Genomic DNA, 112,787 nt, shown 5'->3' with positions numbered 1-112,787 from the left:
CAACGCCATGCGCCGCAAGGCGGCCGAGCGCGCGGCCATCAACGCCCCGATGCAGGGCACGGCGGCCGATATCATCAAGCGTGCGATGATCGAGGTCGACGCCTGGCTGCAGGGGCAGGAGAAGCCGTTGGTGCGCGCGATCATGCAGGTGCACGATGAATTGGTGTTCGAGGTGCACGAGTCGGTGATCGACGAAGCCAGCCAACGTATCCGCCAACTGATGGAAGGCAGCATGACGCTGGCGGTGCCGCTGAAGGTCGATGTGGGCGTCGGCATGAACTGGGATGAAGCGCACTGATCGCCGGGTTATCGCCTTATGCGCTAACTGGCGAGAAGCTAAGCACTTTTCGTAATTAAGCTACAAGATGCGGCGATAGTTTCCCCAACTTCGCCGTTCTTGCGTCTCAAATTGTGTAAGTAAACTACAAAAAATTCTTTTGCCCTGCGAAAAAATGATGTAGAGTTACAGGCGTAGGGTACAGAGGTAAGATGTTCTATCTTTCAGACCTTTTACTTCACGTAATCGGATTTGGCTGAATATTTAGCCGCCCCAGTCAGTATTGACTGGGGCGTTTTTTATTGTAAAAACAGCAGCAAACCATACGTTTTTCCTATCGCTCGGCCACGCTTTTCATTTCAGCTTCCGCTCCCTCAATCCGCGTAATTCGGCGAAACAAGCCCGTTTTGGCGATAAGCCTTTATGATAGCTTTATTTCAAAAATGTAATTAGATAACGAAAAATCCCGCCTGCGGCCGATCTGCGGGCATAAAAAAGCCGATGCGGCGAGGCATCGGCTCAAACGTGCGATCAGGGCTTATTCGCCGATGTCCTCTTCCGGCAGCACTTCCGGCGGGATCTCGTTAAACCAGGTGTCCAGCTTCTGGCGCAGCTTGTCGACGCCGATCTTTTTCAGCGATGAGAAGGCTTCGACCTGGATATCCCCCATAAACGGCAGCACCGCTTCACGCACCATGTTGAGCTGCGCCTTGCGTGCGCCGGAGGCCAGCTTGTCGGCCTTGGTCAGCAACACCAGCACCGGCGTGCCGACGTCGACCGCCCACTGGATCATCTGTTGGTCGAGATCTTTCAGCGGATGGCGGATATCCATCAGCACCACCAGCCCTTTCAGGCTGTTGCGCATCTGCAGGTATTCGCCCAGCGCGCGTTGCCATTTGCGCTTCATTTCTTCCGGCACTTCGGCGTAGCCATAACCCGGCAGGTCAACCAGACGAATGCCGTCTTCCACTTCGAACAGGTTAATCAGCTGGGTGCGCCCCGGCGTCTTACTGGTGCGCGCCAGGCTTTTTTGGTTGGTCAGCGTATTCAGCGCGCTGGATTTACCGGCGTTGGAACGGCCGGCAAAGGCGACTTCAATTCCTGCATCCCCCGGAAGATGGCGAATATCGGGTGCGCTGGTGACGAAATGGGTCACATGATAGTTGTAGTTCTTGCTGGTCAAAATTTTTCGTCTCCGTGAGGATGGCTAACTGGTTGGCGATTATAACTGCATCAGCGGTAAAAATGGCGTGTTTCTCCGTTTTTAAGCGGCGGGGCGCGATAAAACGACGGTTAAGCTGCTCGTACGTTGTGAGACATTTGCCATTCGAATCGCGGGTAATGTCGCTTTATTCGAAAGCGATATTTCTGTTTCTTTTTTAAAAACAATGTGTTGTTTTTTCGTTGTGTGGAAATGTCAGTCAAATCGGCCTCCGGTGCCTTGAGCCTTCGCAACAATAACGTAAAGTACTCGTTAACGCAGGGTTGCGCAGGATTAGGGAACATCCGGGAAGGATGACAAATCTCAGGGAATGCACAGGGCGTGCAATGAGTGCCAGGATGAACGCAAAAGGAAGTGACCCTTTCGCACCGGAATAGGCGGCAGGCACATCGGATGGTGAAGTATCGGCAGTTTGGATGCCCGCAGGAAGCGCGCTCGGGAAGAGCGGATGCGAATGGATTGCGCCATGGACGATTTTCCTTTCAGGATGAAGGACGTAGTGGCAGGGAATGCGGTTATAGCAGAAGGAAAAACCGGGATGTTGCATGTACGCAAGGAGCGCGTAACAGGAATACCCTTCGCAAGAAGGTGCGAAATAGGCGGCAGGTTTAACCTGCCGCCTTTTTTCTTTGTCCGCTTTCTGCTAGATTCCGCCGCAATTCTATACTGAATCTACATACCTAAGAGCACACGCTATGAACCAGCCATCAAAAGCACCTCGCGGCAGCGCGGCGAAGTCAAAAACGAAAAAGAAAAGCCGTATGGAGCTCGATCAGGAAGCGCGTGAGCGCAAACGCCTGAAAAAACGCCGCGGCCACGCTTCCGGTTCGCGCACTCAGGTCGAGTCCGGCAGCCAGAAAAACAAATCGGCGGCGGAAGCCAAAGATCCGCGTATTGGCAGTAAAGTGCCGGTTGCGCTGGTGGTCGACGAAACCAAAGTGAAGGCCAAACCGCAGCCGAAGCCAAAGGCTGAAGCAAAACCGCGCCTGTCGCCGGAAGAAGAGCTGGCGAAGCTGGAAAATGACGAACGTCTGAACGCGCTGCTGGATCGCATCGACGATGGCGAAACGCTGAACGCGCAAGAGCAGGCGTATGTCGACAAGACGCTGGATCGCATCGATGTGCTGATGGACGTGCTGGGCATCGAGCTGGGCGATGAAGACGACGAGGAAGAAGAAGAGAAGCAGGAAGATATTCTGAAGCTGCTGAAAGGCGGCAACCCGAAGGACGCTTTTTAACGCGCCATGTGGCTGATCCCGACAATAGCCCTACTCTTGATGTGTTATCTGCTGTGGTTATTCGGTAAACTATGGCGGCTGTCTAAGCGCAAAGCGCGTTTTCGCAGCGCTTCCGTGGCCAGACAGCGCAGACAACCGCCTCTCTCCCGGCCCGGTAGAAAAAGATATCGGAAGGAGTGAGCATGTCAGAGCAGACGATTGTCTGGGATTTGGCCCTGATCCAAAAATATAACTACTCAGGGCCGCGTTATACCTCATACCCCACGGCGCTGGAGTTTAACCAGCGCTACGACGAAGCGGCGTTTCAACGCGCCGCGGCGCGCTACCCTGAGCGCCCGCTGTCGCTGTACGTGCATATCCCTTTCTGCCATAAGCTGTGCTACTTCTGCGGCTGCAACAAACTGGTGACGCGTCAGACGCACAAGGCCGATGAATACCTGAATGTCCTGGCGCAAGAGATCGCCAGCCGTGCGCCGCTGTTCGCCGGCCGCAAGGTTGGCCAGATGCACTGGGGCGGCGGTACGCCAACCTACCTGGACAAAGCGCAAATCAGCCGGCTGGTGGCGCTGCTGCGCGAACATTTTGATTTTCTGCCCGATGCGGAGATGTCGATCGAAGTCGATCCGCGCGAGATAGCGCTGGATGTGCTCGATCATTTACGCGCCGAAGGCTTTAACCGCCTGAGCATGGGGGTGCAGGATTTCAACAAGCAGGTGCAGGCGTTGGTCAACCGCGAGCAGGATGAAGCCTTTATCTTCGCCCTGATCGAGCGGGCCAAAGTGCTGGGCTTCCGCTCGACCAATATTGATCTGATCTACGGCCTGCCGAAACAGACGCCGGAAAGCTTCGCCTTCACGCTGCAGCGGGTGGCTGAACTGAATCCCGATCGCCTCAGCGTGTTCAACTACGCGCATATGCCGAATTTATTCGCCGCCCAGCGCAAAATCAAAGACGCCGATCTGCCCAGCGCGCAGCAGAAGCTGGATATCCTGCAGCAGAGCATCGCGTTCCTGACTGACGCCGGCTATCAGTTTATCGGCATGGATCACTTTGCACGCCCGAACGATGAGCTGGCGATTGCGCAACGCGAAGGCAAGCTGCACCGCAATTTCCAGGGCTACACCACCCAGGGCGACAGCGATCTGCTGGGGTTGGGCGTGTCGGCCATCAGCATGCTCGGCGACAGCTATGCGCAGAACCAGAAAGAGCTGAAGCGTTACTATGAGAGCGTACCGGCGCAGGGCAACGCCCTGTGGCGCGGGTTGGCGCTGACGGACGACGATTGCCTGCGGCGCGATCTGATCAAAACGTTGATCTGCAACTTCCGGTTGGCGTATCAGCCGCTTGAACGGCAATACGGCATCGATTTCACCGCTTACTTCGCCGAAGACCTGCAGCTGCTGGCGCCGTTTGAACGCGATGGGCTGGTGGAGCGCGACGAGCAAGGCATTCGCGTCACGCCGCGCGGGCGGTTGCTGATCCGCAATATCTGCATGTGCTTCGACCGTTATCTGCGGCAACAGGCGCGCAGCCAGCAGTTCTCTCGGGTGATCTGAGGATGAAAAAACAGCCGCTGATGCGGCTGTTTTTTTAACTGAAGAAGTTAATCAGCGCGGCGCACAACACCGCGGCGACCGCCGCCTGCGGGGTGTGGCTGGCGGCGGAGCCCAGCTCCGCGCCCTGAGAAATGAATACGATGAATGAGTCCAGCATCGTCAACCTCCAGAGTGTGCGACACGATCATACTGCGCCCGCACCGGCTGTAAAGTCTGCGGTTGGCGTTTTTTTGTGCGCTGGGCTGCGTTTTTTATCATCAACCTCAGCGCCTATTCCATGCCCAGTTCTTTGAGCTTGCGGGTCAGGGTATTGCGCCCCCAGCCCAGCAGGCGTGCGGCTTCCTGTTTGTGCCCCTGGGTGTGACGCAAGGCGGTGGTGAGCAGTGTACGCTCCATCTCCGGCTGCGCTTCCGACAGCAGATTTTGATGACCGGAACGCAGCGCGCGATCGGCCCACTGCGCCAGCAGCGTGGCCCAGCTGTCCGGCAGGCTGTGGCTGGGGCTCTCCGGTGCGGCGGTTTCGAACAGTTCGCTCGGCAGATCCTGAATCAGCACCTCTTGCCCGGCGGCCATCACCGTCAGCCAGCGGCAGGTATTCTCCAGCTGGCGCACGTTCCCCGGCCAAGGCAGGCGGGTCAGCGCGGTTTCGGTTTCCGGATGCAGGTTCTTGGCCTCTACGCCCAGCTCCTTGGCGGCGATCTGCAGGAAGTGGCGCGCCAGCCGCGGGATGTCTTCCCGGCGCTCGCGCAGCGGCGGCAGGTGTACGCGGATCACGTTCAGGCGGTGGAACAGATCCTCGCGGAACTTGCCTTCCTGTACCCGCAATTCCAGGTTCTGGTGCGTGGCGGCGATGATGCGCACGTCGACCTTCACCGGCGCATAGCCGCCGACCCGGTAAAACTGGCCGTCCGCCAGCACCCGCAGCAGGCGCGTTTGCACGTCGAGCGGCATATCGCCGATCTCGTCGAGGAACAGCGTGCCGCCGTCGGCCTGTTCAAAGCGCCCCTGACGGATTTGGTTCGCGCCGGTGAAGGCGCCTTTCTCGTGGCCGAACAGCTCGGACTCGATCAGATCCTTGGGAATAGCGGCCATGTTCAGGGCGATGAACGGCGACTTGGCGCGCGGGCTGTGGCGGTGCAGCGCATGCGCCACCAGTTCCTTGCCGGTGCCGGATTCGCCGTTGATCAGCACGCTGATTGACGAACGCGACAGCCGGCCGATGATGCGAAACACGTCCTGCATCGCCGGCGCTTCGCCGATGATGTCCGCCGCCGGATCGCTGGCCGGCTGGCTGCGCACCGGCTGCTGCTGCTCTTGATAATGGCTGATGGCGCGCTCGACCAGCGCCACCGCTTCGTCGATGTCGAACGGTTTCGGCAGGTAGTCGAAGGCCCCGTGCTGATAGGCGCTGACGGCCGCATCCAAATCCGAATGCGCGGTCATGATGATCACCGGCAGCATCGGGTGGCGCTGTTTGATCTGCTTGAGCAGCGCCAGACCATCGATGCCCGGCATGCGGATATCGGACAGCAACACGTCGGGAGTTTGCGTGGCCAAGGCTTCCAGCACGTCATTGCCGCCTTCGAAGGTGGCGCAGCTCATGCCCGCGCCGGTGAGCGCGCGCTCAAGCACCCAGCGGATGGAGCTATCGTCATCGACGATCCAGACTATCCCTCGTTGCATTGCAAACCTCACTGACGAATGGGCAGGTAGACCGAGAATTCGGTATGACCTGGCCAACTGTTGAACTCAATTTTTCCGCAATGCTGATCGATCAGATTGCGGGCGATGGATAATCCCAGGCCGGTACCGCCTTCACGGCCGCTGACCATCGGGTAGAACAGCGTGTCCTGCAGCTGCGCCGGCACGCCGGGGCCGTCGTCTTCGACATCGATACGCGCCGCCAGGCGATAGCGGGTGCCGTGCAACGTTATCTGAAACGCGGTGCGGGTGCGCAGCGTAATGGTGCCGCCCGCCTCGCCCAAGGCCTGCAGCGCATTGCGGGTGATGTTCAGCAGCACCTGTTCTATCTGATCCGGGTCGTGGGCCATTTCCGGCAGGCTGGGATCGTAGTCGCGCACCAGCGTGACGTTATCCGGCATTTCCAGCGACACCAGCTGGCAGACGCGCTCCGCGACCTGATGGATGCTCTGGGTGATGTGCTGACCGGGGCGCTGCGGCCCGAGCAGACGATCCACCAGATTGCGCAGCCGATCGGCCTGCTCAATGATCACCTTGGTGTATTCGGTCAGCGCCGGATCGGGCAGCGCTTTGGCCAGCAGCTGCGCTGCGCCGCGCAGGCCGCCCAGCGGGTTTTTAATCTCGTGCGCCAAACCGCGTACCAGATCGCGGGCGGCCACCTGTTGGGCATGTTGCAGCTGTTCCTGGCTCAGGCGGCGCTGATTGTCCATCGGCGCCAGCTCGACCAGGATATAGCCTTCCGGCAGCGCCTGAGCGGTCAGGGAAAGAATATGCGCGCGGCCATCGACCACCAGGGTCACTTCGTTGTCGGTGAAGCCCTGACCGGCGCGCAGGCTTTCACGCATCAGAGAGACGTTCAGCGAAAAATAGCCGAGCAGATCGGGCAGCGGCGTGCCGAACAGCTTGCGGGAGCTTTGCGCCAGCAGCTGCTGTGCCGCAGGGTTGGCGTAGTGAACCGCCAGTGAGTCATCCAACAGCAGGATGCTGTTGATGAGTGAATTGAGGATCTGCCCAGCATCGGGCAGCTTGCCAGTTGCCATACAGCAGACTCCTGCACCTTTTTAGTGCATCTATCCTACTCCATCCGGGATCGGCGCGGTATGGAATAGTTTTGCAGAAAATACGGTGGAGAAAAAAACCCATCCGAAGATGGGCTGAAAGTTTCCACGGCAACAAAAAAGCGATAACAAAAATTGTGGGCGCCGTCCGCCTTAGCAGACGGCGCGGGTAGGGCTTAGACGCTGTAGTACAGTTCGAACTCGACCGGGTGTGGCGTCATGCGAACGCGGTCCATCTCTTCTTTGCGCAGTTCGATGTAGGCATCGATCGCATCGTCGGTGAACACGCCGCCGCGGGTCAGGAACTCGCGGTCTTCGTTCAGCGCGGCCATCGCTTCGTCCAGCGAGCCGGCCACTTTTGGGATCTCGGCTTCTTCTTCCGGCGGCAGGTCGTACAGGTTTTTGTCCATGGCGTCGCCAGGGTGGATCTTGTTGATGATGCCGTCCAGGCCGGCCATCAGCAGTGCGGCGAAGCACAGGTATGGGTTAGCCGCCGGATCCGGGAAGCGGGCTTCGATGCGGCGCGCTTTCGGGCTGGCGACCACCGGGATGCGGATGGACGCGGAGCGGTTACGGGCGGAGTAGGCCAGCATCACCGGCGCTTCGTAGCCCGGCACCAGACGTTTGTACGAGTTGGTGGTCGGGTTTGCCAACGCGTTGATCGCCTTGGCGTGCTTGATGATGCCGCCGATGTAGAACAGCGCGGTTTCAGACAGGCCGCCGTATTTGTCGCCGGCGAACAGGTTGGTGCCGTTCTTGGACAGCGACATGTGGCAGTGCATGCCGGAACCGTTGTCGCCGAACATGGGTTTCGGCATGAAGGTCGCGGTTTTACCGAAGGCGTGCGCCACGTTGTGCACCACGTACTTGTAGATCTGAATTTCGTCGGCTTTCTTGGTCATGGTGTTGAAGCGGGTCGCCACTTCGTTCTGACCGGCGGTCGCCACTTCGTGGTGGTGCGCTTCAACCACCAGGCCCATCTCTTCCATGGTCAGACACATGGTGGAACGCAGATCCTGCGAAGAGTCGACCGGTGGAACCGGGAAATAACCGCCTTTCACCGCCGGACGGTGGCCTTTGTTGCCGCCGTCGTATTGAGTGCCGGAGTTCCAGGCGCCTTCGATGTCGTCGATGGCCACGTGGGAACCGCGGATGCTGCTGCCGAAGCGGATGTCGTCGAACAGGAAGAACTCAGGCTCTGGCCCGAACAGCACGGTGTCCGCGATGCCGGAGGAGCGCAGGAAGTCTTCGGCGCGTTTGGAGATGGAGCGCGGGTCGCGATCGTAGCCTTGCATGGTGCCCGGCTCGAGAATGTCGCAGCGAATGATCAGCGTAGGTTCTTCGAAGAACGGATCCAGAACCGCCGTGCTGGCGTCCGGCATCAGTACCATGTCAGATTCGTTGATGCCCTTCCAACCACCGATAGAGGAGCCGTCAAACATTTTGCCTTCTTCGAAGAAGTCGGCGTTTACCTGATGAGCCGGGATAGTCACGTGCTGTTCCTTACCCTTGGTGTCAGTGAAACGCAGGTCTACGAATTTCACTTCATGCTCATTCAGCATCGTCAAAACGTGTTCAGCGGACATACTTAACTCTCCCGGTTTATCATTGTCGTCGTCGTGGAACGAATCTGTGGAACTGGCTTTTTTTCGCCTTGAAAAGACTAAAGCGAAAAGCGTGCCAACTTTTTAAAAAGGCTTTCATCGCCTTTCTGCGCGGGTTTTACCCAGACACAGTATGCACCATCAGCGATAATTTGCACCATTGTGGTGCAATAAGGGTGGGAGTGGGCACTGAAATGGTGCAAAAGTGCAACGATTGCGGCTTTTTGCACCGTGAAAGGGATCACAAACTGACCGGTACGCGGTTGTTTATAAGAGATGGTTGTGATCTTGTTTAGTCCCTCGCTTAATACGTGTACAATAGCGCGCTATTTCTAATGCCCGAGGCAAAGCTGTGATCGAAAATTTGCGTAACATCGCCATTATTGCCCACGTTGACCATGGTAAAACCACCCTGGTTGACAAGCTGCTGCAACAATCCGGTACTTTCGGAGAGCGTGCGGAAGCCACCGAACGCGTAATGGACTCCAACGATTTGGAGAAAGAGCGTGGGATTACCATCCTCGCAAAAAACACCGCCATTAATTGGAATGGTTACCGCATCAACATCGTGGATACCCCAGGACACGCCGACTTCGGCGGTGAGGTAGAGCGCGTGATGTCGATGGTTGACTCGGTGCTGCTGGTTGTGGATGCAATGGATGGCCCTATGCCGCAAACCCGCTTCGTGACCAAAAAGGCGTTCGCCAACGGTCTGAAGCCGATCGTGGTAATCAACAAGGTTGACCGCCCTGGCGCGCGCCCTGACTGGGTTGTGGATCAGGTGTTCGACCTGTTCGTGAACCTCGACGCGACCGACGAGCAGCTCGACTTCCCGATCATCTACGCTTCTGCGCTGAACGGCATCGCCGGCGTCGACCACACCGACATGGCGGAAGACATGACCCCGCTGTATCAGGCGATCGTCGACCACGTGTCTGCGCCGCAGGTTGAGCTGGAAGCGCCATTCCAGATGCAGATCTCCCAGTTGGACTACAACAACTACCTGGGCGTTATCGGCATCGGCCGCATCAAGCGCGGTAAAGTGAAGCCGAACCAGCAGGTCACCATCATCGACAGCGAAGGTAAAACTCGCAACGGTAAAGTGGGTAAAGTGCTGGGTCACCTGGGTCTGGAGCGTATCGACAGCACCCTGGCGGAAGCGGGCGACATCATCGCCATCACCGGCCTGGGCGAGCTGAACATCTCCGACACCATCTGCGACACCAACGCCGTAGAAGCGCTGCCGGCTCTGTCCGTCGACGAACCGACCGTAACCATGTTCTTCAACGTCAACACCTCGCCGTTCTGCGGTAAAGAAGGTAAGTACGTGACGTCGCGTCAGATCCTTGACCGTCTGAACAAAGAGCTGGTGCACAACGTGGCGCTGCGCGTTGAAGAAACCGATGATGCTGACGCCTTCCGCGTATCCGGTCGTGGCGAGCTGCACCTGTCGGTGCTGATCGAAAACATGCGCCGTGAAGGTTTCGAGCTGGCGGTTTCCCGTCCGAAAGTTATCTTCCGTGAAATCGATGGCCGTAAGCAGGAGCCATTCGAGAACGTGACGCTGGATATCGAAGAACAGCATCAGGGTTCCGTGATGCAGGCGATGGGTGAGCGTAAAGCCGACCTGAAAAACATGGATCCGGACGGTAAGGGCCGCGTGCGTCTCGACTACGTGATCCCAAGCCGCGGTCTGATCGGCTTCCGTAACGAATTCATGACAATGACTTCGGGTACCGGTCTGCTGTACTCCACCTTCAGCCACTACGACGACGTGCGTCCGGGCGAAGTGGGCCAGCGTCAGAACGGCGTGCTGATCTCCAACGGCCAGGGCAAAGCGGTCGCGTTCGCGCTGTTCGGCCTGCAGGATCGCGGCAAGCTGTTCCTGGGCCACGGTGCGGAAGTGTATGAAGGCCAGATCATCGGTATTCACTCACGTTCCAATGACCTGACCGTAAACTGCCTGACCGGTAAGAAGCTGACCAACATGCGTGCTTCCGGTACCGACGAAGCGACTACCCTGGTTCCGGCCATCAAAATGACCCTGGAGCAAGCTCTGGAGTTCATCGATGACGACGAACTGGTAGAAGTGACGCCAACCTCGATCCGTATCCGTAAGCGTCACCTGACGGAAAACGATCGTAAGCGTGCCAGCCGCGGTCCAAAAGACGCTTAATCGCTGATTGAGTGTCTCATGCTTAGGGCGCGGCTCTCGCGCCCTGAGTTTTTTCCTCTGTTGTTCCCCGTTTGTGCGGCGCGCTATGCGCTTTTCCGTTCGCTCCCTGTTCAGCTGTTCCTTTTCCCGCTACAGTGAAATCTCACCGGCCCATCAGGAGAGGACTATGCTGTATATCTTTGATTTAGGTAATGTGATCGTCGATATCGATTTCAAGCGTGTGCTGGGCGTGTGGAGCAATTTGAGCGGCACGCCGTTGGCGGTGCTGTCCGATCGTTTCACCATGGGTGAGGTGTTCCAGCAGCATGAGCGCGGTGAAATCAGCGATGAAGACTTCGCCGGCAAACTGTGCGATGAAATGGGCATCGCGCTCAGCTTTGAGCAGTTCGCTACCGGCTGGCAGGCGGTATTCGTCGCGCTGCGCCCGGAGGTGATCGACATCATGCAGCGCTTGCGCAACGAAGGTCACCGGGTGGTGGTGCTGTCGAACACCAACCGTCTGCACTGCAATTACTGGCCGCAGCACTATCCTGAAGTGGCCGCCGCCGCCGATCATCTCTATTTGTCGCAAGATCTCGGCATGCGCAAACCTGAAGCTGACATCTACCGGCATGTGCTGGCCGCGGAAAACACCGCCGCCGCCGACGCGGTGTTCTTTGACGATCACCCGGCGAACGTCCTCGCCGCGCAGGCGCTGGGGATCAAGACGGTGCACGTCACCGATCGCGACGTGGTGCCGGCCTATTTTGCTCAATGAGCGCAGGGCGCGTTAAGCTTAAGGCGTATCAACGGACATCAAGGAGTGACCATGTCGTTTTTCCGCCGCAAGAAGCTGCCTTCTGCGATTAAGCCAAGCGTTACCTTCGGACGGCTGCTGTACCAACGCATCGATCACGATGGCCTGACGATGTTGGCGGGCCATCTCGCCTACGTTTCCCTGCTGTCGCTGGTGCCGCTGGTCACCGTGGTGTTCGCCCTGTTCGCCGCTTTCCCGATGTTTTCCGACATCAGCGAACAGCTTAAGAGCTTTATATTTTCCAATTTCGTGCCGGCCGCCGGCAACGTGATCCAGAACTACCTGGAACAGTTCGTCGCCAATTCCAACAAGATGACCGCCGTCGGCACCTGCGGGCTGATCGTTACCGCGTTGCTGTTGATCTCCTCGGTGGACAGCGTGCTGAACACCATCTGGCGCAGCAAGAACAAACGGCCGATCGTCTTCTCCTTCGCCGTGTACTGGATGGTGCTGACGCTGGGGCCGCTGCTGGTGGGCGCCAGCATGGCCATCAGTTCCTACCTGCTGTCGCTCAACTGGCTGGCGCAGACCGGCGTCAACGGCCTGGTGGATCAGGTGCTGCGCATCTTTCCGCTGATTTTGTCGTGCACCTCCTTCTGGCTGCTGTATTGCATCGTGCCGACGGTGCGCGTGCCGCCCAAAGACGCGCTGATTGGCGCGGTGGTGGCCGGATTGCTGTTCGAGCTGGGTAAGAAGGGATTCGCGCTGTACGTCACCATGTTCCCCTCCTATCAGCTGATTTACGGCGTGCTGGCGGTGATCCCGATTTTATTCCTGTGGGTCTACTGGAGCTGGTGTATCGTGTTACTCGGCGCGGAAATCACCGTGACCATCGGCGAATACCGTGACTACCGCCGGCAGAAGGCGGAGCAACAGGAACAAAAACCAGAAGGGCAGCAGGAATGATTGCGTTGATTCAACGGGTGTTAAACGCCAGCGTCACGGTAGGTGGCGAGACGGTAGGCAAGATTGGCCCCGGTTTGTTAGTGTTATTGGGCGTGGAGCAGGGCGATAACGAGCAAAAAGCGCAGCGCCTGTGCGAACGCGTGTTGGGATACCGCATTTTCGGCGACGAGAACGACAAGATGAACCTCAACGTCCAGCAGGCCGGGGGCAGCGTGCTGGTCGTCTCGCAGTTCACCCTGGTGGCGGACACCCAGAAGGGCATGCGGCCCAGCTTCTCGCGCGGCGCCGCGCCTTTGGTCGCCGATCGGTTGTATCAATATTTTGTTGGCCAGTGCCGCGAACGCGGCGTAGAGACCCAGACCGGCGAGTTCGCCGCCGACATGCAGGTGGCGCTGGTCAACGATGGTCCGGTGACATTCTGGCTACAGGTCTAAGCATTCGGAGAACAGGCGTCTATGTATCACCTACGAGTACCCGTAACAGAGCAAGAACTGAAGGAGTATTACCAGTTTCGCTGGGAAATGCTGCGCAAGCCGCTGCACCAGCCGGTGGGTTCGGAAAAGGATGCCTATGACGCCATGGCCCATCACCAAATGGTGGTGGACGAGGCCGGTAAAATCGTCGCCATCGGGCGGCTGTACATCAATGCCGACAACGAGGCGGCGATCCGTTTTCTGGCGGTAGATCCGACGCTGCAGGATAAAGGGCTGGGGACGCTGGTGGCGATGACGCTGGAGTCCGTCGCGCGGCAGGAAGGCGTGAAGCGGGTGGTGTGCAGCGCCCGTGAAGACGCGGTGGATTTCTTCGCCAAACTGGGCTTCGTCAATCAGGGCGAGATCACCGCGCCGCAGACCACCCCGATCCGTCACTTTTTGATGATCAAACCGGTGGCGACGCTGGACGATATCCTGCATCGCCCCGACTGGTGCGGCCAATTGCAGCAGGCCTGGTATGAACACATCCCGCTGAGCGAAAAGATGGGCGTGCGCATCAGCCAATATACCGGCCAGCGCTTCGTCACCACCATGCCGGAGATCGGCAACCAAAATCCGCACCATACGCTGTTTGCCGGCAGCCTGTTCTCACTGGCGACGCTGACCGCCTGGGGGCTGATTTGGCTGCTGCTGCGCGAGCGCCATCTGGGCGGCACCATCATTCTGGCGGACGCGCACATTCGCTACAGCAAACCGATTACCGGTAGGCCGCGGGCGGTGGCGGATCTCGGCTCGCTGAGCGGCGATTTGGCGCGTCTGGCGCGCGGCCGCCGCGCGCGCGTACACGCCGAAGTGCATCTGTTCGGTGACGAGGACAAGGGCGCAGTGTTCGAAGGCACCTATATGGTGTTGCCGGCCGAGCCGGATGTGCCGTTGGATCAGGGCGGCTCTGAAGCGCTGGAGGAGTAAGGCGGCGGCCCTGCCCTGAGGGCGGGCCGCGCAGTGCACTACGGCAGTTGTTGGTTCACCGCTTGGCCGTCGCCGGCGGTGGCCTGCAGATTGCCTTTCAATGAGGCCTTGAACGGCCCATCGCTGTTCAGCAGCCCTTTCAACTGCAGCTCAAGGTTGCCGTCACCCGTCAGCGGCACCGGCTGCCATCCCCATTGCTGCAAGGTGTTGATCGGTACCGAACGGCCGTGCAGCGTCAGCTGGAACGGCTTGCCCGGCAGCTGATCGACGGTCGCTTTGGCCTCAAGCAACCCATTGGGCATAAAGGCGCTGAGCTCGGTGACGTCGATCTGGTTGGCGTCGGCGTTCAGCGCCAGCGAAGGGCGTCGCACGTCGATTTTGTTGAAGGTGGCCTCGCTGCCGTTCAGGTTCAGCGAACCGGACCAAATGCCCCACTGGTGGTCGCGCGCCAGCAGCAGGTTGCTGCCGTAACCGTCCAGCGCGGTGATCTGGAACGGGAATGCCGGGTTGATATCGATAATCAGATTGCGGTTGGTGGTCAGCTTGGTGACGTACACCTCCGCCAGCCAGTCCGGCAGCGGTTTCAGCCACAGCTCGCGCCAGTCGATCGGCAGGGTGTACTCCAGCGCTGCCATGGCCACTTCATCCAGTTGCAGGCGTTTGCCGGCGCGCAGCCAGTTGCCGGAGGTGCGTAGCAGCCCGCCTTCCCAGCGGGTGGTGAACTGCTGAATGGCGATGCCGGCGGAAGAGAGCCGCAGGGTGGCGATCGGATCGATCAGGTGGAAACCGCCGTTGACCACGTCGCCGGCGTTGAAGTTGAGCGAGCCGTCTTCACTGCGCCAGTCGCCTTTTTCGACGCTGACGTTTTGCAGCGACAGGTCGAGATCGTTAACCGCCCACGCCTTGCCTTCCAGGCGCGCATCGATCAGATCGAAACGCTTGAGGGTGACCGGCGGCAGAGCGGTGAAGCGCCGCATGAATTCCGCCAATGTCATCGGGGTCTGCATGCGCACGCCGCTCAGCCGCAGGCGATCCACCTGCCAGCTGCCGTCGGTGGCGCGGCTGGCCACGCCGGTCAGGTCGCCCTGCGCCAGATCGGCGCCGAAGTTGTTCAACAGCAACTGGCCCTGTTTTTGCTCCCCCTGCACCAACACCTTCGAGGCGGGGATGCCGTTCAGCGTCATCGAACCGGCGCTGAACTGGAACTGGTTGTTGTCCCCCAGCAGATGGCCGGCCAGCGGGCGCCACGGCGTGATGCCGGCATTGACCTGCTGCGCGTTGAGCTGCCACTCGCTATCGTTGGACTGCAGCGCCATGTTGCTCAGTTGCAGCACGTCGGCCTGTACGGGCAGCGCAGCAGCCTGTGGCTGCACGTTCAGCGTGCCGTCGCGCAGCGTGACGCTGTAAAAATAGCGCGGTTCGGTGATTTGGCGCAGGCTGAGGCCGAGATCGACGCGTTTGGCGACCAGCGCCTGAGGTTGGCCGCTGCGCGCCAGCTGCACGTCTTCCAGACCGATCTGGCCCGGCTGATTCCACGAGTGGGTGATTTTTCCTATCGACAGGCGGTATTCGCTGTTGTCGCTGATCCAGGCGCTCAGACGGCCTGCCGCCCAGCGGGTTTGCCCCACCAGATACAGCACCACCGCCGCCAGCACGATCAGCAGCAGCAACGTCAGCAACAGCTTTCCGATAAATTTCATCGTCTACATCCGCATCGGTCAAAAAAGATACCCTGTTTATGCCGCAATTGGCCGGGCATCTCAAGGGCAATGGTCTGATAGACAATAAAAAACGGCCGCAAGCGGCCGTTTGAACGCCAATGGGCGGGTTACTTTTTCTCGTGTTCCTGCGGGAACACCAGGTTCAGCACGATGGCGGTAATGCCGCCGGCGGCGATACCGGAAGAGAGCAGGGTTTTCAGCCAGTCCGGCGCGAACTGCAGGATCAGCGGCTGCTGGGAGACGCCCATGCCGACGGCCAGCGACAGCGCCATGATCATGATGGCGCGCCGGTTCAGGCGTTCGCGCGACACGATGCGCACGCCGGAGGCGGCGATGGTGCCGAACATCACGATGGTCGCGCCGCCCAGTACCGGCTCGGGGATGTGCTGCACGAAGCCGGCCACCGCCGGGAACAGCCCCAGCGCGATCAGCATCAGCGCCACCACGAAGCCGACGTAGCGGCTGGCGACGCCGGTCAGCTGGATCACGCCGTTGTTCTGGCCGAAGCAGGAGTTGGGGAAGGTGTTGAACACCGCCGACAGCATCGAGTTCAGGCCGTTGGCCAGTACGCCCCCTTTCAGACGCTTCATGTACAGCGGCCCGCTGACCGGCTGTTCGGAGACGTCAGAGGTGGCGGTGATGTCGCCGATGGTTTCCAGCGAGGTGACCATAAAGATCAGCATCAGCGGCAGCAACAGGTTCCAGTCGAAGCCCAGGCCGTAATAGAGCGGCGTTGGAATGGTAATCGCCGCCGTCGGCGCCGCCGGAGCGTCGGCGGGCAGCATGTCCATCGCCCAGGCCAGCAGGTAGCCGACCGCCATGGCGATCACCAGCGAAGCGACGCGCAGGTAAGGGTTGCGCTGGCGGTTCAGCAGGATGATGACCGCCAGCACCGCGCCGGCCAGCAGCAGGTTTTTCGGCGAGCCAAAGCTGTGGTCGTTCATCGCGGCATAGCCGCCGCCGATCGAGGTCAGGCCGACCTGAATCAGCGACAGGCCGATGATCATCACCACGATGCCGGAAACCAGCGGGGTGATGATGCGGCGCGCCAGATGCAGCACGCGCGACAGAAAAATTTCGGTGCAGGAGGCGACCATCAGGGTGCCGAACAGCGCGGCCATCATGGTCGGCACGTCGGCGCCGCCGTTTTTCATCGCCAGGCCACCCATGATCAATGGCGAAACGAAGTTGAAGCTGGTGCCCTGAATCGACAGCAGCCCGGAGCCCACCGGCCCCCAGGTTTTGATTTGCAGAATGGAAGCCAGACCGGAAGCGAACAGCGACATGCTGATGATGTGTTGGGTATCCTGCGCCGGCAGACCCAGCGCCTGGCAGATCAGCAGCGCCGGAGTGATCACCGCAACGAACATCGCCAACAGGTGCTGGCCGGCGGCAAACAGCGTTTGCGGCAGCGGCGGGCGGTCTTCGAGGCGATAAATCAGTTCGCTGGCGCGGGGTTCAGAGGCGGTTTGGCGTGCGGCATCAAGCTCGGAGGATGACATGCTCATGGTGTGGCGTTTCCAGATACGGCAAAGCAGGCATTTTAATGCGCCGCCCCGCAAAAGCAAACGGTTGCGCCTAAATATTATGTTGCCGACTTTCCCGTTTATGTCGCATTTTCATTCATTTTTTCTTGTCATCTCAGCGTTTTTTACTTCTAATCCTGCACTCATCAAGTTTAAAAACTACGTGGTTTTCTATAACTTATTATTTTTATTTGGATCTTTTCCCTTACATGGAGTACCTGGATGTTTCATCTTGATACTTATGGCACGTTAGTCGCGGCGACGCTGGTTTTGCTCCTTGGGGGCAAGTGCGTCAGAAGTATTCCTCTGCTGCGAAAATATACTATTCCCGCTCCCGTCGCCGGCGGTTTGCTGGTGGCCCTCCTGCTGTTAGTCCTGAAAAAATTCGCCAACTGGGAAATCAGCTTTGACATGTCGTTGAAGGATCCGCTGATGCTGGCCTTCTTCGCCACTATCGGCCTGAACGCCAACCTGGCGCGGTTGCGCGCCGGCGGCAAAGCGCTGATGGTATTCCTGTTCGTGGTGTTGGGGCTGCTGCTGGTGCAGAACGCCATCGGCATCGGCATGGCGAAAATGCTGGGGCTGGATCCGTTGATGGGCCTGATCGCCGGTTCGATCACCCTGTCGGGCGGCCACGGCACCGGGGCGGCCTGGAGCAAGCTGTTCATCGAGCGTTACGGCTTTGAAAACGCGACGGAAGTCGCCATGGCCTGCGCCACCTTCGGCCTGGTGCTGGGCGGCCTGATCGGCGGCCCGGTGGCGCGCTATCTGGTTAAACACTCCTCTACGCCGGAAGGCACACCGGAAGACAGCGTGCAGCCAAGCGGCTTCGAGAAGCCGGAAAGTGGCCGCCTTATCACCTCGCTGGTGATGATTGAAACCATCGCCATGATCGCCATTTGTTTGAGCCTGGGGCAACTGATTGCCGGTCTGCTGAGCGGTACGGTGTTTGAACTGCCTAACTTCGTTTGCGTGCTGTTCGTCGGGGTGATCCTCAGTAACACGCTGGCCTTCACCGGTTTCTATACCGTGTTCGAGCGGGCAGTATCGGTGCTGGGCAACGTCAGCCTGTCGCTGTTCCTGGCGATGGCGTTGATGAGCCTGCGCCTGTGGGAGCTGGCTTCGCTGGCGCTGCCGATGCTGGCGATCCTGGCCGTACAGACGCTGGTGATGGCGCTGTACGCGATCTTCGTCACCTACCGGGTGATGGGCAAGAACTACGATGCGGCGGTGCTGGCCGCCGGCCACTGCGGCTTCGGCATGGGCGCCACGCCGACGGCGATCGCCAACATGCAAGCGATCACCGATCGCTTCGGCCCGTCGCACCTGGCATTTCTGGTGGTGCCGATGGTGGGGGCGTTCTTTATCGATATCGCCAACGCCATCGTCATCAAGCTGTATCTGCTGTTGCCGGTGTTCCCGGCGGTGGGGTGATATCGCGAGTCATCATGAGAAGGGCGCCTGCGGCGCCCTTTTTTATGCGTTGGAGTAGCGCGCCTTCTCCGGCAGCCAGCGTTCGATCAGCGCCTGGGCGTGTTCCGGGTAGTGCTGATGGAGATGGCGAGCGACGCGTTGCACTTCGGGGATCATCGCCTGGTCGCGCAACAGGTCCGCCACTTTGAATTCGGCGCTGCCGGTCTGGCGGGTGCCCAGCAGCTCGCCCGGGCCGCGGATCTCCAGATCGCGCTGCGCGATGACAAAGCCGTCGTTGCTGTCGCGCAGCACCTGCAGGCGCGTTTGCGCGGTTTTGCTCAGCGGCGTTTTGTACAGCAGCACGCAGTGTGAAGCCACCGCGCCGCGCCCTACGCGGCCGCGCAGCTGGTGCAGCTGCGCCAGGCCCAGCCGTTCCGGGTTTTCGATGATCATCAGGCTGGCGTTCGGCACGTCGACGCCGACCTCGATCACCGTGGTGGCGACCAACAGCTGCAGCTCGCCCTGTTTAAACGCCTGCATCACCGCCTGCTTTTCCTGCGCTTTCATGCGGCCGTGCACCAGCGCCACCTTCAGCTCCGGCAGCGCGGCTTTCAATTCTTCCCAGGTGGCTTCCGCCGCCTGCGCTTCCAGCAGCTCGGACTCTTCGATCAGCGTACACACCCAGTAAGCCTGCCGTCCTTCTTCCAGACAGGCGCTTTTCACCCGTTGAATGATGTCGGCGCGGCGGGTATCGGGAATGGCGACGGTGGTCACCGGCGTACGGCCCGGCGGCAGCTCGTCGATGACCGAGGTATCGAGATCGGCATAGGCGGTCATCGCCAGCGTGCGCGGGATCGGTGTGGCGGTCATGATCAGCTGATGGGCGTGGAAGCCCTGTTCTTCGCCTTTCTCCCACAGCGCCAGCCGCTGATGCACCCCGAAGCGGTGCTGCTCATCAATGATCACCAGCGCCAGGCCGTTGAACTGAACCTGCTCCTGGAAGATGGCGTGGGTGCCGACCACCATCGATACTTGGCCGCTGGCGATGGCTTCCTGCTGCGCGATGCGCGCCTTGCCTTTCTGTTTGCCCGCCAGCCAGCCGACCTCCAGCCCCAACGGCTCGAACCACTGGCGGAAGTTGTTGGCATGCTGTTCGGCCAGCAGCTCGGTCGGCGCCATCAGCGCCACCTGCTTGCCGTGCGCGATGGCGCGCAGCGCCGCCAGCGCCGCCACCAGCGTTTTGCCGGAGCCGACGTCGCCCTGCACCAGCCGCATCATCGGGAAGTCTTTTTGCATATCGGCTTCGATGTCGGCCACCACGCGCGTTTGCGCGCCGGTTGGCGAGAACGGCAACTGGGCGAGAAAACGGTTTTTCAGCCGATCGTCCGGCAGCAGCGGCTGCGCCTGATAACTCTGCGCGCCGGCACGCACCGCCAGCATGCTGAGGTTATGCGCCAGCAACTCTTCGAGGATCAGACGCTTTTGCGCCGGGTGTTTGCCCAGCTCCAGATCCGCCAGCTGGATGTCCGGCGGCGGGCGATGCAGGGTGTGCAGCGCTTGCGGCAGGCTCATCAGGCCGCCGCTCAGCTCCGGCGGCAGCAGTTCGGCGATGGCGCAGGTATCCAGCAGCTCCAGCGCCTGGTCGGTCAGCTTGCGCAGCGTGGCCTGCCGCACCCCCTCGGTGGTGGGGTAGACCGGCGTCAGCGACTCCTGCAGCTCAACCTCGCTGGTTTCGCCCTGAATACGGTATTCCGGATGGATGATCTCCGCGCCGTGGTTGCCGCGTTTGATCTCGCCGTAGGCGGTCACGCGGCGGCCGGTGGCCAGGCTGTTCTTCATTGCGGCGTTGAAGTTGAAGAACCGCATGGTGAGGATGCCGGTGCCGTCGCTGATCTGGCAGGTCAGCATGCGGCGGCGGCCGAATCTGATGTCGCTGCGCAGCACTTCCCCTTCTACCGTGGCGTAGATGCCCGGCAGCAGATCGTTGATCGGGTAGAGGCGGGTGCGGTCTTCGTAGCGCAGCGGCAGGTGCAGCAGCAGATCCTGAATGGTGTCGAGGCCAAGCTTGGCCAGTTTGCCCGCCTGGCTGGCGCCAACCCCGGAAAGCGTGGTGAGTGGGACAGCATCCAGCAGGCGGCCTTTCATTTGCGCACCGTCGCCTGCATGGCCGCCCACCATTCGGCGCTGGCGACCACCTGGCCCTGTTCGTCGATCTGCGGACGCGGCAGCCCCTTGCGCTTGGCCACGTTGGCCAGCACCGGATAGCCGCCTTCGAACAGCAGACGCTGCTGCTCTTCTTCGTCCAGCATGCTGTTGTCGCGGCGATACAGGCCGGCGTTTTGCCGCTGGCGCTGCGCCTCATACAGGATCAGCGCCGAAGCCACGGAGACGTTGAGCGATTGCACCATGCCGATCATCGGAATGACGATGTCTTGATCGGCGAGCGCCAGCGCTTCTTCGGTGATGCCGGTTTTTTCCTGGCCGAGCAGCACGCAGGTTGGCCGGGTGTAGTCCACCTCGCGGAAATCGACCGCGCGCGCAGACAGGTTGGTGGCCAGAATTTGCATGCCCTGCGCTTTCAGGTGGCCGACCGCGTCGCCGATGGTGGGATGGGTTTTAACGCTGACCCAACTGTTACTGCCGGCGGCGGAGGAAACCAGGGTGCGCATGCGGGTGGTGGGCCACACGGCGTGGACCTGATGCACGCCGACGGCGTCGGCGGTGCGGATAATGGCGGAGACGTTATGCGGTTTGTGCACTTGCTCCAGGCAGACCGTCAAATCCGGCTGCCGGGTCGCGAGCATTTCACAAATCCGCGCATAGCGTTCAGGACTCATAAGCGCTAGTTTCGGTTGCGGTTAACTTTGATCACATCCGGCATGATACGGATTTTACGCATAATGTTTGCCAAATGGATGCGATCGCGGGTGGTCAAGCGGATAAAGGCGCTATAAACCCGACCGTCTTTCTCTTCGGTGTTCAGGCTCTGAATATTGGATTCGGCCGCGTTGATCGCCGCCGTCAGGTTGGCCAGCGCGCCCTGGTGGTTAAACATATCCACCTTGATCTCGGCGATGAACTCCTGCTCGGTCTCTTTATCCCACTCGACCGCCATGAACTTCTCAGGCTCTTTCTGATAGCCGCGAATATTGCGGCAGGATTCATGGTGGATCACCAGCCCTTTGCCCGGGCTGACGTGAGCGATAATCGGGTCGCCCGGAATCGGACGGCAGCACTTGGCGAAGGTGATCAACACGCCGTCGGCGCCCTTGATGGCCAGGTTGCGCACGCCGGAGGTGGTGCCCAGGCTGGACTGATCGCCCTGCAGGTTCTTCGCCACCACTACGCTCATGGCGTTGCCGAGGCCGATTTCCGCCAGCAGATCGTCCAGCGTCGCCAGCTTCATGCGGTCCAGCTCGTGCTGAATGTTTTCCTGCGGGATTTCGGCCAGCTTGCGGCTGCCGCCCAACGCATGGTTGAGCAGACGGCGGCCGAGGCCGACGGAGTCGTCGCGCTTGAGGTTCTTCAACATCTGGCGAATCTTGGCGCGCGCTTTCGAGCTGACCACGAAGTTCAGCCAGGCGGCGTTGGGCCGTGCGCCCGGCGCGGTGATGATCTCGACGGTCTGGCCGCTGGTCAGCGACTGCGACAGCGGGTATGGCTGACGATCGACGCGCGCGCCGACGCAGGCATGGCCGATATCGGTATGCACCGCATAGGCGAAGTCGACCGGCGTGGCGCCGGCGGGCAGCTCGACGATGCGGCCTTCCGGGGTGAAAACGTAAATCTCATCCGGGAACAGATCGGATTTGACGCTCTCGATAAATTCAAACGAACTGCCGGCGCTTTGCTGCAGCTCCAGCAGGCTTTGCATCCAGCGTTGGGCGCGGATCTGCGCCGTGGTGCCGGTTTCGCCCTGTTCTCTTTCTTTGTAAGCCCAGTGCGCGGCCACCCCCATCTCAGCCATCTGATCCATGTCTTCGGTGCGGATTTGCACTTCGACCGGCACGCCGTGCGGGCCGATCAGCGAGGTATGGAGCGATTGATAGCCGTTGGCCTTGGGAATGGCGATGTAATCTTTCACCCGCCCCGGGCGCGGTTTATACAGGCTGTGCACCTGGCCGAGCACGCGGTAGCAGGTATCGACCTCTTTCACGATCACCCGGAACGCGTAGATATCCATGATGGAATGGAAACGCTGTTCTTTCAGGTGCATCTTGAGGTAGATGGAGTAGAGGTGTTTTTCCCTTCCGCTGACGCGGCAGGCGATGCCGGCCTCGGTCAGCCGCCCTTCGATCTCGGAGAGGATTTTTTGAATCATCTCTTTGCGGTTGCCGCGCGCGGCTTTCACCACTTCCTTGATCACGCGATAACGGTTTGGGTACAGCGCCTCGAAGCCCAGCTCTTCCAGCTCGGTTTTCAGGTGATGAATACCCAGACGGTGGGCGAGGGGGCTGTAGATTTCCAGGGTTTCACGCGCGATGCGCCGGCGTTTGTCGGGGCGCAGCGAACCGAGGGTGCGCATGTTGTGCGTACGGTCGGCCAGCTTGATCAGCACGACGCGGATATCCTGCACCATCGCCATGATCATCTTGCGGAAGTTTTCCGCCTGCGCTTCTTTCTTGTCCTGGAACTTCAGCTTGTCGAGCTTGGAGACGCCCTCAACCAGTTCGGCGACGCTCTTGCCGAACAGCTGTTCCATATCTTGATAGGTGGCTGGGGTGTCTTCGATGACGTCGTGCAGCAACGCCGCCATCAGCGTCTCGTGATCGAGACGCATTTCCGCCAGGATGCAGGCCACGGCGACCGGGTGAGTAATGTAAGGCTCACCGCTGGAGCGTGTCTGACCCTCGTGCGCGTCGCGCGCGACGAGGTATGCCTGTTTGAGGCGCTTAATCTGCTCCTCGGGCAGGTAACGTTGAATCAGCAGATTCAGGCTTTCAAACAGGTACAAGGCGGACTCGCAGTCTAATTAACGACGACCTTCAGCAATCGCGGTAACCGCTTGAATCTCTGCGGCTTCCTGCTCTTGCTGTTCCTGGCGCTCACGCACGTCGAGGATCTGGCTGGTGATCAGGCCTTCTTCGATTTCGCGCAGGGCGATAACGGTGTACTTGTCGTTCTCTTCCGGAACCAGTGCATCTTTGCCGCCGGTCTGGATCTGACGCGCCCGACGAGCAGCGACCAACACCAGGTCAAAACGGTTACCAATTTTCTCTACAGCGTCTTGAACAGTTACGCGTGCCATATTTGTGCTACTCCACAGGTGACGAAAAGACTGGGCATGATACTGAAACTGCCTTCAGTCTGCCAATAGTTTGCTGATTAAAGCGTCATGCCGCAGCAACTGGCGGCCCAAACGCAGGCGTTCGGCGCGAATGATGGTCTTCAGATCGGACAGCGCCAGATCGAAATCATCGTTCACGATCAGGTAATCGTACTCCGCGTAATGCGTCATTTCCGCCACGGCCTGAGCCATGCGCTTGGCGATCACCTCTTCGGAATCCTGCCCGCGCCCGCGCAGGCGGCGGCCCAGTTCTTCCTTCGACGGCGGCAGAATGAAGATGCTGCGCGCCTGCGGCATTTTGGCGCGGATTTGCTGCGCGCCCTGCCAGTCGATATCCAGAAACACATCTACGCCGGTCGACAAGACTTGTTCGATGGCGGCGCGCGAGGTGCCGTAATAGTTGCCGAACACTTCGGCGTGCTCAAGAAACGCGTCCTGCTCGATCATCCGGCGGAATTCGTCTTTCGAGACGAAGAAATAGTGCTCGCCGTGATTTTCACCCGGGCGACTGTCGCGCGTGGTGTGCGAAACCGAAACCTGCGTGTCGTACAGCGGTTGCGTCTTTAACAAAGCCTGAATCAGACTTGATTTACCTGCGCCACTGGGAGCAGAGACAATATAAAGCGTGCCTTGAGCCATGATGATGTTCGTTGATAACGGTTGATATGCCAAAAACAGCGGATGTGTATTTTCTCCGCACAGTATACACGGCTAACGCGCCGGGTGCAGCGTTAGCTCGCATTTTGCCCGCGGCTTTGCGTGGAAAAAGCGTCGAAAGGGCGAATATGCGCGCTGAAGGGCGACATTTTTGCAGTTTTGGCCTCGGCGGCGGCGCGTTGCCGCCCCGAGATCAGTGATCCGGATGCTGGTAGTTGAACACCGGCAGGCCTAGGCGGAAGCGCAGGGCGATAAGACGCGCGCTCAGGCCGGCGACCAAGGTGAGGATCACCACCAGATTGTGCGGCAGGCTAAGGTGCTGCAGGCCGATATACAGCCAGGCGGCGCTGAAGGAGATGCCGGCGTAGATCTCCTTCTGGAAAACCAGCGGGATGCGGTTGCAGAACATATCGCGCAGCACCCCGCCGAAGACGCCGGTGATCACCGCGGCGATGGCGGCGATAATGGCGCTGTGCCCCATATCCAGGGCCACCTGCGCGCCGATGATGGAGAAGACGATCAGGCCGACGGCGTCGAGCACCAGGAACAGGCGGCGCAGATGGCGCATCAGAGGAGCCACCCAGGTGGTGACGATCGCCGCTATCGCGACGATGACGATGTATTCCGGGTGTTTGACCCAGCCCAACGGAAAATGCCCGAGCAACATATCGCGCACCGACCCGCCGCCGATTGCGGTGACAGAGGCGATGATGATCACGCCGAACATGTCCATTTGGCGGCGGCCGGCCGCCAGCGCGCCGGTCATGGCTTCGGCGGTGATGCCGATGATATAAAGGATGCTCAGTAACATAAGGGGTTCACAGCGTAATTGCGTCAGAATGATGGCCGGCAGGGTAATCGCCGCCGAGGACGCGCGCCACTGAGTTTTTTTCACCGATGGCGTTTCGGATTAATATGGCTAATCCAAACTCCATTTTTATTGCCGATAACCAGCCTTTTTTAACATCTGGTTGTTAATGAAAGCATTAGAAATTTCGCGCTAATTTCCATCGCTGACTATGATTTTTGCAGCGAATCCTTCAACCGAAAAATCGAGACTGCTGATGAAAAACTCCCCGAGACTGGCCGCCGGCGCCATGGTGGCCGCCCTGCTGCTGAGCGGCTGCGTGGCGCCAGGCCACCAGGCTGTTTCCCCCGCCCCGACTTGTCGCACCGGCGATCCGCTGGTACAGACAACGCTCTACTTCGGCCTGAACCGGCCGGCGGGGCCGGCGATCACCGCCGCCGAGTGGCAAACCTTCGTCGATAGCCAGGTGACGCCGCGTTTTAAAGACGGGCTGACGGTGTTTGATGCCAAAGGGCAGTGGCTGGGTCACGACGGCAAGCTGGCGCGCGAGAACAGCAAGGCGCTGCTGTTGATCCATGCGCCGGGCAAAGAGAGCGAGGCGAATATCGAGGCGCTGCGCAGCGGCTATAAGCAGCAGTTTGCGCAGGATTCGGTAATGCGGGTGGATGCGCCGGTGTGCGTGGCGTTTTAAAGCGAACTCCCGGCCCTGCGGCCGGGAGTGGGGATTACAGCACCAGGCCGGCGATGGCCGCCGACAACAGGCTCACCAGCGTCGAGCCGTAAACCAGCTTCAGGCCAAAACGGGAAACCACGTTGCCTTGCTGCTCGTTCAGCCCCTTGATGGCGCCGGCGACGATGCCGATGGAGGCGAAGTTGGCGAACGACACCAGGAACACCGACAGAATGCCCAGCCCGCGCGGCGACAGCTCCGCCGCGATTTTCTTCAGCTCAATCATCGCCACGAATTCGTTGGCCACCAATTTGGTCGCCATGATGCTGCCCGCCTTCAGGGCCTCTTCCGCCGGGATGCCGATCAGCCAGGCCAGCGGATAGAACACGTAGCCGAGGATTTGCTGGAAGCTGATGCCGAGCACCGCCGAGAACAGCGCATTGACGGCGGAGATCAGCGCGATAAAGCCGATCAGCATCGCCGCGATGATCATCGCAATTTTGAAGCCGGCCAGAATGTACTCGCCCAACATTTCGAAGAAGCTCTGATCTTCGTGCAGCTTGTTCAGCTTCAGCTCCGGCTCGTCTTCGACCTGATACGGGTTGATGATCGACAGGATGATGAAGGTGCTGAACATATTAAGGATCAACGCCGCCACCACGTACTGCGCGTCGATCATCGACATGTAGGCGCCGACGATGGAGAGCGATACCGTCGACATGGCGGTCGCGGCCATGGTGTACATGCGGCGCGGCGAGATGTCGCCGATGATGCCCTTGTAGGCGATGAAGTTCTCCGACTGCCCCAGCACCAGCGTGCTGACGGCGTTGAACGATTCCAGCTTGCCCATGCCGTTGACCTTGGACAGCAGGGTGCCCACCAGGCGGATGATCAGCGGCAGGATGCGGAAATGCTGCAAAATGCCGATCAGGGCGGAAATAAAGATGATAGGGCACAAAACGCCCAGGAAGATAAACGCCAGGCCATCTTTGCTCATGCCGCCGAACACGAACTCCGACCCTTGTGCGGCGTAGGCGAGCAGGGTGTCGAAGAAGCCGGCGACGTGTTGGATCACGCTGAGCCCGCTGGCGGAGTGCAGGAAGAAATAGGCCAGCGCGCCTTCGATCACCAACAGCTGGATGATATAGCGCAGGCGGATTTTCTTGCGATTATTGCTGACCAGCAGCGCCAGGGCGATGATCACCACCAGGGCCATAATAAATTGCAGAATTTGTGGCATAAACGGTCCGTACGGTTCACGGGCAGGAAAAAAACACATTTAGCCACAGCATCGCCGTCCTTTCATTACCTTGCGTGATAATTAGAACAAAATACTTATGGCGTGCGGGATATCTTGCCGATTGTCATCCGCACGCGCTGCTCGGCAGTTTTTCATAAGCCCCCGAAGTGCCTTAGTGAGCCGTCTTCCATGATGCCTGCCGGCTCGCAGCCTGATGCAACCACCGTCCCGCACGTTCAGGCGCCTGGAATCTGGCTCGCAATGGGCGATTTTTCATGGCGCAAAGCGTGGCTTTCTTGGCTGAGGAAGAGAAACATGTTTGGACAAGGCGCCGGTCGCGATCGGCGCGCATTTTATCGAACAAGGAGACGAACGATGAATATCGGCACGTTGCTCAGGGCGCTGGCCAACGGCGTTAATCCCGACACCGGCGAGCTATTGAGACCGGCTTCAGCGGCCTGCGCGCCGGAGGCTATCCGCCTTCTGTTCGCGTTGGCCGACGAGTTTGACGGTGAATCTGAACTGCAGAAAAAATCCAGGCTGACGCCGGAAGAAAAGCGGCAGAAGAATCTGGCCGAGGGCCGGCCGGCCAATGCCTACTTCCCTTGGCCGGAAGAAGAAAAACTGCGGCTGCGCGAGAGCCATGCGGCCGGGGCGACGCTGGAGGCGCTGAGCGATGAGTTCGAGCGTTCAACCTGGAGCATTGCGGTGCAACTGCAGAAAATGGGGTTGATCGGTGAGGAACAGGCGGCCGCCTATCGCTGATCTATAGCCATAAAAAAGCCCGCGTGGCGCGGGCTTGATGGCGTGCGGAGCGGATCACTCGATGTTCTGGATCTGCTCGCGCATCTGTTCGATCAGCACCTTCAGCTCGATGGCGGAGGCGGTGACGTCGGCATTGATTGACTTGGAGGCCAGGGTGTTCGATTCGCGGTTGAATTCCTGCATCATAAAGTCGAGGCGGCGGCCGACGGCTTCTTTCTTCTTCAGGATGTTGTGCGTCTCTTTCACGTGCGCTTCCAGGCGATCCAGCTCTTCGGCGACGTCGATGCGCTGCGCCATCAGCACCAGCTCTTGCTCCAGGCGAGTGTTTTCCAGCTGCACCTGCGCCTCTTCCAGCTTGCTGACCAGGCGCTCGCGCTGCCATTGCAGGATGTTCGGCATCTGGGCGCGCACTTTGACCACTTCGGCGCTGACGCCGTCGAGGCGCTGTTCGATCAGCGTTTTCAGCGCGGCGCCTTCGCTTTCGCGTGCGACGATAAAGTCATCCAGCGCGCCGTCCAGCGCTTGCATCAGCTCGGCGCTGATGGCGTCCAGATCCTGCTCCTGCGCGGACATCACGCCCGGCCAGCGCAGCACGTCGATCGGGTTGATTTCTCCTTCGTCGCTCTGCATTTTCACCCAGTTGGCGGCTTCGACCAGCTGTTTGGCCAGTTTTTCGTTCAGGATCAGCGAGCTTTGCGCGCTTGGATCCAGTTCGAAACGCAGGTTGCATTCGACTTTGCCGCGGGTCAGGCGGCCACGGATACGTTCACGGATCACCGGCTCCAGGCTGCGGAATTGTTCCGGCAGGCGGATGTAGGTTTCTAAGTAGCGCTGGTTAACGGAACGCAGCTCCCAGGCTGCGCTGCCCCATTCACCCTTGATTTCACGCCGGGCGTAGGCGGTCATGCTGCGGATCATTGATGCGTACCCGTAATAGGAAAAGATGGGGCGATTATAGCGTCGCGGCTGCGGGCAGGATAGGCATTACGTCACGAAGCCCGTATAATGCGCAGCCAATAGTTGATTTGAAGCCGGAGAGAGCCCATGCGTCCTGCAGGCAGAGCACCACAGCAAGTTCGCCCCCTGACACTGACCCGTCACTATACCAAACACGCTGAAGGTTCAGTGCTGGTTGAGTTTGGCGATACCAAAGTCTTGTGCACCGCCACGGTAGAAGAGGGCGTTCCGCGCTTCCTGAAAGGCCAGGGGCAAGGTTGGATCACCGCCGAGTACGGCATGCTGCCGCGCTCCACCCACAGCCGCAACGCCCGTGAAGCCGCCAAAGGCAAACAGGGTGGCCGCACGCTGGAGATCCAGCGCCTGATCGCCCGTTCGCTGCGCGCCGCGGTGGATCTGAAAAAGCTCGGTGAATTCACCATCACTCTCGACTGCGACGTACTGCAGGCCGATGGCGGTACCCGCACCGCTTCCATCTCCGGCGCCTGCGTGGCGCTGGCCGATGCGCTGAACACCCTGGTGGCCAACGGTAAGCTGAAAGCCAATCCGATGAAGGGCATGGTGGCGGCGGTTTCCGTCGGCATCGTCAACGGCGAAGCGCTGTGCGATCTGGAGTATGTGGAAGATTCTGCGGCGGAAACCGACATGAACGTGGTGATGATGGAAGACGGCCGCATGATTGAAGTGCAGGGCACCGCCGAAGGCGAGCCGTTCAGCCACGATGAGCTGTTGGCGCTATTGGCGCTGGCCCGAGGAGGCATCGAAACCATCTTCCAGGCGCAGAAAGCGGCGCTGGCGGACTAATTTTTCAAGGCGACTGAGAAGTCGCCTTTTTTATGCCCGCCGATCGGGCGGCAGTAATGACAAGACCCAAGCAGATTCAGACGAGGAGAAGCAGTAATGAAAGCCTATCAGCGCCAGTTTATCGAGTTCGCGCTTAACAAGCAGGTATTGAAATTCGGCGAGTTCACCCTGAAATCCGGCCGCACCAGCCCGTATTTCTTCAACGCCGGCCTGTTTAATACCGGGCGCGATCTTGCGTTGTTGGGGCGCTTCTACGCCGAAGCCCTGATGGATTCCGGCATCGATTTCGATCTGCTGTTTGGCCCGGCCTATAAAGGCATTCCTATCGCCACCACCACGGCGGTTGCGCTGGCGGAACACCATGAGCGCGACGTGCCTTACTGCTTTAACCGCAAGGAAGCCAAGACCCACGGCGAGGGCGGTTCGCTGGTGGGCAGCCCGCTGCAGGGCCGCGTGATGCTGGTGGACGATGTGATCACCGCCGGTACCGCGATCCGTGAGTCGATGGAAATCATCGGCGCCAGCGGCGCTTCGTTGGCGGGCGTGCTGATCTCCCTCGACCGGCAGGAACGCGGCCGCGCGGACATATCCGCCATTCAGGAAGTGGAACGCGACTACCACTGCAAGGTGATTTCGATCGTGACGCTGAAGGATCTGATCGCCTATCTGGAAGAGAAACCGGAAATGGCGGACCACCTGGCGGCGGTGCGCGCTTACCGCGAGCAGTACGGGATATAAGTAAAAACGCCGGGCATGCCCGGCGTTATCGTTATTGCAGCTGGGCCGCCAGGAGCGGCCAGCGGGCGTCGAATTCCTGCGTTGGACGATAGCGGAATTCCGAACGCACATAGCGCGACAACATGCCTTCGCAGAAGGCCAGCAGCTGGCTGGCCAGCAGCGTTTCATCGACGATAAAGCCTTTGCCTTCGCGCAATTTGCGCTCTTTCAGCACCTGACGCAGCTGCGCCTCGATGCGTTCGAACAGCTGGTTGATGCGGCCCTGCAGGCGATCCTGTTCAAACATCAGCGCGTGGCCGGTCATGATGCGCGTCAGCCCCGGGTTGCGTTCTGCAAAGCCCAGAATCAGCAGTAAAATCAGGCGCAGACGATTAAACGTCTCTTTCTCGTCCTGCAAGATCAGGTTGATGCGGGTGATCAGGCTGTCTTCGATAAACTCGATCAGACTGTCGAACATCCGTGTCTTGCTGGGGAAATGCCGGTACAGCGCAGCTTCAGAAACACCCACGTTCGCGGCGAGCTTGGCGGTGGTAATGCGCTGGCTGCCGTCGCTGGATTCCAGCATCTGGGCTAACGCCTGCAATATTTCCTCGCGCCGATTCCTTTTCGTATTTTCTTTTTCTGCCATGTCTGATTAGACCCTTGCTAAAACTTAACTGACGGAAACCCGGGCACCGGCCGCTGCAGAGCAGGCTCTGTGCGGCTTATGTGATAGCTTTTTTACGATGCTGGGGTCAGCGGCCTTAACGGCCTTTTTCCGCGCTGCCTGGTGTGCGCTGCAATTGTCGCGGTAAAACCTTGCCGCAGAGACATCCTTCTCCCCGGAAAGGCAAGGTTCAGGCGACGTTTCCCTGCCGGCCATCGTGCATTGAGTGGCGCTTAGTGGCGCCCCGAGTGGCCGAAGCCGCCTTCGCCGCGCTCGCTGCTGTCGAACTCTTCCACCAGGTTGAACTCGGCCTGCACCACCGGCACGAAGACCATCTGCGCGATGCGTTCGCCCGGTTCGATAGTGAATGACTTCTGGCCGCGGTTCCAGACCGACACCATCAGCTGGCCCTGATAATCGGAGTCGATCAGACCGACCAGATTACCCAGCACGACGCCGTGCTTGTGGCCCAGGCCTGAGCGCGGCAGGATCACCGCCGCCAGGCCGGCGTCGGCGATATGGATCGCGAGACCGGTAGGCAGCAGCGTGGTTTCACCCGGCGCCAGCTCCACCGCGCTGTCCAGGCAGGCGCGCAGGTCGAGACCGGCTGAGCCCGGAGTGGCGTAGGTCGGTAGCGGGAAATCCTGACCGATGCGCGGGTCGAGGATCTTAACGTCGATTTTTTTCATCATAACGGCTGACTATCTCGTCTATTAAACGTTGGCCAAGGAGTGCCTTGTCGCTCAGCGCCAGGCGTTTATCTCCATCCTGCCAAAAAAGGTGCAGGGCATTGGTGTCGCTGTTGAACCCGTGCTCTGCGAGCGATACATCGTTAGCGCAAATCAAATCCAGCTTCTTACGCGCCAGTTTCTGCCGCGCGTATTCTTCCACATTCTGGGTTTCGGCGGCAAACCCCACGACAAACGGTCGATTTTTGGTCATCGCCGCCACGCCGGCGACGATATCGGGGTTTTTTACCATCTTGAGGACGATTTCATCACCCTGTTTTTTTATTTTTTCATCGGCGATCCGCTCGGGACGGTAGTCGGCTACGGCGGCGCAGGAGATGAAAATCTGCTGCTGAGCGGCGCGCTGTTGCACCGCCTGTTCCATCTCCAGCGCGCTGGTGACGTCCACGCGTGTGACCTTCGGCGGCGTCGGCAGGCTCACCGGCCCGGCGATCAGCGTCACCTGCGCGCCGCGGGCGGCGGCGGCGCGGGCGATGGCGAAGCCCATTTTGCCGGAGCTGTGATTGCTGATGAAGCGTACCGGATCCAGCGCTTCGCGCGTCGGGCCGGCGGTGATCATAACCTGCAAATGTTGCAGATCCTGCGGGGCGGAGAAATGACCGTTCGCCAGCTCGACGATGTCCAGCGGATCCAGCATGCGGCCCGGGCCGACGTCGCCGCAGGCCTGGCTGCCGCTGTCCGGCCCCCAGAGCAGCATGCCGCGCGCCTGCAGCGTTTGCAGGTTGGCCTGCGTGGCGGCGGCGCGATACATCTGCTGGTTCATGGCGGGGGCGGCGGCGATAGGGGCGTCGGTCGCCAGGCAGACGGTAGTCAGCAGATCGTTGGCCATGCCGGCGGCGACGCGCGCCAGCAGATCGGCGGTCGCCGGCGCCAGAATCACCAGATCCGCCCATTTGCCGAGTTCGATGTGGCCCATGGCGGCTTCGGCGGCGGGATCCAACAGATCGTCGGACACCGGGTGGCCGGAAACGGCCTGCAGCGTCAGCGGCGTAATGAACGCCTTGGCGGCGTGGGTCATCACCACGCGCACTTCCGCGCCCCTGTCACGCAGGCGGCGCACCAGCTCTGGGCATTTGTAGGCGGCGATGCCGCCGCTGATGCCAAGCACAATATGTTTGCCGGAAAGTCCCGTCATCATCATTGTCCGATTGAAAGCCGAAAGATGCGCCATTTTAGCATATCCGCCGTTCAGGTGAGCGATTCCGCAATGGCTGCAGGGCGTTACATTGTGCTTTGCGAAACACTTCGCAATGTTATCAAACACCTGTCGAACGCGCCGGGGGGCGCATGGCATGCTGTAGCCCTTTCAGGGAGGAACACGATGAGCAACCCGACTGTGGCGTGCTGGCCGGGCGCGCTGGCGCCGCGTGAAAAGCTGTTGATGCAGGGGGCCGCGGCGCTGTCCGACGCAGAGCTGTTGGCCATTTTCTTGCGCACCGGGTTGCCCGGCGTGCACGTAATGCAGCTGGCGGAGCAGCTGCTGCGCCGATTCGGCTCGCTTTACCATCTGATGTCGGCCGATCATCAGGCGTTTTGCAGTCAAAAAGGCTTGGGCGACGCCAGCTATACGCAGCTGCAGGCGATTGCCGAGCTGGCGCTTCGCTTCTTTTCCAGCCATCTCTCGCAGGAAAACGCCATGCTTAACCCGCGCGTCACCCAGCATTATCTGCAAAGCCTGCTGGCGCATCGTGAGCGAGAGGTCTTTTTGGTATTGTTTTTAGACAATCAGCATCGGGTTATTCGCCATCAGGAGATGTTTGCTGGTACCATCAGCAGCGTCGTCGTCTACCCGAGAGAAATTGTGCGTGAAGCGTTGAAGGCTAATGCCGCCGCGCTGATTCTCGCGCATAATCACCCCTCGGGTAAGGCTGAACCCAGTCATGCCGACCGTTTGATAACTGAACAGGTGGTGAAAGCCTGCCAGTTATTGGAGATCCGAGTGCTCGATCATTTGGTGATCGGTCGGGGTGAATGCGTCTCTTTTGCCGAGCGCGGATGGCTTTAAGCGATTTTTTCGCGATCCTTGTGGGATCTTTAGCTGTTCGGGACTTGAGCACTTACGCTTCAGAGCGTATACTACGCCACCTTTGAGAATCTTGGGTTTGGCGCAAGAGCCTATCTCAGCAGGTTTCTGACCTGATGTGTGGTTTCTACCTGATGACGAGAGTCTCCTCAGTATGAAGTTTGCTGAGATGGGCTCTAAAAGCCTGACGAGGCGGCCATACCCTATACGAAGCTCGAGCTGATTTGATTTTTGGAGAATAGACATGTCCCGAGTCTGCCAAGTTACTGGCAAGCGCCCGGTGAGCGGTAACAACCGTTCCCACGCAATGAACGCGACCAAACGCCGTTTTCTGCCTAACCTGCACTCACACCGTTTTTGGGTTGAGGCTGAGAAGCGCTTTGTAACTCTGCGTGTATCTGCTAAAGGTATGCGTGTTATCGATAAGAAGGGTATTGAGACGGTTCTGGCCGATCTGCGTGCCCGTGGTGAGAAGTATTAAGGAACTGAATCATGGCTAAAGGTGTTCGCGAGAAGATCAAGCTGGTTTCTTCTGCTGGTACTGGTCACTTCTATACCACCACGAAGAACAAGCGTACTAAGCCGGAAAAATTGGAACTGAAGAAATTCGATCCAGTTGTCCGTCAGCACGTAGTATACAAAGAAGCTAAAATTAAATAATTTTAGTGGATTAATGAAAAACCCGGCCTTGGCCGGGTTTTTTGTTTTATAAAGGGTAGAAAACATCGGAGGGGAAGCCAGATGCCTGAATTACCGGAAGTTGAGACGAGCAGACGTGGTATAGAGCCTTATCTTGTCGGCCACAGCATTCAGTATGCGGTGGTGCGCAACGCGCGCCTGCGCTGGCCGGTTTCCGAGCAGATCCTGACGCTGAGCGATCAGCCGGTGCTCAGCGTGCAGCGTCGGGCCAAATACCTGCTGATTGAGCTGGAGCGCGGTTGGATTATCGTGCATCTGGGCATGTCGGGCAGCCTGCGCATGCTGCGTGAGGAAAACGAAGACGAAGCCGGCAAACACGACCACGTCGATCTGGTGATCAACAACGGTATGATCCTGCGTTATACCGATCCGCGCCGCTTCGGCGCCTGGCTGTGGTGCGAAGACCTGGCGACCAGCAGCGTGTTGGCGCATCTGGGGCCGGAACCGCTGAGTGAGGCGTTCAACGGCGACTACCTGTATGAAAAATCACGTAATAAGCGCACGCTGATCAAACCGTGGCTGATGGATAATAAGCTGGTGGTCGGGGTCGGTAACATTTACGCCAGTGAATCGCTGTTCAGCGCCGGGATCCTGCCCGATCGTCCGGCGGGATCCTTGACCAAAGCCGAAGCGGCGCTGTTGGCGAAGACCATCAAGGCGGTGTTGCAACGCTCCATCGAGCAGGGCGGCACCACATTGCGCGACTTTTTGCAGTCGGACGGGAAACCGGGGTACTTCGCGCAGGAGCTGCAGGTTTACGGACGGGCGGGAGAACCGTGCCGCACATGCGGCACGCCGATTGAATCCGCCAAGCACGGGCAGCGCAGCACCTTCTTTTGCCGACGCTGCCAGCGCTGAGCATCACGCGGCGGCGAGCTTCGCCATCAGCGCCTGAGTGACCACATCGGGCAGGAAAGGCGCGATATCGCCGCCGTGGCGGGCGACCTCCTTCACCAGTGATGAGGAGATGAACGACCACTCTTCGGAAGGCATCAGGAACACGCTTTCCAGCGTCGGCATCAAATGGCGGTTCATGTTCGCCAGCTGCAGTTCGTACTCAAAGTCAGACACCGCCCGCAGGCCGCGCACCAGGATATTGGCATTCTGGTGAGCGGCGAAATGCGCCATCAGCTCGCTGAAGCCCAGTACCTCCACATTGTCCAGATGCGAGGTGACCTGCGTCGCCAGCGCCACGCGCTCATCCAGGCTGAACAGCGGCTTTTTGCTCGGGCTGGCGGCGATGGCCAGAATCACGTGATCGAACATCAGCGACGCGCGCGTCACTAAATCCAGGTGGCCGTTGGTCATGGGATCGAACGTCCCGGGATAGATGGCTTTGCTGGTCATGATTCACTTCTCTGAGTAGTTGCGGCCCAATGCCCATAATGCGGCATATTTATTGAAGGTATATTGCGCGTTGACCACCGCTAACAGCAACCCCTGTTTACCGTCGAGGAAGCCGGCCCGCAGCAGCCAGGTTTTGACGAAGGCGCCGAGCGTGTGGGTCAGGATGGACAGATAGCCGCAACGCTTGCCGGCCCGGTGGCGCTGTGTGGCCCACTCTTCGGCATAGCGCAGCTGTTTGCGCTGAAAGGCGAAGAAGTCGCGGCAGGTCAGGTGCAGCATATCGCCGCTGAGGGGGATCACTTTGGCGTCGCCGATGTTCAGCGACTCGTGCACCAGATCGTCGTTATAGCGATAGCGTGAATTGGCGTACAGGCGGTTTACGCGGTCGGGATACCAGCCGCTGTGGCGCATGAAGCGGCCAAGGAACAGGTTGCGCCGCGCGCAGCTGTAAACGGCGCCGTCGTCCGGCGCGTTCAACACCCGCTCGATGGATTGCCGCAGTTCGGGGGTGACGCGTTCGTCGGCGTCGATCATCAATACGTAGTCATGGCTGGCGTAGCTTTGCGCCAGCTGGCGCTGCTTGCCGAATCCTTGCCAGTCGGTGTGCGTGAAGACTTTGGCGCCCAGACTTTCGGCGACGGCGACGCTGTCGTCCTCGCTGCCGGAGTCCAGCACGATGATTTCATCGGCCCAGGCGACCGAGCGCAGGCAGTCCGGCAACAGCCCGGCTTCGTTTTTGGCGATCATCACCACCGACAGGCTTTTGCGGCTGCTCATTCAGTGACTCCGGGGCGGCAGGTGCGGTTCCAGCAGCTGCAGCAGGCGCTGCAACGCGCCCTGATTCTGATACAACACTTCCACCGCATGGCGGCCGTAGTAACGGCGGTAGTCTTCGTCGGTCAACAGGGTTTCCACTTCCTTTACCAGCGAATCCACGTCGGTCACGGTGATCAGGCCTTCGGCCTGCGAAAGCTTGGCGCAGATGTCTTTAAAGTTGAAGGTATGCGGGCCCATCAGCACCGGGATGGCGTGGGCGGCGGCTTCCAGCGGGTTATGCCCGCCACGTTCCACCAGGCTGCCGCCGACAAAGGCCAGATCGGCGATGCCGTACAGCAGCATGAGTTCGCCCATGGTATCGCCGATCACCACCTGGGTGCTGCCGGACGGGATTTCGCCGCTGCTGCGCAGGGTGTAGCTGAAGCCGGCCTTCTGTACCAGCTCCTTGGCGGTCGGGAAGCGTTCCGGGTGACGCGGCACCAGGATCAGCAGCAGGTCGGGGTGTTTTTCCAGCAGCTTGCGGTGCGCTTCGAGCAGGATGGTTTCTTCGCCTTCATGGGTGCTGGTGGCGATCCACACCGGGCGACGCGGCGCCCATTGGCGGCGCAGCGTAACGGCGCGGGCGGCCAGTTCCGGGGTGACGGAGATATCGAATTTCAGGCTGCCGGTAACGGCCAGCTGCGAGCGTTTCAGGCCCAGTTCGATAAAACGATCGCCGTCTTCCTGGTTCTGTGCGGCGATCAGCGTAATGCGGCGCAGCATATCGCGCATGAATCCGCCAATTTTCTTATAGCCGGCAGCGGATCGCGCCGACAGGCGCGCATTGGCGATCACCAGGGGGATTTGCCGCTGATGCAGTGCGTTGATCAGGTTAGGCCATAGCTCGGTTTCCATGATGATCACCAGCTTGGGATTCACCTGGTCGAGGAAGCGGTTCATGGAACCGGGCAGATCGTAGGGCAGATAGACATGATGCACGTCTTTGCCGAAAGCGGACTGGACGCGTTCTGAACCTGTCGGGGTCATTGTGGTCACAGTTATCGGCAAAGCGGGGTAACGATGGCGCAGCGCCCGCACCAGCGGGATGGCCGCCAGCGTTTCGCCGACGGAGACGGAATGCAGCATAATGCCGCCCGGCACGACTTTCCCGGCGCAGAAGCCATAGCGTTCCGCCCAGCGTTTACGGTAGGCTGGAGCTTTGCGGCTGCGCAGCAGTAAGCGGAGCCAGATCAGGGGTTGGATGAGGTAGAGTAGTACCTGATATAAACGCAGCAACATTCTATCAATTTCATTTATATGGGTTATTCGGAATAGTACCATAACTGGAAGGGAAAGGCGCTAATTTGGTAACCTTGGGTGTCAGTTTCAGACAACCGGCGAGCGATTTCGCCGATAGGCTCGGAATGAAGAATATTTTAATTATTCGCCGCGACAACATCGGCGATCTTGTTTGCACCACGCCTCTGATTGAAGGGGTGAAAATTGCCTATCCAGACGCAAAAGTTTATCTGCTGATCAATAAAGTCAGCCAGGACGTCGTTAAAAACAACCCTCATCTCGAGAAAGTCTTTGTCTATAAAAAGGCCAAGCACAAGGCGAAAAATGAAACGACGTTGGGCGTTTATTTCGAACGTCTGATGATCTTCCTGAAGCTGCGCAAAATAAAGTTCGATGCGGTCATTCTGGCCAACCCGGTGCCTTGCAAATACAGCCTGCGTTTAGCGAAAATGGCCGGCGCCACCCATATCATCGGCGCCGATTTGGGCACGAAAGATATTCAGCGCCCGTTCCGCAAGGACGATTTCCGCGGTCTACATCAGGTCGAACACACCTACAGCTATTTATCGGCGATAACCGATCAAGCCATTCCGATCCCGCCGGTGCGGGTATTCCTGACGCCGGAAGAGCGGCAGCTGGCGGCGCAGCGGCTGCAGGAACGCCTGCCGTCGGTCGAACGGGTTTGCGCCGTGCATATCAGCAGCCGCAGCCCGAAAAGGCGCTGGCCGGTTGAACGCTATGCCGAAATCATCAACCGCCTGACCGCCGATCCCCGCACCGGCGTGCTGATCTTCTGGTCGCCGCAGGGCACGCTGGCGCCGGACGACATCGGCGATCAGCAGCGCGCAGAACAGCTGTTGGCGCTGTGCCAAAACGAACGCGTCGCGCTTTATCCGACGGCCTCGGTGCGCGAGCTGTTGGGCGGGTTCGATTTATGCGACCGGGTGCTGTGCAGCGACGGCGGGCAGATGCATCTTGCCGCCGCGCTGAATAAGGATATGGTGGTGTTCTTTGGCGATACCGATAAAACGTCCTGGCATCCATGGACCGGCCGTCATCATATTTTGCAGAGTGAGTCGGGGCACTGTGAAGATGTTTCTGTCGATGAGGTTTGGCAGAAAATGCAGGCGCTAAGCTAGCGAAGAAAATAAGGCAGGCATCACCTGCCTTTTTATTACTTTATTATTTTTCTTTCAGCTCAATATATTGACGGCAAATAGGCTCCAGCCCATAGCTCAGCAATTGCTGTTGATTTATCTGCGGCGGATTGGCGTAAATTTCCGCCATTTTTTCTGCCAGCGACGCTTCGTTTAATTCCGCCAACGCGTTAGCCATGCCAGCTTTTTCCAGAATTTCCGCAGGGCCGCCCGGACAGCGGGTGCTGACCACCGGCGTGCCGCACAACAGCGATTCTACCAGCACATTGCCAAACCCTTCGCTATCGGAGCTGAGCACCAACAGCGAGGCATGACGGATAAACGGATAGGGATTGGCCTGGAAGCCGAGGAACAGCACGCGCTCTGCGATACCCAAGTCTGCCGCCAGACGCTTGACCTCGGCGACGCGGGCGTCATCCCCGGTGCCGATCAAAGCCAGCGGCGCCTGAATGCCGGATTGCGCATAGGCTTTCAGCAGGCGGTCATGCCGCTTGGTGGCGTGAAAGCGGCCGACGTGCACCAGATAGTCCTGACCGGCCAGTTCGCAAGGCGCCGCTGCCTGTTGCCGGATGGCGTCGATGTCGAACGGGTTATTGATGACCGCCAGCCGACGCGGGCGGATCGGCAAATTCTGCTGCAGATCGCCGCCGACCGCCTGTGAAACGGCGACGATATTTCTCCCCTGGTAAACGTTGGCGATTTTACGTTGCTTGAGCCAGCGATCCAGGCCTTTGCGGTGGCCGAGGTAGGAGGTGGAGAGAATGCCGTGAATGCAGAACCACAGGCGATCCGAAGCCAGCCGCTTACTGCGGCTGACGATGCGATCGGTTTTGTGCAGGTTGGAGAACACCAGATCGAACGCGCCGTGTTGGCGCTCGTGTTCGGCTATCGCCCGATCCAGCGCGGCGGCGCGGCGCGACAGCTCGGTCAGCTTGCGCCAGGGGGCTCGGCTGCGATCGGCCACCACCTGATAATCAATGCCTGACGGGATAGGGTAATTGCAGACGTCACGCAGCGAGATCAGACTGACGTCATGCCCCTGTTGCTGCATGCCCTGACACAGGGTCAGCACCACTTTTTCCGCGCCGCCTCCCGGCAGGCCATCGATGATCATCAGAATACGCATAGCTAATCCAGTAACCGGTTATAGAGGGAAATGAGCTGTTCGGAGAGATGCGCCGGCGTAGCCGTCATAATGCGCAATCTTGCCGCTTCGCCCATGGAGGATCCCAGCGCCTGGCGCGGCAGCGCCCGAATGGCTTCCGTGATGGCCGGCACGTCGAGCGCGTCGGTCACGAAGCCGTTCTGGCCCGGGGTGATAAACTCGGCTCCGCCGCAGGTGGTGCTGGTGATAACCGGCAGGCCGCAGGACATCGCTTCCAGAATCACATTCGGGAACGGATCGTACAGCGTCGGCAGCAGCAGCGCATCCGCGGCCTGATAGAACGGCAGGGTCTGCTTCTGCACGCCCATAAAGTGAATGCGATCGCCGCAGCCCAGCGACTGCGCCAGCGCCCGGTAACGCTTTTCGGCTTTGTCTTTACCGACCACCAAGAGGTGGCTGTCGGTCGCCGCCACGGCGCGGATGGCGGCGGCCAGCCCTTTGCGCTCGAAACCGGAGCCGACGAAGATCAGGCAGTGCGCCTGTTGCGGGATCTGATATTGCTCACGCAGGCGTCGGCGCTGGCCCTCGTCGGCGGGCGGGAACTTTTGATTGTCGATGGCGTTATAGATCACCGTGATTTTGTCGGCGGGCACGCCAAAGTCGGCGATGATTTCCCGTTTGATCATCTCGGCGTTGCAGATGACGGCTTTCAGCTCCGGTGCGGCATACATGGCGCGCTCGGCGCACATCACATAGCGGTGATAACGGTTGGAAAACAGCCACTTGCGGCGCCACTCCGGCAGCAGCCGCGCGCGTTGCAGCAGCCAGCGGCGGTGTACGCCGTCGCCGGCGCGGTAGATATCGCAGCCGGGAATGCGCTCATGGCTTTGCACCAGATCGAAGCGCTCTTTCTGCCACAGCGCCCTGGCCGCCACGGCGAAGCCCCGTTCGCGGCTGATGCGGCCGAGTTTCAACGGGTTACACAGGTGAATATGCCAGTTTGGATTGGCGTCACCCTGCCATTCGCGAGTGATGACGTTCAGATCGAGATCCTGTTGCTCCAGCGCCTCCAGGGCGCGGGAAACGAAACGTTCGGCTCCGCCGTCCGGGCGGTATTTTTGGCGAACGATCGCCAAACGAAATGCTTTCATGCCAGCGTGCTCCGCGCGGCTGCAATCACCGCGTCTGTAGGAATGAGGTCGAGATACCGTTCATCGGTGCCGGTATCGATGGCGTCCGGGTCGGGCAGTTCGCCAAAGTCGCCGGCCCAGATCACGGCGCCGGTAGCCTGCCATGGCCGCCAGAAAGTCAGCTTGGAAGGGCCGAATAACGCCACGCACGGCGTTTGCAGCGCGGCGGCCATATGCATCGGCACCGAATCCACGCCGATAAACAGCTTGGCGTGGTCAATCAGGGCGGCCAGTTGGCGCAGCGTCAGCTGGCCGGCCAACGAGATTACGCCCTGCGGCGGGCAGAGCGCCAAAATGCGCTCGACCATGGCTTTTTCTCTGGCGTCGGGGCCGGAGGTGATCACCAACTGGTGGCCGTCGGCCTGCAAGGCGGTGAGGGTGGCGGCCATTTTCTCTTCGCTCCAGCATTTGAAGAACCAGCGCGAGGTGGGCTGCACCACAATATAACTGCCGGCGACGCCCTGTTTCAGCAACAGTTGCTCACAGGTCTGCCAATCCTGCGGATCATAACTCATGGTGACATGCTCATTGAGCGCGGGCAGGTTCAGCGGCGCCAGCAACGAGAGATTTTGTTCGACGGTATGCAAGTGGGCGTGATTGTCTACCGGCACCAGCTGCGTGTGGCAGTGGCGCCACAGGAAGCCGCGGCGTTTGGGGAAATCGAAGCCCAAACGGATGCGCGCGCCGGTCAGGCGCGTGATGATGGCGCTGCGCCACTGATCGGCCAGATTGACCACCAGATCGTAGCGCTGCGCCTTCAGGCGGCGCAGCAGCGCCAGCTCATGTCCGAGGTGAGCGCGGGCGCCCTGTTTTTTCCATTGGCGATCGATGGCGAACAGGGTCGACAGTTCCGGATTACTGGCCAGCATCTCCTGCGTTTCCTGATACAGCAGCACATCGATCCGGGCCTGCGGGTAGTTTTGCCGCAGGCTGCTGATGACCGGCGTGACCAGCAGCATATCGCCGTGGTGGCGCAGTTTTATGATCAGAATACGCTGTACGGATGGGGCGGAAGTTAGGGCTGGCGCGTCGTTCATCATGAGTCGCTTTCTGGGAAACCAATCTTTGATTCTAAATGACCCGATCGCATGTGGCTACTGTTGCTCGGTTTTCTTGCCGAGCCGCAAAAAAATCGCCGGAACAGGGACGAATGCGCTTCAACGTTGTCCAAACCAGGCAGCAAAGTCGTTTGCCCTGGCGAAACGGCCTGCGTAACATAGCGTATTCTGTTGATATCAGGTTCGATATTCATGACTAAACCGGCGTTTCTCATCACCATTGATACCGAAGGCGATAATCTGTGGCAAAACCACGATCGCATCGCGACCGAAAACACGCGTTTCTTGCCGCGCTTTCAGGCGCTGTGCGAGAAATATGCCTTCAAGCCGGTTTATCTCACCAACTATGAAATGGCGATGGATCCGGCTTACGTCGAGTTCGCGCGTGACGTGATCGCCCGCGGCGCCGGTGAAGTCGGCATGCATCTGCACGCCTGGAACAGCCCGCCGCTGACGCCGCTCACCGATGACGACTGGCGCCACAAGCCTTATTTGATCGAGTATCCCGCCGATCAGATACGCGCCAAAGTCGACCACATGACCAAACTGCTGGAGGACGCCTTCCAGACCAAAATGCTCAGCCATCGCGCCGGCCGTTGGGCGTTCAACGAATACTATGCCTCACTGCTGCTGGAATACGGCTATCAGGTGGATTGTTCGGTTACGCCGCGGGTCAACTGGCAGTTTTCGCCGGGCAACCCGCAGGGCAACGGCGGTACCGATTACAGCCGGTTCCCGTCGCAGGCCTATTTCATCGATCCGCAGAACATCGCCAAGCCGGGCGCTTCGTCGCTGCTGGAAGTGCCGATGAGCATCCAGTACAAGCATTCGGCGCTGATGAATGCGTTCAAGCAGGGCTATGATCGGCTGCGCGGCAAGCGGCGTTCGCCGTCCGTCAACTGGCTGCGGCCGAGTGGCGGCAACGTGGCCAAGATGATCAGTGTGGCCGAGACGTCGTTGGCGCAGGGGCATGACTACGTCGAGTTTATGCTGCACTCCTCCGAGTTTATGCCGGGCGGCAGCCCGACGTTCAAAACCGAGCAGGATATCGAAGTGCTGTACCGCGATCTGGAGCAGCTGTTTGACTGGCTGCAGCAGCGCACGGTGGGCATGACGCTGGCCGAGTATTATCAACTTAAAGCGAACTAAGCACGCACATGTCGAAGAAATGGAAAATTAAGGTTGCCGACTGGTTCTTGCGGCGCTATACGGCGAAGTACGGCCGTTTTCAGGACAAGGCGACGTTCGACGGCGCCCAGCAGTTTGACAATATCGTCATCTATTCCACCACGGCGTTGGGCGACTTCATGTTCAACACGCCGGCATTGAGGGCGATGAGGGAACGCTATCCCAACGCGCACATCACGCTGGTGGTGCACAAGAAAAACCGCGAGTTGGTGGAGAACGGCCGCTATTACGATCGCGTGGTGTATTGGGACAGCAAGATCAAGACGATACGCCCATTGCTGAAATCGCTGCGCGAACATCAGCCGGATTTGGCGCTGATCCTGCACTCTCATCTGCCTTATGACATCATCAGCGCCGTCATGGCGGGGGCAAAGTACATCATCAGGGATAACTACAGCTCGGGCATTTGCGGGCTGGAACCTTGGTTAACCAACTATATCTTCCATTATTACGGCCATTTCGTGCGCCGCAAACTGGAGCTGATTTCCATTTTGGGCTGCCGTAGCGACGATCCGACGATGGAAATTCCCGTGGACTATCAGCGCGGCGTCAAAAGCAGCGACCATCCCACCATCGGTTTTCAACTGGGGGCATCGACGGAGTCGCGTTGCTGGCCGGTGTCGCACTATGCGCGCCTGGCCGATGAGCTGGTGGCGAAGCACCCCAATGTGCGCATCGTGCTGATTGGCGCACCGCTTGACGACGGCAAGGCCCAGCAGTTTATGAGCCTGATCGGCCCGCAAACGCAGGCCTGCGTGGATAATCAGATCGGTAAAACGGGGCTGCAAGGCTTGCTGACGTTGCTCGACAGTTTCCATGTTCTGGTCACCGGCGACACCGGGCCGCTGCATCTGGCGGTGGCGTTGAAGGTGAAAACCATCAGCCTGTTCGTGACCGCCGATTCACGCTCCACCGGGCCGATTCAGGATCCTGAACTGCACCGCATCATTCAGGTGTCGCGCACCGGCTATACGATGCCGCTGGAGGCGGAAAGCCCGATGGGGGTCATTCAGCCGCAGCGGATTTATGACGAACTGGTCGCGCACGTGCCTTTAGCGCGCTAGAGGTGCGGCGACGCATCGGCCGCCAGGCCGATGCGGTTAGCGTGGTTTGCGCCCGCGCAGCTTCGAAAGAAAGGTATCCACTCGCGCATAGCGCATCTGGCGGACTTTTTTGCCCGGCACGTCGCTGTTGCGGCAGACAGCGGCGGCGCGGCGCAGAATTTGCAGCGTTGCCGGCGCGTAATGATAATAACCGTACACCGCCTTCGACATGCTTTTCACCTCGGAAAAGCAGTTGGCCAGCATCAGGGCGGCCAACCGGCGCAGCGGCTCATCCCCAGGATGCTGCGCCACAAAGCGCAACATCTTCTCCATGGCGAACAGCAAATCTTCAATATCTTTGGGTTTGATATTGCGGGTGATGCCCTGGCTGTTATCCCGGTAGAAATAGAGTTCGCAGTCAAGATGGGCGATGCGGCGAGTTTTGAAATACTGAAAAGGCGTGAAAATCACGTCTTCATAACGCCTGCCGTCTTCGAACGTTTCCCCTGCCAGCAGCGTGCGCTTATATACCCGGCTCCAGAGATGCCACATCGAGCGTGCGAACAGCGGTTGCAGGCTGCCCAGCCCCAACGAGGAAAAGTCGTAGGCTGCGGGCTGCGTCGCGCGGTTCTCGGGTTTCGGCGGTTGTTCGGTGAACTTCTGATAATTAAAATCGATCAGGTCATATTCATCGGCGATCAGCAGGGGCCGCAGGAGCGCCAGATAGTCGTCGCTCAGCAGATCGTCGCCGTCGAGAAAGGTGACGTAGCGCCCGGTGGCTCGCTGCAGGCCGACATTGCGGGCGTGCGCAATGCCGCCGTTGGCCTGTGAAATAAAAGCCACGTGCGGATGCTGCCGCTGCGCCAGATACCGGCTGACCAGCGCCCCTGACGCATCGGTAGAGCCATCGTCGATGATGACCACTTCAATCTCATCAGAAATCTGCGTAAATAACGAATCCAGCGCAGCGATGACGAACGCTTCGTTATTGTAAAACGGCACGATAACGCTGAGCAGCGGTGGCTGATGAGTTTTCACGCGGTCTGCTCCTGGGCGGAAGGCGGTTTCGCCACGGAGAGCACGGCGGCGATCAGCGCCAGACAGAATATGACGGTGCCTTCCGTGCTGAAGAAGATGACGTCGCTAAGACCGTAAACGAAGAGGCTGGCGCTCACGCTCAGCAGCAGCGCGTTGCGCTGCGGCCGGAATGAAGAGAAGAACAGGCCGATATACAGCGCCAGCAACAGCAACGCCCCCCAGACCCCCTTGAGCGAATAGGTCTCCAGCAGCTCGTTATGCAGATGCACGTTGATGTAAGGCATGACGCCAGACAGGTGCGGTTGCTGCGCAACGATGGCGCGGATCTCTTCACCGCGCTGCTCGGCGGATTGACCCCATGGGGCATCCGTTCCTGTACGCCATGCAATCACCTGCATCGATAGACGGGAAATGATGGAGTTATCTATCTCGGGTTTATCGATCAGTTGCATGTTGGTTTTGAAGTCGGCAATGCGTTGTTCAATCTGCGTCTTAAAGACGAATCCGCAGATGAGCAGCAACAACGGTACCGAGGAGACCAGCACAAACTTGTGTTTTCTGGATACCAGATGTTTGGTCGCCAGCAGCGACAGACAAACCGCCACCGGGTAAACCAGCATCGCCGCGCGCGTGCCGGTCAGCACCAGCGCGGAGAAGGAAAGCAGGAACGCCGCAATGTACAGCACCAGACGGTAGCGGGTGCGCAGCATCAGGATGGCTTGCATCATCACCAGATCGATGGCGGTCATCAGGTAGGCAACGACCGTGGCGCGATCGAAGTTGAGCTCCACACGAGGAATATCCAGCCGCAATCCTTGATAGAGGGAATAGCCGTTGACCGCCAAACCGGTAACGAGGGCCACGACGATCAGCAGGCGCTGCACGCACAGCCGTTCATTGAGCGCAATCAGCAAGATGAAAGCGGTTGCGAGCTGCAGTTTGCCGGTCGACATATAGGAACGATAAACATTGATATATTCGCCCGGCTGTTTGAAATGATGCATCCACAGGATGGTGCCCATGCCGACGCAGAACATCAGCGCGGGCAACAGCAGATTTTTAACGTTGCTGAAGTAGTAGCGCGGATACAGGCAAACGGCGATAAAGGCGATGTAGCTGGAAACGTAAAACAGATTGCGTCCGGTCGCGGAACCGAAAGGAATGGTGCAAAAAGCGATGGCACATCCCAGATAAATCAGATAACTGAAGGCAGGGTGCGGCGTTTTTTGTTTTAGCATCGGGCGTGTTTTCCGGCTCACGTGTTGATTAAACGATGAAGGATCGCAGTGTGTCGTCAAACTCAGCTTTGAACTGAGCATAGTTGAAATGTTCAGCAGGATAGCGCTGCGCGTTTCGGCTCAACGTCTGGTAGGTTTCGCCCGCCAGCAATGTCTCAACGGCATCCGCGCAGTCGATATGCGACAACAGCTTGGGCGACACCAGGCTGTCGGTTAACGGATCGTAGACTTCATGCGGGAAGTCGACCTCGATATCGGTGAGCTGCCGGTGTTGTTCGATGGTGACCGACGGAACCAGGCCAATGCCGCAGACGCCGTCTTTCACCGCTTCCGGCTGGCCGTCAACCTGCGGGAAGATGACCGGCACGCCGAAATAGAGCGATTCCATGCAGGACAAGCCGAACGGCTCGGTGATCGGCGTGCTCATGTAAATGTGCGTGCGATTGAAGAAGCCGGCGACGTCATCCTGGTAACCGCTGAAGGTGACGCGATCGCCGAGCTGGAGCCGGGCCGCCAGCGCCTCGAACGCCGCGCGATCCGGCCCTTTGCCGGCCACTTCCAGCGTGACGTCATGCCCGCGTCGCAGCAGTTCCTGCATCATCAATAATGAAACGCTGATGCCTTTCAGGCTGACCAGACGCGAGGCGGTGCCGATTCTGATCGGCTGTGACAGCGTTTTCGGCGTGTTGTCGATCCCCGCCGGCGTCTTGATGCGGTTGATCACCACGTGGTTTGGGCAAGGCAGATTAAAGCGCAGCTCCATCACCCGCTTCGAGGCGTGTGAGGCGGAAATCACGCCGTCCAGCATGGCGAAGAAACGCAGCGTCTTTTGATTTTTCGGGTAGCGCCAGGAGCAGCCGTGATCGTAGTAAACCAGCTTGCCGCGCTTGGGTTTGGCCGCCAGCCCCGGTACCAGGTCCCAGACGATCACCACGTCGGCGTTGGCCCGCTCGATTTTCCACTTCAACAGAAATTTTCGCAGGAACTGCGGGCAGCGCAGCGGCAGCGCATTGATCAGGCGGTTGGCGAAGGTGACGGGTTGGTGCGCCGGCAACTGGCGGCGGATCTCCTCGCCGATGTCGCCGCTGATGCACAGGACCTGGTTGCTGCCGTCGGTGGTATCGTTGATGTACTGCAGGAACAGGCGCTCGACGCCGCCCATTTTACCCAGGTTGATAATGTGCAGTTTTTTCATGCTATAACCTTTTGCAACGCCTGCCATGCCGTATCGGCGTCGATTGTCGCCATGCTTTTTTCCGGCGAAATCAGCGAGTGCTGATTTTGCCCGTAGCCGCCGATCAGGCCGGGATCGGTCGGCCCAAACAGCGTGATGTTCGGTTTGTCGAGCGCGGCGGTCAAATGGCTGAGCCCGGTGTCGACCGAGACCACGCCCCTGGCGCCCGCCAGCACGTCAGCCACCTGCTGCAGGCTGAGCTTCGGCAGCACCTCGACATGTGGGAAACCTTCCGCCAACCGCAGCGCGCGCTGATGTTCATGCTCCGCCCCCCAGGGCAGTTTGATCTTCAGCCCGCTGTCGGCCGTCAGCGCGATCAGCTCGCGCCAGTTCTGCTCCGGCCAATGCTTGTCGTCGCGGGTCGTAGCGTGCAAAAACACCAGATATTGACCGGCATCGGCCGGCGGCTGGCTGAGAAAACGCGCGGCGATGGCATAGTCGCCGTAGCTGCCCGGTTTATCGTAGCCGAGGCTTTTGGCGAACAGCTCGCGCGTGCGTTCCACGGCGTGCTGCCGTTTGTCTATCTCATGGCGCACGTTGTAGAACCAGCTGGCGAACGGTTCGCGCGCGCTTTTGCAGTCCGGGCCATGTTTGTTGCCCTTGGCGACGCGCGTGATCAGCGCGGCGCTTTTCATCAGGCCCTGCGCGTCGATCACCACGTCGTAACGGCGTTCTTGCAGCGCGCGCTTGAAGTCGCAGCGCTGCTGTCGGGTGTCGCTGCCGAACCAGTTTTTGCGCCAGCGGCGAATGGCCACCGGGATCACGCGATCCACCGCCGGGTGCCAGGTGGGGATTTGGCTGAAACCTTCTTCCACTACCCAGTCGAAGCGGATATCGGGAATGGCCTGCAGCGCATCGGTCAGGGCGGGCAGCGTATGCAACACGTCTCCCATCGAGGACGTTTTTACGATTAACACCTGCATGACTATTCCTCGCTGGCGACAAGCAACGGCGTCAGCGCATCCAACACTTGCTGCGGCTGAATATCGATCAAACTTTGGTGATACCCTTGTTCGGCATCGCCCTTACGCACCTTGTGGTAGCCGCTGATCAAGCGGATAACCCGCGCCTTGTCGGAGAGCGGCGGCGTGAAGTCGGGGCTGCTTGGGCCGTACAAGGCTATCAGCGGTTTGTTCAACGCTGCGGCAACGTGCATTAAACCGGAGTCGTTGCTGACCACCGCCCGGCAGGCCGCGATCAGGATCACCGCCTGCTCCAGCTGGGTTTTTCCGGCCAGATTAAGGCAGAAATCGCGCGCGTCGTCCTGCAACGCGGCGCGGATCTGTTCGCCGGCCTCATGGTCTTTTGCCGAACCGAACAGCGCGATTTGATAGCCGCTCTCGATCAGCCGTTGAGCCAGCGCCGCGTAGTGATAGTGCGGCCAGCGCTTGGCGGGGCCGAACTCCGCGCCTGGGCAGAAGCCGACGATCGGGCGGCTGTCGGTCAGGTTGAAGGCCGAGGTGGTTTCGGCGATCTCTTCGTCGCTCACCCGCAGCTGCGGCCACAGCAGCGGCTGCGGCAGATCGTCGGCGCGCTGAACGCGGCCTTTGTCATAGGCCAGCGCCACATAGCGCTGCACCATCAGCGGGAAAGCCGCCTTGTCGAGCACGCGGACGTCGTTCAGCAGGCCGTAGCGCATTTCGCCCCGCCAGCCGGTGCGCTGCGGGATATCGGCGAAGAAAGGCACCAGCGCGGATTTGAACGAGTTGGGCAGAACGTAAGCGCGATCGTAACGGTTGGCGCGCAGAGCGCGCCCCAGGCGGCGGCGCTCGCCGAGCCCCAGCGCGCCGTGGCCCAGCGGCATCGCCAGCGCCTGATTGACTTCCGGCATGCGCGCCAGCAACGGGCGGCACCAGGCAGGCGCCATCACATCGATCTCCGCCGTCGGATATTCGGCCTTCAGGGTGCGATAGAGACTTTGCGACATCATCATGTCGCCAACCCAAGAAGGGCCGATAACCAGTATTTTCATACCCAGCGTTAATTCCTTCAGCTTATGCGGTGCGGTTCAACCAGGCCATGTACTCTTTCACGCCTTCGGCGACCGTTTTGAACGGTGCGTCGTAGCCGGCGGCGCGCAGCTTGGTCAGATCGGCCTGGGTGTACGCCTGATAGCGGCCCTTCAGCTTCTCCGGGAACTCGATGTATTCCACCGCGCCTTGCTGATGGAAGTCCACCACCGCGTCAGCCACCGCCTGGAAGGTTTCCGCCCGGCCGGTGCCGCAGTTGAAGATGCCGGATTTGCCGGTTTCCCAGAACCACAGGTTGACCGCCGCCACGTCGCCGACGTAGATGAAGTCACGCTTGAAGTTTTCGCTGCCGGCGAACAGTTTCGGGTTTTCGCCGCGGTTGATCTGGGTGTTCAGGTGGAAGGCGACGCTGGCCATGCTGCCTTTGTGGCCTTCACGCGGGCCGTAAACGTTGAAGTAGCGGAAGCCGCAGATCTGCGAGTCCGCTTCCGGCAGGATCTCACGCACGTACTGATCGAACAGGAATTTGGAATAGCCGTACACGTTGAGCGGCGCTTCATACTGACGCTCTTCGATAAACTCTTCGCGGCCGCCGTAAGTGGCGGCGGAGGAGGCATACAGGAACGGAATCTCGCGATCCAGGCAGTAGTGCAGCAGGTCTTTGGAGTACTGATAGTTGTTGTCCATCATGTACTTGCCGTCCCACTCGGTGGTCGCAGAGCAGGCGCCTTCGTGGAACACCGCTTCGATCTCGCCCAGATCGTCGCCGGCCACGATGCTGGCGATAAAGTCTTCTTTATCGATATAGTCGGCGATGTCCAGATCGACCAGGTTGACGAACTTGGTGCCGTCTTTCAGGTTGTCCACCACCAGGATATCGCGATATCCCTTGTCGTTCAGTGCCTTAATGATGTTGCTGCCGATCATGCCGGCGCCGCCAGTAACGATAATCATTGGGTTACCCCTGCTAAGCTGCCTGGTGGGGCACAATGCCCCACGCTCAATGGCGGTTATCATAGCATTTCATGCCGCGGCAAACAGCGGAAGGGCTCCGAATATCCCGCATTGCCATTGAAGTCCGCCGTTTGCCGTGATATCTGCTGCAATTTTAATATTCTCTCCCGCGCATTCTCGTCAGTTTGGTTACAAATCAGTAAAATATGCCGCAATTAGCCCAATCCTGGAGATAACCGAATGTCAGCGTCTTTTTATCAGCAGTTGGAACAACAGCTTGCCGCCACGCGCAGTGAAGGGCTGTTCAAGGAAGAACGCATCATTACCTCCGCGCAACAGGCGGACATCGCCGTCGCTGACGGCAGCCATGTGATCAACTTCTGCGCCAATAACTACCTGGGCCTGGCCAACCATCCGGCGCTGATCGCCGCCGCCAAATCGGGGATGGACAGCCACGGTTTCGGCATGGCGTCGGTGCGCTTCATCTGCGGCACCCAGGACAGCCACAAGCAGCTCGAACAGAAACTGGCGGCCTTTTTGGGCATGGAAGATGCGATCCTGTACTCCTCTTGCTTCGACGCCAACGGCGGGCTGTTCGAAACCCTGCTCGGCCCGGAAGACGCCATTATCTCCGATGCGTTGAACCATGCGTCGATCATCGACGGCGTGCGGCTGTGCAAGGCCAAGCGCTATCGCTACGCCAATAACGACATGGCCGAGCTGGCCGCGCAGCTGAAACAGGCCAAAGCCGACGGCGCGCGCCACATTCTGATCGCCACCGACGGCGTGTTCTCGATGGACGGCGTGATCGCCAACCTGAAAGGGGTTTGCGATCTGGCGGACGAGTATCAGGCGCTGGTGATGGTGGATGACTCCCACGCGGTGGGCTTTGTCGGCGCCAACGGGCGCGGCACCCATGAATACTGCGAAGTGATGGGCCGCGTCGATATCATTACCGGTACGTTAGGTAAGGCGCTGGGCGGCGCGTCCGGCGGCTACACCGCCGCCAAGAAAGAAGTGGTGGAGTGGCTGCGCCAGCGTTCGCGCCCGTACCTGTTCTCCAACTCGCTGGCGCCGGCGATCGTCGCCGCGTCGATCAAAGTGCTGGAACTGTTGGAAGAGGGCGATGCGCTGCGCGATCGCCTGTGGGCCAACGCGCGTCTGTTCCGCGAAAAAATGACCGCCGCCGGCTTCACCCTGGCCGGCGCCGATCACGCCATCATCCCGGTCATGCTGGGGGAGGCGAAGCTGGCGCAGGAATTCGCCAATGCGTTGCTCAAGGAAGGCATCTATGTGACCGGTTTCTTCTATCCGGTGGTGCCGAAAGGCCAGGCGCGCATCCGCACCCAGATGTCCGCCGACCACACCCCGGAGCAAATCGAACGCGCAGTGGCGGCGTTTACACGTATCGGTAAGGATCTTGGCGTTATTGCATAAGGTAAAACCATGAAAGCACTGTCAAAACTGAAAGCGGAAGAAGGGATTTGGATGACCGACGTGCCTCAGCCGGAGCTGGGCCACAACGACATCATGATCAAAATCCGCAAAACCGCGATCTGCGGCACCGATGTGCATATCTACAACTGGGACGAGTGGTCGCAAAAAACCATTCCGGTTCCGATGGTGGTCGGCCATGAATACGTGGGCGAAGTGGTGGCGATCGGTCAGGAAGTCAAAGGCTTCAGCATCGGCGATCGCGTGTCCGGCGAAGGCCACATCACCTGCGGCCACTGCCGCAACTGCCGCGGCGGTCGCACGCACCTGTGCCGCAACACCATCGGCGTGGGCGTGAACCGTCCGGGCAGCTTCGCGGAATATCTGGTGATCCCGGCGTTCAACGCCTTCAAGATCCCGGATAACATCTCCGACGAACTGGCTTCGATCTTCGATCCGTTCGGCAACGCGGTGCATACTGCGCTGTCGTTCGATCTGGTCGGGGAAGACGTGCTGGTGTCCGGCGCCGGTCCGATCGGCATCATGGCGGCGGCGGTGTGCAAACACGTCGGCGCCCGTCATGTGGTGATCACCGACGTTAACGAATACCGTCTGGAACTGGCGCGCAAGATGGGCGTGACCCGCGCGGTGAACGTCAGCAAGGAAAACCTCAACGACGTGATGGCCGAGCTGGGCATGACCGAAGGATTCGACGTCGGTCTGGAAATGTCCGGCGCGCCGCCGGCGTTCCGCACGCTGCTGAACGCCATGAACCACGGCGGGCGCATCGCTATGCTGGGCATTCCGCCTTCGGATATGTCGATCGACTGGAACCAGGTGATTTTCAAAGGGCTGTTTATCAAAGGGATTTACGGCCGCGAAATGTTTGAGACCTGGTACAAAATGGCGGCGCTGATCCAGTCCGGTCTGGATTTGACCCCGATCATCACCCACCGTTTCTCGATCGACGAGTTCCAGCAGGGCTTCGACGCCATGCGCTCCGGCAAGTCGGGCAAAGTGGTGCTGAGCTGGGATTGATCTCGGCAGGCGTGAAAAGGGCCGGAATTCCGGCCCTTTTTTTATGCTTGCGGTTTGGTTTGCGTCCAGTGCTGCCAATGACGCTTGATGAAGGTCACCGGCGGCGAGGTGGCAATGCTGTCGGCGATAACGCCAAGCGCGGTGCCGGCGTTGGTTTTTTCCTTCGGCGGTTTGACCTTGCACTGTTTGATGCCGCCGCTGAACGGGTTCTTCGGCTGCGGTTTTTGCGGTTTGACCGGCGGCGGGACGTAGCTGCCGCCACCGTTGCCCTGCGGTTCGTTCAGCAGCGCGCTCGGTTTGACCAGCACGATATCGGCGGGCAGCGACGGCAGCATCTGCTGCAGCACTTTCACCGTTGCCGGGCGCGGGTGGCCGATGGCGATGGCGGAACCGTTGCGCCGTGCCAATTCAACCGCGCGGTTGAACTGACGGCGGATATCGGCTTCGCTCGCGGTATCGTCGAGGAACACCTTGCGTTTGATCACCTTCACGCCGGTGCCGGCTGCGGCGCGGGTCGCCTGGCTGTTGCCGATGGTCATGCTGTCGAGGAAGTACAGACGGTAGCTTTCGAGCGCCTGCATCACTTTCTGCATGCCCGGCAGGCTGGAAGTCATGGCGCTGCCCATGTGGTTGTTCATGCCGACCGCGTAAGGCACGTTGTTCACCGCGTTGCGGATGATGCGCTGGATCTCGTCGCTGCTCATGGCGGGCTGCAGGGTATCGCGCTCCAGCGGCTGCTTGCTGAGCGGCGCCATCGGCATGTGGATCAGCACTTCGCGGCCCTGGCTGTGGGCGCGGGTGGCCATCAGGCGGGCGTGCGGCGCGTTGGGCAAGACTGCGACCGAGATCGCCGTCGGCATTTGCAGCACCGCATTTTCTTCGTGGGGGCGGTAGCCCACGTCATCGATGACGATGGAGAGTTTTCCTGCCTGCGCAGCGTAAGCCTGCAGCAGACAGCCCATTAACAGAGCTGTACGGGTTTTGACATAGCGCAAATCTATCTTCCCAACCACGGCAGTGGGTTAACCGCCTGTCCCTGACGACGGATTTCGAAATAGAGCGACGGCGTTCCCTGGCCGCCGCTGGTGCCGACCAGAGCGATCGGCTGGCCGGCGCGCACCTGCGCCCCGACGTTGACCAACGCGCTTTGGTTATAGCCGTACACGCTCATGTCGCCTTTACCGTGTTCGACCACCACCATCAGGCCATAGCCTTGCAGCCAGTCGGCCAGCAGCACGCGGCCATCGGCGACGGCTTTCACTTCGCTGCCTTCGCGGGCTTCGATCACCATGCCTTTCCAGCGTAGCTCGCCCTGCTGCTGCTCGCCAAAGCCGTGCAGCGTGCGGCCGCGCACCGGCCACATCAGCTGGCCGGCCGGACGGCCGAGGCCGCCGGTTCGCGCCATCAGCGAGCGATCGGCTTCGCTAGGTTTGTAGGTGGTGCCGGTTTTCTTCGCCTGCTGTTCCTTGATGCGCACCTGTTCGCGCACCTTGGCCGCTTCACGCGCTTCGCGTTCGGCGCGCGCACGGGCTTCGCGCTCCGCCCGGGCGATCTTGTCGCGCATGCGGGCTTCGTTTTGGCGCAGTTCCACCAGGCGTTGTTGGTCTTTTTCCAGCGAGGCTTCCAGCGCGGTCAGCGTTTTCTTGCGGGCGCCGCGCGCCTGCTCCAACTTCTGCTGCTGCGTCTGTTGTTCGCTCAGTAAGGATTTTTGCTGGCCCTGTTTGGCCACCAGCGTGGTTTTTTGCTTCGCCAGCTCGGCGCGGGTCTGTTTCAGCTCTTCGATGGTTTTCTGGCGCGCTTCGTTCAGATAACCGAAATAGGCCAGAATACGTTCGCTGCGCTGGCTTTCTTCACCGCTGAGGATCAGCTGCACGGCGCTGTGCTGCCCTTGCCGGAAGGCGGCGTCAAGCTGTTTGGCGAGGAGGTTTTGCTGGGTCGATTGCTGCTTTTGCAGCTTGGCGATCGAGGCGTTCAGGCCGGAAATGTCCTTGCCCAACTGGGTGAGCGTGCCCTGGGTGTCGCGCAACTGGCGGCTGGCCTGGGCGATGGTTTTTTCCTGCTGCCGCAGCTGATCCTGCAGCGAGCTGCGCTGCTGTTGCTGCTGCTTCACCGCTTTTTCTTTCTCGGCGATGCTCTGCTGAATGTCTTTCAGCTGGGATTTATTGTCTTCCGCCGCCTGGCCGGCGAGCGGCAACAGCAAGACGCCAGCGCAAAATACGCTGGCGCACATGGCGGTGAACGTCCTTGGCGCGGTGCGTTCAGGCAGCGGCCGGCTGCCTGCGTTTGCGCTTCGGGTTACCCTTGATAGTGCAAAAAACGCCTTCTCCCTCATGGAGAAGGATTATTCCACGATGAACAGCGGCTTACCAGTCATCTCTTGCGGGATTTCCATTCCCATGAGCGTTAACAGGGTTGGCGCGATGTCCGAAAGCTTGCCGCCTTCGACCGCCTGCGCCGATTTGCCGACGTAAATCAGCGGCACCGGCAGGCTGGTGTGGGCGGTATGCGCCTGGCCGGTGGCCGGATCGCGCATCTGCTCGGCGTTGCCGTGATCGGCGGTGATCAGCAACTGACCGTCGACGTCGCGCACCGCGTCAACCACCTGGGCGATGCAGGCGTCCAGCGTTTCCACCGCTTTGACCGCCGCTTCATACACGCCGGTATGCCCCACCATGTCGCCGTTCGGGTAGTTGCAGATAATGGCGTCGTATTTGCCGCTGCGGATGGCGGTCAACAGTTTGTCGGTCAGTTCGGCGGCGCTCATCTCAGGCTGCAGATCGTAGGTGGCGACCTTCGGCGAATTGACCAGCACGCGGTCTTCCCCTTTGAACGGCGCTTCCACGCCGCCGTTATAGAAGAAGGTGACGTGGGCGTATTTTTCGGTTTCCGAGATGCGCAGCTGGGTTTTGTCGTGCTTCATCAGCCATTCGCCGAAGGTGTTGGCCAGCGACGCCGGCGGATAGGCGCAGGCGGTGTCGATGTCGGCGGCGTACTCGGTCAGCATCACGAAATCGCCGAACTGCACCTGTTTGGCGCGTGGGAAACCGTCGAAATCCGCGTTCACGAAGGCGCGGGTGATCTGGCGCGCGCGGTCAGCGCGGAAGTTCATGAAGATCAACGCATCGCCGTCCTGCATCGCGGCATCGGCCTCGCCGGCGGCGCGAATGACGGTCGGTTTGACGAACTCGTCGTTTTCACCGCGCTGGTAGGCGGCCTGCAAACCGGCTACCGCATCGTCGGCCACGTAGTCGCCTTTGGCCGCGGTCAGCAGGTCATAGGCCAGCTGCACGCGATCCCAACGGTTGTCGCGATCCATGGCGTAGTAGCGCCCAATGAGTGAAGCGATGCGCCCGACGCCCAGCGTGGCGAAGGCCTCGCGGCAGCGCTGCAACGGGGCTTCGGCGCTGCGCGGCGGCGTGTCGCGTCCGTCGAGGAAGGCATGCAGATAGACGGCTTTGGCGCCGCGCCGGGCGGCCAGTTTAATCATGGCCAGGATGTGCTCGTCGTGGCTGTGCACGCCGCCCGGCGACAGCAGGCCCATGATATGCACCGCTTTGCCGGCCGCCACGGCCTTATCGACGGCGGCGGTCAGGACCGGATTGGCGAAGAAGTCGCCGTCGGCGATCGCTTTGTCCAGCCGGGTCAGATCCTGGTATACGATGCGCCCGGCGCCCAGGTTGACGTGGCCGACTTCGGAGTTGCCCATTTGGCCGTCGGGCAGGCCGACATCCAGCCCTGAAGCGGCGATCAGCGTATGCGGCTGCTCCCGCCACAGGCGATCCATCACCGGGGTGCCGGCGTTCAGGATCGCGTTGTCCTGCCGCTCTTCACGGTGGCCGTAACCGTCCAGGATCACCAGTACCATCGGTTTTTTGTTGCTCGACATTGCATTGACCTCTTATGAACTTTTTAAGCTGCGAATAGCCATGCGCCCGCCGGAAGCATGGCTGTTCGCCCTCGAAAAACCGGCTGATTTTACACCGCCACCGGCGATAAATAGCCCAAAGAGATCAAGGTTGCGGCGAATCGCGCGGGCTTTTATGCTCTGACCTCGGGAATTTCTCAGCGCAGCCCGCAGTTTCTACAATCGCGCTTGCTTATTGGCTGTATTTGCCGCACTCGGCAGGTATACTCTGGAACCTTGACTTATTTATCCCTTAACTGACGGGAGTTGTTACACCCCATGCTGCAAGAAATTATGCCATTCGTAAGCAGACACCCTATTCTGAGCCTGGCTTGGATCGCTCTGCTGGTCGCCGTGATCGTCATGACCTTCAAAAGCCGTTTCTCCAAGGTCAAAGAGATCGCTCGCGGTGAAGCTATCCGCCTGATCAACAAAGAAGATGCCGTGGTGGTTGACACCCGCAGCCGCGACGATTTTCGCCGTGGTCACCTGGCCAGCGCCATCAACCTGACCGCCAGCGAAATCAAAAGCGGCAGCCTGGGCGAGCTGGAAAAACACAAAGCGCAGCCGATCATCGTCGTGTGCGCCAACGGCACCGCCTCCCGCGAACCGGCAGAGAACCTGAGCAAGGCCGGTTTTGAAAAGGTGACGATGCTGAAAGACGGCATCGCCGGCTGGAGCGGAGAAAACCTGCCGCTGGTGCGCGGCAAGTAACCGTTAAACCTATTTGAGGTGGCAATCCATGGCTAACATTGATATCTACACCAAAGCGACTTGCCCGTTCTGCCATCGCGCCAAGGCGCTGTTGAACAGCAAGGGCGCGGCGTTTAACGAGATCGCCATCGACGGCGATAACGCCAAGCGCGAAGTGATGATCGAGCGCAGCGGGCGCACCACCGTGCCGCAGATTTTCATCGACGGCCGGCATATCGGCGGCTGTGATGATTTATATGAACTCGATGCTCGCGGCGGCCTGGATCCGCTGCTTTAAGCAGCTTGCCGGTTCACCGAGTGTCAATAAGGACGTTTAACCAAGGGTATTACTCACATGTCAGAACAAAACAGCACTGAAATGGCTTTCCAGATCCAACGTATTTATACCAAGGACATCTCCTTCGAAGCGCCGAACGCGCCGCAGGTTTTCCAGCAGGAATGGCAGCCGGAAGTTAAACTTGATCTGGATACCGCGTCCAGCCAACTGGCTGACGAAGTGTATGAAGTGGTACTGCGCGTAACCGTGACGGCGACCCTGGGCGAAGAGACGGCGTTCCTGTGCGAAGTGCAACAGGCGGGCATCTTCTCGGTAGCAGGCATCGAAGGCACGCAGCTGGCGCATTGCCTGGGCGCATACTGCCCGAACATCCTGTTCCCGTATGCGCGCGAGTGCATCACCAGCCTGGTTTCCCGCGGCACATTCCCGCAGCTGAACCTGGCACCGGTCAACTTTGACGCGCTGTTCATGAACTATCTGCAGCAGCAGGCGGAAGGCGAAGGTGCCGCACCACATCAGGATGCCTGATGAACACCGTCAATGCTTCAATGACTGTCATCGGTGCCGGCTCGTACGGCACCGCATTGGCCATCACGCTGGCGCGTAACGGCCACACCGTGGTGTTGTGGGGGCATAACCCCGCGCAAATTCAAACGTTGCAGCGCGATCGCTGCAATCAGGCATTTCTGCCCGACGTTCCTTTCCCCGATACCCTGCTGCTTGAAGCCGATTTGGCGCGTGCGCTGGCTGCCAGCCGCGACGTGCTGGTGGTGGTGCCGAGCCATGTGTTCGGCGACGTGTTGCGCCAGCTGAAGCCGCATCTGCGCCCTGACGCCCGCATCGTGTGGGCCACCAAGGGGCTGGAGGCTGAAACCGGCCGGTTGCTGCAGGACGTGGCGCGTGAGGCGTTGGGCGAGGCGATCCCGCTGGCGGTGCTCTCCGGGCCGACGTTCGCCAAAGAGCTGGCCGCCGGCCTGCCGACGGCGATTGCGCTGGCGGCGACCGATGCGCAGTTCGCCGACGATCTGCAACAGCTGCTGCACTGCGGCAAGAGCTTCCGCGTCTACAGCAATCCCGACTTCATTGGCGTTCAGCTTGGCGGCGCGGTGAAGAACGTGATCGCCATCGGCGCCGGCATGTCCGACGGCATCGGTTTCGGCGCCAACGCCCGCACCGCGTTGATTACGCGCGGGCTGGCGGAAATGAGCCGTCTGGGTTCTGCGCTGGGCGCCGACCCTTCGACGTTCATGGGCATGGCGGGGCTGGGGGATCTGGTGCTAACCTGCACGGACAACCAGTCGCGTAACCGCCGCTTCGGCATTATGCTGGGGCAGGGCAAAGGCGTGCAGGAAGCGCAGGACAGCATCGGTCAGGTGGTCGAGGGCTATCGCAATACCAAAGAGGTGTTGGCGTTGGCGCAGCGGCACGGCGTGGAAATGCCGATCACCGAACAGATCTATCAGGTGCTTTACTGCCACAAGGACGCCCGCGAAGCGGCGCTGAGCCTGCTGGGGCGAGCCCGAAAGGACGAAAAGCCCAGCGCGTGACATAAAACGATATGTCGGGGCAGCGGAATGCTGACCCCGCAAATGACCTGGGCCGCTCCGCGCCACTGTGTGAAGCGGCCCGTTTGGCAAGGCAAAGGGGTATGTGATGTCGTCAGAAGAGTTGGAACAGGTCTGGAACAGCATTAAATCAGAAGCGCGAGCACTGGCTGATTGTGAACCGATGCTGGCCAGCTTTTTCCATGCGACGTTGCTCAAGCATGAGAACCTGGGCAGCGCGCTCAGCTATATGTTGGCCAACAAGCTGGCGACGCCGATCATGCCCGCCATCGCGGTGCGCGAGGTGGTGGAAGAGGCCTACAAGTCCGACAATCAGATGATCGTTTCGGCGGCGCGCGATATTCTCGCGGTGCGGCTGCGCGATCCGGCGGTCGATAAATACTCCACGCCGCTGCTTTACCTGAAAGGGTTCCACGCGCTGCAGGCTTACCGCATCGGCCACTGGCTGTGGCAGCAAGGGCGGCAAGCGCTGGCGATCTACCTGCAAAATCAAATTTCCGTCGCCTTCGGCGTAGACATCCACCCGGCGGCGACCATCGGCTGCGGCATCATGCTCGACCACGCCACCGGCATCGTGATTGGTGAAACGGCGGTGGTGGAAAACAACGTTTCTATTCTGCAGTCGGTCACCCTGGGCGGTACCGGTAAAACCAGCGGCGACCGCCACCCGAAAATTCGCGAAGGGGTGATGATTGGCGCCGGCGCCAAAATTCTCGGCAATATCGAAGTGGGCAAGGGCGCCAAGATTGGCGCGGGCTCGGTGGTCTTGCAGGCGGTGCCGCCGCACACCACCGCCGCCGGCGTACCGGCGCGTATCGTCGGGCGCCCGGAGAGCGATACGCCGTCGATGGATATGGATCAATACTTCAACGGCACCAACCACGGATTCGAGTACGGCGACGGCATCTAAGCCGTGCCTGCGGGTCCATTCAGGGGGAGCTTCGGCTCCCCCTGTGTTTTTCAAGCGGCGGTCAGCCCTGTTTCGGGAACTGGGTGATATCGGTAACGATATCGTCGATCGCCGCCTTGACGTCATCCGCCGTGACCGGCGTGCTGTCGTTGTTGACGGTTTTACCGTAGGCCTTGCGCACCACTTCCATCACCGTTTTACCGGTATCCTGGTCGATCAACTCGCCTTCGATATACAGCGCGGTATTTTGCGTCCGGTGCCCGGTAGCCGCCATGGTGCTGGCAACCACCGCAGCAACCGGCACCACCTCATAGAACTTCATGTCTTCGTTTCGCAACGGCGGTGATGGCGAGTTTGGCCACCAGCACGCGCGAGCCCGCCGGGCTTGGCAGAATGGTAAAGCGGTTCTGCAGCGCGGTTTTGATCCGCTGGGTCGCGTAGGCCTTAATCTTGTTCAACGTGTCCTGGCTCACGCGCGCCGTGGGTTTCTCCGCCGGGAAATAGACCACCGGTTGGAAATAGATGCCGCGATAGTTGGATTCCTTGTAGCTCGGATCTACCCAGCGCAGCGTTTTATGACCGCTGGGCGAGGTGGTTTCCTGCAGTTTGCTGTAATCGGACAAGAAGCCCGAATATTGCGACGTTTGGGTGACTTTGGACGAACAGCCCGCCAGCAACAGGCCCGCTGCCAGAACGGCCATGGCAACGCTCAAGCGTTGTTTTTTCATGTGGTTTCCTATGATGAGTGGTGATTACCCTTACAAAACATAGCGCATTATCTGCGGCGTAGCGGGCATTTTCGGGGCCGGGCGTGCCCTGTCGCGGCCTTTTTTCAGGATCGTGATGCGCCGCCGGTTTTTGTCGCCAGCGCCGGTGATAAGGCGGCGAGTGAGGCATCCGCTCTGGCCCGCGTCAGGCGTAGCTCGGCTTGCCACTGTGGCAACAATGGCCAGAGATCCGCCTGATGTTCGGCTTGCAGGCACCAAACCTCCCGGTCGTGCCAATCACCGAGGGCATTTTGCGCCGCTTTCAGGCTCGCCATCGCTGCGGGAGAAAGGGGAAGGCGTTGCGGGTAGGCTTCGGCCGCGTAACGCAGGCGTTTAACCAGCAGCCGCAGACGGTGGCGATCGTAGCCGGTATCAGCCAACGCCCGGCGTAATTGCCGCTGCTGGCGCTGCAGGCGTCGGTTTACACGGTGTTTGGCGGCGCGTTGCGCGGTGCGGCGAAAGCGGTGCGGCCAGGCGTGCAATAGCGAAGGGAAGCGGATGAGCTGCGGGTTGGCGAGCAGTTGGCGGCAGCGGGCCTGAAAATCGTTCTGGCGCACGTTGGCCTGCCAATCCAGGTGATGGTGCGCCAGTTCGGCGATCAGCACCTCGAGATCGCGCAGCGGCGTCGTGAGCCTGCCCAACTGGGCGGCGGCCCGATCGAGCCGCGTTGCGCCGGGGCAACCGTGCAATGGGCGCAGCAGGCTGCGGATACGGCGCAGACTGACGCGCAAATCGTGCAGCGCTTCGCTGTCCGGCGCCTGTTGCAGCCGCTGTAGCGCCTCGTTCAGCGCCGACTCGAGCCGGCGAAGCGGGGTGACAATATCCTCGACGAAAGCCATGTGCCGTTCCTGGAGAGAGCATCGCAACGATGCCTCCTTCAGTATGGCGCGTCGTTGTGGATTACGCCTTGATCAGCGCGCCGGCATAGTCCATTTGCCGCCAGGCTTCATAAACCACCACCGCGACGGCATTCGACAGGTTCATGCTGCGGCTTTGCGCCTGCATCGGGATGCGGATTTTTTGCTGCGCGGGCAGCGCATCGAGGATGTCGGCGGGCAACCCGCGCGTTTCCGGGCCGAACAGCAGGTAGTCGCCGGCCTGATAGCTGACGGCGCTGTGCGCCGGCGTGCCTTTGGTCGTGAGAGCAAACAGCCGTTGCGGATCCTCGGCGGCGAGAAAAGCGGCGTAGTCGGCATGACGGTGGACGCGGGTGAACTCATGGTAATCCAGCCCGGCGCGGCGCAGACGCTTGTCGTCCCACGGAAAACCCAGCGGTTCGATCAGATGCAGATTAAAGCCGGTATTGGCGCACAGGCGAATGATATTGCCGGTATTGGGTGGAATTTCGGGTTCAAATAAAACGATGTTCAGCATGTTGCAGGCCCCTCGTGAACGAGGGGCGCAGGATAGCAAACTCTTACTGTTCTGTCTTAGACGATAGGCGTTGATGATGCAGCGGCAGCCACAGCACCAGCCGCAGACCGCCAAGCGGGCTGTCTTCGGCCTTCACCCAGCCGCGATGCTGATTGACCGCCGCCTCGACGATCGCCAGACCAAGGCCGGTGCCGCCGGACTCACGGTCGCGCGCCTCATCGGTGCGGTAGAACGGGCGGAAAATCTGCTCGCGATCTTCGGCGCTGACGCCGGGGCCGTCGTCGTCAACCTGGATGGTCACGCCCTGATTGTCGGCGCTGAACGCCACGGCGATGCGGGTGTGCGAATAACGCAGGGCGTTTCGCACGATGTTTTCCAACGCGCTGTCCAGCGCGCTCGCGTTGCCGAACAGCGTCCACGGACCGGGCGGCGCAGCGATCTCCAGCTGCTTGCCCATCTGTTCCGCTTCGAAACGGGCGTTGTCCAGCACGTCGGCCCACAGTTCGTTGGCCTTCAGCTGCTCGCGCGCCAGCTCGCCCTTCTGCTGCCCGCGCGACAGCGCCAGCAGATCGTTGATCATCGAATCCAGCCGCTGCGCTTCGGTTTCGATGCGCGCCAGTTCATGGCCTTCGCCGTGGCGGCGGCGCATCAGCGCGGTGGCCAACTGCAGGCGAGTCAGCGGCGTGCGCAGCTCGTGCGAGATGTCCGAGATCAGCCGCTGCTGCGCGTTCATCATGCGCTCCAGCGCGCTGACCATTTGGTTGAAGCTGGCGCCGGTGGCCAGGAACTCCTGCGGACCGGCCTCCAGCTCCGGATGCTGCTTCAGGTTGCCGCGCGCCACGTCATCGGCGGCGTTCTTCAGCTTGCGCGCCGGCTTCGCCAGGCTCCAGGCCAGCCACAGCAGCAGCGGGGCGCTGATCAGCATGGTGACGATCAGCAGCAGCAGCGGCCGGTCGAACATCAGGTTGATGAAATCGGATTGCGGGCTGTTGGCGGGACGGATCAGGTACAGCTGGTAGTTGTCTTCGCCGTCGCGCACCGCGAACGGCCCGACCAGCTCGACGCGGCCGTATTTTTTCTTCTTCGGATGATCCGAGTTATCGGATTGGCCGATGAAGTTGCGGACGATCTGCATTTCGTTGCGCTGCGCGCCGATCACCCGGCCTTCGCTGGTGACCAGCAGCAGGCGTTGGCCCGGCGGCGCCCATTTGTCGATGGCGCGGAACAGGCGGCGCCACCACATCAGATCGTTGGCCGGATCGTTTTGCAGCTCGGCCTCGACGTGCTGTTCCAGCATCAACCCCTGCCGCTGCTCGCTGTCGAGCAGCGAGGTCATTTGGCGGGAGTCGAGCTTGGGCACCATCAGCACCAGCATTAGCACCAGGGCTAACGTGAACCAGAAAATGGCGAAGATGCGTGCCGTCAAACTGTTGATCATGTTGCAGATACCATCAAATAACCACGCCCGCGCAGGGTTTTGAACCACGGATGCCCGTCTTTGCGATCCGGCAGCTTACGCCGCAGGTTGGAGATGTGCATGTCGATAGCGCGATCGAACGGAGTCAGGCGTTTGCCCAGCACTTCCTGGCTCAGCAGTTCGCGCGACACCACCTGGCCGAGATGCTGCGCCAGCAGATACAGCAGGGTGAACTCGGTGCCGGTCAGATCCAGCACCTGGCCGTCGAAGCTGGCCTCCTGGCGGCCGGGGTTCAGCTGCAGGCCATCGACATCCAGCGTCGGGGCGCCGCTGTCGACCTGTTGCTGCTGTTCGCTCCAGTTAGAACGGCGCAGAATGGCGCGAATGCGCGCGACCAGCTCGCGATCGTTGAAGGGTTTCGGCAGGTAATCATCGGCGCCCAGCTCCAGGCCCAGCACGCGGTCCAGCTCGCTGCCGCGCGCGGTCAGCATGATGACCGGCGTTTGGTGATGTTGGCGCAGTTCTTTCAGCGTATCGATGCCGTTTTTCTTCGGCATCATGATGTCGAGCAGCAGCAGATCGACGGAGCTGTCCAGCAGCGACAACGCCTGCTCGCCATCGTGCGCGACGACGATATTAAAACCTTCCATTTCAAGCAGTTCTTTTAACAGCGAGGTCAACTCGCGGTCGTCGTCAACTAACAGAATCTTGTTCATTATGATTTACCTCCAGACGCAAAATACGTCATCAACTGTTGCCATTCCATGACTTTACGTAGTTTTACATGCACTGACGCAGGTTTTCAGGTGTGGCGGTACACTGCTCCTCGTTGATTCGCAAAGTGAGAAAGCTTGAGGAGTTGAAATGCGTAAGGTGACCGCATTAGTTATGGCATCACTGCTGGCAATTGGTTCGACCGCTGCCTTCGCTGCCGACACTATACCGGACACAGCCCAACCTCCCGGCAACGACGCGATGACCCGAATACCCGGCCAGCACCATATGTTCGACGGTGTCAGCCTCAGCGAACAGCAGCGCCAGCAAATGCGCGATTTGATGCGCCAGGCCCGGCACGATCTGCCTGGTGTCAATGTAGCTGAAATGGAAGCCATGCATAAACTGGTGACCGCAGAGAAATTTGACGAAGCCGCCGTGTACGCCCAGGCGGAAAAGATGGCCCAACAGCAGGTCAAGCGCCAGGTCGAAATGGCCCGGGTGCGCAACCAAATGTATAACCTGCTGACGCCAGAGCAAAAAAGTGTTTTAGACCAGAAACATCAGCAGCGCATGCAGCAGATGGAGCAACAAATTTCTGGTTTGCAGCAAGCTTCTGCCCAGAAGTGAAGTACGACTGAGTAGTCCCCTGTTTTTCCTTGCCATAGACACCATCCCTGTCTTCCCCGCCATGATGGCGGGGTTTTTTTTATCCGACATTTCGCTATATTGAGCGCCACACCTTTTGGCCGGGGCCCCTTATGGAACAGCGCTATGCTCGCCTGGTAAAGTCCGCCGCGTTGGCCGCAACCGCGCTGGCGTCGTCGCTGCTGTTGATTAAAATCGTCGCCTGGTACCACACCGGTTCGGTCAGCCTGTTGGCGGCGCTGGTGGATTCGTTGGTCGATATCGCCGCCTCGCTGACCAACCTTCTGGTGGTGCGCTATTCGCTGCAGCCGGCCGATGCCGAGCACACCTTCGGCCACGGCAAAGCGGAATCGCTGGCGGCGCTGGCGCAGAGCATGTTTATTTCCGGCTCCGCCCTGTTTTTGTTCCTCACCGGCTTCCAGCACCTGTATGCGCCGCAAACGCTGCGCGATCCCGGCGTCGGGGTCGTGGTGACGGTGATCGCGTTGGTCAGCACGCTGATTCTGGTCACCTATCAACGCTGGGTGGTCAGAAAAACGCGCAGTCAGGCCGTACGCGCAGATATGCTGCATTATCAGTCAGATGTCATGATGAATGGTGCTATTCTTATCGCTCTTGGGCTAAGCTGGTACGGCTTCCAACGGGCGGATGCGTTGTTCGCGCTGGGCATCGGCGTTTACATCCTCTATAGCGCGTTGCGCATGGGCTATGAAGCGGTGCAGTCGCTGTTGGATCGGGCGTTGCCGGATGACGAGCGCCAGGCGATTATCGCCGTGGTTTCCTCCTGGCCCGGCGTGAAAGGCGCACACGATCTGCGCACGCGTCAGTCGGGGCCGACGCGTTTCATCCAGCTGCATCTGGAGATGGAGGACACGCTGCCGCTGCGCGAGGCGCACCGGTTGGCCGATCAGGTGGAACAAGCCCTGCGGCAACGTTTTGCGGGGGCGGACGTCATCATTCACCTGGATCCGTGCTCCGTGGTGCCGCCGGGTAGGCAGGGGCATTGGGAGCTATAATCATATAGAGGCATAGCGCAACGTATTATCATGAATATCTGAGTTAGCTCAGCGTGCCATGCGGTGTTTTAACCGTTATATTGCGTGACTTGAATCAATTCAGCTGGGTGTTTTTGATATAATATCCAGCAATAAGCCGTAAAGCTGGTTTTCTGCAGCCGGAGAGGTTTCAAGACGATCGGCGGAGACAGAATTCTTAAGAAATTGCATCTACACAGTTCAGAGGTAGTCATGATCAAGAAAATCGGTGTACTGACGAGCGGCGGTGATTCGCCGGGTATGAACGCTGCAATCCGCGGCGTTGTGCGTTCTGCGCTTTCAGAAGGTCTGGAAGTTTTTGGTATTTACGATGGCTACCTTGGCTTGTACGAAGATCGCATGGAGCAGCTGGACCGCTATAGCGTGTCCGACATGATCAATCGCGGCGGCACCTTCCTCGGCTCTGCCCGCTTCCCGGAATTCAGGGATGAAAACGTGCGCGCCAAGGCGATTGAAAACCTGAAGAATCGCGGTATCGACGCGCTGGTGGTGATCGGCGGCGACGGTTCCTACATGGGCGCCAAACGCCTCACGGAAGAAGGCTTCCCGTGCATCGGCCTGCCAGGCACCATCGATAACGATGTCGCCGGTACCGACTACACCATCGGTTACTTCACCGCGCTGGAAACCGTGGTGGAAGCGATCGACCGCCTGCGCGATACCTCCTCGTCGCACCAGCGCATCTCTATCGTGGAAGTGATGGGCCGTTACTGCGGCGATCTGACGCTGGCGGCGGCGATTGCCGGCGGCTGCGAATTCATCGTGCTGCCTGAAATCGAATTTAATCGCGAAGATCTGGTGTGCGAAATCAAGGCCGGTATCGCCAAGGGCAAAAAGCACGCCATCGTAGCGATCACCGAGCACATCTGCGACATCGATGAGTTGGCGCGCCACATCGAGCAGGAAACCAAGCGTGAAACCCGCGCTACCGTGCTGGGCCACATTCAACGCGGCGGTTCACCGGTCGCCTATGACCGCATCCTGGCCTCGCGCATGGGCGCCTACGCCATCGAACTGCTGCTGCAGGGTTACGGCGGCCGCTGCGTCGGTATCCAGAACGAAAAGATGGTGCATCACGACATCATCGACGCGATCGAAAACATGAAGCGTCCGTTCAAGGGCGACTGGCTGGAAACGGCGAAAAAGCTGTACTGATTCGCCGCTCACCGCGCGCCGAAAGCCTCCGCTTGCGGGGGCTTTTTTATGCTCGCCGGTGACATATTCCAGAATCATCTAGCCCAAAATTTTTTATTCTTTAATTGCCGGGAAAGTTTCTGGCAGGCTCTGATGCTAAATCAACCGATTGAGGTTGCGTTAATTTTCTGGGAGAGCCTGTCGATGCGTAAATGGGGTGTAGGTCTGACATTGGTGCTGTTGGCGTCCGGCGCCATGGCGAAGGATATTCAGTTGCTGAACGTGTCATACGATCCGACGCGTGAGTTCTATCAGGCTTACAACACGGCATTCAGCAAGCATTACCAGGCGGAAACCGGCGACAAGGTGACGGTGCGTCAGTCGCACGGCGGCTCCGGCAAACAGGCGACTTCGGTGATCAACGGCATCGAGGCCGACGTGGTGACGCTGGCGTTGGCCTATGACGTCGACGCCATCGCTGAACGCGGGCGCATTGAGAAAGACTGGATAAAACGCCTGCCGGACAACTCGGCGCCTTACACGTCGACCATCGTCTTCCTGGTGCGCAAAGGCAACCCGAAACAAATTCATGACTGGCCTGACTTGATCAAGCCGGGCGTGTCGGTGATCACCCCGAATCCGAAAACCTCCGGCGGCGCCCGCTGGAACTACCTCGCCGCCTGGGGCTACGCGTTGCATCACAACAACAACGATAAGGCCAAGGCGCAGGCGTTCGTCAAAGACCTGTACAAGAACGTAGAAGTGCTGGATTCCGGCGCGCGCGGTTCGACCAACACTTTCGTTGAGCGCGGTATCGGCGACGTGCTGATCGCCTGGGAAAACGAAGCGCTGCTGGCGGAGAAAGAGCTGGGCAAAGACAAGTTCGAGATAATCACCCCGAGCGAATCGATTCTGGCCGAACCGACGGTGTCGGTGGTGGATAAGGTGGTCGATAAACGCGGCACCCGCGACGTGGCGACCGCCTACCTGAAGTATCTGTATTCGCCGGAAGGGCAGACTATCGCGGCGCAGCACTATTATCGCCCGCGCGATGCGGCGGTGGCGGCCAAGTTCGCCGGCCAGTTCCCGCAGCTGAAGCTGTTCACCGTGGATGACACCTTCGGCGGTTGGACCGAAGCGCAGAAGGTGCATTTCGCCACCGGCGGCGTCTTCGACGAGATAAGCAAACGCTGATCCCGTTCGAGCGGCAATAAAAAACCCCGGCAAGCCGGGGTTTTTTTATGACAAGCCTAAGACAATCAGGCTTTTTTCGCTGCGGCAGCGGCCTTGACGATCACGGCGAAAGCGTCGGCTTTCAGCGAGGCGCCGCCCACCAGCGCGCCGTCGATATCCGGCTGGGAGAACAGCTCTGCGGCGTTCTTGTCGTTCACCGAACCGCCGTACTGGATGATGATTTCAGCGGCGACCGCGGCATCGTGTTTGGCGATGTGATCGCGGATAAATTTGTGCACGGCCTGCGCTTGCGCAGGGGTGGCGGATTTGCCGGTACCGATGGCCCAGACCGGCTCATAGGCGATCACGGTGCCTTTCATCGCCGGTGCGCCCAGCGTTTTCAGTACGGCGTCGATCTGGCGCGCGCACACTTCTTCGGTTTTGCCCGCTGCGTTTTCCGCTTCGGTTTCACCGATGCACAGCACCGGGATCAGACCGGCTTCTTTCAGCACGGCGAATTTCTCGGCGATCACTTCGTCGCTTTCTTTGTGGTAGGTGCGACGCTCGGAGTGGCCGATGATGATGTACCGAGCGCCGACGTCTTTCAGCATGTTGGCGGAAACTTCACCGGTGAAGGCGCCGGACAGGTTAACGTCCACGTTCTGCGCGCCCAGCGCGATGCGGCTGCCGGCCAGCGCGTGCTTGGCCTGATCCAGATACATCACCGGCGGGGCGATGGCGACGCCACAGCCGTCAACGCTGCTCAGCTCACTGCGCAGACCGGCGATCAGTTCGTTGACCATGTGGGTGCTGCCGTTAAGCTTCCAGTTACCCATAACTAATGGATGACGCATGTTTTTTCCTCCAACTAGGGAACGCGAGAGTCGAAATGACAACTGCCGGACCGGCAGTTTACCTGCCCAACAGTATAGAGATCATTAAGCGCGAAGGCTTTGCTTTTCGTCATTAAATGCCGCGCCGTTACGGCTCGGAAAGCGCCAGCTTAATCGGTTCAACCGCGAAGGTGACCCCTTTATCGCCGTTGTCCGAGACGACATAGCGAATGGCGCCGACCTGCTGTTGGTAAAAACGCGATCCTTTGCCTTTTTCCAGCAGGCTGTTCACCTTGTTCTGACTCTGTTCCACCGTCAGCGCCGGTTCGAACTGACGCATCAGCGCCGCCATGTAGTTGATGGCGATGGTGCGCGCGGCTTTTTCTTCATTGGCCTGCTGCAGCGGCAGATGTGTGATCTGCAACGTTTTGATTTTACCGGTACCTTTCTCCAGTGCGGTGGAGGCGTACAGGTTTTCGTTGAGTTTACTGGCGGCGCGTGTCAGCAGCGGCGAATCGTCTTCGGCGGCGGGAATGGCGCGGAATTCGCCAATCGGCAGCTTCGGGTTATCGCGGTTGTACTTTTCACGGAATTTAATCACCGTCAGGTCGAACGTCGGCGCGCCGGCCAGCAGGTAAGGCGCGGTCGGTTTCGCTTCGGCGGCGGGCGGTTCGGCCCAGGCGCTGGCGGCGGCCTGCAGCAGGCAGGCGATGGCGAGGGTTTTTCTCAGCATGGCGTATGGCATCAAGGACAAAGATGGCTCCGATTAAAGCGATAACCCGCAGGCCTTGTCAAAGATCCCACGCCATTATCGGTTCGCTGACGAGAAAGCTGTGCGGCGCGCCGCGTTATGCGAGGCGGAAAACTCGGCCCGGCAGCGCCTATGTTACACTGCGGCGCAGAATATGGGCAGGCTTAGAGCGCAGGAATCGATGACGTTACAACAGTGGTGTTTTTCTTTTAAGGGCCGCATCGGGCGGCGCGACTTCTGGATCTGGATGGGGCTGTGGCTGGTGCTGATGGCGGCGGCGTTTACGCTGGCCAACTATCAGCTGATCGCCATCCAATCCATCGCTTTCTTTATCGTGGCGCTGCTGTGGCCGACGGCGGCGGTGCTGGTCAAGCGCCTGCACGATCGCAACAAGGCCGGCTGGTGGGCGCTGCTGCTGATCCTGGCGTGGATGCTGGCGGCGGGGAACTGGCAGATGCTGGCGCCGATCTGGCAATGGGGCGTCGGGCGTTTCATTCCGACGCTGATTATCGTGATGATGATGATCGATTTGGGCGCCTTCGTCGGCACGCCGGGAGACAATCGGTTCGGCCCGGAAGCCGAACCGGTGAAGTTCCGCTGATCCCCGCCGGGTTACCAGTAGTGTTCGCTGGTGATATGGCCCGGCTTGCGGCGCAGGTGCTTGCGCATCTGGCGTTGGTCTTTCAGCGTTTGCTGCGTATCTCGCACCATTTGCGGGTTGCCGCACAGCATCACGTGGCTGGTTTCGGCGTCGATGGTCAAGCCGATCGCCGCTTCCAGTCGGCCGTCCTCGATCAGCGCCGGCACGCGGCCGGTCAGTGAGCCGGGCGTCTCTTCACGGCTGACGACGGTCTGGATGCGCAGCTTGCCGTTGTAGCGTTGCTGCAGTTGCTGCATCAGCGGCAGGTAGCTCAGGTCGCGCGCAAAACGCGCGGCGTGCACCAGCACCAGGTTGTTAAAGCGCTCGAGGCCGGTGCCTTGCTGCAGAATCGATAAATAGGGGCCAATGGCGGTGCCGGTCGCCAGCATCCACAGCGTGTCGCAGTCGGGCACCTCGTCCAGCACGAAGAAGCCGGCGGCTTCTTTGGTCACCATCAGGTCCGATCCCGGCCGCAGCTGATTGAGGCGTGGGCTCAGTTTGCCTTCCGGCACCGTGACCAGATAGAACTCCAGGTTGGCGTCATCGGGGGCATTGACGTAGGAGTAGGCGCGCTGCACCCGTTCACCGTCGATCTCCAGCGCCAGCTTGGCGAATTGCCCGGCGGTGAAAGGATCGATGGGGGCATTGACCACCAGGCTGAACAGCCCGTCGGTCCATTGTTTTACCTGCGTAACCTTGCCGTTTACCCATTCAGCCATACTCTAAAGCTCCCGTGGTCGAATCAAATAAGCACAATGTCGTGAGCCGGAAATGGCGTGCGCGGTGCGCTCTACCCGGTAGTCGTTGCCGAACAGCCGGTGAAACAGCTGCAGCTCGGAATTGCACAGGCTGCTGCAGTTGGAACCGGCCACGCCGATCGGACAGTGGTTTTCCACCAGCAGCGCACCGTGCGGATGATCGAGCAATTCGGCCATGTAACCGTCGTGTTGCCGCAGGCGAACCAGGCGGGTTAGCCGATCCTGATGGCTGCGCTCGGCGGACAGCTCTTCGGCATAGCGCAGATAAAGCTGCTCTTCGCGCGCGATGAGCAACGGTTCCACGCCGGCGCCGCCAAACAGCTGCAGCGCGGATTCCCGCAGTCGCTCCTGATCGTCGGCCGTGTAGGCGTGACCCCGCTCGGTCAGCGACCAGTAGCGCGTCGGGCGGCCGACCTTGCTGCGCGCTTCTTCGTAACAAACCAGCTCACGTTTTTCCAGGGATTGCAGATGTTGTCGGATGCCCATCGGCGTGATGTCCAGACGCTCCGCCAGCATTTTGGCGGAGTGCGGGCCGAGAGCCTTTAACTGCAATAAAATCAGCTCAGGTGTTTTCATGAACCAAATCCCTATGGTGTTATTTTATTTCAAGTTGATGAAAATAATTATCGATTAAATGCTAAAGCGCAGCTACTGCAAACGCGCTAATTTTTACCCCCAAAGCGTTAGACGTACAGTTTAATTTACGAGCCTGGTCGGGTTTGCTGCCAGTGTGACCTGGATCAATATTTGTCTGAAACTCGCTAAAAAAATCAGATTTGATTAGCTTATGCCGCCATAGAGGGCTGCTCGCCGTTCTGGCTGCTGCAACGGCCATACCGGGACGCTGTGACGAGTTGAAACGTTAACGAAGATAATGAGAAAACTAGAGAACTTTCACCTGCTGGTGATGCTTATCCTGTTGGTCGCCGTCGGCCAGATGGCGCAAACCATTTATGTTCCCGTTATTGCTGACATCGCTCACGATCTGTCGGTGCGCACCGGCGCCGTGCAGCGGGTGATGGCGGCGTATTTGCTGACCTACGGTTTCTCCCAGCTGATTTACGGGCCGATATCGGATCGTATCGGGCGTCGTCCGGTGATCCTGACCGGCATGATGATCTTCCTGGTGGGGGCGCTGGGCGCGCTGCTGTCGACCAACCTGACGATGCTGGTCGCCGCCAGCGCCATCCAGGGCATGGGCACCGGCGTGGCGGGCGTGATGGCGCGCACCATGCCGCGCGATCTGTATGCCGGCACCGCGCTGCGCTATGCCAACAGCCTGCTGAATATGGGGATTTTGGTCAGCCCGCTGCTGGCGCCGGTGATCGGCGGCGCGCTGGCGATGGTGTTCGGCTGGCGAGCCTGTTACGCCTTCCTGCTGGCGCTGTGCGCCTGCGTCGCCTTCGCGATGTTCCGCTGGCTGCCGGAGACCCGTCCGGTCCAGACAGAAAAACGCCGCATGCTGGCTAGTTTCCGCCAGCTGCTGAGCGACAGCACCTTCAGTTGCTATCTGGTGATGCTGATCGGCGCGCTGGCGGGGATTGCGGTATTTGAAGCCAGCTGCGGCGTGTTGATGGGCGGTGTGTTGGGGCTGAGCGGCCTGACCGTCAGCATCCTGTTCATTCTGCCGATCCCGGCGGCGTTTTTCGGCGCCTGGTACGCCGGGCGCGACGGCAAGACCTTCCATACGCTGATGTGGCATTCGGTGATTAGCTGCCTGCTGGCGGGAGCGATGATGTGGATCCCGGGCTGGTTCGGCGTAATGAACATCTGGACGCTGATCGTGCCGGCTGCATTGTTCTTCTTCGGCGCCGGCATGCTGTTCCCGCTGGCGACCACCGGGGCGATGGAGCCGTTCCCCTATCTGGCCGGCGCGGCGGGCGCGTTGGTGGGCGGCATGCAGAACATGGGCTCCGGTCTGGCGACCTGGCTTTCCGCCATGCTGCCGCAAACCGGGCAGTTCAGCCTCGGCTTGCTGATGTTCGCGATGGCGGTGCTGATCCTGCTGTGCTGGTGGCCGCTGTCCAACCGGATGCAGCATCAGGGACACACCGCATAACGACAGGGCGCCATTCGGCGCCCTCATACCGTTGACAAAGGGAAGAAAAAGCGTGGTTTTTCCCCCTTTTCGGGGATCAGCCGAAAATCAATGAATTGATTTTCCTTGTTTTCTATTCGCTGCTCTCTGCCAACCCGGCAAGGGCATGAGGTTTGTCATCAATCATCAGGGCGCCCTTCGGCGCCCTGTTTCGTTACAGCAGAAACTCGTGCAGCGCCGGGTCTTTGCGATCCAGATAGTGGGTCGAACGGATACGGCGAAGGGTGCGCGACTTGCCGCGGATCAGTAACGTTTCGGTCGTGGCCATGTTGCCCTTGCGGCTGATGCCCTCCAGCAAATCGCCCTTGGTGATGCCGGTGGCGGAGAAGATGACGTTGTCGTTGCGCGCCATCTGGTCCAGGCGCAAGACCTGACCGGCCTCGATGCCCATCTCACGGCAGCGCGCCAGCTCCTGCTCGCCGAGGCGGCGGTTCTCGGGGCTGTCGCCTTTCACTTCATGGCGCGCCAGCAAACGCGCCTGCATGTCGCCGTCCAGCGCGCGGATCACCGCGGCGGAGATCACCCCTTCCGGCGCGCCGCCGATGCCATACATCACATCGACCTCGCTTTCCGGCATGCAGGTGAGAATGGAGGCCGCCACATCGCCGTCAGGAATGGCGAACACCCGCACGCCCAACTGCTGCATCTGCGCGATGACGCCGTCGTGGCGCGGTTTGGCCAACACGATGACCGTCAGCTGCGACAGCGGTTTGCCCAGTCGTTCGGCGACGTTCCGCAGGTTCTCCGCCAGCGGCAGATTGAGATCGATGGCGCCGCGCGCCGCCGGGCCGACCACCAGCTTCTCCATGTACATGTCCGGCGCGTGCAGGAAGGTGCCGCGATCGCCCACCGCCAAGACCGCCAGCGCGTTGGACTGGCCCATGGCGGTCATGCGGGTGCCCTCGATCGGATCGACCGCGATGTCGACCGCGTCGCCCTGGCCGCTGCCGACCTGCTCGCCGATATACAGCATCGGCGCTTCGTCGATCTCGCCTTCGCCAATCACGATGCGGCCATCGATATCCACCTTGTTGAGCATGATGCGCATGGCGTGGACCGCCGCGCCGTCGGCGGCGTTCTTGTCGCCGCGTCCCAGCCATTTGTAGCCCGCCAGCGCGGCGGCTTCGGTAACGCGGGAAAATTCGATGGCTAATTCACGTTTCATGGCAAACCTGTCTGTGAGAAAGGGAAGAAAATATCGGCAAAGTCTATCACAGCGCGGCGGCGGCGGGGCGGGGCAAAAAAAAGCGCCGCCCGCAGGCAGCGCAATTTGGGGGTAACGGCAAGGCTGGGTTTAATCGTGATCTTCCCATGCCTGCGCGCGAGCCACCGCTTTTTTCCAGCCGCTGTAGCGGTAGTTGCGTTCGGTGGTTTCGATGCTTGGGCGGAATTCACGCTCAATCACCGCTTTGCTCTTCACTTCATCCAGATCGTTCCAGTAGCCGATGGCCAGGCCCGCCAGGAACGCGGCGCCCAACGCCGTCGATTCACGCACTTCAGGGCGCTCTACGCGGGTGCCGAGGATATCGGACTGGAACTGCATCAGGAAGTTGTTGGCGACCGCGCCGCCGTCCACGCGCAGCGATTGCAGGCGGGTGTTGGCGTCGGCCTGCATGGCGTCCAGCACGTCGCGCGTCTGGAAGGCGATGGATTCCAGCGTGGCGCGGATGATGTGGTTGCTGTTGGCGCCGCGGGTCAGGCCGAAGATGGCGCCGCGGGCATACGGATCCCAGTAGGGCGCGCCCAGGCCGGTGAAGGCCGGCACCACATAGACGCCGTTGCTGTCTTTCACCTTGGTGGCGAAATATTCGGAGTCGGCGGCGTCGCTGATCAGTTTCAGCTCGTCGCGCAGCCACTGGATAGACGCACCGCCGATGAACACCGCGCCTTCCAGCGCATAGTTCACTTCGCCGCGCGGGCCGCAGGCGATGGTGGTCAGCAAACCGTTTTTCGAGCGCACCGCTTCTTTGCCGGTGTTCATCAGCAGGAAGCAGCCGGTGCCGTAGGTGTTCTTCGCCATGCCCGGTTGAACGCACAGCTGGCCGTACAATGCCGCTTGCTGGTCGCCGGCGATACCGGCGATAGGAATACGCGTGCCGCCCTTGCCGCCGATGTTGGTCTGGCCGTATACCTCGGAGGAAGGACGGACTTTCGGCAGCATGGCGCGCGGAATGTCCAGCACTTCCAGCATGCGTTCGTCCCAGTCCAGCTCGTGGATGTTGAACATCATGGTGCGTGAGGCGTTGGTGTAATCGGTGACGTGTACGCGCCCTTGGGTCATCTTCCACACCAGCCAGGTATCGACGGTGCCGAACAGCAGTTCGCCGCGCTTGGCACGCTCGCGGGCGCCTTCGACGTTGTCCAGGATCCATTTCACCTTGGTGCCGGAGAAGTAGGGGTCAACCACCAGGCCGGTGTTGTGACGGATGTACTCTTCCAGGCCGTCGCGCTTGAGCTTCTCGCAGATGTCGGCGGTGCGGCGGCACTGCCAGACGATGGCGTTGTAGACCGGCTTGCCGGTCTCTTTTTCCCAGACGATGGTGGTTTCGCGCTGGTTGGTGATGCCGATGCCGGCGATCTGATCGGAATTGATGTCGGCCTTCGCCAGCACTTCTACCAGCGTCGAGCTTTGCGACGCCCAGATCTCCATCGGGTCATGCTCAACCCAGCCGGCCTTTGGATAGATCTGCGGGAATTCGCGTTGCGATACCGCAACGATGTTGGCGTCGTGATCGAGCACGACGGCGCGTGAGCTGGTGGTCCCTTGGTCGAGTGCGACAATGTATTTTTTTTCTACAGTCATGGTAATTATCCTGCTGTTGTTAACCGTTTAAAACTGCACCCATCACGCTTTACGCTGCTGGGTCTTGGCGTCGGGCTCTTCTTCCGTCACGCAGACGTCGCACGGCAGGTGGCGGCCAATCAGCGCGCGGTAACCGAAAGCGCCCAGGCCACAGCCGACGATAGGGGCGAAGATCGGCACCAGGAAGTACGGGATGTCGCGCGCGCCGGTGAAGGCGACTTTGCCCCAGCCGGCCAGGTAGGCGAACAGTTTCGGCCCGAAGTCACGCGCCGGGTTCAACGCAAAGCCGGTCAATGGTCCCATGGAGGCGCCGATCACGGCAATCAGAATACCGATCAGCAGCGGCGCCAGCGGGCCGCGCGGAATGCCGTTGCCGTCGTCGGTCAGCGCCAGGATCAGGCACATCAGGATCGCAGCGATCACCATTTCTACCAGGAATGCCTGGCCGACGGAGATGTGCGCGTTAGGGTAAGTCGAGAAGATGCCGGCCAGTTCAAGGCTTTCGTTGCTGCCGCGCACCATATGGTGAGCCGCTTCGAAGTCGAAGAACAGGTTGTAGTACAGCCCGTAGACCAGGGCGGCGGCGCAGAAGGCGCCGGCGATCTGCGCAATGATGTAAGGCACCACTTTGCGCCCGTCGAAGCAGGCGAACAGCCACAGGGCGAGGGTGACCGCCGGGTTGAGATGCGCGCCGGAAATGGCGGCGGTCAGATAGATGGCCATGGCGACGCCGAGGCCCCAAATGATGCTGATTTCCCACTGGCCGAAGCTGGCGCCCGCCAGTTTCAGTGCGGCAACGCAGCCTACGCCAAAGAAGATCAGCAGCGCCGTGCCGAGGAACTCGGCGATGCACTGGCCTTTTAATGTCGGACTGGTGGTTTGGCTCATAATGTTGGTGTCCTGCAAAACGGCGGTTGTTGGTTTATAGGCTCAGCCAGGTATACATCTGACCTATGGGCACAGTTTTTTTCATCTCGTCCAATTATTGAATGAGGACGTGATGTAAATTTATCGTTAACGAACATAAACGAGAAATAGCGAAATCAAAATGTGTGTGGCGCGTCATAAAATTGAGCGATTTCGCGTCGTTCAGTGTTCTTTCTGAGCCATAAAAGTGTGATCTGACCAGTGGTTTGGCGAGGGGCGTTAACAACTCGCGGCGGCGGCGGCGGGGATTTTCAGTTTTTACTGATGGCGAGGGCAGGAAAATTGCAACAGACTGCGCGATGATCCGGTATGTTGCTAGACAGGCGGAGACTGGCTACTTACAATCGTTTTTAACGAATCGAGACTGGCGCGCCTTCCGTAACGGCGCGCGTCACTGAGCGCGATGCAATATTCGCAGTAGCTGCAGCCGACGTTGCGGCCGCTACTTATAGATGTACGCCTTGCTATCATGAGGGGACTGAAGCATGTCATTTGAAGTATTTGAGAAACTGGAAGCAAAAGTACAGCAGGCGATTGATACCATCACCTTGTTGCAGATGGAAATTGAAGAGCTGAAAGACAAAAACAACTCTCTGTCGCAGGAAGTTCAGGCTGCCTCCGGCAACCACGAAGCGCTGGTGCGCGAAAACCAACAGCTGAAAGAAGAACAGCACGTATGGCAAGATCGCCTGCGCGCGCTGCTGGGCAAAATGGAAGAGGTTTGATTCCTTACGCCATGCAGCAACGAAAAGGGCGCCTGAGGCGCCCTTTTTCATGTCCGAAAATCACTCGATGTCGAGCGGGTCTTCGGAGAGGATGATGCCGGTGTTGTCGGCATACAGGTGGTCGCCGGAGAAGAAGGTGACGCCACCGAAGTTGACGCGGATATCGCTTTCGCCCACGCCTTCGCTTACGGCACCCGCCGGGATCGCCGCCATCGCCTGAATGCCGATGTCGAGCTCTTCCAGATCGTCCACCTGGCGCACCGCGCCGTACACCACGATGCCTTCCCATTCGTTCTGGGCGGCCAGGCGCGCCAGTTCGGCGTTGATCAGCGCCCGGCGTACCGAACCGCCGCCATCGACCAACAGCACGCGGCCGCGACCGTTTTCTTCAAGCAGATCGAATAACAGGCCGTTATCCTCAAAGCATTTCACCGTGGTGATCTGCCCGCCAAATGAAGTACGCCCGCCAAAATTGGAGAACAGAGGTTCAACAACGTTCACCTCTTCATGATAGATGTCGCAAAGTTCGGAAGTATCGTATTTCATAGGATTTTACGTCTGTTTGCCGCAGGAATGTTCAGTATATCCCTTTATTCGCCCTGTTGGCAAAATCATCAGTTTTTAACTGAGCGCCACGCCGATGGCGAACAGCAGGTTGGCCAGCAACGCCGCCTTGACCATATGCTCCAGCATCGGCCGCATGCCGACCGGCGTCGGATCGCGCAGCACGCGCAGGCCGTGGCGCACCAGCAGCGGGATCGCCAGCACGAACAGCCAACCCCACGGGCTGTGGAGGTTGAACAGCGTGAACAGCGCGAAACACAGCACCGCGCCGCCGAGCAGCAGGGCGTGGTAAATGCGCGCCTTGTGCGGGCCGAGACGCACCGCCAGCGTATTCTTGCCGTTTTCGCGATCGCTTTCGATATCGCGCAGATTGTTGATGTTGAGTACCGCCGTCGCCAGCAGGCCGCAGGCGGTAGCCGGTAGCATCACGACGCTGTCGAAGGTGTGCGTCTGCAAATAGTAGGTGCCGGCCACGCTCAGCCAGCCGAAGAACACCAGCACCGAGATGTCGCCCAGCCCCAAATACCCGTAGGGTTTGTTGCCGACGGTGTAGGTGATGGCCGCCACGATAGACAGCCCGCCCAGCACCAGGAAGCCCACCACGTCGCTGGGTTGCTCGCAGGCGACGGCGATCAGCGAACAGCCGGCGAGGGCGATCAGCACTACCGTCACCACCAGCGCCCGTTTCATCTGCGCCTGGGTGATCATGCCCTTTTGCATGCCGCGCAACGGCCCGATGCGATCTTCTTTGTCGCTGCCTTTGACCGCATCGCCGTAGTCATTCGCCAGGTTGGAGAGGATCTGCAGCAGACCGGCGGTCACTAGCGCCAGCAGCGCCACTTCAGGTTTCAGGCTGCCGTGCCAGGCGGCGATCGCCGAGCCGACCACGATGGAGGCAAAGGCCAACGGCAGGGTGCGGGGGCGTAGACTTTCGAGCCAGGCGGAAATCGGGGTGGTGGAGGTTGATGAGCTCATGTTTCGCTTCTGTCAGTAAGTTGCGGTGTCCGTTAGAAATAATTGTGGGAGGCAATGCCTCCCACACAGATGACTGACAAGACAATGATTGAGCGATTATAGGATAAAACGACTCAAATCTTCATCCGCCACCAGTTCATCCAGATGACTGCGCACGTAATCCGCATCAATTGTAATGGATTGGCCATTAATTTCACTCGCATCGTAGGAAATATCTTCCATCAGACGCTCCAGCACGGTGTGCAGACGACGCGCGCCGATGTTCTCGGTGCTTTCGTTGACCTGCCACGCGGCTTCGGCGATGCGGCGGATGCCGTCGGCGGTGAACTCGATATTGACGCCTTCGGTGCCCATCAGCGCTTTGTACTGTTCGGTCAGCGACGCGCTCGGCTCGGTCAGGATGCGCTCGAAGTCTTCGGTGGTCAGCGCCTGCAGCTCAACGCGGATCGGCAGACGGCCCTGCAGTTCCGGGATCAGATCCGACGGATTGGCGGTCTGGAACGCGCCGGAAGCGATGAACAGAATGTGGTCGGTTTTCACCATGCCGTGCTTGGTGGACACGGTGCAGCCTTCCACCAGCGGCAGCAGATCGCGCTGCACGCCTTCGCGGGAAACGTCCGGGCCGGAGCTTTGGCCGCCGCGCTTACAGATTTTGTCGATCTCATCGATAAACACGATGCCGTGTTGCTCAACCGCTTCGATCGCCTGCTCTTTCAGCTCTTCCGGGTTCACCAGCTTGGCGGCTTCTTCTTCCACCAGCAGCTTGAAGGCTTCTTTGATCTTCAGCTTGCGCGGTTTTTGCTTTTGGCCGCCGAGGTTCTGGAACATCGACTGCAGCTGGTTGGTCATCTCCTCCATGCCCGGAGGCGCCATGATTTCCACGCCCATCGGCGCGGCGGCCAGATCGATTTCGATCTCTTTGTCATCCAGCTGGCCTTCGCGCAGCTTCTTGCGGAATGCCTGGCGGGCGGCGGACGGTTCCTGGCCTTCTTCCGGCTGGCCCCAGTTGTTTTTGGCCGGCGGGATCAGCACGTCGAGAATGCGCTCTTCGGCCAACTCTTCGGCACGGGTGCGGTTTTTCTCGATCGACTGCATGCGAACCATTTTGATGGCGGCATCGGTCAGATCGCGGATGATGGAGTCCACTTCTTTGCCCACATAGCCCACTTCGGTGAACTTGGTGGCTTCAACCTTGATGAATGGCGCGTTGGCCAGCTTCGCCAGACGGCGGGCGATTTCGGTTTTACCGACGCCGGTCGGGCCGATCATCAGAATGTTTTTCGGGGTCACTTCGTGACGCAGCATCTCGTTGAGCTGCATCCGGCGCCAGCGGTTGCGCAGGGCAATGGCGACAGCGCGTTTGGCCTTGTTTTGGCCAATGATATAGCTGTCCAGTTCGCTGACGATCTCGCGCGGGGTCATTTCAGACATGGTATTCGATCCTTACGCTTTGGAAGGCAATTCTTCAATGGTGTGGAAATGGTTGGTGTAAATACAGATGTCGCCGGCGATGTTGAGGGATTTCTCAACGATGTCGCGGGCGCTCAGCTCGGTATTTTCCAACATGGCGCGGGCGGCGGCCTGGGCGTACGGGCCGCCGGAGCCGATGGCGATCAGATCGTTTTCCGGCTGCACCACATCGCCGTTGCCGGTGATGATCAGCGAGGCGGTTTCATCGGCGACCGCCAGCAGCGCTTCGAGCTTGCGCAGCATGCGGTCGGTGCGCCAGTCTTTCGCCAGCTCGACGGCGGCTTTCACCAGGTGGCCCTGATGCATTTCCAGTTTGCGTTCAAACAGTTCAAACAGCGTGAAGGCGTCAGCGGTGCCACCGGCGAAACCGGCGATCACTTTGTCGTTATACAGGCGACGCACTTTCTTGACGTTACCCTTCATCACCGTATTACCCAGGGTTGCCTGGCCATCACCACCGATGACGACCTGGCCGTTGCGGCGTACGCTTACAATTGTTGTCACGAGCAGACCCTCGTTAAAGACGGAAAGAAGTCCCCGCAGCGCCTGCTTTCGCAGACGCTACGAGGCATATTGAGAGTATAGATGGGGGGGGATTGACGCTTTTCAACCCCCAACGGAGAGGGGAATGCAACTCGACATGCCGACGCCCTTCAGGCGCGAAAGGGTTTTGTCCGCTGCGGCGCGGCTGCTGTAGGGGCCGAGCACCACGCGATTCCAACCGCCACCGGCGGTGATGCGGCTCTCGATGCCCTCGAACGCCAGGCGCGCACGCACGGATTCAGCCTGATCGGTGGCGCGGAACGAACCGCATTGCACCATCCACTTCTGTTTCGATTCCGGTTTGGTGTCCTGCTTGGCCGTTTCCTGTTTCACTTCCGGTTTGGGCTCCGGCTTCGGTTGCGGCTTCGGCTCAGGCTGTTTCACCTGTGCCGGCGGCGGGGTGACTTGCTTCGGCTGCTGGTGCTGCTGCACCGGCGCGGTGGTGGCCCCGTTGTTGAACGGGTTGCGCGGCGCCTGAGTGACCTGCTGCTGTTGCTGTACCGGCTGCTGCTGCATTTGCGGTTGTTGCATCTGCTGCTGGCGGTTGCCGCGCGCGTTGGCCTGGCCCGGATCGTTATACGGCACTTCATTCAGCTGCGTCGGGCGCTGTTGCATGTCGGCCTGCATCTGCTCCAGCAGTTGCCGTTGTTCGGCGGTCAGCTGAGTTTTGGAATTGAGCTCGCCGCCGGCCGTCGGTTCGGTCGGGGTTTGCACGCCGATCTGTCGGTTTTCCAGCTCTTTGATATAGCGCCAGCGCTCTTCCGGCTTCGGCGGCAGGCCGTTGCCTGGGCGAGTGGTGTGCGCAGGCAACAACGGCGCGTCTTCCGGCTTGTTGTGCGTAATGAAATAGAGGCCACCGACAAAGACAACCAGCAACGCGACGGCTAACGCCAGCACGGTTTTGGAAACCTTCGGAGAACTGCGTTTTTTACGGCTGGGGGTTTTGCGCTTAGCTCCTGCTGCGCGCCCACGGCTTACATAGTCTTTTTGTGCCACTATTATTCCGCTGTGTCCTGATGAGAGGATAAGTCCGTCATGTTACTGAACCCTAAAATATTTGACTAGCGTTTCGGAGCAGCGGTGCTGCCTCTGATAATCAATTCACTGTCCAAGAGTCGGGAGCCGCTGGCCACCGTCTGGCCGTTCAACTGCTCCAACAGCAACAACATCGCCTGCTGGCCGATCTGGAAGCGCGGCTGCGCCACCGTGGTCAGCGGCGGATCGCAATACTGCGCCAGCTTGAGGTCGTCAAAGCCGACGATCGACAGATCCTGCGGTACCCGCAGCCCCATTTTCTTCGCCTGGGACAGCACGCCGATCGCCATGACGTCGCTGTGGCAGAACACCGCCGTCGGTGGTTTCGGCTGAGCCATCAACTGGGTCAGCGCTTGCGCGCCGGCTTCGTAGGTAAAATCACCCCGGGTAATATAGCTGCTTTCGACGGTAATGCCATTACGGCGTAGCGCTTGAACATAACCTTGCAGCCGATAATGGCTCAGCGGCATCTGTTCCGGCCCGGCGACGCAGGCGATCTGCCGGTGGCCCAATTGATGCAAATAATGCACGGCTTCAAAGGCGGCGGTCAGGTTGTCGATATGCACCGTCGGCAGTTCCAGCTCGGGCGCGAACTCATTGGCCATCACCATCGGCGGCAGATTGCGCTGCTCTTCCTTGCTGGCGTCGAACGGTAGATTAGAGCCCAGCAGCAGCATGCCGTCGATCTGTTTGGTGATGATCAGATTGACGAAGGTGCGTTCTTGCTGGTTTTGCTGCGCGCAGTCGCCGATCAGCACCAGATAGCCTTGTTGGGCGGCGGTCTGTTCGATCCCCTGGATCACATCCGCGAAAAACGGATCGCAGATGTCGGGCACGATCACCAGGATGGTGCGAGATTCGTTGCGTTTGATATTGCGTGACAGAGCATGAGGAGAATAACCCACGGCCAGCACGGCCTGTTCCACTTTCTGACGCGTTGGCGTTGACACCTTTTCCGGATTCATCAGCGCACGCGATACGGTAGCCGTTGAAACGCCCGCCATTTCGGCGACGTCTTTCATGGTCGCCATGGATAACTCTTTCTTGTGTTCCAACGCCTTTCTCCTTGCGTCAGCCCCATGCCGACGCCACTACTGCTGTTTGCTCACAATGTCCGGCATGCGGTGGCGGGATTGTTGTCATTGAGCGCCACTCGCGTTCGAGCACTCCGTCGCGCTGCGATGTGGCGACAAAATTTGCCCTCGCAGACATTCTAAACAGAATACGCCCCGCCTTTGTTACCTAATTTGCATAAAAAATGTGACCTGAGAAGGTTTTTTAGCGTTCGCTCGCAATTTAAAGGGTAAACGTTTGCATGACGGCAGCTAAATCGGACTTTTCCGGGATCAGCTGTCGATCGGATCGACATCCAGCGTCCATTTCACCTTGCGCGTTTGCGGCAGGGTGCCGATCAGCGGCAGCGAGCTTTTCATCAGCTGTTGCAGGACGCGCCGTGTCGGATGCTGCAGCAGCAGCTGCCAGCGGAAACGGCCGCCGCGTTTGGACTGCAGCGCCGGCACCGGGCCCATCACCCACAGCGAATCGTCCTTAAGCGGACTGGCTTCCAACAGATTGCGCAGCTGCTGCAGGAACAGCGGGGCCTGTTGGTTATCGTGATCTTCGGCGCGCACGATGATGTGGCTGGTGTAGGGCGGTAGAAACACGCTGTTGCGCTCCGCCAGCGTCTGTTTGGCGAAGGCGTCGTAACCTTGTTGCAGCAGCACCTGCAATAACGGGTGCTCCGGGTGGTGGGTTTGCAGCAGCACTTCACCCTGTTTGCCCGCTCGCCCCGCGCGCCCGGAGACCTGGGTATAGAGCTGAGCAAAACGCTCGGCGGAGCGGAAGTCGGCGGAGAACAGCGCGCCGTCCACGTCCAGCAACGCCACCAGCGTGACGTCGGGAAAATGGTGGCCCTTGGCCAGCATTTGCGTGCCGATCAGAATGCGCGCTTCGCCGCGATGAATATCCGCCAGGTGCTGCTCCAGCGACCCTTTGCGGCTGGTGGTGTCGCGATCGATGCGGGTGATCGGCGTGTCGGGGAACAGCGGCGCCAGCTCATGTTCCAGCTGTTCGGTGCCGACGCCGACCGATACCAGGTGGGTGGAGCCGCACTGCGGGCATTGGTGCGGCACCGGTCGCTGGCTGTCGCAGTGGTGACAGCGCAGCTGGCGCTGATGCTGGTGGAAGGTGTAATAGTGATCGCAGCGCTGGCACTCGGCGATCCAGCCGCACTCGTGGCACAGCAGCGCCGGGGCGTAACCGCGGCGGTTGAGGAACAGCATCACCTGATTGCCGGCTTTTAAATGGTGCTGCATGCTTTTCAAAAGCGGCTGCGACAGGCCGACCTTCAGCGGCAACCCTTTCAGATCGATCAGATGCTGCGCCGCCGGTTTGGCGTTGCCCGCGCGCTGGGTGAGCTTCAACTGGCGATATTTGCCCAGCTGCACGTTGTGCAGCGTTTCCAGTGCCGGCGTGGCGGAGCCCATCACCATCGGGATATCTTCTTCCCGGGCGCGGAACACCGCCAGATCGCGGGCGTGGTAGCGCCAGCCTTCCTGCTGTTTATAAGAGCTGTCGTGCTCTTCGTCGATGATGATAACGCCCAGTTGCCGGAACGGCGTGAACAGCGCCGAGCGGGTGCCGATGACGATAGCGGCTTCGCCGCTGCGCGCGCGCAGCCAAACCGCCAGCCGTTCGCTGTCGTTCAGCCCGGAGTGCAGCACGTCCACCGGCGCGTTGAAGCGCTCGCGAAAGCGGGCGATGGTTTGCGGCGTCAGGCCGATTTCCGGCACCAGCACCAGCGCCTGCCGGCCTTTGGCCAACACGTTTTCCAGCACGCTGAGATACACCTCGGTCTTGCCGGAGCCGGTGACCCCGGCCAGCAGCCAGGCGGCAAACTGCTCATCTTCGCTTCGGATCGCCCCGACGGCGGTGGCCTGTTCGGTATTCAGCCGCAGCCGCTCGCCGAGCACCGCAAAGTTGGGGCGCCAGTCCTGCGTGGCCGCGACCTGAGCGCGCAGATCGATCAGCCCTTTGGCGCGCAGCGCCTGCAGGGCGCTTTCCGTCAGCTCAAGCTGGCTGACCTGATGGCGATAGACCGGGCGTTGCAACAGCGCCGCCAGCGCCTGCTGCTGTTTCGGCGCGCGTTTCAGGCTTTCGGGCGGCGTGGCGCGCCCCTCTTCGGTGGCGAACCACTGCCACAGCGGCGCGGCCTCGGCCGGTTTGCCTTGGCGCAGCAGGATCGGCAGCGCGTGGAACAGCACTTCGCCGATGGGATAGTGGTAGTAATCGCTGGCCCAGCGCAGGATGCGCCACAGGCTGGGGGAGAACAGCGATTCCGTGTCGATCACGCTGTCGATCGGTTTGAGCTTGTCCAACGGCAGTTCGCTGGTGTCGCTGCAGCCGGTGACGATGCCGATTGCATGCTGCCTGCCCCAGGGCACGCCCACGCGCGCGCCGGCCACCGGCTGCATGCCGGGCGGCAGCAGATAGTCGAAGGTGCGGGCGAGGGGGACCGGCAAAGCAACGTGTACGACGGGCATGATCTCATCCAAATTGAAAAAAAGTGGGCATCAGTTTACACGGCGCATCGGCAAATGTACGGTTCCGATTGCGCGCCCCGACTAATGCTGTATAATTTGCCGCCTTTGGTATAATTCGATACCAAAATTCTATTATCAACCACGTGTGGTGTCTGGCGAAACAGGGCTGGATAGCGACACGGCCTTAACTGAGGTTTCCCATGAAACAAGGTATCCACCCAAAATACGAAGAAGTTACTGCTAACTGCTCTTGCGGTAACGTGATGAAGATCCGCTCCACCGTGGGCCACGATCTGAACCTGGACGTTTGTGGCGCATGCCACCCGTTCTACACTGGCAAGCAGCGTGACGTTGCTACCGGTGGCCGCGTTGACCGCTTCAACAAGCGTTTCAGCGTACCAGGCGCTAAGAAATAAGATTTCTTATCGACCGATGAAAAAGGCGCCCTGGGCGCCTTTTTTCTTTTCTGCCGCCGGCGTTCGCCGGGCGGTTCTCAATATTCCCAGGTATCGGGATCGACACCCAGTTCGCGCATCAACGCTTTTGCGGCTTCCGGGATTTCATCGCTGCGCTCTTTGCGCAGGTCTTCATCGTTCGGCAGCGGCTGGCCGGTAAAGGCATGCAGAAACGCTTCGCACAGAAGTTCGCTGTTGGTGGCGTGGCGCAGGTTGTTCACCTGGCGACGGGTCCGTTCGTCGGTGAGGATTTTCAGGACCTTCAGCGGAATGGATACCGTGATCTTTTTGACTTGCTCGCTTTTTTTACCGTGTTCAGCGTAAGGGCTGACATACTCGCCGTTCCACTCAGCCATGGGACACCTTAACTTTGTCAGAAAAATTACAAAATTCTAAAAACCGGCCAATTATGCCCGATCTTCACTGTTCTCACTAAATAAATGTCAATTTTACGCGACCAGGGTCACTGAATGCCCCGCTTCGGCCAGGCATTGCCGCTTAACATCTTATCGTCATGTCATATCGGCATAATTTTAGCGGGTATTGTGTCATTGCTCAATCTATACGCAAAGAAGTTTAGATGTCCAGATGTATTGACGTCTATCAATCCTGCGATTACTCTTTAGGCCTCATTCACCGAACCGAGAGCCGAGCGAGCCCATGACGCGTAAACCAGCCACGATTGCCGTACGCAGCGGCCTGAACGACGACGAACAGTACGGCTGCGTTGTCCCGCCGATTCATCTGTCCAGCACCTATAACTTTACCGACTTCAATCAACCCCGAGCTCATGACTACTCGCGCCGCGGCAACCCGACGCGCGACGTGGTGCAGCGCGCGTTGGCGGAGCTGGAAGGCGGCGCCGGCGCGGTGATGACCGGCAGCGGGATGTCGGCGATCCATCTGGTGACCACCGTACTGCTGAAGCCCGGCGATCTGCTGGTGGCGCCGCACGACTGTTACGGCGGCAGCTATCGGTTATTCGACAGCCTGAGCAAGCGCGGCGCTTATCGCGTGCTGTTCGTCGATCAAGGCAATGAGGCCGCCCTGCAACAGGCGCTGGCGCAAAAGCCGAAGCTGGTGTTGATAGAAAGCCCCAGCAATCCGCTGCTGCGGGTGGTGGACATCGCGGCGATCTGCGCTGCCGCGCACGCGGCGGGCGCGTTGACGGTGGTGGACAACACGTTCCTCAGCCCGGCCCTGCAACAGCCGATCGAACTCGGTGCCGATCTGGTGGTCCATTCTTGCACCAAATACCTGAACGGGCATTCGGACGTGGTGGCCGGCGCGGTGATCGCCAAAGATCCTGAGCTGGCGGTCGAGCTGGCCTGGTGGGCGAACAACATCGGCGTGACCGGCGGCGCGTTCGACAGCTATTTGTTGCTGCGCGGCATGCGCACGTTGTCGCCACGCATCAAGGCGGCGCAACAAAACGCTGAAGCGATTGTTGACTATTTACAGCAGCAACCGCTGGTGAAAAAGCTGTATCATCCCTCCCTGCCGGAGAATCCGGGGCATGAGATCGCCCGTCGTCAGCAGCGCGGTTTCGGCGCGATGCTGAGTTTTGAACTGGACGGCGATGAAGCGGTGCTGCGCCGTTTTCTCTCTGCCCTTGAGCTGTTTACTCTGGCAGAATCGTTGGGCGGCGTAGAAAGCCTGATCTCGCATGCAGCGACCATGACTCACGCCGGCATGGCGGCGGAGGCGCGGGCAGCGGCCGGCATCTCCGAGAGCCTGCTGCGCATTTCCGTGGGTATTGAAGACAGTGAAGATTTGATTGCCGATCTGGAACGCGCTTTCCAGGCGGCGGCAACGAGGTAAGCATGAATGCAATTGCTGTAGCAGGGCCGGTGAGCGGGCGTCAACTGCACAAGTTTGGCGGCAGCAGTCTGGCGGATGTGAAGTGTTATCTGCGTGTGGCCGGGATTATGGCGGAATACAGCCAGCCGGGCGACATGATGGTGGTATCGGCCGCCGGCAGTACCACCAACCAGTTGATCAACTGGCTGAAGCTCAGCCAGAGCGATCGCCTGTCTGCGCACCAGGTGCAGCAGACGTTGCGTCGTTATCACAGCGATCTTATCAGCGGCCTGTTGCCGCCGGAAAGCGCCGAGCCGCTGATCGCCGAGTTCATTCAGGATCTGGAACGCCTGGCGGCGCTGCTGGACGGCAACGTCGACGACGCGTGCTACGCCGAAGTGGTCGGGCACGGCGAGATTTGGTCGGCGCGCCTGATGGCGGCGGTGCTCAACCACCTGGACATGCAGGCGGCCTGGCTGGATGCGCGTGACTTCCTGCGCGCCGAGCGCGCCGCGCAGCCGCAGGTGGATGAAGGCCGTTCTTACCCGCTGTTGCAACAATTGATGGCCCAACACCCGGGTAAACGCCTGGTAGTGACCGGGTTCATTTCGCGCAACGACGCCGGGGAAACCGTGCTGTTGGGGCGTAACGGCAGCGACTACTCCGCCACTCAGGTCGGCGCGCTGGCCGGCGCTGCGCGCGTCACCATCTGGAGCGACGTGGCCGGGGTTTACAGCGCCGATCCGCGCAAGGTGAAAGACGCCTGCCTGCTGCCGCTGCTGCGTCTGGACGAAGCCAGCGAGCTGGCGCGTCTGGCTGCGCCGGTGTTGCACACCCGTACCCTGCAGCCGGTCTCCGGTAGCGATATCGATCTTCAGCTGCGCTGCAGCTATCAGCCGGAGCAGGGCTCGACGCGCATTGAGCGCGTATTGGCTTCCGGCACCGGCGCCAAGATTGTCACCAGCCACGACGATGTGTGCCTGATTGAACTGCACGTTGCCGCTCAGCATGACTTCAAACTGGCGCAGAAAGAGTTGGATCTGGTGCTCAAGCGCGCGCAGATCAAACCGCTGGCGGTGGGCATCCACCCAGACCGCAACCTGGTGCAGCTGTGCTACACCTCCGAGGTGGTCAACAGCGCGCTGGCGACGCTGCAGGCCGCGGTGCTGCCAGGCGAGCTGCGCCTGCGCGAAGGATTGGCGCTGGTGGCGATGGTCGGCGCCGGGGTGTGCAAGAACCCGCTGCACAGCCACCGTTTCTATCAGCAGCTGAAAGATCAGCCGGTCGAGTTTATCTGGCAGGCGGAAGATGGCATCAGCCTGGTGGCGGTATTGCGCCAGGGGCCGACCGCGCTGCTGATCCAGGGGCTGCACCAAAGCCTGTTCCGCGCCGAGAAGCGCATCGGTCTGGTGCTGTTCGGCAAGGGCAATATCGGGTCGCGCTGGCTGGAGCTGTTCGCCCGTGAGCAGACCAATATCTCCGCGCGCAGCGGCTTCGAATTTATCCTGGCGGGGGTGGTGGACAGCCGCCGCAGCCTGCTGAACTATGACGGGCTGGACGCCAGCCGCGCGCTGGCATTCTTTGAGGACGAAGCGCAGGAGCTGGATGAAGAATCGCTGTTCCTGTGGATGCGCGCGCACCCGTTCGACGATCTGGTGGTGCTCGACGTGACCGCCAGCGAAGAGCTGGCCGGGCAGTATCTGGATTTCGCCAGCTACGGTTTCCACGTGATCAGCGCCAACAAGTTGGCGGGGGCCTCGTGCAGCGACAGCTATCGCCAAATACGCGACGCCTTCGCCAAAACCGGCCGCCACTGGCTGTATAACGCCACCGTCGGCGCCGGCCTGCCGGTCAACCACACGGTGCGCGATCTGCGCGACAGCGGCGACAGCATTCTGGCGATCAGCGGCATCTTCTCCGGCACGCTCTCCTGGCTGTTCCTGCAGTATGACGGCACGGTGCCGTTCACCGAGCTGGTGGATCAGGCCTGGCAGCAGGGGCTGACCGAACCGGATCCGCGGGTCGATCTCTCCGGCCAGGACGTGATGCGCAAGCTGGTGATCCTGGCGCGCGAGGCGGGCTACGACATCGAACCGAACCAGGTGCGGGTCGAGTCGCTGGTGCCGGCGGGGTGCGAGCTGGGCTCCGTCGATCAGTTCTTCGAGAACGGTGAGGCGCTGAATCAACAGATGCAACAGCGCTTTGAGGCCGCCAGCGAAATGGGCCTGGTGCTGCGCCACGTGGCGCGTTTCGACGCCAACGGCAAGGCGCGGGTCGGCGTGGAGGCGGTGCGCCCTGAGCATCCTCTGGCCTCGCTGCTGCCGTGCGACAACGTGTTCGCCATCGAAAGCCGCTGGTATCGCGATAATCCGCTGGTGATCCGCGGGCCGGGCGCCGGCCGCGATGTGACCGCCGGCGCGATCCAGTCAGACCTTAACCGATTGGCGCAGCTACTTTAATCCTCTGCGGGCGCGGGCTCACCGCGCCCCTTGGCTTTTCCTGCCATACTTATCTTTGCCGCGATCATGAAATTCCCTCGTTGAGCGGGTGAGGATTAATCATCTTATTCCCCTCATTTTCCTGTTGACTCTTTAGCCAACATGCGGCATTTTCTATCTAGACGTCTAAACGTATAGACGCTCATCAAGATGAAATAAAAACAGTGATCGATAAGAGGTGAGCAGGGTATGAGTTTTTTCCACGCAAACCAGCGGGAAGCGCTGAATCAGAGTCTGGCGGAGTTGAACGGCCAGATTAACGTATCATTCGAGTTCTTCCCGCCACGCACCAGCGAGATGGAAGAGACCCTGTGGCAGTCGATCGATCGTCTGAGCATCCTCAAACCTAAATTCGTTTCCGTCACCTACGGCGCCAATTCCGGCGAGCGCGATCGCACCCACAGCATCATCAAAGGGATCAAGGAACGCACCGGCCTGGAGGCGGCGCCGCACCTGACCTGCATCGACGCCAGCCCGGCGCAGCTGCGCGACATCGCGACCGATTACTGGAACAGCGGCATCCGCCATATCGTGGCGCTGCGCGGCGATCTGCCGCCGGGCGGCGGCAAGCCTGAAATGTACGCGACCGATCTGGTGGCGCTGCTGAAAGACGTGGGTGACTTCGACATTTCCGTCGCCGCTTACCCGGAAGTGCACCCGGAGGCGAAGAGCGCCCAGGCCGATTTGATTAACCTGAAACGCAAGATCGATGCCGGCGCCAGTCGCGCGATTACCCAGTTCTTCTTCGACGTTGAGAGCTACCTGCGCTTTCGCGACCGCTGCGTCGCCGCCGGTATCGACGTGGAAATCGTGCCGGGCATTCTGCCGGTGTCCAACTTCAAGCAGCTGCAGCGCTTCGCCACCATGACCAACGTGCGGGTGCCAAGCTGGATGACCAGCATGTTCGAAGGGCTGGACGACGATGCGGAGACCCGCAAAATGGTCGGTGCCAACATCGCCATGGACATGGTGAAGATCCTGAGCCGCGAAGGGGTGAAAGATTTCCACTTCTATACCCTGAACCGCGCCGAGATGAGCTATGCCATCTGCCACACGCTGGGCGTGCGACCGGTGGCCGCCGCCTGACGGGCTTGCTCCATTGAAAAGGGCGCCGCTTTACCGCGGCGCCCTTTTTTTGTGGGGGAGACATAAAAAAACGGCCCCGATAAACGGGGCCGCGATGAGGCTCACTAGCCGGTGTTGCGCATCCCGGCGGCGACGCCGGCGATGGTGACCATCAGCGCCTGCTCCACGCGGGCGTCCGGCTGTTCCTGCTGGCGCGAACGGTGCAGCAATTCGGCCTGCAAGACGTTCAACGGGTCGGTATAGACGTTGCGCAGCGCGATGGATTCGGCGATCCACGGCAGGTCTTCCATCAGGTGCGCATCGTTGGCGATGGTCAGCACCACCTTGATGTCGCTTTCCAGCTGATCGCGCAGCTGTTGGCCCAGCGGCCACAGCGATTTATCCACCAGGCGCTGATCGTAGTATTCCGCCAGCCACAGGTCGGCTTTGGCGAACACCATTTCCAGCATGGCGATGCGGGTGGAGAAGAACGGCCAGTCGCGACACATCGCCTCCAGCTCCGCCTGTTTGCCGGCTTTCACCGCTTCCTGCAATCCGGCGCCGGCGCCGAGCCAGGCCGGCAGCATCAGGCGGTTCTGCGTCCAGGCGAAGATCCACGGAATGGCGCGCAGGCTCTCTACGCCGCCGTTCGGCTTGCGCTTGGCCGGGCGCGAGCCCAGCGGCAGTTTGCCCAGCTCCAGTTCCGGCGTGGCCGCGCGGAAGTAAGGCACGAAGTCCGGGTTTTCACGCACGTAGCCGCGATACATTCGGCAGGAGGTCTCGGACAGGTCGTCCATCAGCGCCCGCCATTCTTTCTTCGGTTCCGGCGGCGGCAGCAGGTTGGCCTCGAGGATCGCGCCGGCATACAGCGCCAGGCTGCTGATGGTGACTTCCGGCAGGCCGAACTTGAAGCGGATCATCTCGCCCTGTTCGGTGACGCGCAGGCCGCCCTTCAGGCTGCCCGGCGGCTGCGACAGCAGCGCCGCATGCGCCGGAGCGCCGCCGCGGCCGATGGAACCGCCGCGGCCGTGGAACAGCGTCAGCGCCACGCCGGCCTTTTCACAGGTTTTGATCAGCGCGTCCTGCGCGCGGTACTGCGCCCAGGAAGCGGCCATCACGCCGGCGTCTTTCGCCGAGTCGGAATAGCCGATCATCACCATCTGTTTGCCCTGGATGAAGCCGCGATACCAGTCGATGTTCAGCAACTGGGTCATTACGTCGTCGGCGTTGTTCAGGTCGTCGAGGGTTTCGAACAGCGGGGCGACCGGCAGCGCGAACGGGCAGCCGGCCTCTTTCAGCAGCAGGTGCACCGCCAGCACGTCGGAAGGCGTGCGCGCCATCGAAATCACATAGGCGGCGATCGAGCCCTGCGGCGCTTCGGCAATCACCCGGCAGGTTTCCAGCACTTCCTGCGTGTCGGCGCTCGGTTGCCATTTCAGCGGCACCAGCGGGCGTTTGGAGTTCAGTTCGCGGATCAGGAACGCCTGTTTATCGGCTTCCGACCAGCTTTCATAGTCGCCCAGCCCCAGATAGCGGGTCAGCTCGGCGATGGCTTCGGTATGGCGGGTGCTCTCCTGACGCACGTCGATGCGCACCAGCGGCACGCCGAAGCAGCGCACGCGGCGCAGGGTATCCAGCAGTTGACCATTGGCGATGATGCCCATGCCGCAGGCCTGCAGCGACTGGTAGCAGGCATACAGCGGCTCCCACAGCTGCTCGTTGTTCACCAGCAGGTCGTGCGGTTTCAGCACGCGCTCGCCCTTCAGGCGACCTTCCAGATAAGCCTGGGAACTCATCAGCTGGCTGCGCAGCTGCTTCATGATTTCGCGGTAAGGCTCCTGCACCTCATCGCCGCCGGCGCGGGCGCGCAGCTCAGGGGTGCACTCGGTCATCGACAGCTCGGAGACCAGCACCTGGATGTCGCGGGTAAACAGGTCGCAGGCTTTCCAGCGGCTGAGCAGCAGCACATGGCGGGTAATTTCGGCGGTGACGTTCGGGTTGCCGTCGCGGTCGCCGCCCATCCAGGAGGTGAAGCGCACCGGCACCGCTTCCACCGGCAGGCTGTAATCGATGGAGTTTTCCAGCTGTTCGTTGAATTCGCGCAGGAACGCCGGCACGCCTTCCCACAGGCTGTTTTCCACGACGGCAAAACCCCATTTGGCTTCGTCGATCGGGGAAGGGCGGTGTTTGCGAATTTCATCGGTGTGCCACGACTGGGCTACCAGCTGACGCAGGCGGCGCATGATCTTGTTGCGCTCGTAGTCGGCCAGATCGTTGTGATCGAGCTGGCTGAGGCAGGTGTTGACCTCCACCAGCTTGTGGATCAGGGTGCGGCGGGTGATCTCCGTCGGGTGCGCCGTCAACACCAGCTCGATGGAGAGTTGCGACACCGCGTGCTGCAGCTCTTTGTCGCTGAGCTTTTTGTCTTTGAGACGGCTGAACAGTTGGGCCAGCGCTTCCGGGTTGCTGGCGGCTTCGCCGTTGGGCGAAATGCTGTGGTACTGCTCGGCGACGTTGGTCAGGTTGAGGAACTGGCTGAAGGCGCGCGCCACCGGCAGCAGCTCGTCGTTGGACAGGTTCTGCAGGGTGGAGAGCAGCTCCTGGCGATGCGCTTCGTTGCCGGCGCGTGAGGATTTGGAAAGCTTACGGATGGTCTCAACGCGATCGAGAATATGCTCGCCCAGCGCTTCTTTGATGGTATCGCCGAGCAATTTGCCGAGCATACTGACATTACTGCGCATTGCCGAATATTGTTCGTTCATATAACCCCTGACCCAGTTCTGTATGTATGATTTTTATCTTGTAAATAAATTTCACGCGTCAGGCGCAGACCGCCTGCCTGATCACATCGCGTTCCTGTCCAATCGTCAATTGACACTATTTTTAGCAAAAAAACATCAAAATCGGCGCATTTTCTGAAATTTAATTACGCCGCGTGGGTTATCAGCGTGGCTTATTTCGCTGCTTTCTACTTATTTTGAGTTAGGGGAAGCATAAAGCATTTCCCCTGCTAAATGTCGGGTTTATTGCCGGCAAAAGTGATTGACCAGCTGGCCCAACAGTTTGCGCGTCGGTTCGATAAACGCGGTGTCGATGTATTCATCTGGCTGGTGGGCCTGATCGATGGAACCGGGGCCGAGCACCAACGTCGGGCAGACCTGTTGCACGAACGGCGCTTCGGTGCAGTAGTTGACCACCTGCGTGCGGGTGCCCAGCAGCTCCTCGATCACCGCTACCATGCGGTGGTCGGTCGGGCATTCGTAGCCCGGTACCGACGCGTGCAGCTCTTCGATGGTCAGGCGGCCCGGCCAGCGTTGGCTTACCGGCTCCAGCGCCTGATGCATCAGTTCGTTGATGTTGTCGAGCGTCATGCCGGGCAGTGGGCGGATATCCAGGTGCAGTTCGCAACAGGCGCAGATGCGGTTGGCCGCGTCGCCGCCGCTGATATGGCCGAAGTTCATGGTGGGATAAGGCACGGCGAACGCCGGGTTGTTGTAGCGCTCCTGCAGGGTCTTGCGCAGCTCCATCAGGCGGCCGATGGACTCGTGCATCAGATCGATGGCGTTGACGCCGCGCGCCGGATCGCTGGAGTGGCCGGACTGGCCGACGATGCGAATGGCGTTGGCCATGTGGCCCTTGTGCGCGCGCACCGGCTGCAGCGAGGTCGGCTCGCCGATGATGGCGAAATCCGGACGAATGGCGGTAGAGGCGGCGAAGTAACGCGCGCCGGCCATCGTCGTTTCTTCATCTGCGGTGGCTAAAATGTACAACGGCTTGGTCAGCTTGCTCGCGTCGATATCGCGCACCGCATCCAGAATAAAGGCGAAGAAGCCTTTCATGTCGGCGGTGCCCAGCCCGTAGAGCTTGTTGTCGTGCTCGGTCAGGGTGAAGGGATCGCGCGTCCAGCGGCCTTCGTCGTAGGGCACCGTATCGGTGTGGCCGGCCAGCAGCAGGCCGCCGCTGCCTTCGCCGATGCTGGCCAGCAGGTTGAATTTGTGGCGCGACTCCGGCACCGGCTGTACGTCGACGCGAAAGCCCAGGTCGGCAAACCATCCGGCCAGCAAGTTGATTAACGCCTCATTGCTCTGATCGAGGCCGGCATCGGTGGCGCTGATTGACTTCGTTGCGATCAACGCCCGGTACAGCTCAATAAATGGAGGTAATTTCATCTTCACTGTTGACAGCCTTAGGTTAGGATAGTATCAATATTCATGCATTTATTTTGAATAAAAATACAGTAAGCCGAAGCGTAAGGGAACCCGATGCCCGGATGTTTATAAAAGCATCAACGCCTGGCTCCGTGGGTGAACGGCGCAACAACGCTGGCTAGCCCTGTTACCTGGGTCGCAAGCGACCGCACGTCAGTTTAGAAGGTGAAAGGCCACATGTTGAATACGCTGATCGTTGGTGCCAGCGGTTACGCCGGAGCGGAGCTCACGGCTTACCTGAATCGCCACCCACACATGAACATAACCGCTTTAGCGGTTTCAGCGCAAAGTGCAGATGCAGGAAAGTTGCTTTCCGATCTCCATCCCCAGTTGAAAGGCATCGTCGATCTGCCGCTGCAGCCGTTGACTGACGTCGCCAAGGCGGCGCAGGGCATCGACGTGGTGTTCCTCGCCACCGCCCATGAAGTCAGCCACGATATCGCACCGGCTTTCCTGGCGGCGGGCTGCGTGGTGTTCGATCTGTCCGGCGCCTTCCGCGTGCAGGACGCCGGTTTTTATAGCCAGTACTACGGTTTCGAGCATCAGCATGGCGCTCTGCTGGAGCAGGCGGTGTACGGCCTGGCGGAGTGGCAGAGCGACAAGATTAAACAGGCGCAGCTGATCGCGGTGCCGGGCTGTTACCCGACGGCGGCGCAGCTGGCGCTGAAACCGTTGATCGAAAAACAGCTGCTGAATCTGGATCAGTGGCCGGTGATCAACGCCACCAGCGGCGTTAGCGGCGCCGGGCGCAAGGCCAGCATGACCACCAGCTTCTGCGAAGTGAGCCTGCAGCCGTACGGTATTTTCACTCATCGGCACCAGCCGGAGATCGCCGCGCACCTGGGCGTGCCGGTCATCTTTACGCCGCACCTGGGCAATTTCCCGCGCGGCATCCTTGAAACCATCACCTGCCGTCTGAAAGCCGGCGTGACCGCGCAGGACGTCGCGGCCGCCTATCATGCCGCCTATGACGACAAGCCGCTGGTGCGGCTGTACGACCAGGGCGTGCCGGCGCTGAAAGCGGTGGTGGGGCTGCCGTTCTGCGACATCGGTTTTGCGGTGCAGGGCGAGCATCTGATCGCCGTGGCGGTGGAAGACAATCTGCTGAAAGGCGCGGCGGCGCAGGCGGTGCAATGCCTGAATATCCGTTTCGGCTTCCCGGAAACCCAATCACTCCTTTAAACCAGCGTGAGTAAACAGCAATGAACCCGTTAATTATCAAGTTAGGTGGCGTGTTATTAGACAGTGAAGAAGCGCTGGAGCGTCTGTTTACCGCGTTGGACAGCTATCGGCAGCAGCACCAGCGCCCGCTGGTGATCGTGCACGGCGGCGGCTGCGTGGTGGACGAACTGATGAAGCAGCTCGCTTTGCCGGTGGTGAAAAAGAACGGCCTGCGGGTCACGCCGGCCGATCAGATCGACATCATCACCGGGGCGCTGGCCGGCACCGCCAACAAAACGCTGCTGGCGTGGGCGACTAAACACCAAATCAACGCCGTCGGCCTGAGCCTGGCGGACGGCGGCAGCGCGGTCGTGACCCCGCTCGATCCGGCATTGGGCCACGTCGGCAACGCGCAGCCCGGTTCGCCCGCGCTGCTCAATACTCTGCTGGGCGCCGGCTACCTGCCGGTTGTCAGCTCCATCGGCATCACCGCCGAAGGGCAGTTAATGAATGTGAACGCCGATCAGGCGGCGACGGCGCTGGCGGCGACGCTGGGGGCGGACCTTATCCTGCTGTCGGACGTCAGCGGCATCCTCGACGGCAAGGGCCAACGCATTGCGGAAATGACGGCGCAAAAAGCGGAACAACTGATCGCGCAAGGCATCATCACCGATGGTATGGTGGTGAAGGTGAATGCGGCGCTCGACGCTGCCCGCACCCTCGGCCGCCCGGTGGATATCGCCAGCTGGCGCCATGCCGATCAGCTTCCTGCTTTGTTTAACGGCGTGTCGATTGGCACCCGGATCCTCGCTTAATTTTAGAATTAGAAAGGAATAGATCATGCAAAACCAAGGCATCAAAAAAATCGTTCTGGCGTACTCCGGCGGCCTGGATACCTCGGCCATCATTCCATGGCTGAAAGAGAACTACGGCGGCTGTGAAGTGGTGGCGTTCGTGGCGGACATCGGCCAGGAGCGCAGCGATCTGGAAGGCGTGGAGCAAAAAGCCCTGCAGTCCGGTGCCTCTGAATGTCACGTGGTCGATCTGCGTGAAGAATTTATCCGCGATTACGTTTATCCGGTGCTGCAGACCGGCGCCCTGTACGAGGGCAGCTACCTGCTGGGCACCTCGATGGCGCGGCCGATCATCGCCAAGGCGCAGGTCGAGCTGGCGTTGAAAGTGGGCGCAGACGCGCTGTGCCACGGCGCGACCGGCAAAGGCAACGATCAGGTGCGTTTCGAAACCACCTACACCGCGCTGGCGCCGCAGCTGAAAGTGGTAGCGCCGTGGCGCGAGTGGAACCTGCGTTCCCGTGAAGCGCTGCTGGATTACCTGAAAGAGCGCAATATCCCGACCACCGCATCGCTGGAGAAAATCTACAGCCGCGATGAGAACGCCTGGCACATCTCCACCGAAGGCGGCGTGCTGGAAAGCCCGTGGAACGCGCCAAACAAGGATTGCTGGGTATGGACCGTCGATCCGCAGGAAGCGCCGGACCAGCCTGAGCAGGTGACCGTTACCGTCGAGAAAGGCCGCGTCGTGGCGGTTAACGGTAAAGCGCTGTCGCCGTACCAGTGCCTGGAAACCCTGAACGCGCTGGGCGCCAAGCACGGCGTCGGCCGGATCGACATCGTGGAAAACCGTCTGGTGGGCATCAAATCCCGCGGCTGCTATGAGACCCCGGGGGGCACCATCATGGTGGCGGCGCTGCGCGCCATCGAGCAGCTGGTGCTGGATCGCGACAGCTTCAAATGGCGCGAGCAGCTGGGCCTGGAGATGTCCTATGTGGTGTACGACGGCCGTTGGTTCGCGCCGCTGCGCCGCTCGCTGCAGGCCTCTGCCGAAGCATTGGCTGAAGAGGTGAACGGTGAAGTGGTGCTGCAGCTGTACAAAGGCCAGGTGACGGCGACCCAGAAAAAATCCGCCAACAGCCTGTACTCCGAAGAGTTCGCCACCTTCGGCGAAGACGAAGTTTACGATCACAGCCACGCGGGCGGCTTTATCCGCCTGTTCTCTCTGTCTTCACGCATCCGCGCGTTGAACGAGAAAAAGAATAAATAACCGATTGGCGTGACTCTGCAAGGGCGCAGCATGCTGCGCCCTTTCGCATAAAAATTCAGGAGTAAAGGTATGGCACTTTGGGGCGGACGGTTCACTCAGGCGGCGGATCAGCGGTTCAAGCAACTCAACGATTCGCTGCGGTTCGATTATCGCCTGGCGGAGCAAGATATCGTGGGCTCGGTGGCCTGGTCGAAGGCGCTGGTGACCGTTAACGTGTTGACGGCAACGGAGCAACAGCAACTGGAGCAGGCGCTGAATGCCTTGCTGACGGAAGTCCAAGCCGATCCTTTGGCGATCGTCCAAAGCGATGCCGAAGACATCCACAGCTGGGTGGAGCAGAAGCTGATCGAGAAGGTCGGCGATTTGGGCAAGAAGCTGCACACCGGCCGCAGCCGCAACGATCAGGTCGCGACCGATCTGAAGCTGTGGTGCAAACAGCAGATCGGCGATCTGCATCAGGCGATCGTCCAGCTGCAGCAGGCGCTGGTGGAGACCGCCGAAGCCAACCAGGATGCGGTGATGCCGGGGTATACCCATCTGCAACGCGCGCAGCCGGTGACTTTCGCGCACTGGTGCCTGGCCTATGTCGAGATGCTGGCGCGCGATGAAAGCCGCCTGCAGGATACCCTGAAACGGCTGGACGTCAGCCCGCTGGGCAGCGGCGCGCTGGCCGGCACCGCGTATCCTATCGATCGCGAGCAGCTGGCCGGCTGGCTGGGCTTCGCCTCGGCGACCCGCAACAGCCTGGACAGCGTATCCGATCGCGATCACGTGCTGGAGCTGCTGTCCAACGCCGCCATCAGCATGGTGCACCTGTCGCGCTTCGCCGAAGATCTGATCTTCTTCAACAGCGGCGAGGCGGCGTTTGTCGAGCTGTCTGACCGCGTGACCTCCGGCTCTTCGCTGATGCCGCAGAAGAAAAACCCGGACGCGCTGGAGCTGATCCGCGGCAAGTGCGGCCGCGTACAGGGCGCGCTGACCGGCATGATGATGACGCTGAAAGGCCTGCCGCTGGCGTACAACAAAGACATGCAGGAAGACAAAGAAGGGCTGTTCGACGCGCTCGACACCTGGATGGACTGCCTGCAGATGGCGGCGCTGGTGCTGGACGGCATTCAGGTGAAGCGCCCGCGCTGCCGGGAAGCGGCGGAGCAGGGTTATGCGAATGCCACCGAGCTGGCGGACTACCTGGTCGCCAAAGGCGTGCCGTTCCGCGAAGCGCACCATATCGTCGGTGAGGCGGTGGTAGAAGCCATTCGCCAGGGAAAACCGCTGGAAGCGCTGCCGCTGGCGGATTTGCAGCAGTTCAGCGCGACGATTGGCGACGACGTCTATCCGATCCTGGCGTTGCAATCCTGCCTGGACAAACGTGCGGCCAAAGGCGGCGTCGCGCCGCAGCAGGTGGCCGCGGCCATCGCCGCAGCGAAACTGCGTTTGGTTTGACGACGAGGGCGGCCTGGCGCCGCCCTTGAACCGTTACCCCGCCAGGCGTGCGCAGAGATAACGGTTCAGGCTCACGCCTTCTTCCATCGCGCCGATCGCCAGCCGGCGATGCTGTTCCGGCGTCATGCGCAGCACCAGTTTGCCGCTGAAATTTTTCTCCGCCAACGCCTGCGGCGGCGTTTCGCCTTGTGCCAGCATGTCGGCGATCGTTTCGCTCACCACTTTCTCGATACCCTCCAATGCGCCGGTACGCGTGGCGGCCAGCCAGGACAACGAGGGGAATTCGGCGCACAGCCCGACATATTCACGGTCTTGCGCTGACCAGGTGATGCGATAGGTATAGTGTTCATGCTTTTCCATGTTCTTCCTCCATTCTGGCCAGTGCGGCGATGACCTGCTTAACCTGATATGCCTTGGCCGCGCCGTTGTTGCCGCGTTGGATATTGATGCGCGGATCGCCTGGCCAGGGCATGCGATAAACGTGATGGCTGCTACCGTTTATGCGCGGCGGCCCAAACCATCGCACGCAGATTTTCGCTAACTCGGCGAATTTGATGCTGTTCTGCCGCTGTTGCAAATCAGCGATGTCATCCCTGATCTCGTTCATGTTGCCTCCATTTTAGTATTATTATTGATATCACTTCAATATCAAAGCATAAAAAATGAGCGCAGGAGGGCCGTGAGGCAAGAGGAGGGAGGAAAATCTGGAAAGCGCTGCGCAAAAAAACCGGGCCTGAAGGCCCGGTAGGTGTGAACGGAGAAGGAGGCGTTATTCGCCCGGACAGCGCTGACAGCGCTCGATTTCGGCCGTGCCGAGTTTGAGCTTCGCCTGCAGGTCGCGCAGCGCAGTGCGCAAGCCTTCTTCGATCACCGGATGATAGAACGGCATGTCCAGCATTTGATCGACGGTCATCTGCTGTTGGTGCGCCCAGGCTAACAGGTGCGCAATGTGTTCGGCGTCCGGGCCGATCATTTCCGCGCCGAGGAAACGGCCGGTGCCTTGCTCGCCGTAAACGTGCAGAACGCCCTTGTTGCGCAGCATCACCCGCGAGCGACCCTGATTCTCAAACGAGACCTTGCCCACTTCAAAACAGCCGCAGGCGCTGAACTTCTCGCTCAGCTCGCGGAAGGTCGAGCCGACCATGGCGATCTGCGGATCGGAGAACACCACCGAAATCGCGCTGCGGCGCAGACCCGGATTGATCTCCGGGAAGCTGCCGGCATTGGCGCCAGCGATGCGCGCCTGATCGCTGGCATCATGCAACAGCGGCAGCTGGTTGCTGGCGTCGCCGGCGATAAAGATATGCGGCACGCTGGTTTGCATCGTCAGGCGGTCGGCCAGCGGCACGCCTCGAGCGTCGAGCTGCAGGCCGGTATTTTCGAGGCCCAGCCGATCGACGTTGGGGCGGCGGCCGGTGGCGGCCAGCACGTAGTCCACCAGGATCTCCTGCGACTGGCCCTGCAGATCCTGATAGCGGATAAATACGCGGTCGCCTTCGCGCTGCATCATCTCCACTTTCACGTCGGCGTCGAGGTAGAATTCTTCCCCCAGCGCCTTCGCAGCGTAATCGCGCACGGCGCTGTCGGTCAGCGGCCCGACGGCGCCGCCGATGCCGAAGACCTTGGTGTCGACGCCGAGGCGGTGCAGCGCTTGCCCCAGCTCCAGCCCGATCACGCCGGGGCCGAATACCGCCACGGACTGCGGCAAGTCATCCCAGTTGAACAGATCGTCGTTGACGATCAGGCGATCGCCCAGTTCATTCCACGGCGCCGGCCAACTGGGGCGAGAGCCGGTGGCGATCACGATGCGCTGCGCCACGATGCGCGTATGGTCATCGACCTGCAGCGTGTTGTCGTCGATAAAGCGGGCATAGCCCTGAATTTTGTCGGCGGCCGGGATCTCGTCCACGCCTTCCAGCACGAAGCCGACGAAACGATCGCGTTCGCGTTTGACGCGCGCCATCACCTCGCGTCCGTCGATACGCGTTTTGCCGGTTGGGTGCACGCCAAAGCCCGGCGCACGTTCGATTTGATGCACCGCTTCGGCGGCGGCGATCAGTAATTTGGATGGCATGCAGCCAACGCGCGCACAGGTGGTGCCGTACGGCCCGCCTTCAATCATCACCACGCTGGGGGTAGACAGTTTGGCCGCGCGATAGGCGCCGAGCCCTGCGGTGCCGCCGCCGATGACCGCGACATCAACGTTCAACAGTTTCATATCCGCTCCTGAAAGGTAAAAAAAAGGGCGGGCCGTAGCCCGCCAAAGTTCACGTTGGCTTTGTTATTACTTATTAAGCTGACAGGAATGTTTCCAGATCGTCGCTGCCGCCGATGTGACGGCCGCCGATGAAGACCTGCGGCACCGTGGCGCGGCCGCTGACGGCGCGCAGGCTGACGGTGGTAGCGTCTTTGCCCAGCACGATCTCTTCATACTGAATGCCGCGCTCTTGCAGCATCTGCTTGGCTTTGGCGCAGAATGGGCAGCCCGGTTTGGTGAACAGGGAGACCGATTCCTGCACTTTGAATTCCGGCGCCAGGTATTTCAGCATGGTGTCGGCGTCGGACACTTCAAACGGGTCGCCCGGCTTGTTCGGCTCGACAAACATTTTCTCGACCACGCCGTTGCGTACCAGCATCGAGTAGCGCCATGAGCGAGGGCCAAAGCCCAGATCCGCTTTCTCGACCAGCATGTTCATGCCTTTGGTGAATTCACCGTTGCCGTCCGGCACGAAGGTGATGTTTTCCGCATGTTGGTCAGCTTTCCAGGCGTTCATGACGAAGGTATCGTTCACGGAGACGCAAAGAATGCTGTCGACGCCGTGCTGCTTGAATACGCTGGACAGTTCGTTGTAGCGCGGCAGGTGGCTCGAAGAACAGGTCGGCGTGAACGCGCCCGGCAGCGAGAAAACAATGACGGTTTTGTTTTTGAACAGGTCATCAGTGGTCACATCAATCCATTGGTCGCCCTGACGGGTGTGGAAAGTAACCTGAGGAACTTTCTTGCCTTCTTGACTGGTAAACATTGATTAACCCCTTAATTAGGAAAAGTAATTTTTAGCATTTAGCGCGATATCGCTTCGTTGGGACACATTATTGTCGCTGGGGCTTGATAGATCTAATCGCTCATTGCTATCTTATCTATCGCCATGAGCTATCATGGAATGGAGGGAAACAATGAATATTCGTGATTTAGAGTATCTGGTCGCCTTGGCCGAGCACCGGCACTTCCGCCGCGCGGCCGATTCATGCCATGTAAGCCAACCCACGCTGAGCGGGCAGATCCGCAAGCTGGAAGACGAGTTGGGCGTCATGCTGCTCGAACGCACCAGCCGCAAGGTGCTGTTCACCCAGGCGGGTCTGTTGCTGGTGGAGCAGGCGCGTACCGTGCTGCGAGAAGTGAAAGTATTGAAGGAGATGGCCAGCCAGCAGGGCGAAGCCATGTCCGGACCGTTGCACATCGGCCTGATCCCGACCGTGGGGCCTTATCTGCTGCCGCAGATCATCCCGACGCTGCACAAAACGTTCCCGAAACTGGAAATGTACCTGCACGAAGCGCAAACCCATCAGCTGCTGGCGCAACTCGACAGCGGCAAACTGGACTGCGCTATTCTGGCATTGGTTAAGGAAACCGAGGCGTTTATCGAAGTGCCTTTGTTCGATGAACCGATGAAGCTGGCGGTGTACTCCGATCACCCGTGGGCGCAGCGCGAGCGCGTGCCGATGCCGGATTTGGCGGGTGAGAAACTGCTGATGCTGGAGGATGGCCACTGCCTGCGCGATCAGGCGATGGGCTTCTGCTTCCAGGCGGGCGCGGACGAAGATACCCACTTCCGCGCCACCAGTCTGGAAACGCTGCGCAATATGGTCGCGGCCGGCAGCGGCATTACCCTGCTGCCGTCACTGGCGGTACCGCCGCAGCGCGAACGCGACGGCGTCTGCTATCTGGATTGCTACAAGCCGGAGCCGAAGCGCACCATCGCGCTGGTGTACCGCCCCGGCTCCCCTTTGCGCAGCCGTTATGAGCAACTGGCCGAAGCGATCCGCGAACACATGCAGGGCTACATCGACAGCGCGTTAAAACAGGCGGTTTAAGCCGTTTAGCGCCGCCACCCGGTAGGCTTCGGCCATGGTCGGATAGTTGAAGGTCGTATTAACGAAATACTCGATAGTATTGCCTTCACCTTTCTGTTCCATGATCGCCTGGCCGATGTGGATGATCTCCGCCGCACGCTCGCCGAAGCAGTGGATCCCAAGGATCTGCAGGGTGTCGCGATGGAACAGGATCTTCAGGCTGCCGACGTTCATCCCGGCTATCTGCGCGCGCGCCAGATGCTTGAACTGGGCGCGGCCCACTTCATACGGCACCTTCATCGCGGTCAGTTCCTGCTCGGTTTTGCCGACGGAGCTGATTTCCGGAATGGTGTAGATGCCGGTCGGGATATCTTCGATTAAGTGACCGCTGGCTTCGCCGGAGGCGATCGCTTGCGCGGCGATGCGGCCCTGATCGTAGGCGGCGGAAGCCAGGCTCGGATAGCCGATCACGTCACCGACCGCATAAATGTGCGACAGCGCGGTTTGATACATGCTGTTCACTTTCAGCAGCCCGCGGCTGTCCGACTCCAGGCCGACGTTCTCCAACCCCAGCGAATCGGTGTTGCCGGTACGGCCGTTGGCGTACAGCAGGCAGTCCGCTTTCACCTTCTTGCCGGACTTCAGGTGCACGATCACGCCGTCTTCGGTGCCTTCGATCTTCTCGAATTCTTCGTTGTGGCGGATCACCACGCCGTTGTTCCAGAAGTGGTAAGAGAGCGAATCCGACATCTCCTGATCGAGGAACGCCAGCAGACGATCGCGGGTGTTGATCAGATCGACCTTGACGTTTAGGCCGCGGAAGATGGACGCATACTCGCAGCCGATCACCCCGGCGCCGTAAATGATCACGTGGCGCGGCTCATGGCTCAGCTCGAGAATGGAATCGCTGTCGTAGATGCGCGGATGGTTGAAGTCGACGCTGGCCGGATGGTAAGGACGCGAGCCGCAGGCGATCACGATGTGATCGGCGCGGATGGTGTCCTGGGTGCCGTCCATGTAGCTGACGCTGACGGTGTTGGCGTCGATGAAGCGCGCGTCGCCGGCGAACAGTTTGCACTGGTTCCGCTCATAGAACCCTTGGCGCATTCGGGTCTGCTGGCTGATGACGTTATCGGCGTGGCGTAAAATGTCAGGGAAGGTCGCGCTGAGCGTGCGCGAGTTGTTGTAAAGCGGGTTCTGGTTGAATTCGATAATGCGGCTGACGGCGTGGCGGAGGGCTTTGGAGGGGATGGTGCCCCAATGGGTACATCCGCCGCCTACGTTATTGTACCGTTCGATAACGGCCACGCGGGCGCCTTGTTTCACCAGCCCCATGGCGGCACCTTCACCACCAGGGCCCGAGCCAATCACAATGGCATCAAATTGATAGTGCTGTTGCATGTAGGAGAGACCTGTTTTTTTATACAAGATTACAACGGTATCTTAACATCATAGCGCTGCTCACCCAATCACCATTAGGCTTTTTGAGTCAAAGCACAATCGGCTCAGGGCGGAAGTGTGATAGAGCGCGTTAGTATAAATGCTGTTGCAATAAAATTTGCTATATTGCCGAGTCTAGGGCGTTAGACTGAGAAAATGGAACCTATCCGGATATGCATATGGGCGTCAGAGCACAACAAAAAGAACGGACTCGTCGTTCCCTGATCGAAGCCGCTTTCAGCCAGCTGAGCGCCGAACGCAGCTTCGCCAGTCTGAGCCTGCGGGAAGTTTCACGCGAGGCGGGCATCGCGCCCACGTCGTTTTATCGCCATTTCCGCGATGTGGACGAGTTGGGGCTGACCATGGTGGACGAAAGCGGTCTGATGCTGCGTCAGTTGATGCGCCAGGCGCGCCAACGCATCGCCAAAGGCGGCAGCGTGATCCGCACCTCGGTATCCACCTTTATGGAGTTTATCGGCAACAACCCGAACGCCTTCCGCCTGCTGCTGCGCGAGCGCTCCGGCACGTCGGCGGCATTCCGTGCGGCGGTGGCGCGCGAGATCCAGCATTTCATCGCCGAACTGGCGGACTACCTCGAGTTGGAAAATCACATGCCGCGCAGCTTTACCGAAGCGCAGGCGGAAGCGATGGTCACCATCGTGTTCAGCGCCGGCGCGGAAGCGCTGGATATCGACGTCGAGCAGCGGCAGCAGCTGGAAGAACGGCTGGTGCTGCAGCTACGGATGATCTCCAAAGGGGCGTATTACTGGTATCGTCGCGAACAAGAAAAAGCTTCTGTGTCCCACGTATAAAAAAGGTAAAAAATGATGGAAAAACCAGGCCGTGAAAATGGCACCTTACTGCTGGCGTTGATTGCCGGCCTTTCGATCAACGGTTCCTTTGCCGCGCTGTTCAGCTCGGTGGTGCCGTTTTCGATCTTCCCGCTGATCGCGTTGGTGCTGGCGGTGTACTGCCTGCATCAGCGTTACCTGAACCGCGCCATGCCGGACGGCATGCCGAAGCTGGCGGCGGCCTGTTTCCTGCTGGGGCTGCTGCTGTACAGCGCCATCGTGCGCGCCGAGTATCCGCAGATCGGCTCCAACTTCCTGCCGTCGGTGATCTGCGTGGCGCTGGTGCTGTGGATCGGCATGAAACTGAAGGCGCGCAAGGCGCCGGATGCGCCGACTCAAGAATCGTAATGAAACGGGGCGCCATCATGGCGCCCCTGTCATATCAGCGGTGCTTTTCCAGCAACACGCCGCATTCCATGTGATGGGTATAAGGGAACTGATCGAACAGCGCCAGACGGCTGACCCGGTGGGTGGCCTGCAGCGTTTCCAGGTTGGCGCACAACGTTTCCGGATTGCATGAAATATACAGAATGCGCGGGTAAGCCTGCACCATCTTCACCGTTTCATCGTCCAGCCCGCTGCGCGGCGGATCGACGAAAATCGTCTCGCAGTTGTAGCCGCTCAGATCGATGCCTTTCAACCGGTTGAATTCGCGTACTCCATTCATCGCCTGAGTGAAGTCTTCCGCCGCCATGCGGATGATCTGCACGTTGTCGATATGGTTGGCGGCGATGTTGTACTGCGCCGCCGCCACCGACGGTTTGGCGATCTCGGTCGCCAGCACGCGCTCGAAATTGCGCGCCAGCGCCAGCGAGAAGTTGCCATTGCCGCAGTACAGCTCCAGCAAATCGCCTTTGGAACCGGCGGTGACCGCCAACGCCCACTCCAGCATCTGCACGTTCATGGCCGCGTTGGGCTGAGTGAAGCTGTTTTCCACCTGGCGATAAATCATGTCGCGGCCGGCGACCGGCAGCACTTCGTCAACATAATCCTGGTCGAGCATGATCTTGGTCTTCGACGCTCGGCCGATCAGCTGCAGGTCGAAACCCTGCGCGCGCAGCTCGTCGCGCAACTGCTCGGCGCGCTGTTGCCAAACGTCATCCAGCTTGCGGTGATACAGCAGCGAAGCGATGATTTTGCCGCTTCGCGTCGACAGATAATCTATCTGGAACAGCTTGTGGCGCAGGATCGGCTCCGGTTTCAGCGCGGCGATCAGGGCGGTCATCAGGCGGTTGATCAGCTCGCTGGCCGCCGGGAACTGATCGACGCGAATACGCTGCTTGGTCTGCTGATCGAACATGATGTGATACATGTCTTCCGCGTCGTGCCAGATGCGGAATTCGGCGCGCATGCGGTAGTGGTCGACTGGCGAGCGGAACACTTCCGGCTCGGGCGCCGCGAACGGTGACATCAACGTCTTCAGGCGGGCGACTTTCTCCGCCAGTTGGTCATCGTAACGTTCAATAGGCAAATTCTCGGGCGTCATGTGTTTCTTCTCGTCAGGCAAATTTGATCAGCGGGGATTGTAGGGAATCAGCCCGTGAAGTCCAGTTTTGTCGCGTTTATTATTTGTAACATTAATGGCAGTCTAGACATCTATTTGCATTGATCGTAGCATTGCCGTCCGGCCTCAAGCAGCGAGTGAAAAGGGAATCCGGTGTGAATCCGGAGCTGACGCGCAGCGGTAAGGGGAAGTCACGGCGATAGCGTTTCGACGCAGACACTGTCCACTGCAGGATGGGAAGTCATCGCCCGTTGCCGGTCGCGCCCTGCGGCCTGCAAATCCCAAGCCCGAAGACCTGCCGGTGTTACGTCGCAATGTCCGTGGCCGTCGCGAACTACCGGCCATGATCCTGCGGCATCCGCCAATTAAGTTTGGATGCTTTTCTCATGACAATTACAAAAAATACGCTGCTGGCGGTGGTCTCTTCCGTCACGGCTTTTTCTGGATGGGCGCAAGACAACACCACAGCCACGAATGGCGATAACCTGGTGGTTACCGCCAACCGTTTCCCGCAGCCGGTTTCTTCCGTGCTGGCGCCGACCACCATCGTCACCCGCAACGATATCGATCGCTGGCAGGCCAAGAGCCTGACCGACGTGATGCGCCGTTTGCCGGGCGTGGACGTTGGCCAAAACGGCGGGTTGGGGCAAAAGAGCTCGCTGTTTATTCGCGGCACCAACTCCAGCCACGTGCTGGTGCTAATTGATGGCATTCGCCTTAATCAGGCGGGCGTCAGCGGCTCTTCTGACCTTAGCCAAATCCCGATTTCGTTGGTGCAGAAAGTCGAATACATCCGCGGCCCGCGCTCGGCGGTGTACGGCTCCGATGCCATCGGCGGCGTGGTCAACATTATTACCACGCGTGAAAAGAACGGTACTACGCTCTCAGCCGGCGTCGGCTCCAACGGCTATCAATCCTATGACGCGTCGACTCAACAGCAGTTGGGCGACAGCACCGTGGCGACGGTGGCGGGTGACTACACCTACACCAAAGGGTATGACGTGGTGGCCTACGGCAGCACCGGCATGCAAAGCCAACAGGATCGCGATGGCTTTATGAGTAAGTCGCTGTATGGTGCGCTTGAGCACCAGTTCAGCGAATCGGTCAGCGGTTTTGTGCGCGGGTATGGTTACGACAACCGCACGGCGTATGATAGTTATTATTCCTCACCGACCAGCCCTCTGCTGGATACGCGCAAACTGTATAGCCAAACCTGGGATACCGGATTGCGCTATAAAGAAGGCATATACGCAACACAAGTGATTGGCAGCTACAGCCATAGCAAGGATTACGATTACGATCCTCGCCTCGGCATGCATGACAGCTCGGCCAGCCTGGTGGATTCCGAACAGTACAACCTGCAGTGGGGCAATACGCTGCAGGTTGGACAGGGTACCGTAAGCTCTGGCGTCGACTGGCAGCAACAGAAAATCAAACCGGATTCCACCACCGTGAAGGGTGAAAAAAGCCAACGTGATGCAGGCATCTACCTGACCGCGCAGCAACTGGTTGGCCCGGTGACGTTGGAAGGTGCGGTTCGAGGTGACGATCATTCCGAGTTTGGCTGGCATGGCACCTGGCAAACCAGCGCGGCCTGGGAATTCGTCGAGGGATACCGTTTTATCGCATCGTATGGCACGGCGTTCAAAGCACCGAATATGAGCCAGCTATACGGCAACTTCGGTAACAACACCGATCTGAAACCGGAAGAAAGCAAGCAGTGGGAAGGTGGCTTTGAAGGGCTGACCGGCCCGGTGACCTGGCGCATCTCCGGTTATCGCAACGACATCGACAATTTGATCGATTCCACGGGGGAAACCAACTACGTCTATTACAACGTGGGTAAGGCGACCATCAAAGGGATTGAAGCGACGGCCTCGTTTGATACCGGCCCGTTGACGCATCAGATTGGTTATGACTATGTCGATCCTCGCAACGCCAAGACCAATGAAGTGCTGCTGCGGCGCGCCAAGCAGCAGGTGAAATATGAGCTGGACTGGCAGCTGTACGACTTTGACTGGGCGGTGACTTATCAATATCTGGGTCAACGTTATGACAAGGATTACAGTACCTATCCGGAACAAAGCGTTAAACTTGGCGGCGTGAGCCTGTGGGATCTCGCAGTTTCGTATCCGGTCACATCTCATCTGACAGTTCGTGGTAGAATTGCCAACCTGTTTGATAAAGATTATGAGACGGCCTATGGCTACGCTACTCCAGGAAGAGAATACTACCTCACTGGAAGCTATACCTTCTAACAGCACCGCCACACCTCGCCCGACGGTGCTGGTTTTCGATTCCGGCGTCGGCGGGCTGTCGGTGTATCAGGAGATTCGGCAGTTGCTGCCGGATCTCCACTATATATACGCGTTCGACAACGTGGCGTTCCCCTACGGCGAGAAGTCAGAAGAGTTTATCGTTGAGCGCGTGCTGGAGATTGTCGGCGCGGTGCAGCAGCGTCATCCTCTGGCGATTGTCGTCATCGCCTGCAACACCGCCAGCACCGTTTCCTTGCCGGCCCTGCGCGAGCGTTTCAGTTTCCCTGTCGTGGGCGTGGTGCCCGCCATCAAACCGGCGGCCCGTCTTACCGTCAACGGCATTGTCGGCCTGTTGGCGACCCGCGGCACCGTACAGCGCAGCTACACCCATGAGCTGATTTCCCGTTTCGCCACCGACTGCAAGATTGAACTGCTGGGCTCTTCAGAACTGGTGGAGCTGGCGGAAGCCAAGCTGCATGGCGAAGCCGTGCCGCTGCCGGTGCTGAAGAAGATCCTGCATCCGTGGCTGAGCATGCGCGAGCCGCCGGATACGGTCGTTCTGGGCTGCACCCATTTCCCTCTTTTAGCTGAAGAGCTGATGCAGGTGTTGCCGGAAGGCACCCGATTGGTGGATTCCGGCGCGGCGATTGCCCGTCGCACCGCCTGGCTCATCTCTACGCAGGAAAACCTGGTCTCGAGCCAGGAAGAGAATCTGGCGTATTGCATGGCGTTAAATGAAGATACTGACGCTTTATTGCCCGTTTTGCAGGGCTATGGCTTTAAATCGTTGAAAAAACTGCCGCTTTAACGGTGTTTTGGTTAAACATTCAACGGTCGGAAAAAATATTGAAAATAGGGGTTGCGGCCCGCCGAGAACTCCCTATAATGCGCCTCCACTGACCGGGAACAACGACTGACAAGCCGCCGGGTCAGCGAGAGGAAAGCGAAATAAACGCTTGACTCTCCG

At 59.9% G+C, this 112,787-nt stretch carries 107 protein-coding genes, 1 pseudogene and 1 riboswitch (1 of these 109 running past the window's edge); of the genes and pseudogenes, 47 read left to right on the top strand and 61 right to left on the bottom strand.

Annotated elements, in window-relative coordinates; all coding sequences use genetic code 11:
* A protein-coding gene (polA, locus tag ITX55_RS23075) for a DNA polymerase I (protein WP_108682217.1) crosses the window boundary here: on the top strand, positions 1-298 show its 3' end. Its footprint begins 2,501 nt before the window's first position; 298 of the gene's 2,799 nt are visible here — the last part of the coding sequence; its start codon lies off the left edge, out of view; the stop codon is at positions 296-298.
* A gap of 517 nt (positions 299-815) precedes the next feature.
* Here the strand turns inward: polA and yihA are convergent.
* A complete protein-coding gene (yihA, locus tag ITX55_RS23070; protein WP_004931258.1) occupies positions 816-1,460 on the bottom strand; it encodes a ribosome biogenesis GTP-binding protein YihA/YsxC in 645 nt (214 codons plus the stop codon).
* 734 nt (positions 1,461-2,194) lie between these two features.
* Here yihA and yihI point away from each other — a divergent pair.
* Both yihI and hemN read left to right on the top strand, forming a co-directional pair.
* Positions 2,195-2,737: a Der GTPase-activating protein YihI gene (yihI, locus tag ITX55_RS23065; RefSeq protein ID WP_015379455.1), complete on the top strand. Its 543-nt coding sequence runs from the start codon at positions 2,195-2,197 to the stop codon at positions 2,735-2,737.
* Between the two features lie 182 nt (positions 2,738-2,919).
* On the top strand, positions 2,920-4,293 hold the full coding sequence (hemN, locus tag ITX55_RS23060; RefSeq protein ID WP_187048484.1) for an oxygen-independent coproporphyrinogen III oxidase: 1,374 nt from the start codon (positions 2,920-2,922) through the stop codon (positions 4,291-4,293).
* Positions 4,294-4,327: 34 nt separating this feature from the next.
* On the opposite strand, the gene ITX55_RS23055 is transcribed toward hemN, so the two are convergent.
* The 4 genes from ITX55_RS23055 to glnA all read right to left on the bottom strand — a co-directional run bounded on the left by ITX55_RS23055 (position 4,328) and on the right by glnA (position 8,638).
* Positions 4,328-4,450 (bottom strand): YshB family small membrane protein, encoded by a 123-nt coding sequence (locus ITX55_RS23055; RefSeq protein WP_015379453.1) that lies wholly within the window; start codon positions 4,448-4,450, stop codon positions 4,328-4,330.
* A 113-nt stretch (positions 4,451-4,563) separates the two neighbouring features.
* Positions 4,564-5,976, bottom strand: a complete 1,413-nt coding sequence (glnG, locus tag ITX55_RS23050) for a nitrogen regulation protein NR(I) (protein WP_223085399.1) — start codon at positions 5,974-5,976, stop codon at positions 4,564-4,566.
* Positions 5,977-5,984: 8 nt separating this feature from the next.
* Entirely contained in the window at positions 5,985-7,034 is a 1,050-nt protein-coding gene (glnL, locus tag ITX55_RS23045; RefSeq protein ID WP_004931246.1) for a nitrogen regulation protein NR(II), read from the bottom strand.
* Between the two features lie 194 nt (positions 7,035-7,228).
* Positions 7,229-8,638, bottom strand: a complete 1,410-nt coding sequence (gene glnA / locus ITX55_RS23040) for a glutamate--ammonia ligase (RefSeq protein WP_033645173.1) — start codon at positions 8,636-8,638, stop codon at positions 7,229-7,231.
* 370 nt (positions 8,639-9,008) lie between these two features.
* Between glnA and typA the strand changes: the two genes are divergently transcribed.
* The 5 genes from typA to fabY all read left to right on the top strand — a co-directional run bounded on the left by typA (position 9,009) and on the right by fabY (position 13,937).
* Positions 9,009-10,832, top strand: a complete 1,824-nt coding sequence (typA, locus tag ITX55_RS23035; RefSeq protein WP_004931243.1) for a ribosome-dependent GTPase TypA — start codon at positions 9,009-9,011, stop codon at positions 10,830-10,832.
* 166 nt (positions 10,833-10,998) lie between these two features.
* Positions 10,999-11,589 carry a glucose-1-phosphatase gene (yihX, locus tag ITX55_RS23030; RefSeq protein ID WP_033645174.1) on the top strand — a complete coding sequence of 197 codons (591 nt, stop codon included), beginning with the start codon at positions 10,999-11,001 and terminating at the stop codon, positions 11,587-11,589.
* A 51-nt stretch (positions 11,590-11,640) separates the two neighbouring features.
* Entirely contained in the window at positions 11,641-12,534 is an 894-nt protein-coding gene (locus tag ITX55_RS23025) for a virulence factor BrkB family protein (protein WP_033652264.1), read from the top strand.
* The gene (gene dtd / locus ITX55_RS23020; protein WP_182074411.1) at positions 12,531-12,968 is read left to right on the top strand and encodes a D-aminoacyl-tRNA deacylase; all 438 of its coding nucleotides are present in this window, start codon (positions 12,531-12,533) and stop codon (positions 12,966-12,968) included. The genes ITX55_RS23025 and dtd overlap by 4 nt, the downstream gene beginning before the upstream one ends.
* A 21-nt stretch (positions 12,969-12,989) precedes the next feature.
* A complete protein-coding gene (gene fabY, locus ITX55_RS23015; RefSeq protein WP_004931235.1) occupies positions 12,990-13,937 on the top strand; it encodes a fatty acid biosynthesis protein FabY in 948 nt (315 codons plus the stop codon).
* Positions 13,938-13,975: 38 nt separating this feature from the next.
* Here fabY and ITX55_RS23010 read toward each other — a convergent pair whose 3' ends face one another.
* Positions 13,976-15,637 (bottom strand): AsmA family protein, encoded by a 1,662-nt coding sequence (locus ITX55_RS23010; protein ID WP_116286938.1) that lies wholly within the window; start codon positions 15,635-15,637, stop codon positions 13,976-13,978.
* A 128-nt stretch (positions 15,638-15,765) separates the two neighbouring features.
* On the bottom strand, positions 15,766-17,166 hold the full coding sequence (locus ITX55_RS23005; RefSeq protein ID WP_108682209.1) for an NCS2 family protein: 1,401 nt from the start codon (positions 17,164-17,166) through the stop codon (positions 15,766-15,768).
* Between the two features lie 240 nt (positions 17,167-17,406).
* Here ITX55_RS23005 and gltS point away from each other — a divergent pair, with 240 nt between their 5' ends.
* Positions 17,407-18,618 (top strand): sodium/glutamate symporter, encoded by a 1,212-nt coding sequence (gene gltS, locus ITX55_RS23000; RefSeq protein WP_033645177.1) that lies wholly within the window; start codon positions 17,407-17,409, stop codon positions 18,616-18,618.
* Between the two features lie 42 nt (positions 18,619-18,660).
* On the opposite strand, the gene recG is transcribed toward gltS, so the two are convergent.
* From recG to ITX55_RS22970, 6 genes are all read right to left on the bottom strand, one after another.
* A complete protein-coding gene (recG, locus tag ITX55_RS22995; RefSeq protein ID WP_108682207.1) occupies positions 18,661-20,742 on the bottom strand; it encodes an ATP-dependent DNA helicase RecG in 2,082 nt (693 codons plus the stop codon).
* Positions 20,739-21,434 carry a tRNA (guanosine(18)-2'-O)-methyltransferase TrmH gene (gene trmH, locus ITX55_RS22990; RefSeq protein ID WP_033639122.1) on the bottom strand — a complete coding sequence of 232 codons (696 nt, stop codon included), beginning with the start codon at positions 21,432-21,434 and terminating at the stop codon, positions 20,739-20,741. Before trmH ends, recG begins: the two co-directional genes overlap by 4 nt.
* Positions 21,435-21,439: 5 nt before the next feature.
* On the bottom strand, positions 21,440-23,551 hold the full coding sequence (gene spoT / locus ITX55_RS22985) for a bifunctional GTP diphosphokinase/guanosine-3',5'-bis pyrophosphate 3'-pyrophosphohydrolase (protein WP_015379445.1): 2,112 nt from the start codon (positions 23,549-23,551) through the stop codon (positions 21,440-21,442).
* 18 nt (positions 23,552-23,569) lie between these two features.
* Positions 23,570-23,845 carry a DNA-directed RNA polymerase subunit omega gene (gene rpoZ, locus ITX55_RS22980; protein ID WP_004931221.1) on the bottom strand — a complete coding sequence of 92 codons (276 nt, stop codon included), beginning with the start codon at positions 23,843-23,845 and terminating at the stop codon, positions 23,570-23,572.
* Positions 23,846-23,899: 54 nt separating this feature from the next.
* On the bottom strand, positions 23,900-24,523 hold the full coding sequence (gene gmk, locus ITX55_RS22975) for a guanylate kinase (RefSeq protein ID WP_033636481.1): 624 nt from the start codon (positions 24,521-24,523) through the stop codon (positions 23,900-23,902).
* A 211-nt stretch (positions 24,524-24,734) separates the two neighbouring features.
* Entirely contained in the window at positions 24,735-25,352 is a 618-nt protein-coding gene (locus ITX55_RS22970; RefSeq protein ID WP_025304704.1) for a trimeric intracellular cation channel family protein, read from the bottom strand.
* Positions 25,353-25,605: 253 nt separating this feature from the next.
* Here ITX55_RS22970 and ITX55_RS22965 point away from each other — a divergent pair, with 253 nt between their 5' ends.
* The gene (locus ITX55_RS22965; RefSeq protein ID WP_033645179.1) at positions 25,606-26,040 is read left to right on the top strand and encodes a DUF3574 domain-containing protein; all 435 of its coding nucleotides are present in this window, start codon (positions 25,606-25,608) and stop codon (positions 26,038-26,040) included.
* A 34-nt stretch (positions 26,041-26,074) separates the two neighbouring features.
* Here ITX55_RS22965 and ITX55_RS22960 read toward each other — a convergent pair whose 3' ends face one another.
* Complete coding sequence (locus ITX55_RS22960) at positions 26,075-27,259, bottom strand: NupC/NupG family nucleoside CNT transporter (RefSeq protein ID WP_108682205.1); 1,185 nt, start codon at positions 27,257-27,259, stop codon at positions 26,075-26,077.
* A 375-nt stretch (positions 27,260-27,634) separates the two neighbouring features.
* Here ITX55_RS22960 and ITX55_RS22955 point away from each other — a divergent pair, with 375 nt between their 5' ends.
* On the top strand, positions 27,635-28,024 hold the full coding sequence (locus ITX55_RS22955; protein ID WP_108682203.1) for a hypothetical protein: 390 nt from the start codon (positions 27,635-27,637) through the stop codon (positions 28,022-28,024).
* Between the two features lie 54 nt (positions 28,025-28,078).
* On the opposite strand, the gene ITX55_RS22950 is transcribed toward ITX55_RS22955, so the two are convergent.
* A complete protein-coding gene (locus ITX55_RS22950) occupies positions 28,079-28,942 on the bottom strand; it encodes a YicC/YloC family endoribonuclease (protein WP_015379441.1) in 864 nt (287 codons plus the stop codon).
* A 126-nt stretch (positions 28,943-29,068) separates the two neighbouring features.
* Between ITX55_RS22950 and rph the strand changes: the two genes are divergently transcribed.
* Both rph and pyrE read left to right on the top strand, forming a co-directional pair.
* Complete coding sequence (gene rph / locus ITX55_RS22945) at positions 29,069-29,785, top strand: ribonuclease PH (RefSeq protein WP_025160305.1); 717 nt, start codon at positions 29,069-29,071, stop codon at positions 29,783-29,785.
* A gap of 96 nt (positions 29,786-29,881) precedes the next feature.
* On the top strand, positions 29,882-30,523 hold the full coding sequence (pyrE, locus tag ITX55_RS22940) for an orotate phosphoribosyltransferase (RefSeq protein WP_042785593.1): 642 nt from the start codon (positions 29,882-29,884) through the stop codon (positions 30,521-30,523).
* A gap of 31 nt (positions 30,524-30,554) precedes the next feature.
* Here the strand turns inward: pyrE and slmA are convergent, their stop codons facing one another.
* The 3 genes from slmA to coaBC all read right to left on the bottom strand — a co-directional run bounded on the left by slmA (position 30,555) and on the right by coaBC (position 33,056).
* Complete coding sequence (slmA, locus tag ITX55_RS22935) at positions 30,555-31,151, bottom strand: nucleoid occlusion factor SlmA (RefSeq protein WP_025304700.1); 597 nt, start codon at positions 31,149-31,151, stop codon at positions 30,555-30,557.
* A 251-nt stretch (positions 31,152-31,402) separates the two neighbouring features.
* The gene (dut, locus tag ITX55_RS22930) at positions 31,403-31,861 is read right to left on the bottom strand and encodes a dUTP diphosphatase (protein ID WP_033652257.1); all 459 of its coding nucleotides are present in this window, start codon (positions 31,859-31,861) and stop codon (positions 31,403-31,405) included.
* Positions 31,839-33,056, bottom strand: coding sequence for a bifunctional phosphopantothenoylcysteine decarboxylase/phosphopantothenate--cysteine ligase CoaBC (gene coaBC, locus ITX55_RS22925; RefSeq protein ID WP_168177212.1), 1,218 nt, complete (start codon positions 33,054-33,056; stop codon positions 31,839-31,841). Before coaBC ends, dut begins: the two co-directional genes overlap by 23 nt.
* Before the next feature lie 183 nt (positions 33,057-33,239).
* On the opposite strand from coaBC, the gene radC reads away from it, so the two are divergent.
* The 4 genes from radC (at position 33,240) to mutM (ending at position 35,498) form a co-directional block, all read left to right on the top strand.
* On the top strand, positions 33,240-33,923 hold the full coding sequence (gene radC / locus ITX55_RS22920; RefSeq protein ID WP_016929682.1) for a DNA repair protein RadC: 684 nt from the start codon (positions 33,240-33,242) through the stop codon (positions 33,921-33,923).
* Between the two features lie 262 nt (positions 33,924-34,185).
* Complete coding sequence (rpmB, locus tag ITX55_RS22915; protein WP_004931195.1) at positions 34,186-34,422, top strand: 50S ribosomal protein L28; 237 nt, start codon at positions 34,186-34,188, stop codon at positions 34,420-34,422.
* An 11-nt stretch (positions 34,423-34,433) separates the two neighbouring features.
* A complete protein-coding gene (gene rpmG / locus ITX55_RS22910) occupies positions 34,434-34,601 on the top strand; it encodes a 50S ribosomal protein L33 (RefSeq protein ID WP_002442576.1) in 168 nt (55 codons plus the stop codon).
* Between the two features lie 81 nt (positions 34,602-34,682).
* Complete coding sequence (gene mutM, locus ITX55_RS22905; RefSeq protein WP_047025862.1) at positions 34,683-35,498, top strand: bifunctional DNA-formamidopyrimidine glycosylase/DNA-(apurinic or apyrimidinic site) lyase; 816 nt, start codon at positions 34,683-34,685, stop codon at positions 35,496-35,498.
* A 3-nt stretch (positions 35,499-35,501) separates the two neighbouring features.
* Here the strand turns inward: mutM and coaD are convergent, their stop codons facing one another.
* Genes coaD through waaA form a run of 3 tightly spaced genes read right to left on the bottom strand, consistent with a single transcriptional unit; the run spans position 35,502 to position 38,042 of the window.
* Positions 35,502-35,987: a pantetheine-phosphate adenylyltransferase gene (gene coaD / locus ITX55_RS22900; RefSeq protein ID WP_033645183.1), complete on the bottom strand. Its 486-nt coding sequence runs from the start codon at positions 35,985-35,987 to the stop codon at positions 35,502-35,504.
* A 3-nt stretch (positions 35,988-35,990) separates the two neighbouring features.
* Positions 35,991-36,764 (bottom strand): glycosyltransferase family 2 protein, encoded by a 774-nt coding sequence (locus ITX55_RS22895; RefSeq protein WP_033645184.1) that lies wholly within the window; start codon positions 36,762-36,764, stop codon positions 35,991-35,993.
* Complete coding sequence (gene waaA, locus ITX55_RS22890) at positions 36,765-38,042, bottom strand: lipid IV(A) 3-deoxy-D-manno-octulosonic acid transferase (protein WP_019452200.1); 1,278 nt, start codon at positions 38,040-38,042, stop codon at positions 36,765-36,767. It abuts the gene before it with no gap.
* A 125-nt stretch (positions 38,043-38,167) separates the two neighbouring features.
* Between waaA and ITX55_RS22885 the strand changes: the two genes are divergently transcribed.
* Positions 38,168-39,181 carry a glycosyltransferase family 9 protein gene (locus ITX55_RS22885; RefSeq protein WP_033645185.1) on the top strand — a complete coding sequence of 338 codons (1,014 nt, stop codon included), beginning with the start codon at positions 38,168-38,170 and terminating at the stop codon, positions 39,179-39,181.
* 43 nt (positions 39,182-39,224) lie between these two features.
* Here ITX55_RS22885 and ITX55_RS22880 read toward each other — a convergent pair whose 3' ends face one another.
* The 3 genes from ITX55_RS22880 to rfaQ are packed head-to-tail and all read right to left on the bottom strand — an operon-like array spanning position 39,225 to position 42,534.
* The gene (locus ITX55_RS22880; RefSeq protein ID WP_033652254.1) at positions 39,225-40,325 is read right to left on the bottom strand and encodes a glycosyltransferase; all 1,101 of its coding nucleotides are present in this window, start codon (positions 40,323-40,325) and stop codon (positions 39,225-39,227) included.
* 2 nt (positions 40,326-40,327) lie between these two features.
* Positions 40,328-41,455, bottom strand: coding sequence for a glycosyltransferase family 4 protein (locus tag ITX55_RS22875; protein ID WP_033652253.1), 1,128 nt, complete (start codon positions 41,453-41,455; stop codon positions 40,328-40,330).
* Positions 41,452-42,534 (bottom strand): putative lipopolysaccharide heptosyltransferase III, encoded by a 1,083-nt coding sequence (rfaQ, locus tag ITX55_RS22870; protein ID WP_108682201.1) that lies wholly within the window; start codon positions 42,532-42,534, stop codon positions 41,452-41,454. Before rfaQ ends, ITX55_RS22875 begins: the two co-directional genes overlap by 4 nt.
* A gap of 210 nt (positions 42,535-42,744) precedes the next feature.
* Between rfaQ and ITX55_RS22865 the strand changes: the two genes are divergently transcribed.
* Positions 42,745-43,701 carry a polysaccharide deacetylase family protein gene (locus ITX55_RS22865; RefSeq protein ID WP_033645189.1) on the top strand — a complete coding sequence of 319 codons (957 nt, stop codon included), beginning with the start codon at positions 42,745-42,747 and terminating at the stop codon, positions 43,699-43,701.
* Between the two features lie 8 nt (positions 43,702-43,709).
* Positions 43,710-44,804, top strand: a complete 1,095-nt coding sequence (locus ITX55_RS22860; protein ID WP_033652251.1) for a glycosyltransferase family 9 protein — start codon at positions 43,710-43,712, stop codon at positions 44,802-44,804.
* Between the two features lie 36 nt (positions 44,805-44,840).
* Here the strand turns inward: ITX55_RS22860 and ITX55_RS22855 are convergent, their stop codons facing one another.
* From ITX55_RS22855 to rfaD, 6 genes are read right to left on the bottom strand one after another with little or no spacing between them, the layout of a single operon-like run.
* Positions 44,841-45,821: a glycosyltransferase gene (locus tag ITX55_RS22855; RefSeq protein ID WP_108682199.1), complete on the bottom strand. Its 981-nt coding sequence runs from the start codon at positions 45,819-45,821 to the stop codon at positions 44,841-44,843.
* Positions 45,818-47,059 carry an O-antigen ligase gene (locus ITX55_RS22850; RefSeq protein ID WP_042785580.1) on the bottom strand — a complete coding sequence of 414 codons (1,242 nt, stop codon included), beginning with the start codon at positions 47,057-47,059 and terminating at the stop codon, positions 45,818-45,820. Before ITX55_RS22850 ends, ITX55_RS22855 begins: the two co-directional genes overlap by 4 nt.
* A 28-nt stretch (positions 47,060-47,087) precedes the next feature.
* On the bottom strand, positions 47,088-48,254 hold the full coding sequence (locus ITX55_RS22845) for a glycosyltransferase (protein ID WP_042785577.1): 1,167 nt from the start codon (positions 48,252-48,254) through the stop codon (positions 47,088-47,090).
* A complete protein-coding gene (rfaC, locus tag ITX55_RS22840; RefSeq protein ID WP_033652247.1) occupies positions 48,251-49,216 on the bottom strand; it encodes a lipopolysaccharide heptosyltransferase RfaC in 966 nt (321 codons plus the stop codon). The genes ITX55_RS22845 and rfaC overlap by 4 nt, the downstream gene beginning before the upstream one ends.
* A 2-nt stretch (positions 49,217-49,218) precedes the next feature.
* Positions 49,219-50,265, bottom strand: a complete 1,047-nt coding sequence (gene rfaF, locus ITX55_RS22835; RefSeq protein WP_033645195.1) for an ADP-heptose--LPS heptosyltransferase RfaF — start codon at positions 50,263-50,265, stop codon at positions 49,219-49,221.
* 22 nt (positions 50,266-50,287) lie between these two features.
* Positions 50,288-51,217 carry an ADP-glyceromanno-heptose 6-epimerase gene (gene rfaD / locus ITX55_RS22830; RefSeq protein ID WP_033645196.1) on the bottom strand — a complete coding sequence of 310 codons (930 nt, stop codon included), beginning with the start codon at positions 51,215-51,217 and terminating at the stop codon, positions 50,288-50,290.
* A 240-nt stretch (positions 51,218-51,457) separates the two neighbouring features.
* Here rfaD and kbl point away from each other — a divergent pair, with 240 nt between their 5' ends.
* The gene (gene kbl / locus ITX55_RS22825; RefSeq protein ID WP_033645197.1) at positions 51,458-52,654 is read left to right on the top strand and encodes a glycine C-acetyltransferase; all 1,197 of its coding nucleotides are present in this window, start codon (positions 51,458-51,460) and stop codon (positions 52,652-52,654) included.
* Positions 52,655-52,663: 9 nt separating this feature from the next.
* Positions 52,664-53,689 (top strand): L-threonine 3-dehydrogenase, encoded by a 1,026-nt coding sequence (tdh, locus tag ITX55_RS22820; protein WP_033645198.1) that lies wholly within the window; start codon positions 52,664-52,666, stop codon positions 53,687-53,689.
* Positions 53,690-53,730: 41 nt separating this feature from the next.
* Here tdh and ITX55_RS22815 read toward each other — a convergent pair whose 3' ends face one another.
* From ITX55_RS22815 to gpmM, 3 genes are read right to left on the bottom strand one after another with little or no spacing between them, the layout of a single operon-like run.
* Positions 53,731-54,684 (bottom strand): divergent polysaccharide deacetylase family protein, encoded by a 954-nt coding sequence (locus ITX55_RS22815; protein ID WP_033652246.1) that lies wholly within the window; start codon positions 54,682-54,684, stop codon positions 53,731-53,733.
* Between the two features lie 2 nt (positions 54,685-54,686).
* Positions 54,687-56,021, bottom strand: coding sequence for a murein hydrolase activator EnvC (gene envC / locus ITX55_RS22810; RefSeq protein ID WP_028128084.1), 1,335 nt, complete (start codon positions 56,019-56,021; stop codon positions 54,687-54,689).
* Between the two features lie 9 nt (positions 56,022-56,030).
* Entirely contained in the window at positions 56,031-57,575 is a 1,545-nt protein-coding gene (gene gpmM / locus ITX55_RS22805) for a 2,3-bisphosphoglycerate-independent phosphoglycerate mutase (protein WP_108682197.1), read from the bottom strand.
* Positions 57,576-57,872: 297 nt separating this feature from the next.
* Between gpmM and ITX55_RS22800 the strand changes: the two genes are divergently transcribed.
* The 5 genes from ITX55_RS22800 (at position 57,873) to cysE (ending at position 61,059) form a co-directional block, all read left to right on the top strand.
* A complete protein-coding gene (locus ITX55_RS22800; protein ID WP_033645201.1) occupies positions 57,873-58,307 on the top strand; it encodes a rhodanese-like domain-containing protein in 435 nt (144 codons plus the stop codon).
* A gap of 28 nt (positions 58,308-58,335) precedes the next feature.
* Positions 58,336-58,584, top strand: a complete 249-nt coding sequence (gene grxC, locus ITX55_RS22795) for a glutaredoxin 3 (RefSeq protein ID WP_004931142.1) — start codon at positions 58,336-58,338, stop codon at positions 58,582-58,584.
* A gap of 57 nt (positions 58,585-58,641) precedes the next feature.
* A complete protein-coding gene (secB, locus tag ITX55_RS22790) occupies positions 58,642-59,112 on the top strand; it encodes a protein-export chaperone SecB (RefSeq protein ID WP_004931139.1) in 471 nt (156 codons plus the stop codon).
* Positions 59,112-60,131, top strand: a complete 1,020-nt coding sequence (gpsA, locus tag ITX55_RS22785; RefSeq protein ID WP_033645202.1) for an NAD(P)H-dependent glycerol-3-phosphate dehydrogenase — start codon at positions 59,112-59,114, stop codon at positions 60,129-60,131. Before secB ends, gpsA begins: the two co-directional genes overlap by 1 nt.
* 106 nt (positions 60,132-60,237) lie before the next feature.
* Positions 60,238-61,059: a serine O-acetyltransferase gene (gene cysE / locus ITX55_RS22780; RefSeq protein ID WP_025304676.1), complete on the top strand. Its 822-nt coding sequence runs from the start codon at positions 60,238-60,240 to the stop codon at positions 61,057-61,059.
* Positions 61,060-61,120: 61 nt separating this feature from the next.
* Here cysE and ITX55_RS22775 read toward each other — a convergent pair.
* From ITX55_RS22775 to cpxR, 5 genes and pseudogenes are all read right to left on the bottom strand, one after another.
* A pseudogene (locus ITX55_RS22775) lies at positions 61,121-61,787 on the bottom strand (DUF3313 domain-containing protein).
* A 104-nt stretch (positions 61,788-61,891) separates the two neighbouring features.
* Positions 61,892-62,665: a CHAD domain-containing protein gene (locus tag ITX55_RS22770; protein WP_108682195.1), complete on the bottom strand. Its 774-nt coding sequence runs from the start codon at positions 62,663-62,665 to the stop codon at positions 61,892-61,894.
* Between the two features lie 61 nt (positions 62,666-62,726).
* Entirely contained in the window at positions 62,727-63,200 is a 474-nt protein-coding gene (gene trmL, locus ITX55_RS22765; protein WP_042785574.1) for a tRNA (uridine(34)/cytosine(34)/5-carboxymethylaminomethyluridine(34)-2'-O)-methyltransferase TrmL, read from the bottom strand.
* 43 nt (positions 63,201-63,243) lie between these two features.
* Positions 63,244-64,638 carry an envelope stress sensor histidine kinase CpxA gene (cpxA, locus tag ITX55_RS22760; RefSeq protein WP_015379421.1) on the bottom strand — a complete coding sequence of 465 codons (1,395 nt, stop codon included), beginning with the start codon at positions 64,636-64,638 and terminating at the stop codon, positions 63,244-63,246.
* Positions 64,635-65,333: an envelope stress response regulator transcription factor CpxR gene (gene cpxR / locus ITX55_RS22755; RefSeq protein WP_004931124.1), complete on the bottom strand. Its 699-nt coding sequence runs from the start codon at positions 65,331-65,333 to the stop codon at positions 64,635-64,637. The genes cpxA and cpxR overlap by 4 nt, the downstream gene beginning before the upstream one ends.
* Positions 65,334-65,481: 148 nt before the next feature.
* Between cpxR and cpxP the strand changes: the two genes are divergently transcribed.
* The 4 genes from cpxP (at position 65,482) to ITX55_RS22735 (ending at position 69,362) form a co-directional block, all read left to right on the top strand.
* Positions 65,482-65,961: a cell-envelope stress modulator CpxP gene (gene cpxP / locus ITX55_RS22750; RefSeq protein ID WP_004931122.1), complete on the top strand. Its 480-nt coding sequence runs from the start codon at positions 65,482-65,484 to the stop codon at positions 65,959-65,961.
* Between the two features lie 131 nt (positions 65,962-66,092).
* The gene (fieF, locus tag ITX55_RS22745; RefSeq protein ID WP_033631333.1) at positions 66,093-66,995 is read left to right on the top strand and encodes a CDF family cation-efflux transporter FieF; all 903 of its coding nucleotides are present in this window, start codon (positions 66,093-66,095) and stop codon (positions 66,993-66,995) included.
* 231 nt (positions 66,996-67,226) lie between these two features.
* On the top strand, positions 67,227-68,189 hold the full coding sequence (gene pfkA / locus ITX55_RS22740; protein ID WP_004931116.1) for a 6-phosphofructokinase: 963 nt from the start codon (positions 67,227-67,229) through the stop codon (positions 68,187-68,189).
* Positions 68,190-68,372: 183 nt separating this feature from the next.
* A complete protein-coding gene (locus ITX55_RS22735; RefSeq protein ID WP_033645235.1) occupies positions 68,373-69,362 on the top strand; it encodes a sulfate ABC transporter substrate-binding protein in 990 nt (329 codons plus the stop codon).
* Positions 69,363-69,427: 65 nt separating this feature from the next.
* Here the strand turns inward: ITX55_RS22735 and tpiA are convergent, their stop codons facing one another.
* Positions 69,428-70,195, bottom strand: coding sequence for a triose-phosphate isomerase (gene tpiA, locus ITX55_RS22730; protein WP_197756230.1), 768 nt, complete (start codon positions 70,193-70,195; stop codon positions 69,428-69,430).
* Positions 70,196-70,322: 127 nt separating this feature from the next.
* Positions 70,323-70,907, bottom strand: coding sequence for a DUF1454 family protein (locus ITX55_RS22725; RefSeq protein ID WP_033652211.1), 585 nt, complete (start codon positions 70,905-70,907; stop codon positions 70,323-70,325).
* Positions 70,908-71,106: 199 nt separating this feature from the next.
* On the opposite strand from ITX55_RS22725, the gene ITX55_RS22720 reads away from it, so the two are divergent.
* Positions 71,107-71,526: a DUF805 domain-containing protein gene (locus ITX55_RS22720; RefSeq protein WP_016929710.1), complete on the top strand. Its 420-nt coding sequence runs from the start codon at positions 71,107-71,109 to the stop codon at positions 71,524-71,526.
* Between the two features lie 11 nt (positions 71,527-71,537).
* Here ITX55_RS22720 and fpr read toward each other — a convergent pair whose 3' ends face one another.
* Together fpr and ITX55_RS22710 are read right to left on the bottom strand one after the other, a co-directional pair.
* On the bottom strand, positions 71,538-72,284 hold the full coding sequence (gene fpr, locus ITX55_RS22715) for a ferredoxin--NADP(+) reductase (RefSeq protein WP_089192410.1): 747 nt from the start codon (positions 72,282-72,284) through the stop codon (positions 71,538-71,540).
* A gap of 3 nt (positions 72,285-72,287) precedes the next feature.
* On the bottom strand, positions 72,288-72,899 hold the full coding sequence (locus ITX55_RS22710) for a metalloregulator ArsR/SmtB family transcription factor (protein WP_033631328.1): 612 nt from the start codon (positions 72,897-72,899) through the stop codon (positions 72,288-72,290).
* 298 nt (positions 72,900-73,197) lie between these two features.
* On the opposite strand from ITX55_RS22710, the gene emrD reads away from it, so the two are divergent.
* The gene (emrD, locus tag ITX55_RS22705) at positions 73,198-74,382 is read left to right on the top strand and encodes a multidrug efflux MFS transporter EmrD (protein WP_033645209.1); all 1,185 of its coding nucleotides are present in this window, start codon (positions 73,198-73,200) and stop codon (positions 74,380-74,382) included.
* Positions 74,383-74,575: 193 nt separating this feature from the next.
* Here the strand turns inward: emrD and glpX are convergent, their stop codons facing one another.
* The 3 genes from glpX to ITX55_RS22690 form a co-directional block, all read right to left on the bottom strand.
* Positions 74,576-75,586 carry a class II fructose-bisphosphatase gene (gene glpX / locus ITX55_RS22700; RefSeq protein ID WP_072626426.1) on the bottom strand — a complete coding sequence of 337 codons (1,011 nt, stop codon included), beginning with the start codon at positions 75,584-75,586 and terminating at the stop codon, positions 74,576-74,578.
* Positions 75,587-75,715: 129 nt separating this feature from the next.
* A complete protein-coding gene (glpK, locus tag ITX55_RS22695; protein WP_025304664.1) occupies positions 75,716-77,224 on the bottom strand; it encodes a glycerol kinase GlpK in 1,509 nt (502 codons plus the stop codon).
* Between the two features lie 42 nt (positions 77,225-77,266).
* Positions 77,267-78,112: an MIP/aquaporin family protein gene (locus tag ITX55_RS22690; protein WP_004931095.1), complete on the bottom strand. Its 846-nt coding sequence runs from the start codon at positions 78,110-78,112 to the stop codon at positions 77,267-77,269.
* Positions 78,113-78,636: 524 nt separating this feature from the next.
* On the opposite strand from ITX55_RS22690, the gene zapB reads away from it, so the two are divergent.
* Entirely contained in the window at positions 78,637-78,876 is a 240-nt protein-coding gene (gene zapB, locus ITX55_RS22685) for a septal ring assembly protein ZapB (protein WP_004931092.1), read from the top strand.
* Positions 78,877-78,936: 60 nt separating this feature from the next.
* Here zapB and rraA read toward each other — a convergent pair whose 3' ends face one another.
* The 7 genes from rraA to priA all read right to left on the bottom strand — a co-directional run bounded on the left by rraA (position 78,937) and on the right by priA (position 87,005).
* Positions 78,937-79,422 (bottom strand): ribonuclease E activity regulator RraA, encoded by a 486-nt coding sequence (gene rraA / locus ITX55_RS22680; RefSeq protein ID WP_004931090.1) that lies wholly within the window; start codon positions 79,420-79,422, stop codon positions 78,937-78,939.
* A 75-nt stretch (positions 79,423-79,497) separates the two neighbouring features.
* Positions 79,498-80,415, bottom strand: coding sequence for a 1,4-dihydroxy-2-naphthoate polyprenyltransferase (locus ITX55_RS22675; RefSeq protein ID WP_108682193.1), 918 nt, complete (start codon positions 80,413-80,415; stop codon positions 79,498-79,500).
* 96 nt (positions 80,416-80,511) lie between these two features.
* On the bottom strand, positions 80,512-81,846 hold the full coding sequence (gene hslU / locus ITX55_RS22670; RefSeq protein WP_033645212.1) for an HslU--HslV peptidase ATPase subunit: 1,335 nt from the start codon (positions 81,844-81,846) through the stop codon (positions 80,512-80,514).
* Positions 81,847-81,858: 12 nt separating this feature from the next.
* Positions 81,859-82,389, bottom strand: a complete 531-nt coding sequence (hslV, locus tag ITX55_RS22665; RefSeq protein WP_004931085.1) for an ATP-dependent protease subunit HslV — start codon at positions 82,387-82,389, stop codon at positions 81,859-81,861.
* Positions 82,390-82,491: 102 nt separating this feature from the next.
* Positions 82,492-83,424: a cell division protein FtsN gene (gene ftsN, locus ITX55_RS22660; RefSeq protein ID WP_033645213.1), complete on the bottom strand. Its 933-nt coding sequence runs from the start codon at positions 83,422-83,424 to the stop codon at positions 82,492-82,494.
* Between the two features lie 65 nt (positions 83,425-83,489).
* Positions 83,490-84,518: a DNA-binding transcriptional regulator CytR gene (gene cytR / locus ITX55_RS22655; protein WP_025304661.1), complete on the bottom strand. Its 1,029-nt coding sequence runs from the start codon at positions 84,516-84,518 to the stop codon at positions 83,490-83,492.
* Positions 84,519-84,809: 291 nt separating this feature from the next.
* The gene (gene priA / locus ITX55_RS22650) at positions 84,810-87,005 is read right to left on the bottom strand and encodes a primosomal protein N' (RefSeq protein WP_046687963.1); all 2,196 of its coding nucleotides are present in this window, start codon (positions 87,003-87,005) and stop codon (positions 84,810-84,812) included.
* Between the two features lie 200 nt (positions 87,006-87,205).
* On the opposite strand from priA, the gene rpmE reads away from it, so the two are divergent.
* Positions 87,206-87,421: a 50S ribosomal protein L31 gene (gene rpmE, locus ITX55_RS22645; protein ID WP_004931078.1), complete on the top strand. Its 216-nt coding sequence runs from the start codon at positions 87,206-87,208 to the stop codon at positions 87,419-87,421.
* Positions 87,422-87,498: 77 nt separating this feature from the next.
* On the opposite strand, the gene metJ is transcribed toward rpmE, so the two are convergent.
* Positions 87,499-87,816 carry a met regulon transcriptional regulator MetJ gene (metJ, locus tag ITX55_RS22640; RefSeq protein ID WP_004931076.1) on the bottom strand — a complete coding sequence of 106 codons (318 nt, stop codon included), beginning with the start codon at positions 87,814-87,816 and terminating at the stop codon, positions 87,499-87,501.
* Positions 87,817-88,120: 304 nt separating this feature from the next.
* On the opposite strand from metJ, the gene metB reads away from it, so the two are divergent.
* The 3 genes from metB to metF all read left to right on the top strand — a co-directional run bounded on the left by metB (position 88,121) and on the right by metF (position 92,844).
* Positions 88,121-89,281, top strand: coding sequence for a cystathionine gamma-synthase (gene metB / locus ITX55_RS22635; RefSeq protein ID WP_033645215.1), 1,161 nt, complete (start codon positions 88,121-88,123; stop codon positions 89,279-89,281).
* 2 nt (positions 89,282-89,283) lie between these two features.
* Positions 89,284-91,719 carry a bifunctional aspartate kinase/homoserine dehydrogenase II gene (locus tag ITX55_RS22630; protein WP_033652207.1) on the top strand — a complete coding sequence of 812 codons (2,436 nt, stop codon included), beginning with the start codon at positions 89,284-89,286 and terminating at the stop codon, positions 91,717-91,719.
* A gap of 228 nt (positions 91,720-91,947) precedes the next feature.
* The gene (metF, locus tag ITX55_RS22625) at positions 91,948-92,844 is read left to right on the top strand and encodes a methylenetetrahydrofolate reductase (protein WP_033645217.1); all 897 of its coding nucleotides are present in this window, start codon (positions 91,948-91,950) and stop codon (positions 92,842-92,844) included.
* Between the two features lie 104 nt (positions 92,845-92,948).
* Here metF and ppc read toward each other — a convergent pair whose 3' ends face one another.
* Together ppc and argE are read right to left on the bottom strand one after the other, a co-directional pair.
* Positions 92,949-95,585 carry a phosphoenolpyruvate carboxylase gene (gene ppc, locus ITX55_RS22620; protein ID WP_004931070.1) on the bottom strand — a complete coding sequence of 879 codons (2,637 nt, stop codon included), beginning with the start codon at positions 95,583-95,585 and terminating at the stop codon, positions 92,949-92,951.
* Between the two features lie 261 nt (positions 95,586-95,846).
* Positions 95,847-96,992: an acetylornithine deacetylase gene (gene argE / locus ITX55_RS22615; RefSeq protein WP_033649896.1), complete on the bottom strand. Its 1,146-nt coding sequence runs from the start codon at positions 96,990-96,992 to the stop codon at positions 95,847-95,849.
* 216 nt (positions 96,993-97,208) lie between these two features.
* Between argE and argC the strand changes: the two genes are divergently transcribed.
* The 4 genes from argC to argH all read left to right on the top strand — a co-directional run bounded on the left by argC (position 97,209) and on the right by argH (position 101,696).
* On the top strand, positions 97,209-98,213 hold the full coding sequence (argC, locus tag ITX55_RS22610; protein ID WP_025304655.1) for an N-acetyl-gamma-glutamyl-phosphate reductase: 1,005 nt from the start codon (positions 97,209-97,211) through the stop codon (positions 98,211-98,213).
* 20 nt (positions 98,214-98,233) lie between these two features.
* A complete protein-coding gene (gene argB / locus ITX55_RS22605; RefSeq protein WP_223085397.1) occupies positions 98,234-99,007 on the top strand; it encodes an acetylglutamate kinase in 774 nt (257 codons plus the stop codon).
* 25 nt (positions 99,008-99,032) lie between these two features.
* A complete protein-coding gene (locus ITX55_RS22600; RefSeq protein ID WP_004931061.1) occupies positions 99,033-100,253 on the top strand; it encodes an argininosuccinate synthase in 1,221 nt (406 codons plus the stop codon).
* Between the two features lie 69 nt (positions 100,254-100,322).
* The gene (gene argH / locus ITX55_RS22595; protein ID WP_187048473.1) at positions 100,323-101,696 is read left to right on the top strand and encodes an argininosuccinate lyase; all 1,374 of its coding nucleotides are present in this window, start codon (positions 100,323-100,325) and stop codon (positions 101,694-101,696) included.
* A gap of 33 nt (positions 101,697-101,729) precedes the next feature.
* On the opposite strand, the gene ITX55_RS22590 is transcribed toward argH, so the two are convergent.
* The 4 genes from ITX55_RS22590 to ITX55_RS22575 all read right to left on the bottom strand — a co-directional run bounded on the left by ITX55_RS22590 (position 101,730) and on the right by ITX55_RS22575 (position 104,719).
* The gene (locus ITX55_RS22590; RefSeq protein WP_033652204.1) at positions 101,730-102,056 is read right to left on the bottom strand and encodes a type II toxin-antitoxin system HicB family antitoxin; all 327 of its coding nucleotides are present in this window, start codon (positions 102,054-102,056) and stop codon (positions 101,730-101,732) included.
* Positions 102,043-102,303, bottom strand: a complete 261-nt coding sequence (locus ITX55_RS22585) for a toxin HicA (RefSeq protein WP_033652203.1) — start codon at positions 102,301-102,303, stop codon at positions 102,043-102,045. Before ITX55_RS22585 ends, ITX55_RS22590 begins: the two co-directional genes overlap by 14 nt.
* 162 nt (positions 102,304-102,465) lie before the next feature.
* Entirely contained in the window at positions 102,466-103,914 is a 1,449-nt protein-coding gene (locus ITX55_RS22580) for a dihydrolipoyl dehydrogenase (RefSeq protein ID WP_223085395.1), read from the bottom strand.
* Between the two features lie 73 nt (positions 103,915-103,987).
* The gene (locus ITX55_RS22575) at positions 103,988-104,719 is read right to left on the bottom strand and encodes a glutathione peroxidase (protein WP_015379403.1); all 732 of its coding nucleotides are present in this window, start codon (positions 104,717-104,719) and stop codon (positions 103,988-103,990) included.
* A 151-nt stretch (positions 104,720-104,870) separates the two neighbouring features.
* Between ITX55_RS22575 and oxyR the strand changes: the two genes are divergently transcribed.
* Entirely contained in the window at positions 104,871-105,788 is a 918-nt protein-coding gene (gene oxyR, locus ITX55_RS22570; RefSeq protein WP_033652202.1) for a DNA-binding transcriptional regulator OxyR, read from the top strand.
* Here the strand turns inward: oxyR and sthA are convergent.
* Entirely contained in the window at positions 105,771-107,168 is a 1,398-nt protein-coding gene (gene sthA / locus ITX55_RS22565; RefSeq protein WP_004931047.1) for a Si-specific NAD(P)(+) transhydrogenase, read from the bottom strand. The two genes, oxyR and sthA, sit on opposite strands and share 18 nt — an antisense overlap.
* Positions 107,169-107,386: 218 nt before the next feature.
* On the opposite strand from sthA, the gene fabR reads away from it, so the two are divergent.
* Both fabR and ITX55_RS22555 read left to right on the top strand, forming a co-directional pair.
* A complete protein-coding gene (gene fabR / locus ITX55_RS22560; protein ID WP_004931044.1) occupies positions 107,387-108,019 on the top strand; it encodes an HTH-type transcriptional repressor FabR in 633 nt (210 codons plus the stop codon).
* Between the two features lie 15 nt (positions 108,020-108,034).
* Positions 108,035-108,406: a YijD family membrane protein gene (locus ITX55_RS22555; RefSeq protein ID WP_025304650.1), complete on the top strand. Its 372-nt coding sequence runs from the start codon at positions 108,035-108,037 to the stop codon at positions 108,404-108,406.
* A gap of 34 nt (positions 108,407-108,440) precedes the next feature.
* Here ITX55_RS22555 and trmA read toward each other — a convergent pair whose 3' ends face one another.
* Positions 108,441-109,544 carry a tRNA (uridine(54)-C5)-methyltransferase TrmA gene (gene trmA, locus ITX55_RS22550; RefSeq protein ID WP_047025843.1) on the bottom strand — a complete coding sequence of 368 codons (1,104 nt, stop codon included), beginning with the start codon at positions 109,542-109,544 and terminating at the stop codon, positions 108,441-108,443.
* Between the two features lie 122 nt (positions 109,545-109,666).
* A riboswitch (cobalamin riboswitch) is annotated at positions 109,667-109,880 on the top strand.
* 68 nt (positions 109,881-109,948) lie between these two features.
* Between trmA and btuB the strand changes: the two genes are divergently transcribed.
* Both btuB and murI read left to right on the top strand, forming a co-directional pair.
* Entirely contained in the window at positions 109,949-111,820 is a 1,872-nt protein-coding gene (btuB, locus tag ITX55_RS22545; RefSeq protein WP_033645223.1) for a TonB-dependent vitamin B12 receptor BtuB, read from the top strand.
* On the top strand, positions 111,765-112,628 hold the full coding sequence (murI, locus tag ITX55_RS22540) for a glutamate racemase (RefSeq protein WP_025921004.1): 864 nt from the start codon (positions 111,765-111,767) through the stop codon (positions 112,626-112,628). The genes btuB and murI overlap by 56 nt, the downstream gene beginning before the upstream one ends.
* Positions 112,629-112,787: the final 159 nt, after the last annotated feature.

This window comes from Serratia sp. EWG9 (assembly GCF_019913725.1).
Classification (GTDB): domain Bacteria; phylum Pseudomonadota; class Gammaproteobacteria; order Enterobacterales; family Enterobacteriaceae; genus Serratia; species Serratia ureilytica.
The sequence above is the reverse complement of the archived record's forward strand: the minus strand, read 5'-3'. Positions and strand labels throughout refer to the sequence as shown.

Excerpts from the sequence above, each read along its gene's own strand:
- yihI (WP_015379455.1), top strand. The coding sequence starts at position 2,195 with ATGAACCAGCCATCAAAAGCACCTCGCGGCAGCGCGGCGAAGTCAAAA.
- hemN (WP_187048484.1), top strand. The coding sequence starts at position 2,920 with ATGTCAGAGCAGACGATTGTCTGGGATTTGGCCCTGATCCAAAAATAT.
- ITX55_RS23055 (WP_015379453.1), bottom strand. The coding sequence starts at position 4,450 with ATGCTGGACTCATTCATCGTATTCATTTCTCAGGGCGCGGAGCTGGGC.
- glnG (WP_223085399.1), bottom strand. The coding sequence starts at position 5,976 with ATGCAACGAGGGATAGTCTGGATCGTCGATGACGATAGCTCCATCCGC.
- glnL (WP_004931246.1), bottom strand. The coding sequence starts at position 7,034 with ATGGCAACTGGCAAGCTGCCCGATGCTGGGCAGATCCTCAATTCACTC.
- glnA (WP_033645173.1), bottom strand. The coding sequence starts at position 8,638 with ATGTCCGCTGAACACGTTTTGACGATGCTGAATGAGCATGAAGTGAAA.
- yihX (WP_033645174.1), top strand. The coding sequence starts at position 10,999 with ATGCTGTATATCTTTGATTTAGGTAATGTGATCGTCGATATCGATTTC.
- ITX55_RS23025 (WP_033652264.1), top strand. The coding sequence starts at position 11,641 with ATGTCGTTTTTCCGCCGCAAGAAGCTGCCTTCTGCGATTAAGCCAAGC.
- dtd (WP_182074411.1), top strand. The coding sequence starts at position 12,531 with ATGATTGCGTTGATTCAACGGGTGTTAAACGCCAGCGTCACGGTAGGT.
- fabY (WP_004931235.1), top strand. The coding sequence starts at position 12,990 with ATGTATCACCTACGAGTACCCGTAACAGAGCAAGAACTGAAGGAGTAT.
- ITX55_RS23010 (WP_116286938.1), bottom strand. The coding sequence starts at position 15,637 with ATGAAATTTATCGGAAAGCTGTTGCTGACGTTGCTGCTGCTGATCGTG.
- ITX55_RS23005 (WP_108682209.1), bottom strand. The coding sequence starts at position 17,166 with ATGAGCATGTCATCCTCCGAGCTTGATGCCGCACGCCAAACCGCCTCT.
- gltS (WP_033645177.1), top strand. The coding sequence starts at position 17,407 with ATGTTTCATCTTGATACTTATGGCACGTTAGTCGCGGCGACGCTGGTT.
- recG (WP_108682207.1), bottom strand. The coding sequence starts at position 20,742 with ATGAAAGGCCGCCTGCTGGATGCTGTCCCACTCACCACGCTTTCCGGG.
- trmH (WP_033639122.1), bottom strand. The coding sequence starts at position 21,434 with ATGAGTCCTGAACGCTATGCGCGGATTTGTGAAATGCTCGCGACCCGG.
- rpoZ (WP_004931221.1), bottom strand. The coding sequence starts at position 23,845 with ATGGCACGCGTAACTGTTCAAGACGCTGTAGAGAAAATTGGTAACCGT.
- gmk (WP_033636481.1), bottom strand. The coding sequence starts at position 24,523 with ATGGCTCAAGGCACGCTTTATATTGTCTCTGCTCCCAGTGGCGCAGGT.
- ITX55_RS22970 (WP_025304704.1), bottom strand. The coding sequence starts at position 25,352 with ATGTTACTGAGCATCCTTTATATCATCGGCATCACCGCCGAAGCCATG.
- ITX55_RS22965 (WP_033645179.1), top strand. The coding sequence starts at position 25,606 with ATGAAAAACTCCCCGAGACTGGCCGCCGGCGCCATGGTGGCCGCCCTG.
- ITX55_RS22960 (WP_108682205.1), bottom strand. The coding sequence starts at position 27,259 with ATGCCACAAATTCTGCAATTTATTATGGCCCTGGTGGTGATCATCGCC.
- ITX55_RS22955 (WP_108682203.1), top strand. The coding sequence starts at position 27,635 with ATGAATATCGGCACGTTGCTCAGGGCGCTGGCCAACGGCGTTAATCCC.
- ITX55_RS22950 (WP_015379441.1), bottom strand. The coding sequence starts at position 28,942 with ATGATCCGCAGCATGACCGCCTACGCCCGGCGTGAAATCAAGGGTGAA.
- rph (WP_025160305.1), top strand. The coding sequence starts at position 29,069 with ATGCGTCCTGCAGGCAGAGCACCACAGCAAGTTCGCCCCCTGACACTG.
- pyrE (WP_042785593.1), top strand. The coding sequence starts at position 29,882 with ATGAAAGCCTATCAGCGCCAGTTTATCGAGTTCGCGCTTAACAAGCAG.
- slmA (WP_025304700.1), bottom strand. The coding sequence starts at position 31,151 with ATGGCAGAAAAAGAAAATACGAAAAGGAATCGGCGCGAGGAAATATTG.
- dut (WP_033652257.1), bottom strand. The coding sequence starts at position 31,861 with ATGATGAAAAAAATCGACGTTAAGATCCTCGACCCGCGCATCGGTCAG.
- coaBC (WP_168177212.1), bottom strand. The coding sequence starts at position 33,056 with ATGATGACGGGACTTTCCGGCAAACATATTGTGCTTGGCATCAGCGGC.
- radC (WP_016929682.1), top strand. The coding sequence starts at position 33,240 with ATGAGCAACCCGACTGTGGCGTGCTGGCCGGGCGCGCTGGCGCCGCGT.
- rpmB (WP_004931195.1), top strand. The coding sequence starts at position 34,186 with ATGTCCCGAGTCTGCCAAGTTACTGGCAAGCGCCCGGTGAGCGGTAAC.
- rpmG (WP_002442576.1), top strand. The coding sequence starts at position 34,434 with ATGGCTAAAGGTGTTCGCGAGAAGATCAAGCTGGTTTCTTCTGCTGGT.
- mutM (WP_047025862.1), top strand. The coding sequence starts at position 34,683 with ATGCCTGAATTACCGGAAGTTGAGACGAGCAGACGTGGTATAGAGCCT.
- coaD (WP_033645183.1), bottom strand. The coding sequence starts at position 35,987 with ATGACCAGCAAAGCCATCTATCCCGGGACGTTCGATCCCATGACCAAC.
- ITX55_RS22895 (WP_033645184.1), bottom strand. The coding sequence starts at position 36,764 with ATGAGCAGCCGCAAAAGCCTGTCGGTGGTGATGATCGCCAAAAACGAA.
- waaA (WP_019452200.1), bottom strand. The coding sequence starts at position 38,042 with ATGTTGCTGCGTTTATATCAGGTACTACTCTACCTCATCCAACCCCTG.
- ITX55_RS22885 (WP_033645185.1), top strand. The coding sequence starts at position 38,168 with ATGAAGAATATTTTAATTATTCGCCGCGACAACATCGGCGATCTTGTT.
- ITX55_RS22880 (WP_033652254.1), bottom strand. The coding sequence starts at position 40,325 with ATGCGTATTCTGATGATCATCGATGGCCTGCCGGGAGGCGGCGCGGAA.
- ITX55_RS22875 (WP_033652253.1), bottom strand. The coding sequence starts at position 41,455 with ATGAAAGCATTTCGTTTGGCGATCGTTCGCCAAAAATACCGCCCGGAC.
- rfaQ (WP_108682201.1), bottom strand. The coding sequence starts at position 42,534 with ATGATGAACGACGCGCCAGCCCTAACTTCCGCCCCATCCGTACAGCGT.
- ITX55_RS22865 (WP_033645189.1), top strand. The coding sequence starts at position 42,745 with ATGACTAAACCGGCGTTTCTCATCACCATTGATACCGAAGGCGATAAT.
- ITX55_RS22860 (WP_033652251.1), top strand. The coding sequence starts at position 43,710 with ATGTCGAAGAAATGGAAAATTAAGGTTGCCGACTGGTTCTTGCGGCGC.
- ITX55_RS22850 (WP_042785580.1), bottom strand. The coding sequence starts at position 47,059 with ATGCTAAAACAAAAAACGCCGCACCCTGCCTTCAGTTATCTGATTTAT.
- ITX55_RS22845 (WP_042785577.1), bottom strand. The coding sequence starts at position 48,254 with ATGAAAAAACTGCACATTATCAACCTGGGTAAAATGGGCGGCGTCGAG.
- rfaC (WP_033652247.1), bottom strand. The coding sequence starts at position 49,216 with ATGCAGGTGTTAATCGTAAAAACGTCCTCGATGGGAGACGTGTTGCAT.
- rfaF (WP_033645195.1), bottom strand. The coding sequence starts at position 50,265 with ATGAAAATACTGGTTATCGGCCCTTCTTGGGTTGGCGACATGATGATG.
- rfaD (WP_033645196.1), bottom strand. The coding sequence starts at position 51,217 with ATGATTATCGTTACTGGCGGCGCCGGCATGATCGGCAGCAACATCATT.
- kbl (WP_033645197.1), top strand. The coding sequence starts at position 51,458 with ATGTCAGCGTCTTTTTATCAGCAGTTGGAACAACAGCTTGCCGCCACG.
- tdh (WP_033645198.1), top strand. The coding sequence starts at position 52,664 with ATGAAAGCACTGTCAAAACTGAAAGCGGAAGAAGGGATTTGGATGACC.
- envC (WP_028128084.1), bottom strand. The coding sequence starts at position 56,021 with ATGAGGGAGAAGGCGTTTTTTGCACTATCAAGGGTAACCCGAAGCGCA.
- gpmM (WP_108682197.1), bottom strand. The coding sequence starts at position 57,575 with ATGTCGAGCAACAAAAAACCGATGGTACTGGTGATCCTGGACGGTTAC.
- ITX55_RS22800 (WP_033645201.1), top strand. The coding sequence starts at position 57,873 with ATGCTGCAAGAAATTATGCCATTCGTAAGCAGACACCCTATTCTGAGC.
- grxC (WP_004931142.1), top strand. The coding sequence starts at position 58,336 with ATGGCTAACATTGATATCTACACCAAAGCGACTTGCCCGTTCTGCCAT.
- secB (WP_004931139.1), top strand. The coding sequence starts at position 58,642 with ATGTCAGAACAAAACAGCACTGAAATGGCTTTCCAGATCCAACGTATT.
- gpsA (WP_033645202.1), top strand. The coding sequence starts at position 59,112 with ATGAACACCGTCAATGCTTCAATGACTGTCATCGGTGCCGGCTCGTAC.
- cysE (WP_025304676.1), top strand. The coding sequence starts at position 60,238 with ATGTCGTCAGAAGAGTTGGAACAGGTCTGGAACAGCATTAAATCAGAA.
- ITX55_RS22770 (WP_108682195.1), bottom strand. The coding sequence starts at position 62,665 with ATGGCTTTCGTCGAGGATATTGTCACCCCGCTTCGCCGGCTCGAGTCG.
- trmL (WP_042785574.1), bottom strand. The coding sequence starts at position 63,200 with ATGCTGAACATCGTTTTATTTGAACCCGAAATTCCACCCAATACCGGC.
- cpxA (WP_015379421.1), bottom strand. The coding sequence starts at position 64,638 with ATGATCAACAGTTTGACGGCACGCATCTTCGCCATTTTCTGGTTCACG.
- cpxR (WP_004931124.1), bottom strand. The coding sequence starts at position 65,333 with ATGAACAAGATTCTGTTAGTTGACGACGACCGCGAGTTGACCTCGCTG.
- cpxP (WP_004931122.1), top strand. The coding sequence starts at position 65,482 with ATGCGTAAGGTGACCGCATTAGTTATGGCATCACTGCTGGCAATTGGT.
- fieF (WP_033631333.1), top strand. The coding sequence starts at position 66,093 with ATGGAACAGCGCTATGCTCGCCTGGTAAAGTCCGCCGCGTTGGCCGCA.
- pfkA (WP_004931116.1), top strand. The coding sequence starts at position 67,227 with ATGATCAAGAAAATCGGTGTACTGACGAGCGGCGGTGATTCGCCGGGT.
- ITX55_RS22735 (WP_033645235.1), top strand. The coding sequence starts at position 68,373 with ATGCGTAAATGGGGTGTAGGTCTGACATTGGTGCTGTTGGCGTCCGGC.
- tpiA (WP_197756230.1), bottom strand. The coding sequence starts at position 70,195 with ATGCGTCATCCATTAGTTATGGGTAACTGGAAGCTTAACGGCAGCACC.
- ITX55_RS22725 (WP_033652211.1), bottom strand. The coding sequence starts at position 70,907 with ATGCTGAGAAAAACCCTCGCCATCGCCTGCCTGCTGCAGGCCGCCGCC.
- ITX55_RS22720 (WP_016929710.1), top strand. The coding sequence starts at position 71,107 with ATGACGTTACAACAGTGGTGTTTTTCTTTTAAGGGCCGCATCGGGCGG.
- fpr (WP_089192410.1), bottom strand. The coding sequence starts at position 72,284 with ATGGCTGAATGGGTAAACGGCAAGGTTACGCAGGTAAAACAATGGACC.
- ITX55_RS22710 (WP_033631328.1), bottom strand. The coding sequence starts at position 72,899 with ATGAAAACACCTGAGCTGATTTTATTGCAGTTAAAGGCTCTCGGCCCG.
- emrD (WP_033645209.1), top strand. The coding sequence starts at position 73,198 with ATGAGAAAACTAGAGAACTTTCACCTGCTGGTGATGCTTATCCTGTTG.
- glpX (WP_072626426.1), bottom strand. The coding sequence starts at position 75,586 with ATGAAACGTGAATTAGCCATCGAATTTTCCCGCGTTACCGAAGCCGCC.
- glpK (WP_025304664.1), bottom strand. The coding sequence starts at position 77,224 with ATGACTGTAGAAAAAAAATACATTGTCGCACTCGACCAAGGGACCACC.
- ITX55_RS22690 (WP_004931095.1), bottom strand. The coding sequence starts at position 78,112 with ATGAGCCAAACCACCAGTCCGACATTAAAAGGCCAGTGCATCGCCGAG.
- zapB (WP_004931092.1), top strand. The coding sequence starts at position 78,637 with ATGTCATTTGAAGTATTTGAGAAACTGGAAGCAAAAGTACAGCAGGCG.
- rraA (WP_004931090.1), bottom strand. The coding sequence starts at position 79,422 with ATGAAATACGATACTTCCGAACTTTGCGACATCTATCATGAAGAGGTG.
- ITX55_RS22675 (WP_108682193.1), bottom strand. The coding sequence starts at position 80,415 with ATGAGCTCATCAACCTCCACCACCCCGATTTCCGCCTGGCTCGAAAGT.
- hslU (WP_033645212.1), bottom strand. The coding sequence starts at position 81,846 with ATGTCTGAAATGACCCCGCGCGAGATCGTCAGCGAACTGGACAGCTAT.
- priA (WP_046687963.1), bottom strand. The coding sequence starts at position 87,005 with ATGCCCGTCGTACACGTTGCTTTGCCGGTCCCCCTCGCCCGCACCTTC.
- rpmE (WP_004931078.1), top strand. The coding sequence starts at position 87,206 with ATGAAACAAGGTATCCACCCAAAATACGAAGAAGTTACTGCTAACTGC.
- metJ (WP_004931076.1), bottom strand. The coding sequence starts at position 87,816 with ATGGCTGAGTGGAACGGCGAGTATGTCAGCCCTTACGCTGAACACGGT.
- metB (WP_033645215.1), top strand. The coding sequence starts at position 88,121 with ATGACGCGTAAACCAGCCACGATTGCCGTACGCAGCGGCCTGAACGAC.
- ITX55_RS22630 (WP_033652207.1), top strand. The coding sequence starts at position 89,284 with ATGAATGCAATTGCTGTAGCAGGGCCGGTGAGCGGGCGTCAACTGCAC.
- metF (WP_033645217.1), top strand. The coding sequence starts at position 91,948 with ATGAGTTTTTTCCACGCAAACCAGCGGGAAGCGCTGAATCAGAGTCTG.
- ppc (WP_004931070.1), bottom strand. The coding sequence starts at position 95,585 with ATGAACGAACAATATTCGGCAATGCGCAGTAATGTCAGTATGCTCGGC.
- argE (WP_033649896.1), bottom strand. The coding sequence starts at position 96,992 with ATGAAATTACCTCCATTTATTGAGCTGTACCGGGCGTTGATCGCAACG.
- argC (WP_025304655.1), top strand. The coding sequence starts at position 97,209 with ATGTTGAATACGCTGATCGTTGGTGCCAGCGGTTACGCCGGAGCGGAG.
- argB (WP_223085397.1), top strand. The coding sequence starts at position 98,234 with ATGAACCCGTTAATTATCAAGTTAGGTGGCGTGTTATTAGACAGTGAA.
- ITX55_RS22600 (WP_004931061.1), top strand. The coding sequence starts at position 99,033 with ATGCAAAACCAAGGCATCAAAAAAATCGTTCTGGCGTACTCCGGCGGC.
- argH (WP_187048473.1), top strand. The coding sequence starts at position 100,323 with ATGGCACTTTGGGGCGGACGGTTCACTCAGGCGGCGGATCAGCGGTTC.
- ITX55_RS22590 (WP_033652204.1), bottom strand. The coding sequence starts at position 102,056 with ATGGAAAAGCATGAACACTATACCTATCGCATCACCTGGTCAGCGCAA.
- ITX55_RS22585 (WP_033652203.1), bottom strand. The coding sequence starts at position 102,303 with ATGAACGAGATCAGGGATGACATCGCTGATTTGCAACAGCGGCAGAAC.
- ITX55_RS22580 (WP_223085395.1), bottom strand. The coding sequence starts at position 103,914 with ATGAAACTGTTGAACGTTGATGTCGCGGTCATCGGCGGCGGCACCGCA.
- ITX55_RS22575 (WP_015379403.1), bottom strand. The coding sequence starts at position 104,719 with ATGTTTACCAGTCAAGAAGGCAAGAAAGTTCCTCAGGTTACTTTCCAC.
- oxyR (WP_033652202.1), top strand. The coding sequence starts at position 104,871 with ATGAATATTCGTGATTTAGAGTATCTGGTCGCCTTGGCCGAGCACCGG.
- sthA (WP_004931047.1), bottom strand. The coding sequence starts at position 107,168 with ATGCAACAGCACTATCAATTTGATGCCATTGTGATTGGCTCGGGCCCT.
- fabR (WP_004931044.1), top strand. The coding sequence starts at position 107,387 with ATGGGCGTCAGAGCACAACAAAAAGAACGGACTCGTCGTTCCCTGATC.
- ITX55_RS22555 (WP_025304650.1), top strand. The coding sequence starts at position 108,035 with ATGGAAAAACCAGGCCGTGAAAATGGCACCTTACTGCTGGCGTTGATT.
- trmA (WP_047025843.1), bottom strand. The coding sequence starts at position 109,544 with ATGACGCCCGAGAATTTGCCTATTGAACGTTACGATGACCAACTGGCG.
- btuB (WP_033645223.1), top strand. The coding sequence starts at position 109,949 with ATGACAATTACAAAAAATACGCTGCTGGCGGTGGTCTCTTCCGTCACG.
- murI (WP_025921004.1), top strand. The coding sequence starts at position 111,765 with ATGGCTACGCTACTCCAGGAAGAGAATACTACCTCACTGGAAGCTATA.